This is a genomic window from Billgrantia hypersalina (genome assembly GCF_052584175.1).
The window spans coordinates 651893-765244 of record NZ_JBMIQI010000011.1 but is presented as its reverse complement, the minus strand read 5'-3'; the positions used below and the strand labels follow the sequence as shown (position 1 = coordinate 765244).

The window sequence follows — 113352 nt, the reverse complement described above, 5'->3', positions numbered from 1 at the left end:
TGAGCAGCACGCCGAAGATCACGAAGCAGGCGATCATGGTCCACACCGGCAGGGTCAGGCCGAGGAAGGAGGCACTGCCAAGGTCGAAGAATTCGGGCACGGTGATCATCACCGCATCGCCACCGGAGGTGATGTAGGCCAGGCCGCGCACGAACTCCATGGCGGCGAGCGTGGCAATCAACGAATTGATGCCGAACCTGGCCACCACGAAGCCGTTGAATGCCCCCACCGCGCCCCCGGCAAGCACGCCGCCGAGCACGCCGATCGCCACGCTGCCCGAGGCCGAGGTGACCACGGCGGCGACGACGCCGGCAAAGGCGACGATGGACGCCACCGAGAGATCGACCTCGCCCAGCGCCAACACCATCATCATGGTGGTGGCGATGGTGCCGATCAGGGTGATGGAGAGCAGCAGCCCCACCATGTTGCGCCCGGTGAGGAAGCCGGGGATGAACACGGCCAGTGCCACGAACAGGATGACGAAGATGGCGATCAGGCCGGAAGTGTCGAGCAGGGTGCGCAGAGGCTTGGGCAGCCCCCGGCGTGGGGGCGCCGCAGTCGTGCTGCCGTCTGCCCCAGCGAGTTTATGGGTGGTCATGTCGTATCCCTCGGATGTCACTTTGTCAGGTACTCGTCGATGCGCTGGCGATGGATTCGCCGACAGGCTCAGGCGGGCAGCGCCAGCCCCAGCAGGCGTTCCTGGGTAACCTCACGGCGCGGGACGATGTCGACGAGCTCTCCGTCACGCATCACGCCGATGCGGTCGCAGATGGAGCTCACTTCGGCCAGGTCGCTGGAGATCACGATGACGCTCTTGCCCTGCTCGGCCAGGTCGTAGAGCAAGGTGTAGATGTCGCGACGGGCGCCGACATCGATACCTCGCGTGGGCTCGTCCACCACGAACAAGTCGATCTCCTCGGCCAGCCAACGCGCCAGGATCACCTTCTGCTGGTTACCGCCGGAGAGCGTGCCGATGGGCGTGCGCGGGCCCGGTGTCTTTATGCTCAGCCGCCGGATGTATTCTTCGGCGTTGGCACGTTCACGACGGGGATCGCGAAACACACCCCAGCGCCTGAAGAAGCGCCGGCAGCTGATGTTGAGGTTGTCGGCCACGCTGGCCACGGGAAAGATGCCCTGCGACTTGCGATCCTCGGGGCACATGGCAATGCCCATGCGGATCGCCTCGCCGGGACTGGTGAAGCGCCTTGCCGTACCCTGGAAGCGCACCACCCCCGCGCTGGCGGCCTCTGCCCCGCAAACCAGTCGCATCAGCTCGCTGCGGCCCGCGCCGACCAGGCCAAAAAGACCGAATACTTCGCCGCGCTTGACCTCGAAGCTGACGGGCGCCCTGAGCCCCCGGCCTTCGATGGCATCGATCTCGAGCATGACCTCGCCCTGCTCCCGCTCGCGGTAGCCGTAGACGTCCTCGATATCGCGTCCGACCATTTCGCTGACCAGGGTGTCGTGGTCGAGGGAGGCCAGGCTTTCATGGGTACGCACATGCTTGCCGTCACGAAACACGGTGACCGCATCGCACATCTTGAAGACCTCCTCCATGCGATGGGTCACGTAGAGCACTACGCGCCCCTCGTCGCGCAGCCGGGCGACGATGCGCTCGAGCTCGCGCGTCTCCTGTACCGACAGGCTGCTGGTGGGCTCGTCGAAGGCGATGATACGGGCGTCACGCAGCAGCGCGCGGCCGATCTCGATCATCTGCTGCTGGCCGATGGAGAGGTCGCGCACCTTGGTAGACGGGTGAATGCTTCCCTCACCGAGCTCTTCGAGTATGCGCATCGCCCGCTCGCGCAATTGACGCCGGTCGATAAAGCCACGGCTGACCGGAAGCTGGCCGAGAAGCAGGTTCTCGGCCACCGACATGTTGGGGGCCAGCGTCAGTTCCTGGTAGATGATCGCGACCCCCTGGGCGAGCGCCTCGCGGGCGTTGGCAAACACATGCCGCTCACCGCCGATCCACAGCGCGCCCTCGGTGACGCGGTTGACCCCGCTGAGCACCTTGAGCAGTGTCGACTTGCCGGCCCCGTTCTCGCCCATCAGGGCGTGCACCTGGCCGGCATGGGCGCCGAAGCTGACCCTGTCCAGCGCACGCACCCCGGGGAAGACCACGCTGATGCCGTCGAATCGAAGAAAGGGTTCCGTCATGTCGCTCTCCCGCTCGCCGTGACCCGCCATCCTCACAGCCCCAGTTCGGCGCGCACGTTTTGCCAGTTGTCGCGCGTCATCAGTGTGCCGGTGGTCTCGGTATTGGCCGGTGGCTCCTCGCCTTCGGTGATCCAGCGATAGAGGTTCTCCGCGGTTTGCTGGCCATGCTGGGTAGAGCTCACTGCCACGGTGCCGTGAAAGCCGGTCGGGTTGCTGCGCGAGAACTCGGCGAAGGCGGCGCCGGAACCGTTGATGCCCACGCCGATCACATCCTCGGCGGCCAGGCCGTACTGCTCGGTAGCGCGCACGCCGCCCAGCACACTCTCCTCGTTGAGGGCGTAGATGATCCAATGCTCGAATTCGTCGTGCTGGGAAAGGATCGGCGAAGCGGCCGAGAAGGCGCTGCTGGTATCGGTGTTCTGCTGGGGAGCATCGAAGATGTTCGCCTCGGGGAAGCCGTGCTCGAGCAGCACGTCGGTGGCGCCGTCGGTGCGCTCCCGAGCGGTGGGCAATTCGTTATTGGTAATGCGCAAGGCGGCGACCTCTTGAGGATCCCAGCTGCGTGCTTCCATTTCCGCGGCAAGCGCCTCACCGACCTGCTGGCCGATCTTGTAGCCGGACATGCCCAGATGCGGCACGCCCTCGAGCGGTTCGCCGTTTCCGTCGACGAACTGATCGTCGACCGTGATCACTTTCATGCCGTACTGGTTGGCGCGATTCATCACGGCCGAACCCAGGCGCACATCCGGCGGGCAGATGACGAAGCCCTGGGCGCCCTGGGAGTTGAGGTTGTCGATGGCGCTGAGCACCTCCTGGCCGTCTTCGCCACCTAGCCGCACGACGCGGAAGCCCAGCTCCTCGCCCACCTGAGTCGCCGCTTCCTGCTCGTTGATGAACCAGGCCTGCTCGGGTTTCTTGACGATGAAACCGATACGGACTTCCTCTTCGTCAGCCTGTACTGCACCGACGGTACCGAGTGCCAGGCCGGCACTCAGGGCCAGGCGAGTGAAGGTCGTTGTCATGGACATGTCGTACTCCTGAATTCGCTACGGGTTTTGTTGTTGATGTTGGGACTCATGCGTCACGAGCCCGGGGCTTCCTGAGCGGCGAAGCGGAAGATCGTGCGTGAGCGGTAGGTCTCCCCCGGCTCAAGCACGGTATCGGGAAAGGCCTCCTGATTGGGCGAGTCGGGGAAATGCTGGGTTTCCAGCGCGAATCCCGAGCGGTGCTCGTAGGCTCGCCCCTGCTTGCCCGTCAGATCACCGGCGAGAAAGTTGCCCGAGTAGAACTGGATGCCCGGCTCGGTGGTGGCGATCTCGAGCAGACGCCCGCTCCTGGGCTCCCATACCCTGGCGGCCAAGACAGGGGCCTCGATGGAAGCGCCATTGTCGGCGAGCACGAAGTTGTGGTCGTAGCCCTTACCGAGGGTCAGCTGCTCGTTGTCCTGCTCGATGCGCTCGCCGATCGGCGTCGGCTGGGTGAAGTCGAATGGCGTACCCTCGACCGAGCGGATCTCGCCGGTAGGAATCAGCCCTTCATCCACCGGAGTAAAGGCATCGGCGTTGATCATCAGCCGATGATCGAGAATGCTGCCGCTGCCCTCCCCCGCGAGATTGAAGTAACTGTGCTGGGTCAGGTTGACGGGGGTCGCCTTGTCGGTCGTCGCCCGGTAATCGACGATCAGCTCGTCGGCATCGGTCAAGGTGTAGGTCACTTTCGTGGCCAGCCGGCCCGGATAACCCTCCTCGCCATCTTCGCTTGTATAGCTGAGTACGAGCCCGGCCCCTTCGTCACTCTCGAACGGCTCGGCTTGCCATAACACCCGGTCGAATCCCTGCCGGCCGCCATGCAGGTGGTTGTCTCCGTCATTGGTGGCGAGGGAGTAGGTCTCGCCCTCCAGGGAAAACCGGCCGCTGGCAATGCGATTGCCATAGCGCCCGATCAATGCTCCGAAGTAGGGGTTGGCCTGGCGATAGCTATCGGAGAGATAGTCTTCCAGCGAGTCGAAACCCAGCACGATATCTTCGAATTCGCCTTCGATATCGGGGGTTTTCAGCGAGAGGATGATGCCGCCGTAGTTGGTAACGCGCATCTCGATGCCGTTGGCATTGGTGAAGCGGTAAACGTCGACCTGGCGGCCATCGGGCAACTGGCCGAACGTCGACTTCTCGATACCGCGTGCCGCCGTGCCGTTGGAAGACGCTTCGTCACCGGCATGCGCATGGGCCATCCCCAGCAGCAGCATGGCGGCTCCTACGCTCATCAGCAGGGGCGAGCCGGTACTGCGTAACGTGAGTGGCATGATCTGTCTCCTTGATCCTGGTGTTGTTGTTATCGGAGCGACGCGGGGGCCGCGACTACAGCCGCTACAGTAGACAGGCCTGACATAACCAACCAATATGATTTTCTCCAATTAATGATATTTATTTGGTTATCAATAGACGACGCGGGGAGATGCCATGCGCACGCTGGGTGACGACTGGTTTCTGCAGGCACGACTAAAGTTGCGCCACCTTCAGCTCTTGCTGGCCCTCGACGAGGAGCGCAACCTGCATCGCGCGGCCGCCCAGTTGGGCATCAGCCAGCCGGCCGCCTCGAAACTGTTGGGGGATCTCGAAACCCAACTGGGCATCAGGCTGTTTGATCGCCAGCCACGGGGCCTCACACCGAACTGGTACGGGGAGGTGATGGTCCGGCATGCACAGACCATGCTCTCTGAGCTTCATAACACCGGCGAGGAACTCAACGCCCTGTACGAAGGCAATGCCGGCAAGGTGGCCATCGGCACGGTGATGGCACCGGCGGTGACACTGCTTGCCAGCGCCATCGAGCGGGTACACCGGACCCACCCCAGACTCAAGGTCAGCGTCGAGGTCGATGTCAGCAAGCGGCTCGTGCCGAGGTTGTTGGAGGGAGAGCTCGATTTCGCCATTACCCGGATACCGACCGGGTTCTCGACCGATCCGTTCGTGTTCGAGGAAATCGGCGAAGAGGAGATCTGTTTCGTGTGCCGTGAAGGCCATCCGCTTTCGGGGGAAGACCCGCTGAAGCTGGAAGCCATGGTCGCCTATCCGTGGGCGCTACAGCCCCAGGGAGCCCTAATGCGCCAGCGGGTCGACGCGCTGTTTCTCTATCATGGCATCGAAGCGCCGGCGCAGATCGTCGATACCACCGATATCCTGGTGGCGCTGGCGCTGATCGACCGCTCGGATACGATCACTGCTACCACGCGTCAGGTCGCCGACCTGCTGTGCGCTCCGACACGCTTTCGCATCCTGCCCTTTCATCAACGGCTCAGCGTGCAGCCGTTCGGCCTGGTGAGCCTCAGGCGTCGCCGGCCCTCTCCGGGCGCGGCGACGTTGATGGGCATGTTGCGGGAGCTGGTGGCTCACCAGCGACAGCAGGGGCTTCTTTGATTCATTCGATGAAGGGCTCCGTCGGCTCGCGCCAGGCAGCGAGGCAGGCATCCGCCACATGGCGCAGGGGCGCCAGGTCCACATCGCTGCGATGTTCCCGGATCAGCTCGGCGAACCGGGCATAGAGACCGGGGTACTCGCGCTCCTCGGCGTCAAGCAGGCAGCGGCCGTCGAGTTCCAGCCGGCACCCGCCCTGCAGCAGGCTGAGCCGCCCCGCCTCGGTGTCGACATGAATGCTCCAGATCGGCGGGCTCGGCTGGCGGAAATCGAAGTCGGCCACGATCGGTGTGTTCCGGGAATCGCTGAAGGTCAGCGATGCGGCGATGGGCGCCTGGCAGTTGCTGGGTATCGAAAGCCGCGCATCACGCAGGAAAAAAGCGTGCGGCAGTATCTCGGTGGCGATCGACAACGCGTTGATGCCGGGGTCGAACACGCCCATGCCGGCCGGCTCCCAGATCCACGCCTGACCGGGATGCCATACCCGCACGTCCTCTCGCCAGTCGATCTCGACCCGCGTGATCGCCTTGTCCTTCAGCCACTCGCGTGCCTCCGCCACAGCCGGAGCGAAGCGCGAATGCCAGGCTGCAAACAGGGTGCAACCCTGCCGCTCGGCCAGTTCCACCAGCTCCTCGACCTCGCTCAGGGTCGCACCGGGCGGCTTTTCCAGCAGCACGCTCTTGCCATGCTCGAGGGCGATGCGTGCCTGCGAGTAGCGCAGATGCGTAGGCGTGCAGATGGCGACCGCCTGCAGCTCGGGCTGCGCCTCGAGCATGTCGCCCAGCGCAGCGTAGCTTGGCACCGGTGCGTGACTGGCGTGGGGGTCCGCCGTTGCGACCAGGTGGAAATCGCGGCTCACGGCCAGGGCCGGCAGGTGCTGGTCGCGAACGATCTTGCCCACCCCTACCAGTCCGATTTCGATGCGTTGCATTGCCAATTCCTTTGGATCGGAGGCGAGACGCTACGTCTCGCCAGTGTGAATGACACGACTAAAGTTTATGTTGAACATGGCATGTATATGTTCAACATATAGGCGGAACGTAACAACAAACAACCCCCTGGAGTTCGTATGTCTCGATTCACATCCCGCTTCGCCCTCACCGGCTCGGCCTTGATGCTGTGCCTCTCCACGGCACATGCCGCCGAGTACGAATGGACCTTTCAAGCCTCGGAAACCTCCGGCGAACCGAGCTTCAAGATCAAGCAGGAGTGGGCCGAGCGAATCTCCCGCATGACCGACGGTCGCGTCGAGATCGAGGTCATGCCGATCAATGCCGTGGTCGGCCCCACCGAAACACTGGATGCGGTGAGCTCCGGCATCCTGCAGGGCCACATGACAGACCCCAGCTACTTTTCGGGCCAGGATCCTGCCTTCGGCATGCTGGGCAACCTGGTCGGTGCCTGGCAGAACCCTTACGACTTTCTCGAATACATGAAGCACGGCGGCGGCGAGGAACTCTATAACGAACTGGTCGAGCCCTACGGCGTGCACCTGATCGGAGCCGCCACCTTCCCGCTTGAATCGGTGCCCTCCACCGTGCCGATCGAGACGCTTGAGGACTTCGAAGGCCTCAAGATCCGCGCCCCGCAGGGCATGGTCTATAACGTTTTCGAGCGCATCGGTGCAAGCCCCGTCAACCTGCCAGGCTCCGAAGTCTATACCGCGCTGGAGAAGAAGGTCATCGACGCCGCCGACTCCACGGTACTCTCCAACAACGACGCCATGGGCCTGCACGCCTTCGCCCCTTACCCCCTCTATCCTGGCTTCCATTCGATGCCGATGATCGCCGTGTCGATCAACAAGCAGATCTGGGACGACCTGCCGGAAGAGTTGCAGATGACCCTCGAGACCGCCTTCGACGGCATGGCCTATGACCTGATCGCGCGGCTCAAGGCCCAGGACATCGAGACGCTCGAGCGGCTGCAAGAGGATCCGGATGTGCATCCCTACGACCTGCCCGCCGAGGAGCGCCGCAAGTTCAGCGCTGCCGCCGAGGAAGAGTGGCAGGAATGGGCCGGCGAGAACGAGATGACCCAGAAGATCTACGACTCCGCCACGGTTTTCCTGCGCTCGCGCAATCTGCTCTGAACCCCGCATCGGCAACCAAGCGGGCCGCGAAACCTGGCGGCCCGCAACGCCCATCGAGACTCGCCATGTCGCAGCCACAACACGACCCCAAGCCCCTGCCCGAACAGGAACTCGCCGATATCGTGGAGCAGGTAGAGGATGTTTCGCCCGAGCGAAACGCCTTGGATCGGCTGGTATCGCGAGGCGCCCGCGGTGCCGCCTGGATGATTCTGCTGGCCATGGCCATCAGCGTGGTCGAGGTGTTCCTGCGCTATGGATTCGGCTCCCCCACGTCCTGGGTACATGAGACCGTGGTGTTCCTGGTCGCGATCAGCTTCGCCCTGGGCGGCCCCGCGGCCATGGCGCGCAATAGCCACATCCGGGTCAAGGTACTCTACGATAGCGTCGGCCCCCGCCTCCGGGGCTGGATGGACCGCTTCAACGACCTGGTGACCCTGGGCTTCTGCCTGGCCATGAGCTATGCCGCCTTCACCATGTTCTGGAAAGCCTCGCACAACCCGCTCGGCGAGTGGCGTCTGGAGCGCTCCGGCACCTCGTGGAACCCGCCCTTTCCGGCCATGGTGAAGGGCGTGATTCTCTTCGCCCTGGCCCTGATGACGCTGCAGGCCACGCTTCACCTGATCCAGTCGCTGCGGGCTCGCCCCGGCCGGGAGATGCGCTGATGGATATCTCGACCGCGACGCTATTGATGGTCGGCGCCATTTTCGCGCTGCTGGTAACCGGCCTGCCGCTGGCCTTCATCACCGGCCTGGTGGCCATGGCCTTCACCTTCGGCTGGTTCGGCGAAACCGCCCTGCCGCTGGTCACCAGCCGTGTCTACGGCTTCATCACCGAATACTCGCTGGTGGCGGTGCCGATGTTCGTATTGATGGCCTCGCTGCTCGACCGTTCCGGCATCGCCAGAGACCTGTTCAATGCCATGCGCGTGTTTGCCGGGCGCCTGCCCGGCGGCGTGGCGGTACAGACCATCGTGGTGGCGTTCTTCCTCGCCGCGCTGTCGGGGATCATCGGCGGCGAGATTGTGCTGCTGGGCATCCTGGCGCTGCCGCAGATGCTGCGCCTGGGTTACGACAAGCACCTGTCGATCGGCGTGGTTTGCGCCGGCGGCGCGCTGGGCACCATGATGCCGCCGTCAATCGTGCTGATCATCTACGGCCTGATCGCCAGCGTCTCGATCGCCGAACTGTTCACTGCCGCCATCACGCCGGCAGTGATCCTGATGATTTCCTACATCGCCTACGTGCTGGTGCGCTGTCTCAGGAACCCCGAGATGGGCCCCCCGCTGACGGAAGCGAGCCAGGACAACCCCTTCGCCGGCAGGCTCGATGCGGTCAAGGCGATCCTGCTGCCGGGGCTGATCGCCTTCCTGGTGCTCGGCACCATCTACGGTGGCATCGCCTCGGTCACCGAGGCGGCGGCCATGGGCGTGTTCGGCGTCATGCTGGCCATCATGGTGCGCGGCGAGTTCTCACTCTCCATGCTGCATCACAGCCTGGGCCAGACACTTAACACCTGCGGCATGATCATCTGGATCGGCATCGGCGCGGCGGCGCTGGTCGGGGTCTACAACCTGATGGGTGGCAACCGCTTCGTCTCGGGCCTAATCCTCGGTCTCGAGGTGGCGCCCATCGTGATCGTGCTGGTCATGATGGGCATCATGCTGGTGCTGGGCCTTTTCCTCGACTGGATCGGCATCGCCATGCTGGCCCTGCCGATCTTCCTGCCCATCATTACCGAGCTGGGTTTCGATCCGATCTGGTTCGGCATCCTGTTCGCCGTGAACATGCAGGTCTCGTTCCTGTCGCCACCCTTCGGCCCCGCGGCGTTCTATCTCAAGAGCGTGGCGCCGCCGGAAGTCTCCCTCAAGGATATCTACCTTTCGGTATTACCATTCATGCTTATCCAGCTCTGCGTACTGGCCGCCCTGCTGCTGTGGCCGCAGCTGGCGATCTGGCCGCTCTCACCTTGATGGCGCGATCTCACCGATAGCCCAAACCCAGCCAGGGAGGCATAAACGATGAAAACACAACGACTCACTTACCTGGAAAAGGTCGGGTTCGGCAGCGGCGATATGGCCATCAATATCGTCATCTCCTCCATGTTCCTGATCATTTCGTATTTCTACACCGACATCTTCGGGCTCAAGCCCAGCCACATGGGAATCCTGTTCCTGGTGGCGCGCCTGGTGGACGCGATAACCGACCCCCTGATGGGCCTCGTCACGGACAAGTTCAACAGCCGCCGGGGGCGCTATCGCCCTTACTTTCTGGTCTTCTCGGTGCCTTTCGGGCTGTCGGTGCTGTTGCTCTTCACCACGCCGGACTGGAGCTATAACGCCAAGCTTGTCTGGGCGTATTCGACCTACCTCTTCGTCACGCTCATGTTCACTTCGGTCACCATCCCCTATATCTCACTGATCGGCGTGCTGACACCGGATCCCAAGGACCGGCTGTCGGCCAATGGATACCGTTTGTTCTTCGCCAAGATCGCCGCGTTTCTGGTCACGATCATCGTGCCCAAGCTCGCCGAGTTCGTGGGCGGAGAGAATCTTGCCCTCGGCTACCAGGTTTCCATGGGCTTGATGGGCGGGCTTGCCACGCTACTGTTCCTGTTCTGTTATTACACGACGACCGAGCGTGTGCAGCACACGATCGACGACAAGCCACTGAAGCAGCAGCTGAGCGTGCTCATGAAGAACGACCAGTGGTTGATCCTGTGTGCCGTCTGCTTCACGGGTACCCTCGGCTACGTCATTCGCAGTTCCGTCGCGGCCTATTACGCCAAGTATTATCTCGGCGCCGACGCGACGCTGCTGTCGGCATTTCTGACCACCGGGGTTACTGCCGCGATCCTGGCCATGGTGGCCTCGACCTGGATCACCAAGCGCTATTGCAAGATCCAGCTCTTCCGCTGGAGCCAGCTCGCCGTGGGAGTGCTCAGCGTGGTGATGTTCGTTGCCGTTCGTCCCGGCGACATCGTGCTGGCCTTCATTCTCTACTTCCTCATCTCCTTCGTTGTCGACCTTCACGCCCCCGTCTTCTGGTCGGCCATCGCCGAAGCGGTCGATTACGGTGAAGCCAAGACCGGACGACGCGTCTCCGGCCTGGCCTTCGGCGGCATTTCCTTCTTTCAGAAAGCCGGTATGGGGGCGGCGGGATTTCTGGTAGGCACGCTCCTGACCTACTTCAATTACGAGGCCAATACCGAGCAGAGCGCCTTTACGCTTACAGGCATCGCCCTGATGCTATCCGTCATTCCCGGCCTCTTTCATATGCTGATGGGCAGCCTGATGTTCAAGTATCGGATCACCGACCGCTACTACGAGGACATGAAAGCGGGCAGCCTGCGCGACTCCACGCTGGCAGAGGCCAGCGCCGGACCGTTATGAGCGCTCAAGACACCTTATCGCAACCCAGGAAGGCAGCGAACACGATGGCGACGCTAACACCCTTGATAGAGCAGCGTGCGGACCCCTTCATTCACAAGCATACGGATGGCTTTTATTACTTCACCGCCTCCGTACCCGAGTACGACCGCCTGGAGCTGCGCCGTGCCCGGAGTATCGAGGCGCTCGCCGAAGCGTCTCCGGTCAGTGTATGGCGCAAGCCCGACACCGGCCCTCTCAGCGAGTTGATCTGGGCGCCGGAGCTGCATTTTCACGAGGGGCGCTGGTATCTCTACTTTGCCGCGGCCCCGAGCCGGGAGATCCGCGATGGGTTGTTCCAGCATCGCATGTACGCCATCTGCAGCGAGGCGGCCGATCCTCTGACCGGCCCTTGGAGCGATCCCGTCCGGATCGAGACAGGCACCGACACTTTCTGCCTCGATGCCACTACGTTCCACCACGAGGGATCGCTCTATTATCTCTGGGCGCAGAAATCTCCCGAGATTCCCGGCAACTCCAACCTTTATATCGCTCCCATGCAGACGCCCGAAACCCTGGCGGCTCCTCCCGTTCTGCTGAGCATTCCCGAATTCGAGTGGGAAACCCGCGGCTTCAGTGTCAACGAGGGGCCTGCCGTGCTGTGTCGGCATGGCCGCGTGTTTCTTACCTATTCGGCGAGCGCTACCGATGAGAACTACTGCATGGGCATGCTCTGGGCCGATGCCGATGCCGACCTGCTCGATCCCGCCAGCTGGACGAAGTCATCGGAGCCGGTCTTCAGGAGCGATCCGTCCAATGCCATTTTCGGACCGGGCCACAATAGCTTTACCGTGGACGAAGACGACCAAACCGACCTGCTGGTGTACCACGCGCGCACCTATACCGAGATCGAAGGCGACCCGCTTTGGGATCCCAACCGGCACACCTACGTCAAGCGAATTCATTGGGACGCGGATGGCTTCCCCCTGTTCGGCAAACCGTCGTCCCGCGACTGAATCGCACCACCCCTTACCTTGAGGAAGCAGAGCCATGCGTTTGATCCAATGTGAACAACAGGGCCAGGTCCGCGCTGCCCGGGTCGAAAGCGACCGTGAAGTTCGCCTGCTCGACGCCGACACCTACACCCTGGCCCGCCGCGCCATTGCGGCAGGCCAGCCGCTGGCAGAGATCATCGAGGCGGCCCTCACCGATACCCGTCTCGACTATCAGCGACAGATCGACGAGAAACGCCTGCTGCCGCCGCTGACCCACCCCGACCCGGCCCATTGTCTCGTGACCGGCACGGGCCTGACCCACCTGGGCAGCGCCGACACGCGCTCGGCCATGCACGCCAAGACGCAGGCTGCAGAAAGCGAGCTGACCGACTCCATGCGCATGTTCAAGCTTGGCGTGGAGAGCGGCAAGCCCGATACGGGCAACGTCGGGGCCCAGCCGGAGTGGTTCTACAAGGGCGACGGCAGTTGCGTCGTCGCGCCCGAGGCGGAGATTCCCGTGCCCGATTTCGCCGAAGACGCCGGTGAGGAGCCGGAACTGGCCGGGCTCTATGTGATCGGTGACGACGGGCGACCCTGGCGCCTGGGCTACGCCATCGGCAACGAATTTTCCGATCACGTGACCGAGCGTTTCAACTACCTGTGGCTGGCCCACTCCAAGCTGCGCGCCTGTAGCTTCGGCCCGGAACTTCTGATCGGTGAGTTGCCCAAGCATCTGGAAGGCACCAGCCGCATCCTGCGCGGTGACGAAACCCTGTGGGAGAAGCCGTTTCTCACCGGCGAAGCCAACATGGCCCACAGCCTGGCCAACCTGGAGCACCACCACTTCAAGTATTCGGGCTTTCGCCGCTCCGGCGATGTGCACGTGCACTTCTTCGGTACCGCGACATTGAGCTTCGCCGACGGCGTCCAGACCCAAGACGGCGACCGTTTCGAAATCGAGCTCAGTGAATTCGGCCGCCCCCTGCGCAATCCACTACGCTTCGAGGCGGAAAGCCCCGCCATCGAAGTGAAATCGCTCTGATAGCAAGCAAGGAGTCATTCATGTCCCTGGAAGGCAAGATGCTGATCGGCCGCGAGGCCACCAGCGGCAGTTCCCAGCCCATCCACGCCGTCAATCCCGCCACCGGCGAGACCCTCGAACCTACCTATGTGGGCGGCGGCAAGGCCGAGGTCGAGCGCGCCTGTGAACTGGCCGAGGCGGCTTTCGCCACCTATCGCGAGACGACACTCGAAGCGCGCGCCGCGTTTCTCGAAAGCGTGGCCAGTGAGATCGAGGCCATCGGCGACGCACTCATCGAGCGCGCCATCGCCGAGACCGGCCTGCCCCGGGCGCGCCTGGAGGGCGAGCGCGGCCGCACCTGCGGCCAGCTGCGCCTGTTCGCCGGCGTCGTGCGTGCCGGCGAGTGGCTCGACCTGCGCCTCGACCCGGCCCTGCCGGAGCGCGAGCCGATGCCGCGTGCCGACCTGCGCCAGCGCCACATTCCGCTCGGCCCCGTCGCGGTGTTCGGCGCCTCGAACTTCCCGCTGGCCTTCTCCGTGGCCGGCGGCGATACCGCCTCGGCGCTGGCCGCCGGCTGCCCGGTGATCGTCAAGGGCCACTCCGCCCATCCCGGCACCTCCGAGCTGGTGGGCCGTGCCGTCCAGCGCGCCGTCGAGAAGAGCGGCCTGCCCGAAGGAGTGTTCTCGCTGCTGTTCGGCTCGGGCCGCGAGATTGGCCAGGCGCTGGTCAGTGATCCGCGCATCCAGGCGGTGGGCTTTACCGGCTCCCGCGGCGGCGGCACGGCGCTGATGAAGACGGCGCAAAGCCGCCCGCAGCCGATCCCGGTCTACGCCGAGATGAGCTCGATCAACCCGGTGTTCCTGCTGCCCGAGGCGCTCAAGGCGCGCGGCGCCCAGATCGCCGAGGGCTTCGTCGCCTCGCTCAACATGGGCGCCGGGCAGTTCTGCACCAACCCGGGCCTGGTCATCGCGGTGAAGGGGCCTGAGCTTACCGCCTTCGTCGAGGCCGCGGCCGACGCGGTAAAACAGAGCGCCGCCCAGACCATGCTCACCCCGGGCATCCATGACGCCTACCAGCAGGGCGTGGGCCGGCTTTCGAGCAATGACAAGGTCAAGGAAGTGGCCCGCGGCCAGGCCGGGGAATCGGCCCATCCGTGCCAGGCGGGGCTGTTCGTCACCTCGGCCCAGGATTTCCTCAACGACCCCGAGCTGCAGGAGGAAGTGTTCGGTTCCACCTCGCTGGTGATCGAGTGTGCCGATCTGGAGGAAGTGAAGCGCGTGGCCGGCGAGCTCGAAGGCCAGCTCACCGCCACCCTGCAGATGGACGACGGCGACCTCGACGCGGCGAAGGCGCTGATGCCGATTCTCGAGCGCAAGGCGGGGCGGATATTGGCCAACGGCTGGCCGACGGGCGTGGAGGTGTGTCACGCCATGGTTCATGGCGGCCCCTACCCGGCCACGTCCGACTCGCGCACCACCTCGGTGGGCAGTGCGGCGATCTTCCGCTTCCTGCGCCCGGTGTGCTACCAGGCGCTGCCGGAGGGGCTGCTGCCCGAGGCAGTGCGTGACGGCAATCCGTGGGGCGTGAGCCGGCTGGTGGATGGCAAGCGGGAGGCGTAGCCCGACAGTCTTTGTTTGAACCTTTGGCGGCTTTCGGGCCGCCTTTTTTCGTTTTTTAGAGTCAGCTCGTCAACTGCCGCACCGCCAGCTCCACACCGCGCAGCTCCGCCAGCCCCTTCAGGCGCCCGTAGAGCGGATAGCCGGGGCGGGTATCGCGGCGCTGGTCGTCGAGGATGTGATGGCCGTGGTCCGGCCGCAACGGCAGGCGCGGCCCTCCCTCGCGTTCGCGGCGCCGCTCCTCTGCCACCAACGCGCCGATCACGCCGACCATGTCGACGTCTCCATCCAGGTGATGCGCCTCGTGGAAGGTGCGCGGGTCGGTTGTCTCGCGCCGGGTCGAACGCAGGTGGGCGAAGTAGATGCGCGGGCCGAAGCGCTGTGCCATGTCGGCCAGATCGAGGTCCTCTCGCACCCCATAGGAGCCGGTGCACAGCGTCAGGCCATTGGCCTCGCTGGGCGCCACATCGAGCAGCCACTGGGCGTCCTCCGCGGTGGAAACCACCCGTGGCAGGCCGAACAGCGGGCGCGGCGGATCGTCCGGATGGATGGCGAGCCGCAGGCCGGCCTCCTCGGCCACCGGCACGATGGAAAGCAGGAAATAACCGAGATGCTCGCGCAGGCGCTCAGGCCCGATGCCGGCATAGGCGTCCAGCGCCGCCTGGAAGCGTTCCAGCGTGTAGTGCTCCTCGGCCCCCGGCAGGCCGGCGATGATGGTGTTGGCCAGGGCCTCGCGACCGGCCGCATCGAGGCCGTCGAAATAGCGCCTGGCTTCGGCCTGTTCGGCATCGCTGTACTCGGCCTCGGCGCCGGGGCGCTTCAGCAGGTAAAGATCGAAGGCGGCAAAGGCCGCCTGCTCGAAGCGCAGCGCCAGGCCGCCGTCCGGCAGCCGCCAGGCGAGGTCGGTGCGGGTCCAGTCGAGCACCGGCATGAAGTTGTAGCAGACGGTGTCGATACCGCAGGCCGCCAGGTTACGCAGGCTCTCCTGATAGGCCGCGATGTAGCGCTCGCGCTCGGGCAAGCCCTGCTTGATCGCCTCGTGCACCGGCACGCTCTCCACGACCGACCAGGAGAGACCCGCGGCTTCGATCGTTGCCTTGCGCTCGGCAATGGCCTCGACCGGCCAGGCCGTACCGTTGGGTATCTCGTGAAGCGCCGTGACGATACCGGTGGCCCCGGTCTGGCGAATCTCATCGAGGGTGATCGGATCGCTCGGGCCGAACCAACGCCAAGTGTGTTCCACGAAACCTCCTCAGCTCCGCTTCATGAAGGCAAGTACGCCGCCAAGCCCTTCCGCGACAAGCCGACGGTAGGCAGCGAGCACGGCTTCGACAAAGTCGGCCCGTTCCGTCAGCGCCGGTGGGAACACGGCATCGAGCTCTAGGAAAGCCTGCACCAAGGCTTCGTGATCGTCGCCGTGGGCTTCGTGAAGGAGGGCGAACGTGCCGGCCATCGGATCGTCGACGGCATAGGCATTGCCGTGCAGATCGACTCCCAAGGTATAGCGAATCCACGCCGCCACGCCCAGTGCCGTACACGGCACCTCGGCCCCGGTTTCTTGCCTGGCCAGGGCGCCGTGCAGCCAACGCTGGGGCAGCTTCTGCGAGCCATCCATGGCGATCTGCTGCAGGCGATGGCGGAGACTGTCATTGGCAAAGCGCGCGAGCAGCGAGTCGGCATAGGCGTCAAGGTCGGTGCCGGCCGGCATCGCCAGGGTCGGCGCCGCCTCGTCGAGCATGTAGCGATGCAGCAACGCCACCAGATCGTCGCGACTCACCGCATCGAACACCGTCTCGATGTCGTCCAGCGCGCCCAGGTAGGCAAGCAGCGAATGGCTGCCGTTGAGCATGCGCAACTTCATGGTCTCGAACGGCGCCACGTCGTCGACCATCTCTACGCCCTCGGCTTCCCAGGCCGGACGCCCGAGCGGAAAGTCGTCCTCGACGACCCATTGCGAGAACGCCTCGCCCACCACCGCATTGGGGTCATCAACGCCCAGCTCGGCGAGGCGCGCGAAGTCGGTCTCGGTCATGGCCGGCACGATGCGGTCGACCATGCTGCAGGGGAACGCCACCTCGCGCTCGATCCAGGCGGCCAGTTCGGCATCACGACAGGCGGCGAGCTGCACCACGGCGGCACGGGTGCGCCGGCCGTTGTCCGGCATGTTGTCGCAGCACAGCACGGTGAACGGCGGCACCCCCGCCTGACGCCGCCGAGCTAGAGCTTCGACCAGAATGCCCGGCGCGCTGCGCGGTGCCTGCGGCTGGCCGATGTCGTGGGCGATCAGCGGGTCGTCGCGCAGCAGGCTGCCCTCGCTGGGGCTCAAGAAGTAGCCCTTCTCGGTCACCGTCAGCGTCACGAGGCGCGTCTCGAGCGAGGCCATGCGTGCCAGCAGCGCCTCGAGATCGCGTCCCCATCGATCGGTATGACTGTCCTGCCCCGTAAAGTGCGTCTCCTCGATCACGCCGATCTCGCGCAGCGTGACGTGCTTGCGGTCTGCGTATTCGGCCACGTGATAGAGGTAATCAGCGTCGCGCAGCGCATCGACCAGCGCCACGCCGCCGCGCAGGTTAGCGCTGCTCACGCCCCAGGCGCCGTCGCCGCTGCGCTGCCGATAGCGCTCCAGGTAGACCGCCTGATGAGCGCGGTGGAAAGCGCCGAGCCCCAGGTGGACGATGCCGATGCGGCCTTCACGCGCGGCCGCGGGGAGATGTGTCAGGTTCATGAAGCATCCTTCTCGTTGTGGCTTTCGCGATGCCGGTCCTTTCCTAGTCACCCATCAGCAGATTGGGTAACCACAGCGAGATCGCCGGCACATAGGAGACCAGCAGCAACACGGCGATATTGCAGATCAGGAAGGGCACGATGGCCCGCGCCACGCTCAGCATGGGCAGCTTGCCGATCCCCGCGACCACGAACAGGCACACCCCCACCGGCGGGGTGGTCAAGCCGATCATCAGGTTGAGTACCGCCATGACGGCGAAGTGAACCGGGTCCATGCCGACCCCGGTGGCCACGCCGAGCAGCGCCGGAAACAGGATGATCAGCGCGGCGATAGTCTCCATGAAGGCACCGACGAACAGCAGGATCAGGTTGAGGATCAGGATGACGACGATGGGGTTTTCGCTGATGGTCAGGATCAGCCCGGCAATCATCTGGGGAATCTGCTCGCTGGTCAGGATCCAGCCGAAGAGATTGGCCAGACCCACCATCAGCAGCAGCGCCGCGGAAGTGAAGACGGTATCGGTGAGGATGCCCGGCAGCTTGCGCCAGGTCAGTCCCTTGTAGACATACATGCCGACCACCAGGGCGTAGAGGCTGGCGACGATGGACGCTTCGGTGGGCGTGAAGAAGCCGCCGATGATGCCGTAGAGGATGATCGCCGTCATCAACAGCGCCCAGAAGGCGGTGCGCCCCTCGCGCAGCAGCTCCAGCAAGGTGGCCCGCTCGCCCTTGGGATAGCCGCGCCGCACGGCGAGAATGTACACGGTTACCATCATCGCCAGGCCCAGCAGCAGGCCGGGGATGGCGCCGGCCAGGAACATGCGACCCACCGAGACCCCGGACAGCGAGCCGGCGATGATCATCGGTACGCTGGGCGGAATGATCGGCCCCACGGTGGAGGAGGCGGCGGTGACCGCCGCGGCGAACGGCTTGTCGTAGCCGGACTTCGCCATGCCGGGAATCATCACCGAGCCGATACTCGCCGAGTCGGCCACGGCGGTGCCCGAGATACCGCCGAAGATCATCGAGCCCCCCACGTTGGCCAGGCCGAGTCCGCCGCGGATATGACCCAGCAGCGCATTGGAGAAGCGCACGATATGCTCGGTGATATTGCCGACGTTCATCAGGTTACCGGCCAGCACGAAACCGGGAATGCACAGCAGCACGAAGGTATCGATGCCGGCGTAGAGGCGCTGCGGCACGATGGTCAGGGAGATACCTTCCAGTACGAGATAGATCAGCGAGGCGATGCCCAGGGCAAAGGCGATGGGCATGCCGATCAACAGCAGGACCAGGAAAGCGCTGAACAGGAGGATCACTTCCATCACGGCTTCTCCGGTGCGGTGCGATCAGGGGCACGAAAGATGGCGACGAGGCCCTCCAGGAAACCAATGGCGCCGTAGACCAGTAACAACGCAAACATCACCACCGTGGAGAAGAAGATGTAGAGCATGGGCACCTTGAGCGTGGGCGAGGTCTGCCAGGCCCCGTTCTGGGCGTACTGCCAGGCGTAAGGCAGCACCACACCAGCGAAGCCAGCGATCAGCAGGCAGATCAGTGCCTGATAGGCGGCCTTCGAGCGGGGTCCCAATGCGTGGTGGAAAAGCTCCACGCTGATGTGGCGATGCTGACGTAGCACCACGCCCGCCGACAGGGCCACCATGTAGATGAACAGGTAGCGCGACAGCTCCTCCGTCCAGGAGACGCTGAACGGCAGGAAGAGACGAGCCGAGATCTGCAGCAGTACCGTGCCGGCAATGGCCACCAGTGCCAGGACGGCGAGAACGGTGAACAACGTGTCGACCCAACCGATGAGGCGCCCCACGATACCCTGAAAGGTGGGAACCGAAGAGAGTGGGTCCAACTGGTTGAGCACTTCCTGCTCAACCGCCTTGTAAGGGGAATCCATACGCGTTCCTCATGATACCCGCGGGCCACTGATACGAGAGCGGGCGAGCCCGGCCGGGCTCGCCCGCCAGGAGCCTGGCGGGCTTGACCGGTCAAGTCCGACAGGCTCCTGCGGCATCACAGGTCCTGGATTGCCTCGAACAGTTCGCGCTGCTCCTCGTCGAGGGCGTCGAGAACCGCCGGGCGGGCCTTCTCGGCGAAGGCGTCGATATCCACCTCGACGAATTCCATGCCGCGCTCTTCGAGTTCCTGACGCAGGCGCTCCTCATCCTCGGCGAAGAGCTCGGCCTCATGAGCCTGCATGGTTTCGGCCGCGTCGAAAACCACTTCTTGCAGCTCCTCCGGCATGCTCTCGAGCTTGTCCTTCCCGATCACCACGTAGATCCAGCTACGCACGTGGCCGGTGAGGTTCACGTAGTCCTGGACCTCGTCGAAGCTGGCGCTCTCGATCAGGCTCAGCGGATTCTCCTGGGCCTGGATGGTGTTCTGCTGCAGGGAGGTGAAGACCTCGCTAAAGGCCATCGGCGTGGGTCGGGCACCCAGCGCCTCCCAGGTATCGACGAACAACGGCACGTTGGGCACGCGCAGACGGAGACCATCGAGGTCATCGGGATGCTTGATCGGCTCGTTGGAGGTCAGGTGCCGCGGGCCACGCTCGAACCAGGCCAGCGGCACCAGGTTGGCGCTCTCGGTGATCTGTGCCTCGATTTCCTCGCCGATCTCACCGTCGACCACGGCGCGCAGGTGTTCGGAGTCACGGAAGGCGTATGGTGCTGCCATCAAGGCGGCCTTGGGCGCCCAGTTCTGCAGGCTCTCGCCGGTGATGGTCATGTCGGCACTACCCAGCTGGATGCTGTTGATCACGTCCATCTCAGCGCCAAGCTGCTCGTTGGGATAGAGCTGCACCTCGATGCGGCCCTCGGAGTTGGCTTCCACCTCCTCCTTGAACTTCTCGGCGGCCTGGTGCCAGATATTCTCCTCATTGGCCAGGTGGCCGAATTTCAGCGTGAAGTCGGCGGCCTGCGCGGCCTGGCCGGCAATCAGGACCGTCCCGAAGACGGCACCGGTAATGATGCGCTTGATCATGGCGTTAGCTCCTGTTGTTTCTATATTGCATTGCGTCGTCTCAATGCGGCTGTCGAGTCATGCTGGCTCAGGTACCGATATCTATAAGCACCTTGCGAGCCCTTTCAGGATGGTGATCGAGCATCTCGATGGCCCCCGGCATCTCGTCGAAGGGCAGGCGGTGACTCACCAACGCCAGCGGATCGAGACGCCCTGAAGCCATGCGTTCGAGCACATCCGGAAACTTGCGGTTGTTGAGCCGCGAGCCGACCAGGGTCAGCTCCTTCTTGATCACCTCCAGTTGCACCAGGTCGCTGGGCGTGGGGTTGAAACCGAGCAGGCCGATGCGCCCTGCCGGTGAGGCGATGCGCAGCATCTGCGGCAGCAGCGCCGGCACGCAGGCGGCATCGGCAATCAGCGGGATGCCTTCGCCGCCGGTCAGCTCGCTCGCCGCGGCCTCGATATCCTCCTTGCCGTGCCAGGTGCGCGTGGCGCCGAGCTCCCGGGCCGTGGCCAGGCGCTCATCGATCAGATCGACCACGGTAATGTCCTCGACGCCCTGGGCGCGTGCCATCTGCACAATGGTCAACCCGATCACGCCGGCGCCATAGACCAGCAGGCGGTCGCCGCGCAGCGGCTGCATCCGCTCCAGCACGTTGGCGGCGATGGAATAAGGCTCGACCAGCGCACCGGCTTCCAGCCCCAGGCCTTCGGGCAGGCGATGGACATTGCCGGCGGGCACGTTGACCCGCTCCTCGAAGCCGCCGTCGCGGTGCACGCCGATCACCTGCAGCGCGCTGCACACATTGGGGCGGCCGATACGGCACGGATAGCACTGGCCACAGTTGACCACCGGGTCGATGCATACCCTGTCGCCAAGCTCGATACCCTCGACACCCTCGCCGAGCGCCTCGACCGTACCGGCGAACTCGTGACCGGTGATGCGCGGAAAGCGCACGAAGGCATTGTCGCCGTGGATAATGTGCATGTCGGAACCACAGATTCCGGCGAAGGCCACCTTCACCAGCACTTCGCCGGCTGCGGCACGCGGCGCCTCGACCTCGGCGATGGTATAGTCCAGAGGCGCGTTAACCTGAAAGGCTTTCATCGATACGTTCTCCTCACCAGTGCCACAGCGTGCCGTCTTCCAGCCGGTTGACCGGCAGGCTGGCGCGCTTGTAGGGATACTGCCGGGCCAGGTCCTCGTCGATATCGACGCCGTGTCCCGGCGCTTCGCCGACCAGGAAGTGGCCGTCCTCGAAGCGGTAGTCGTGGGGGAAGACGGCGTCGGTTTCCACCGTGTGGGGCATGTGCTCCTGAATCCCGAAATTGGGCACCCAGGTATCGAAGTGGATCGCCGCCCCCAGGCACACCGGTGAGAGATCGGTGGGGCCATGGAAGCCGGTCCGCACGTGGTAGAGCCCGGCCAGGTCGGCGATGCGGCGCACGTGGGTGATGCCGCCGCCATGGGTGAGCGGGGTGCGGATGTAGTCGATCCACTGATTCTCGAGCAGCTCGCGATAGTCGTGGATCGAGTTGAACACCTCCCCCACCGCCAGCGGCGTGGTGGTGTGCTGGCGAATCAGGCGGAAGCTCTCCTGGTTCTCGGCCGGCACGCAGTCCTCCAGCCAGAACAGGTGGTAGGGCTCGACCGCCTTGCCCAGCCGCGCCGCTTCGATGGGCGTCAGCCGATGGTGCACGTCGTGCAGCACGTGAAGGTCATCCCCGAAGCGCTCGCGTACCGCGGCGAACAGCTTGGGCACGTGGTTGAGGTACTTCTCGGTGCTCCAGACGTGCTCGGCAGGCAGCTCGGCATCCGCCGGTTCGTAGCGCTCGCCCTCACGCTTGGCTACGCCGTAGATGGTGGGTATGCCGGGCACGCCGGCCTGCACGCGCACCGCCCGGTAGCCGAGCTTGACGTGCTTTTCGACCTCGGCGAGACAGCTGTCGATGTCCTTGCCGGTGCAGTGGGCATAGGTCATTACCCGCTCGCGGCTCCTGCCGCCGAGCAGCTGGTAGAGCGGCATGCCGGCCACCTTGGCCTTGATGTCCCACAGCGCCAGGTCCACCGCCGACACCGCCGCCATGGTCACCGGCCCCCGGCGCCAGTAGGCCCCGCGGTAGAGATAGTGCCAGATGTCCTCGATGCGGCTGGCGTCGCGCCCAATCAGGGCGGGAACCACATGCTCCTCGAGATAGGCCACCACCGCCATCTCGCGCCCGTTGAGAGTGGCGTCGCCGATGCCGTAGGTGCCCGACTCGGTGACGATCTTGAGGGTGACGAAGTTGCGCCCCGGCGAGGTGACGATCACATAGGCGTCGCTGATTTTCATGAAGGTTCCGTCGCAGTCAAAGGGAATAGGCTCAGCTCATCGCTCGAAGAGGTAGCGCTGCACATTGTCGTAGCACACCGCCCGGACCAGCTCGCCGACGCGGTCGAGATCGTTCGGTAGTTCGCCACGCTGGATCTGGGCCCCGAGCATCTGGCAGAAGATGCGGCGGAAGTAGTCGTGGCGGGAGAACGACAGCAGGCTGCGCGAGTCGGTCAACATGCCGACGAAGTGGCGCAGCAGGCCGAAGTTCATCTGCGTGACGAGCTGGCGTTCGATGCCGTCGCGCTGGTCGTTGAACCACCAGGCGGCACCGAACTGCACCTTGCCGGGAATGCCGTCGCCCTGGAACGAGCCGACCAGGCTTGCCAGCATCTCGTTGTCGCGGGGGTTGAGGTTGTAGACCACGGTGCGCGGCAGCGCCCGTTCGCGGTCGAGCGCATCGAGGATGGCCGCCAGCGGTTCGGCGTAAGTCACATCGCCGATGGCATCGAAGCCGCTGTTGGGCCCGATCTCGGCCAGGCCGCGCTGGCTCAGGCTGCGCAGCGCCCCGAGGTGCAGCTGCATCACCCAGCCGCGGCGAGCGTATTCGCGCCCCAGCCACAGCAGCACCGCGGTGGTGAAGCCGGCGCTTTCGTCGCCTGCAAGCGTATCGCCCCGGCGGCGGCGGTCGAGCAGCCGGTCGAGTTCGGCCACGCTGGGCGGGGTGACGAAGACCGGCTTCTCCAGGCTGTGATCGGAAAGGCAGCAGCCGTGGACGGCGAAGTGATCGAGGCGCTGGTACAGGGCCGCGAGCAGGTCGTCGAAGCCATGGATCGCCACCCCGCTGGCCGCCTCCAGTTCGCCGAGGTAGTCGACGAAGCCGGGCTCGCCGATCTTGAGCACGGTATCGGCACGAAAGGTCGGCAGCATGGCGGGAGCGCCGCCGCGCTCGACGTGACGACGGTGCAGGTCGAGGTCATCCACGGGATCGTCGGTCGTGCATACGGTCTGAACATTGAAGCGCTCGAGAATCCCCTGGGCACTCAATTGCGGCGTGGCCAGGCGCTCGCGGGCAGTCGTCCATATCTCCTCGGCGGTATCCGGCGAGAGCAGCAGTTTTTCGATACCCAGCGGATGGCGCAGTTCCAGGTGGGTCCAGTGATAGAGCGGGTTGCCGAGGCAGTCCGGCACCGTCTCGGCCCAGGCCTGGAAGCGCTCCCGGTCGTTCACGTCGCCGGTGATGCGCCGCTCATCGATGCCGGCACAGCGCATCGCCCGCCATTTGTAGTGGTCGCCTTTCAGCCACAGCTCGGTGAGGTTGTCGAACTGCACGTTATCGGCGATTTCCCCCGGGCTCAGGTGCGAGTGGTAATCGCAGATCGGCATGGCCGCGGCATGTTCGTGGTAGAGCCGGCGCGCCGGCTCGTTCTCGAGCAGGAAATCCGGTCCCATGAAGGCGATGCGATCTTTGAATGTCATGACAAGACTCCGTCTCTATCGGCTTTTCGCTGCTCAGCCCATCAGCAGGTTGGGCAGGAACAGCACGACGTCGGGGAAGAAGATGATGCCCAGCACCACCACGAACACTGCCAGGGCAAAGGGCACCAGCTCGCGGCTGTAGTCGAAGAAGGAGCAGCGCAGGATGCCGCACACGGTGTACATGGAGATGCCCACCGGTGGCGTCATGCCGCCGAAGGTCACCAGGGTCATCATCAGCAGCCCGAAGTGCACCGGATCGACGCCGGCGGCCTTGATCACGGGAACCAGAATCGGCGTGAGCAGCATCACCACGACGGTAGCCTCGAGCAGCATGCCGAGCAGCACCAGCAGCACGGCCAGCGTCAGCAGCAACGTGGCGTGGCTTGTGAATACGCCCAGCGTCAGCTCGGCGATGGTCTGCGGCACCCGCTCGAAGGAGACCACATAACCGATGATTCCCGAGAACATGATGATCAGCATGATCATGCCGATGTCGCGCACGCTGGCGTGCATCGCCGCGAGGATCTCGCGCAGTCCCATCTCGCGATGGATCACGCAGCCCACCAGCAGCGCGTAGGCCACTGCGAAGGCGCCCGCCTCGGTAGGCGTGAACAGGCCGTAGCGAATGCCCACCAGCAGCCACACCGGAAACAGCAACGCCCAGATGCTGCTGCGCAAGGCTGAAAGCACTTCGCGACCTGCAGGCCGCCCCTCGCGTACCGGCGTGTAGCCGCGCCGCTTGGCGACGAAGAAGGTGGTCACCATCAACGCCACCATCAACAGGAAGCCGGGCACCACGCCGGCAATGAACAGCCGGCCGATCGATACCTCGCCCAGATAGCCGTACAGGATCAGGCCGATGCTCGGCGGAATGGTGGCGGTGATCAGCCCGCCGATGGAGAGCACCGCGCCGGAAAATCCCGGGCTGTAGCCCTCCTTGATCATGCCCTTACCCAGCACCCGCGACTGCATTGCGGCATCGGCCACCGCCGAGCCCGACACGCCGCCCATCAGCGTGCTGAGTACGATGCTGGCCTGGGCCAGCCCGCCACTCATCCAGCCGGCCAGCAGCGTAGAGAGGCGCATCAGCCGCGGCGTGATGCCGCTGGCGTTCATCAGGTGGCCGATGAAGATGAACAGCGGCACCGCCAGCAGCGGAAAGGATTGGGTCGCCGAGACGATGCGCTGCGGCCCGATATTGGTCGGCAGGAAGGTATCGGGCAGGAAGAAATAACTGAAACCGGCGATACCGATGGCAAAGGCCACGGGCATGCCGATGGCCATCAGCACCAGGCCCAGGCCCAGCAGGAGTGCGGCCGTCATAGTGTCTCCTCCACGACATCGTCTTCCGGCATCAGGCTCGCCACGATGCCCTTGGTCACGATGCGACGCACGAGCGAGACGATCATCAGCGCAGCACCCACCGGCAGCGCCAGGGTGATGTAGCCATAGCTCAGCCCGGCCACACCCATCGGGCGCTGCCAGTTGGACAGGGCCAAGGGAAAGCCGTACCACACGAGCAGGGCCAGGAAGCCCAGCATCAGCGCCAGGCACAGCCCGGTGACCAGGCGCTGCAGCGGCAGCGGCAGGCGCACCGCCAGGGCGTCGATGCGCACCTGCCCGCCGTGGCGCAGGGTGATGTCGGCACCCAGCACGGCGGTCCAGATGAACAGCAGCTGGGCCAGCTCGGCGCCTCCGGCGAAGGGCTGGCCGATGGCGCGTGCCGTCGAGCTCACCAGCAGGGTCAGGGAAGTACCGCCCAGCAGTGCCACGGCAAGCCACGCCTCGAGTCGGTCGTACCAGTACCACATAAGGAAATCCTCGAACCAGGATGCAGTCAGCGGCCAAGCCCCTGTCGCGAGCGCGTCAGGGGCCGGCTGGCTCACTCTCCCGAGGTCAACTGCTCGCGGTACTGGTCGTAGCCGAGCTCCTCGTAGACACCGGCGACGCGTTCACGGAACAGCTCGACGTCCACTTCGGTGAAGGTCACGCCTTCCGCCTCCATGCGCTCACGCACGGCATCCTGGGCGTCGGCAGTCGCCTGGCTGGCCGCCTCGCCCGCCCGCTGTAGCTCCTCGTCGAGGATAGTGCGCAGCTCCTCCGGCAATGACCGGTACCACTCTTCGGACGTGGCGAGGCCGGTCATCAGGTGGATATGCCCCGTCAGGGCGATATGGGTGATCACCTCGTGCAGGTTCTGGCCTTCGGCAGCGGTGAGCTGCGCCTCGGCGCCGTCGATCGCGCCCAGCTGCAGCGCGGAGTAGACCTCCGACCAGGGCAACGGCGTGGGCGTGGCGCCCATGGCTTCGATGGTCTTGACCCATACCGGCGAGTTGATGGTGCGCACGCGAATGCCGTTCAGGTCTTCGGGGGTCTCGACCAGTTCCTGGGTGAGCATGTAGCGCGAGCCCTGGAACCAGTTGTAGTTGAGCAGGCGCAGGCCGCTGCTTTCGGCCAGGCTCTCGACCCACTCCTGATAGAGCTCGGACGAGGTGATGCGATCGTAATCGGCGTGATCCTCGACCAGATAGGGCGCACTGAGGATGCCCAGTTCCTCCTGGTACTCCGAGAGCCGGCCGGCATCGATCAGCACCGCCACATTGGCACCGCTGCGGATCTGCTCGACCACATCCTCGTCGGAGCCGAGCTGGCTGTTGGGAAAGACGCGCACGGTGAGCTCGCCATCGGAGCGTTCCGCGATCGTCTGGCTGGCTTCTTCCATGGCCTGCACGATGGGGTCCTGGCCGCTGAGCGCCGAGGAAAGATTCAACTGATAGGCCGCATGGGCCAGATTGGCAGTGGCGGCCAGTGCAATGGCCGAGACAAGTGCTGTGGTCTTCATGTGAGCCTCCTGACGTGTGTTGTGGTTATGCGTCTCTTGCTTGGCGTCTTGCTACGTGAGACTTACGTACTGCCGACGGCAACAGCGCTGGGCGTACCGTCGAACATCTCGGGGAAGCGGCGCATCAGCTCCGGCAATGAATGCAGGATCTCTCGCTGGTGCACGCTCATGGCCTGGCTCGCCGCCTCGGGATCGCGCCGACCGATGGCCTCGACGATCATTGAGTGCTGGTCGGCCAGCTTGGCAATCGGCGTCGAGTCGGGAATGCTCAGGTAGCGCACCCGATCGAGCTGCGCCTTGACCTCTTCGGTGACGCGCCACGCCGCGGTGTGCCCCACGTCCAGCGACAGCGCGCGATGGAAGGCCTCGTCGAGCTGGAAGAAGCGGTCGTAGTCGTCGGACTCGACACAACGCCGCTGGCGCTCGATGAACTCACGCAGCTCGTCCAGGGTACGCTCGGCCACGCCCAGCGTGGCGGCCTCCCGGGCCACCGCCACCTCGATCGCCTCACGTACGAAGCGGGCTTCGAGCACGGCCTGCTGCGAAATCCTTACCACGTAGGTGCCGCGCTGCGGTCGTACCTCGACCAACCCCGCTTCCGACAACCGGATGAAGGCTTCGCGCACCGGCTGGCGACTCACGGAGAAGGCGTCGGCCAGTTCCTTTTCCGATAGTGCCTGCCCCGGCGCCAGTACCATGCGGATGATCGACTGGCGCAACACGCGGTAGAGCCGCTCGCGAACCGAGCCGTCGTCGCGCGCTTCCTGCCACAGGGCCTGCAGGGGGGATGTCATGGGCACCGTCTCCTCATTCTCGTTGCGCCTGCGCGCCACCGTTCTGACCAGACTAGTATGGTAGTATGGCAATTGGCAAGCAGAGATAAAAAAACCCAGGCCGGATAGCCCGGCCTGGGTCATGTTTCATGTCAGCCGTCGTGGCGGCTGACGATGCGCTTAGGCGCTCGTGCGTCGACGCACCGGTGCCTCACCATCTTCGCGGCGACGGCGCGGAGCACGCTCGGGAGCACCGCTGTCCTCGCTGATTTCCAGCGGGCGACCGGCAACGCGGGCGCGGGCCATCTTGGCCAGGATGCTGGCCGGCAGAGAGCTCGGCAGTTCCACCACCGAGAAGGCGTTGCGGATATCGATACGGCCGATCCGCGAGCCTTCGATACCCCCCTCGTTGGCCAGCGCGCCGACCAGTTGGCCCGGCTTGACGCCGTCCTTGTGGCCAACCGCCACGCGATAGCGGGTCATGCCCTCGCTCGGGCCGCGGTCGCGGCGCGGCGGCTTGCCATCGCGCGGGGTGCGTTCGCTGCGGTCCGCACGCTCCTTGCGCGGCGCCTGCAGGCGGCCGATGGGCGCCTCGTCGGCACGCGCCAGGGCAGCGAAGGCACAGGCCAGCTCGACCGGATCATGACCCTCGGCGACCAGACGCTCGACCAGCGCGCGCTGCTCCTCGGCACCTGCGGTCAGCGTGCCGATGATACGCTGATGGAACACCTCGTCGCGGTGGGCGCGGATGGCCGCCTCGTCGGGCACTTCCATCTCGCTGAGCTTCTGGCCGGTGGCCTGCTCGATCCAGCCCACCTTGCGACCCTCACGGAAGCCGACGAAGGTGATCGAAATGCCGGTACGCCCGGCCCGGCCGGTACGGCCGATGCGGTGGGTATAGGCTTCGGCGTCCTGGGGCAGGTCGTAGTTGAAGACGTGGGTGATGCGCGGCACGTCGAGGCCGCGGGCGGCCACGTCGGTGGCGATCAGCACGTCGACCTTGCCGCGCTTGAGGCGCTGGATGGTGCGTTCGCGCAGGCTCTGGTCCAGGTCGCCGGAGAGGCTGGCCACGTTCACGCCGCGGGCGGAGAGCTGCTCCATCAGCGTGGTGCAGGCCGCACGGGTGCGCACGAAGACGATCGCGGCATCGACCGGTTCGACTTCGAGGATCCGCGACAGCGCCTCCAGCTTGGCGCCGCCATCGACGCGCACCAGGCGCTGCTCGATGTTCTCGCCGGTGGTGGTACGCGACTCGATGGCGACCTTGACCGGATCGACCAGGTAACGGTTGACGATGCGCTCGATCTCGGCCGGCAAGGTGGCGGAGAAGAACACCCGCTGGGCTTCCTTGGGCGTATCGGCGACCACGCGCTTGACGTCGTCGATAAAGCCCATGCGCAGCATTTCGTCGGCTTCGTCCAGCACCAGGGCGGAGAGGCCGTCGAGCTTGAGGCTGCCGCGATCCAGGTGATCGATCACCCGGCCCGGCGTGCCCACGACCACCTGGGCACCGCGCTTCAGCGCACCCAGCTGTTCGCGATATTCCTGGCCGCCACACAGGGTGGCCACTTCCAGCCCCGGCAGGTTCTGGCCGTACTTGGTAAAGGAGACGGCCACCTGTTGGGCCAGCTCGCGGGTCGGTGCCAGCACCAGCACCTGGGGTTCACGGCGAGTCAGCTCGAGCCGCGAAAGCAAAGGCAGCGCGAAAGCTGCGGTCTTGCCGGTACCGGTCTGGGCCTGGCCCAGCATGTCGCGCCCTTCCAGCAGCGCCGGAATGGTCTGTGTCTGAATCGGTGAAGGAGTTTCGTAACCCAATGTTTCGACGGCGGCGAGAACGGCAGGCAGCAGAGCAAGATCGCCGAAGCTCGGCGAGGCGACAGAAGTCGAGGTCATCAATCACACCTTGGTAGGCCGGCACTCGCCGGCAAATCACATTGAGGCATCCCCGACACAAACACATGGCAGGTCGGTGGCCCTGTCCTCGGCGGGCAATCTGGCCCGGACAGAGCGGATCACGTTATCGTGGGACGCCGGTCGCACCTGGCATCCGGTTCGCGCCATCGGGCGGGAACCGCTGTGGCGACCTTTTTGCGCCGATGTCGCCCGGTTGGCGGCATCCTGTAGCGCTCCATCTTCACATCTCGGACGTTGCAGCATTCGCTGTCCGTCTCGGTGATTGCCTCTCGTATGCACGGCATACGGAGCGAATCGTCATGATGGCGGGGTCAACACATGCGAGGAGCGCGCATGCTACCATCGATACTGGTTCCATGACCAGTACTTTCAACGCTACGCTCACACACTTCTGAATCTTCTTCGAGGAGCGCTCCTGAATGCCCACGCTCTGGGTCGATGCCGATGCCTGCCCCCGGGTCGCTCGCGACATCATCGTTCGCGCCGCCGAGCGCACCACAACGCCGGCCTGGTTCGTCGCCAACCACACAATCCCCCTGCCGCCCTCGAAGTGGGTCAAGGCGCTGTCGGTGAGCCATGGTTTCGATGCCGCCGACAACGAGATCGTGGCACGCATCGTGCCAGGCGACCTGCTGATCAGCTCCGACCTGCCGCTGGCCCTGGAGGCTATCGACAAGGGTGCGGCGGTGATGACGACCCGTGGGGAGATCCTCGACCGGAACAACATCCGAGCACGCGTACAAATGCGCGACTTCATGGAGACCCTGCGCTCCAGTGGCGAGCATACCGGCGGGCCCAAAGGCTACAGCGACATCGATCGGCGCGAGTTCGCCAATGCGCTGGACAGGTGGCTGGCCAAACAGCGTTAGCCATTCTCGCGGATTCCTTGCCCCGGCAAGCGCTCCCGATCGTGCGGGCGCTCGAAGTCGAGCAAGGGCCCCCTGGGCACGATGCGCGTCGGGTTGATGGTGTCGTGGCTGTAGTAATAGTGGCGCTTGATGTGCTCCAGGCTCACCGTCTCGGCCACGCCCGGCCACTGATACAGCTCGCGCAGGTAGTGCGAGAGGTTCGGGTAGTCCTCGATGCGCCGGAAGTTACACTTGAAGTGGCCGTAGTAGACGGCATCGAAGCGCACCAGGGTGGTGAAAAGACGCACGTCGGCCTCGGTAAACCACGCTCCCGCCAGGTAGCGGTTCTCGGCCAGCCGCGCCTCGACGCGATCGAGCGCCTCGAACAGCGCCACCACGTGTTTGTCGTAGACCTCCTGCTCGGTCGCGAAGCCCGACTTGTAGACGCCGTTGTTGATATGTTCGTAGACGTCTTCGTTGACCGCATCGATGGCTTCGCGCAAGTCCTCGGGATAGAAATCGAGCCGGTTGCCGGTCACTTCGTCGAAGGCATCGTTGAGGATGCGTACCAGCTCGGCCGACTCGTTGTTGACGATTCGCTTCTCCTTCTTGTCCCACAGCACCGGCACCGTGACCCGGCCGGTGTAGTGCGGGTCGGTCAGGGTGTACAGTTCGCGGTGGTACGCGACGCCGTTGACCGGATCGCCGCTCGAGCCTTCGTGCTCGTGGTAGCTCCAGCCCTGGTCGAGCATCAGCGGGCTGACCCACGAAACGCCGACGATTTCCTCGAGCCCTTTCAGCTTGCGCATGATCAGGGTGCGGTGCGCCCAGGGGCAGGCCAGCGATACGTAGAGATGGTAGCGGCCCGCCTCCGCCGGCAACGCCCGCTGCCCCTCGGGCCCCGGGCTGCCGTCGCGGGTCACCCAGTCGCGCAGCTGGGCGGATTCACGTACGAACTCGCCGCCATGCTTGTCGGTGTCGTACCACTGGTCGTGCCACTTGCCGTCGATCAACAGGCCCATCACGTCCTCCCGAAGCTGGTTGGTCGTTAACCAGAGTAAACCGCTCTGACTTTCGCTCAAGCGCAGTTTTTCCGCCCGTCGCTTCGAAATAAGTGAACGATCACTTCCGGCCCGGGCAGGTACTGGCTACCGCTTCATGCAGCGCCCAGGCCATGGCATGGGTCGCAGGGCCCGCCCGGTCACGATCGCGAAAGATCATCTGCATGGGTACCTCGCGAATGCCCCCTGCCGTGAGCGGCAGCGGGCGCAGCAAGCCTTCTTCCAGGTCATCGTGGATGCGCGTCTCGGGCAGCCAGGCGAATCCCAGGCAGCGCCGTATCATGTCGATGGAGGTTTCGAGATGGCTGACCGTCCAGCGCTGCTCCGCCTTGAGCCAGCCGGCATCCATCGACTGACGCAGCGCCGAGTCACGCACGACGAGCTGCCGGTGCCGTTGCAGGTCGCGCAAGTCGAGCTCACGATCGAGCGCGTGCAGCTCATGGTCGCGATGGGCCACCGCAATAAAGCGGATCGCGACCAGCGGCTCGCCCAGAAAGCCCTGTGCCGCCAGGCCGGAGATGGCCAGGTCGGCTCGTCCGTCATAGAGCATCTCGATGCCACCGTTGAGCACCGTCTCGTGGAGCTGCACGCGAACGTAGGGATACTCCGCAGAAAAGCGGCTCAGCGCCACCGCCAAGGCATCGGTGGGGAATATCTGATCGACCGACAGGACCACTTCGGCCTCGAGCCCTTCGGCGAGTCGGCCGGCGACATCCTCCAGCGCCTCCGCGCTCTCGATCAGCTGGCGTGCCCGGCGCAGCAGCATCTCCCCGGCCTCGGTGAGGCGAACCTGACGCCCCACCGGCTCCAGAACCTGCACGCCGAGCTGCTGCTCCAGCTTGTGTACGGCATGGTTGAGGGTGGAAGGGCTCTTGTGGACCGCCTCGGCGGCGCGCGCGAAACCGCCGTGATCGACGACTGCCGCAAGCATTTGCCACTGGGCCAGGGTGACGCGAGACATGTTCGACTTCCTCGAATGAAAGCTGCGAAACGTTGCGCTTAATCTTCGAAAAATACGGACTAGAATGCCAGACATATCCACTTAGGGAGACCTCTAACATGGTCGCCAGCTCCGGCATTCGCCGCATTGCACGCCTGATCCAGAGCCACCCCAGCCAGGATGGCGACGGCGTGCACATCCAGCGCATTCACAGCTTCGATGGCGAACTCGACCCCTTCCTGATGCTCGACGAGCTCGGCTCCGACCAGCCCGACGATTACATCGGCGGCTTTCCTCCGCACCCCCATCGTGGCATCCAGACGCTGACCTACATCGTTCATGGTGGAATCACCCATGAAGATCACTTGGGCCACAGCAGCACCATCGAGGCCGGAGGCGCCCAGTGGATGCACACCGGCCGCGGTATCGTGCATTCCGAGATGCCCCTGACCGACAGCCACGGCCTGCACGGTTTCCAGCTGTGGCTCAACCTGGCGGCGCGCGAAAAGCTGAGCGAAGCACGCTATCGCGACGTTCGCAGCGACGAAATGCCGCGCCTGACAGAACCCCGTGCCGCACTGATTGCCTTGGGCGGCCACTGGTCGACCCCGAATGGCAATCGCGTCACGGGTCCTCTGGATGCCCTGGCGGGCGATGGCGCCGTGGCCCACGCGAGCCTCGAGGCTGGAGGGGAAATGACTTTGGCAGCCAGCAGCGAAATGCTGGCCGTGTATGTCTTCGAAGGCGCCCTGGACATCGCCGATGAACGTGTCACGGCGGGGCAATTGGCGCGCCTGGGCACCGGGAGCACGCTGGGCCTCTCGAGCCAGAAAGGGGCACAATGCCTGTTGCTGGCGGGCACCCCTCACCGAGAACCGATTGCCCACTACGGTCCTTTCGTGATGAATCATAGGCACGAGATCGACCAGGCACTGCGCGACTATCGCAACGGCAGCTTCACCCAGTGACATGACTCGCGCCTATTTACCGAATAGGGGTTGTTTTCTACCCTTTATTCACTTTCAATAAATAAAAAGAACAGTGTTCTTGTTTAGCCAGAAGGCCCGGAGACTCAACCACGGGCCTTCGGGCGCGTTCTGCTGTATGAACGTACAGTCTAGGCAGGCCATATATCATGGGTTAAGGTTCACGTGCCTTTATTTATATTCCTGTCATCTTTATATGGCCGACACACATGTTGCGAATCCTTCATTCGCTGCCCCGCACGCATAAGTTGCTATTGTTACCCGTCGCCACCATGGTGACCGTACTGGGCGCGCAAAAAATTGTTACCCTCGTCGAGAATTCCCAGCGACAGGAACAGGTTCCCGAAACCGTGCTGTTCCCCCTGTCGCCCGAGGCCCAGCCCGGCCTCCCCGCTCTCAACAGCGAACGCTATTCCGTCGCCGAAGCCATCGAAATCGCCACCCAGGCCATCGATGCCACCCGAGACTACATTCCGCTCTCCCAGCTACGGCCCAGCGAGATCATCGATCTCTCCGGCATCGCCGTGGCTCAGGCCGAGCGAACGCCACCTTCCGCCACGGCGCCCGCCGCTGCCGAGCTCGATGCCGCTACCGCCACTACCGGTGACAGCGGCATCGAACTGACAACGGTACTGGATTCCGGGGCGCTGCACATGGCCCTGGTGATCGGCACCCTGGCCAGCGGCATGCTCGACGATGCCCATACCGACGACGAGGCGCTGGCCGCCGACGCGACCTCCTACGAAGACTACACGGACGAAGAGCTGGGCCTGTTCGAAGACGGCCCGATCCACTTCGACCATGAAATCGCCGCCGCCGAACCCTACGTGCCGGAATGGCGCACCTATACCGTGCAGCAGGGCGATACCTTCGCCGTACTGGCCCAGAACGAGCTCGGCCTGGGCTATAGCGAGGCCATGAATCTGCTCGACAGCCTGCCCGACAAGCGCCTGCTGACGCATTGGCGGGTCGGCAACACCTTCGAATACCAGCTCGACGAGCAGGATCGTCTGCAGGCCATGCGGGTCATGCGCAACGCCCGCGAAGGCTTCATGCTCGAGCGCGAAGAAGACGGCTTCGACGTGGCCACCATCGAGCGTGCCGGCGAGGCAACGCAGCGCCTTTTCGCCGGCAGCGTGAGCGGTAGTTTCGCCCGCTCCGCCCAGTCCACCGGCCTCTCCAGTACCGAAGTCTCCCAGATCACGCGCTTGCTGGAGAAGAAGCTCGATTTCCGTCGCGACACTCGCCGCGGCGATGAATTCCAGGTATTGATCGAATCCGACATCATCGACGGGGCCAGCTACGATTCCCGCGTTCTGGCCATCGAGTACCAGGGGGCCCGCATGGACCTCACCCTGGTGCGCAACAGCGATGACAACAATTTCTATACGCCCGACGGCCAGAGCCTCGACCCGGCCTTCAGCCGTTACCCCTTCGACGGCAGCTACCGCATGAGCTCCGGCTACAATCCCCGCCGCACGCATCCGGTGACCGGGCGGGTCAGCCCGCACCGCGGCACCGATTGGGCCATGCCCATCGGTACGCCCATCACCGCGCCGGCCGACGGACGCGTCGAGAAGGTCGGCAACCATCCGGTGGCGGGCCGCTACATCGTGGTGCGCCATGACAACGGCTACCGCACCCGCTACCTGCACCTCTCCCGCGCCATGGTCAATCGCGGCGAACGCGTCTCGATGGGCGAGCGTATTGCGCTGTCGGGCAACACCGGCCGTAGCACCGGCCCTCACCTCCATTACGAGGTTATCGTGAACAACAACCCGGTCGACGCGATGAAGGTCGAGCTGCCGGAAAGCCAGAGCCTCGACGGCGAACGCCTGGTGGCCTTCCAGCAAGAGGCCGAGCCGCTCCTCGCCGCCCTGCGTTCCGGCCAGACCGGCCCGGTGGTGGCTCAGACCTCAGCCGACGCCGAAAGCGAAGACGACTGACCGAGCGCCAGCCAGGACCATACCCGCGACGCCCTGCTTTTCAGCAGGGCGTCGCTTCTTGAAGGGAGCCTCGTCCACTCATCCATGCCACGCGCCTCTCCTGCCCAACCTTCGCCCTACGGTAGCCGCCTGGCCGCCTTCTTCGGCGTATTCCGCTACAGCCACCGCGCGCTGGTGCTGGTGTGGCAGACCTCCCGCGCCCTCACACTGGGGCTTGCGCTATGCACGCTTGTGGCCGGCGTGCTGCCCGCCGTGGCCGCCTGGATCGGCCAACTGATCGTCGACGCCGTGGTCGAGGCCATGACGTATCACCGGGAAAGTGGCAGCACGCCAACCTTCGCCAGCCTCTGGCCGGTGTTGCGCTACGTACTGGCGGAAGCCGGAGTGATCGCTGCCATTGCCCTGGCCCAGCGCGGTCTCTCGGCACAGCAATCGCTGCTGCGTGCGCTGCTCGGGCAGAAGGTCAACGTCATGATACTGGAAAAGGCCGGCACCCTTTCGCTCGGCCAGTTCGAGGATTCCGAGTTCTACGACAAGCTGACTCGGGCCCGGCGCGAAGCGTCGACCCGTCCGCTGGGGCTGGTCAACAAGACGTTCTCGCTGCTCCAGAACGCCATTTCGCTGGCGAGCTTCGGCGTGCTGCTGGTGCAATTCTCCCCCTGGGCGATTCTGATCCTGGTGATCGGTGCCCTACCGGTATTCGTCTCAGAAGCCAAGTTCTCCGGCGATGCCTTCCGCCTGTTCCGCTGGCGCTCGCCCCAGACTCGCATGCAGATCTACTTGGAAACGGTGCTGGCCCGTGAAGACAGCATCAAGGAGGTCAAGCTGTTCGGGCTGGAACCACTGCTGCTCGACCGCTACCGGCGCATCTTCGACACCCTTTTCGGCGAGGACCGACGCCTGACGATTCGCCGCGAAACCTGGGGCTTCCTGCTCGGCCTGCTGGGCACGTTGGCTTTCTATGGTGCCTATGCCTGGGTGATCGTGGAAACCATCGGGGGCACGCTGACCCTGGGCGAGATGACGATGTACCTGATGGTGTTCAAGCAGGGCCAGGCAGCCCTGTCGGCAAGCCTGACCGCCATCAGCGGCATGTACGAGGACAACCTCTACCTGTCGAACCTCTACGAATACCTGGAGCAGCCGGTGGCCGCCGAACGGGGCAGCCTGACGGAAGGCGCCTCGCCCGGGGACGGTATACGCTTCGAGAGCGTGGGCTTCACCTACCCCGGCGCCGACGAGCCGGCCCTGCGCGATATCTCGCTGCACCTGACCCCAGGACATAGCCTCGCCCTGGTGGGCGCCAACGGCTCGGGCAAGACCACCCTGATCAAGCTGCTGACCCGCCTCTACGCGCCCAGCAGCGGGCGCATCCTGCTAGACGGCAGTGATCTGCGGGAATGGGACCTGGCCACCCTGCGACGGCGCATCGGCGTGATCTTCCAGGACTTCGTGCGCTACCAGCTCAAGGTGGGCGAAAACCTGGGGGCCGGCGACGTCGAAGCCTTCGGCGACGAGGCGCGCTGGCAACAGGCCGCCGAGCGCGGCCTGGCCGACGACTTCATCCGCACCATGCCCGGCGGCTACCACACCCAGCTGGGACGCTGGTTCAAGGGCGGCCAGGAACTCTCCGGCGGCCAATGGCAGAAGATCGCCCTGGCGCGGGCCTACATGCGCGAAAGCGCCGACATCGTGGTGCTGGACGAGCCTACCGCTGCCATGGACGCCGCTGCGGAAGCGGCCGTCTATGCTGACTTTCGCGAGCACCGGCGCGACAAGATGACCATCCTCATCTCGCACCGCTTCTCCACGGTGCGCGCCGCCGACCAGATCCTGGTGATCGACGGCGGCGTAGTGATCGAGCGCGGCGACCATGACAGCCTGATGGCCCTGAACGGCCGCTATGCGAGGCTGTTCCGACTGCAGGCCGAAGGGTATCGCTGAAAACCCTCTCCATCGGTTGACGCTTGTTGAGCGGTTGTCTATAAGAAAAGAGTCGCATCGCCGATGCGGCACATTACCCAACCGAGACGCGTTCCTCATGCGCTGGCTATCGCAAGGCAACAAGGCAAATTGGCAACATCGCGGATTCAATAACGCGATGCGCACCCGTTTGCTGCTGCCGTGGGCCGGCCGTCGAAACGACGACACCTGAATGACGCTGGCCGCGGCACTTGTCGCGGCCAAGCCTGGATCTCTATTTTCTCGCCCGTCGCGCACAAGTTCCCGGCCTCCCCTCAAGGAGACCGAGATCATGGCTGTATTACGCACCACCCGTCGCCTGCTTCGCGCCGTAGGCACCCACTATGCCAACCGTCGTCGCGACGCCTCCCTACGCGACTGCGACCCGCGCATGCTCAAGGATGTCGGCCTGCGCTGGGAGCGCGGCACGCTGGTGCCGGTTAACCCGGAGCGCTTCGCCAACATGCCGCATGCGAAAGCGACGGACGATAAGTCCCGCCCCTCATCCGCCGATTCGGCGTTGATCGACGGGCTCTGTCCCCACTGCGGGGGCAGGCTGACGTAGCCCAAGCCCCGGCCACAGGACGTGGCCGGGGCTTGCCCCTCGCTGGATCACAGCGCCAGCGGTCGATCGAGTGCTTCCAGCAGGGCGCCGTCGCGCTCGTAGATATCAGGGCGGAACGAGAGTTCGCCGTCGTCGCCGGGATTCACCGTCCAGTAGTGGATGATGACCGGCATGCGATTGGCCAGGCGCACGTTCTGTGTCTCGTCGCTTTCTATCCGCCGCTCGAGATCCTGGCCGCTGCGGGTGTCGTCGAACAGCAGTTGGCCCAGCTCGCGAATGTTCTCCACGCGAATGCAACCGGAGCTGAAGGCACGTTGTTCGCGAGAAAAGAGACTCTGGGACGGCGTATCGTGGAGATAGACCATGTGATCGTTGGGAAAGCGAATCACCAGACGTCCTAGTGCATTCTGCGGCCCCGGCGCCTGGCGCAGGACGATGTTGCCGGGGTTGTCCCAGTCGACTTCCCACGGATCGAGGGGCGTACCCGACGGACTCAACACCTGGATCCGCTCGCGCCACAGATAGCCCAGATCCTGCCGAATTCGAGGCAGCACATCCTCGCGCTTGATGGTGGGCGGGATCGTCCAGGTGGGATTCACCGTCATGTGGGTGATTTCCGAACGTAGCGAGGGCGTGCGCCGATAAGGCTGGCCCACCACGATGCGCGACCGCCATACGTCGCCATTAGGGCGAAAATAGCTGAGACGATAGCCGGCGATATCAACCAGCACGAAGGCATCCGGCAAGCCGTGCAACAGCCAGCGGGCGCGTTCCAGGTTGAGACGGATCTGATCGATACGCTGCTCCACCGGCACGTTGAGTGCTGCCAGGGTCTGGCGCCCCACGACGCCATCCGGCTCCAGCAGATGTCGACGCTGAAAGCGCTTTACCGCCGCCTCGAGGCTGGCGTCGTAGCGACGCGGGTCTGGCGCCTCGAGTTCCCCCCCAGGGAAGATGTCGTTATCGGCGACCAGGATCTCGAGCTCGCCGATGACCGCCAGACGCTCACGCAACAGCGGGACATCATCGTCGACGTCACCCGGGCGTAGCGCCCCCTCTCGTGCCGGTAGGTCCGGCCACCCGCCCAGCTTCTCGATGTTGCGATAGCGCGCCAATCCCGAGCGCAGCCGCTGGTAGGGGACGAAATCCGGCCGCACCTCGCCGATCAGCGCCTCGAAGCGCTGTTGATCCACGGCAGCGGAGACTGCCGCCAGAGAGAAATCGGGAGGCGCCACCGGCACTTCCCAGCCGGTATCGAGTGATTCGGGGTCGACCTTGCCGCGCTGCAAATGATCGAGCGCCTTCAGCAGTATTCGAGTGGCAAACAGGTCGTACTCGGCCTGCGCCTCGAGATCGGTGCCGTCCTCGTAGGCAGTACGGTGCCGCCCCCTCAACGCATCCGGACGATAATCCCGAAGATGGAGCCCATCGCTTTCGAGGGTACGCAGCGCTGACGTGAACGTCGCCACGGCGTCGGCATCCTGCCATGCCGGACGAAAGTCACGCAGCGCATAGAAGGCCTGTATTCGTGGCGCTTCCGAAGCCACCTGACGGGCCAGCTCTCCCGCCAACCCTGGCTCGTCTTTCCATGCCTTTGCCGCCTCACCCTGCTCCGCCCAAGCCAGTGGCACGAGGCCAAGCCACATCATCAACACTCCCATCCATGTAATAACTCGCATCTATGGCTCCTGCTCCGTTGATGACTGGTCTGGCCTTCCTGGCCATGCCCTTCATAATAGTGCCTGACATACGGCTGAAAGCCAGCCGGGTCCGCTAACCCGTTTACGTTTACCTGTTCCGCGCGCCGCCACTGTCGCATGCGGAGCCATTTATCAGGCTATACCCGATGCGCTTTCTCTCGACCCTGCGACTTCCGCTCGCGACCCTGGCCGCCTCCCTGCTCGCCGCGCTTCCCGCCACGCAGCCTACCGCGCAAGCCAACGACTTCCTGGCTCAGGTGGGGCTCTCGCAGCCGCTCCCCATCGCGCTGAGCCAGACCCTGGTCCGGCTCGCGCCGTCTGCCGACCCTCGCGTGCTGGAGCTTGCCGCCAGCGCCCTGGCCTGCGCCGAGCCCGATGCCGAACGGCTGGCGGTGATCGACTTCTCGCGCCCCTCGAGCGAGCCGCGCCTATGGGTCTTCGATCTGTCCCAGGATAAGCTTCTGTTCGAGGAGCTGGTGTCCCACGGCCGCGGCTCGGGCGACGCCGAGGCCACGGTCTTCTCCAATACGCCCGAGAGCCACCAATCGAGCCTAGGGCTGTTTCGCACCATGAACAGCTACTACGGCAGCAATGGCTACTCGCTGCGCCTGGAGGGGCTGGAAGCCGGCGTCAACGATCTCGCTTACCAGCGCGCCATCGTGATTCACGGCGCCGACTACGTCAGCGAAGCGTTCGTGCAGCAGACCGGCCGGCTGGGGCGCAGCCACGGTTGCCCAGCCGTGCGACAGGAAGTGACCTATCCGCTGATCGACAGCATCAAGGAGGAGCACTACCTGTTCGCCTACTACCCCGATCCTGAGTGGCTGGAAAGCTCCGCTTTCCTGCGCTGCGACCGTACGGCTACCCAACTGGCCATGCACTGACTCCAGTCACTCACGAGGCGCCCTCCTGCGGCACCAGCAGGGGGCAGTTCCCTTCCGCACCGCACCATCCATGATGCACGCCTCGCCACGCAAGTCGCCGGCTTCAGCGCACCTTATCCCATAAGTCGCTGTAAATCCTACGAGTGATGGATTCTGGCAAACCGGTTGCATGACATGAGTCAATGCCGGGTAGGCGTGGACCAGGCTTCTCAGGGGAGCACGAGTGCGTCAGACCTGACCTTCAACGGAGAAGGGCGAACTTACGTATCGGCAATCCGTACGAGGTCATAGCCCATGGACATTCGCAACAAGGCGAACCGTATTCGCCTCCTGAACCTGCGCTCACCGCAGATGCGCGCCTTCCACTTCTCCTGGTTCGCCTTCCACCTCTGCTTCTTCGGCTGGTTCGGCATCGCCCCGCTGATGGCGGTCGTGCGTGACGACCTGGGGCTGACCAAGACCCAGATCGGCAATACCATCATCGCTTCGGTGGCGATCACCATCCTGGTACGCCTGGTCATGGGCCTGCTCTGCGACCGCATCGGGCCGCGCAAGGCCTATACCTGGCTGCTGTGCCTGGGGTCGCTGCCGGTCATGGGCATCGGTCTGGCCTCGAGTTTCGAGACCTTCTTCCTGGCGCGCCTGGCCATCGGCGCCATCGGCGCCTCTTTCGTCATCACCCAGTACCACACCTCGGTGATGTTCGCGCCAAACGTGGTCGGCACCGCCAACGCCACCTCGGCCGGCTGGGGCAACCTGGGCGGGGGCACGACGCAGATCCTGATGCCGCTGATCTTCTCCGGCATCCTCATGCTCGGCGTCAACGAGGCGCTGGGATGGCGCCTGGCGATGATGGTGCCCGGCGTGGTGCTTTTCTTCGCCGGCATCGCCTATTACCGGTTCACCCAGGACGCCCCCGACGGCAACTTCGACGAGTTGCGCGTTCGTGGGGAGTTGCCCGAGGCCAACGGCGAGCACGGCATGGGCGCAAGCTTCAAGGCCGCGGCCAAGGACGTGCGCGTATGGGCGCTGTTCGTGGTCTATGCCGCCTGCTTCGGCGTCGAGTTGACCATCAACAACATCGCCGCGATCTACTTCTTCGACAATTTCGACCTGACCCTGGCCACCGCAGGCATGATTGCCGGCCTGTTCGGGCTGATGAACATTTTCGCGCGCACCCTGGGCGGCGTGTTCTCCGACCTGTTCGCGCGCAACGGCGGGCTCAAGGGACGCGTGCGCTGGCTGTTCATCGCCATGCTCTGCGAAGGCGTTGCGCTGATGTTCTTCTCGCAGATGCACGTGTTGACGCTGGCCATCGGCATCATGCTGGTATTCAGCCTGTTCGTGCAGATGGCCGAGGGGGCCACCTTCGGCGTGGTGCCATTCATCAACAAGAAGGCACTGGGCGCGGTGGCCGGCATCGTCGGCGCCGGCGGCAACGCCGGGGCCGTGGCGGCCGGCTTCCTGTTCCGTTCGGAGTCGCTGAGCTACCAGCAGGGATTGTTCTATCTCGGTATCGCCGTGATCATCGCCTCACTGTGCGCTCTGGTCGTACGCTTCTCACCCGAGGTCGAAGCCGAGGAGGCCAAGGCCTATACCGACGCCGTGGGGGAAGATACCGGCGCCGGTGCGCTGGGCTTGCGCTGAGGTAATGCCCAGGTTCCCACGTTGCTTTCATGGGAGCCTGGGCCACCAGCACGTTCAGCGGCTCATTAAGGTCTTCTTTAGAGTTACGCTCATGCTGAGCAACAGGAAGGAGAGCGTCTTGCCGTGACCATCCAGGTTGAGCGCCCCGTTGACGCCACCCTGGAGCACGTCGTCAATCACAAGATTCATGCCGGTAAGCCCCGGCACGAGATAGCGACGAACGCTGGTGGCCCCTCGGTGGGCGAACAACGCCAGCACCCGTTCCTCAGTGACCTGTTCGATCAGCACCTCATAGTGGAGCGGGTCATAGGCGAACAGCGCCAGGTTGAGGCGGTTTCCCTTGTCGCCGGCGCGAGCATGAGCCAGGCGATGCAGCGGCACCTCCTCGCCAGTGAAAGAAGTGGCGACAGCATTCGTTTCACGATGCGACATGTCCGACTCCCCTCACGCTGAACGTGTTCGTGTCGAGCAGCGTGGCGAAGGCTTCCACGTCGCTGCGTTTCACCAGGTAAGACGCTGTTAACACCCGCCGCTGGAAGTGTCGGCGTACCCCGCCACCGCCAGCCGGACCGGCGCAGTAGAGCGCCAGCAGCTCCTGAGTTGCACGCTCCACCCAGCGCCGCTCGGCATGCTCGACCGCCAGGCGCAGACGGTAGTCGCTTCCAGCCGCCTTCATGTCCGAACGCTGCAAATCACCGGCATCACTGTCGAAGACGCTGGCATGGCCGATGATGTCGAGTCGCGAACGCAGCTCCGGCGGAGCGCGAAATGTCAGCCGCTCGCGCAGCACCTCGGCGGCCAGCTGCGCCCTCGCTAGGGCATTGGGCCCCGCATATGAAATCTCCGCCTCGCCCTGCCAACCACCCTCGTAGCAGACGGTGGTCTTGAGCCGCTGCGGTGCCGGCTTACCACGGATGCCGGTCACCGCCACCCGGTCGGGACCGACCTCGCGGACGCTCACCGAGGAGAGATCCACCACCACGTCGGGCGTCAGGTAGTTGGCCGGGTCGTGTACCTCGTAGAGCAGCTGCTCCTTGACCGTGCGCTCCGTGACCATGCCCCCGGTGCCGGCGGGCTTGGTCACGATCAGGCTGCCGTTCTCCTCCACTTCGATGATCGGATAGCCGACCTGCGCCAGGTCAGGCACGTCCTTGCAGCCGGGGTCGGCAAAGTAGCCACCGCTGACCTGGGCGCCGCATTCGCCCAGGTGGCCGGCCATCATGCCGGCAGCCAGCCGATCCCAGTCGTTCCACGCCCAGCCGAAGTGATGCATCAACGGCGCCAGGAACAGTGCCGGGTCGGCCACCCTGCCGCTGACCACCACGTCGGCGCCGAGCCCAAGTGCCTCGACCAGAGGCGCCGCGCCCAGGTAGACATTGGCCGAGATCAACGCCTCCTCACTGGGCAGTTCGCGGTCCTCCGCTTCCCAACGCTGCAGCTCCAACTCGCCCAGGCGGGCACGAATATCGTCGCCATGTACCCGGCCGATGCTGACCTGGCCTCGTGCCGAACCGGCAGCCAGCTCGGACACGACGCGGCAGGCCCCGTCCGGATTAGCCGCGCCGAAATTGCCGAGAATGGCAATGCCGTGCTGCAGGCAATCGTCGAGTACGGGTGCAAGCAATTCTTCCAGCAGCGGCTCATAGCCTGCCGCGGGATCGTCGCGCATGACACGGTGAGCCGCCGCCAGGGTGCGTTCGCCCAGCGTCTCGAAGATCAGCGCCGCAGGCTCGCCACGCCGGATCAATTCGGCGACAACAGGAATCGCCGCATCGGTACGGTCACCGGAGAAGCCGGCCCCGCTGCCCAGCAAAAAGGTCATGTGCGGTTCTCCTTGGCTTGTGCGACGCCCCGATTGGACGTGGAGACGTTCGACGTTGAGCGTCGTGCATGCAGATTCCAGGCATACATGACAACCAACGCCAGCAGAGCTGCAAGGGTGGTGAACCAGCCCGAAATCAACGCCAGGCCGATCACAGCGAGCAACCCGGCCACATCGAGGGCTCGGCTGGCGGTAATCGCCACCCGCGACATCAACGTGGCGAAAGCCAAAACGAATACCACGCCCTGACAGCTCGCCAGCACAATATCGAAACTGCTGCCGAAACCTGCCAATGCCGGATAGATCAATAGCAGGAAGGGGATCACGTAGATGGCCGCCGCCAGGCGCACGGCCTCGCCCGCCGAAGGCAGCCAGTGGGTCTGGGCAATGCCCGAGGCGACGAATACCGCCACGCACACCGGCGGCGTGATAACCGACAGGGTGGCGAAATAGAAGACGAACAGATGAGCGATTAGCGGCTCGATACCGATCTTGGTCAATGCCGGGGCCAACACCGAGGCGACCAGCACATAGGCGGCCGTGGTAGGAATGCCCATGCCCAGAATCAGGCACACGCCCCCCACGATCAGCGCGACCAGGAACAGCGACTCGCCGCCGAGGCTGACAATCAGCCCCGCCAGGGTGACACCGATGCCGGTGAGGCCGATCATTGCCACCAGGATCTGCGCACCGGCGAGCAGTACGCCGATGATCACCATACCCTTACCGGCATCCATCAACCCCGACAGCAGCTTGCCGGCGATCGTGCGCAGCGGCAGACGCGCCAGCAAGGCAAAAGGCACAAAGGTCAGCACCGTCATCAGGATGCCATAGAAGGCAGCGGTCTGGATCGAACGCCCCAGCGCCACCCCGGTGAACAGCCCGCCCAAGGCACCGAGAATCGGAACCAGGCGTTCGGCGCGCAGGATCGATATCCAGTCGGGCATCTCTTCGTCCGGAACCACCTGTAGGCCACGCCGCTTGGCGATCAAGTGTATGGTCACGAACACGCCCAGGTAGAACAATACCGCCGGCAGTAGCGCCGCCGCGGCAATGCGCACGTAACTTTCGCCGATCAGTTCGGCCATGATGAAGGCCGCCGCCCCGAGGATCGGCGGGGCGATCTGGCCGCCGGTCGAGGCCACCGACTCCACTCCGGCGGCCAGCGGCGCAGGATAGTGCAAGCGCTTCATCATGGGGATGGTGAAATTGCCGGTGGTCGCGACATTGGCCACTGCACTGCCGCTGACCATGCCGAACAGCCCCGAGGCCACCGTGGCGACCTTGGCGGCACCACCGGGCGAGCGCCCACTGATGCGCATCGCCAGATCCATGAAGGTCTGGCCACCACCGGAATGCAGCAGCAAGCTCCCGAACAGCACGAAAGCGGCTATGGTCGTAGCCGCCACGCCGACCAGCATGCCCCAGACGCCGCGGTCACCGAGAAAGATCGTTTCGGTGATGTAGGCCTCGTCGAAGCCGCGATGGCCCAACGCCCCAGGGATAGCGCTACCGAAGTAGGCATATGCCAGCCCCGCCACCACCAGCATCGGGAAGATCACACCGATCGCACGGCGCGAAATCTCGAGGATGGCCACCAGCAGCACGCCAGTCATCAGCATGTCCCGGGGCGTCGCCCAAGGCAGTTCGACCAGGATCCGCTCATAGTTAACGACCACATAGCCGCAGGCCGTTACCACGCCGGCGGCCAAGACCAGGTCGACGGCCAAGCCGAGGGGGCGCCAGCGACGGCCGGCCCCCAACGGGTAGATCACCAGCCCCAGGACCAGCACCAGCGCCAGGAAGATACCGCGCTGGACCAGGCTGTCGAAGGCTCCGGTCGCCGAGGTATAGAGAATGAAGGCGCCCAACGTCAGGGCCAGCGCCTTGGTCAGGTGCTCGCGCATGTTTTCCAGCCTCCCGGCCGAGCTAGTGCTAGCCACCTGTCGGGCTTGACCGATCGCCGCGCGAGAAGCAAGTTCGCAGCCGATCCACATCAAGTCCGCCAGGTCGCTTGGTCAGGGTTGCAGCGCGTCGGGGATATCCACGCCTTGCTCTTCGAAGTAGCGCGCCGCACCGGGATGCAGAGCCACCGTGCCCACCTTCATGGTCATATCGGTGAGATCGGCGTCCTTGATGGCCGAGAAGGCGTTGGCCTGGACTTCCTGGTCCTCCATGGCGGCCTTGACGATCTGGTAGGCGATCTCCTCATCGAGGTCCGGGCTGGCATGCACGGCCACGCCGAAGGCCCAGGTGGTATAAGCGGGAATGCCATCGCCGGCTCCTTCGGGAATGTCGACGACGGCAATATCCTTCATCTCCTCGCGCAGCGTGTCGGCCTGCTCGTCACTCAACGACAGCACACGGATTGGGGTCGAGGTAGAAATATCCATGGTCGAGCCGTCAAGCTTATTGCCCACCCCGGACTTCACGTAACCGGCGACGCGGTCATCCTTGATCGAATCGACCACGTCGCCGGTCGAGCCGCGCACGTAATCGGGAGCGATACCGAGCGCCTCCATCACGGCTTCGGTGGTGCTCTCGGTAGCCGAGCCGGTAATACCCGGATTGAAGCGCACGCCCTCCAAGGCTTCCAGGCTGTCGACCCCCGCGTCCTCGCGCACCACCACGTTCTGCGGTGCCATGGTATAGACCCAAAGCAGCTGGCTTTCTACCGGGCGTCCCTCGAAATCTCCCAACCCTTCGGCGGCCTGATAGCCGGTATTGGTCGTGACCAGGCCGAGGTCGATCTGGCCGCGGCTCATGCGCTTCAGGTTGTCGACGGTAGCGCCGGTCTCGGTGACCGAGGAGCTCACTCCATCGACGTTATCGTTGATGATCTGGTTGAGCGCGACGAAATAGCTGTAATGGCTCGAGGAACTGGAAGTCGAGCCAATCAATAGGCGCTCGTCGGCCTGTAAGCTGGCTACGGAAAGCAGAGTGGCACCGGCCGTCATGGCGGTCAGTAGGGTCTTTGCGATTGGCTTCATCAGTGGCTCCTTGCGCCCAGCGGGCGGGCTTGTTGTTGTCGAGTTGCGTTGGGACTTGGCCCCAAGCAACAGCATGAATCGAGGCATGAATTTTGTATATTGAATACTTTTTAAAATATGTTTTACTTTCTAAATGAAACCCAGCATAAAACAACTACGCGCCTTCGTTGCTGTGGCGCAATCGAGCAGCCTGGCCGAGGCCAGCGAACGCATTCACCTCTCCCAGCCGGCAATTTCCATTGCCCTGCGCAAACTGGAAGAGGCTGTCGGCGGCGCCCTCTTCTCACGCGCAACGCGCCAGCTCAGCTTGACGCCTGAGGGCGAAGCCTTCCTGCCGGTAGCGGTGCGCCTGCTCCACGACTGGTCCGAGGCCTTCGACGATCTCGAGGAACGCTTTTCCAAGCAGCGCGGCAAGGTGACCGTAGCCGCACTACCCACCATGGCGGCGGGGTTGCTGCCCGGCATCATCGCGACCTTTCACGCTCGTTATCCCCGTATCAATCTGAGCCTACACGATGTACTAGCCGATCAAGTCAGCCAACTGGTGCGCGAAGGACGTGCCGATATTGGCCTATCGGTGGCGCCACACGATACCGAGGAGTTGGCCTTCGAGCCGGTGCTGGTTGATCGCTATGTGGTGGTCTGCCCCTACGGGCATCCCATGCTGGAACAGCAAAGCGTGCAGTGGGCTCAGCTGGCCGGGCATGCGTTCATCGGCATCAACCGGCTTTCCAGCTCGCGTCAGGATATCGACCGCATCATGGCCGAAGTGGGCGCCCAGCTGGATATTCTCTGCGACGCCAGCCAGATCGCTACCGTGGGTCGCATGGTCGCCGCCGGCCTCGGCATCAGCGTGTTGCCCCGACTCAGCTTTCGCCAGATCGCCACCGACGGTATCGCGTACCGGCCGCTGTCCGAGCCGGATGTGAGTCGCCCACTGGGGATCATTTTGCGTCATCGCCATCCGCTATCAGCTGCCGCTGCGGCACTACGCACAATGATTCACGAAAACGTACATGAGCCTCATGGTCAGCCTGACGTATCCCCCTCCTCGCAGCATTGACTGAAGCAGCTATGCTGGCAAAGGAGTGGCTTTCCTACAGGAGCAGCGTGTGGCCGAGCGCAACAGCGTTATCGCCTTCTACGACGAGCGCGTTCTGGCTCATCAGCCGGATACCGAGGCGTCTTTCCTGCCGGGACGAATGGATCGCCGCATACGGCAATTACTCTCGTCGCTGAACGACCCATGGAAGTATCCGGAACACGCTGGGCGACTCAACGCCATCCGCCGCCTGCTGGAGCTCGAACCGGTGCCCGGCCTGCGCTTCGAGCGCGGTGCCTCTGCCACGCGGGAACAGTTGGGCCGCGTCCACACCAGCTCCTATCTGGACCACATCTTCGAACTGCGCGGCAAGAACGCCTGGCTCGATGTGGATACGACAGCAGTCTCCGACGGCAGCGTCGATGCCGCCCAGGTGGCCGCCGGCACCGCCATTGCCGCTGTCGAAGCGGTTCTCGAGGGGCGCACGGAGGCCGCCTTCGCCCTGATACGCCCGCCCGGCCATCATGCCGAACCGGTGCGTGCCCGTGGCTTCTGCCTGTTCAACAACGTGGCGGTTGCCGCCGCCCATGCCCAGGCGGCATTAGGCTGTCAGCGTGTGATGATCGTGGATTGGGACGCCCATCACGGCAACGGCACCCAGGACATCTTCCTCGCCGACCCAAGCGTGCTGTTCTTCGACATCCACCGAGCCTCGCCCTTCTATCCGGGGACCGGGCACCTCGAAGAGACCGGCGCGGGCTTGGGGGAAGGCACCACGGTGAACGTTCCCCTGCCGGCGGGTGCCGGCGACCAGGCCTACCTCAAGGCGTTCCAGGAGATCCTCGTGCCCGCCGCCGACTGGTTCCAGCCCGACTTGATCCTGGTGTCGGCGGGTTTCGACCCGCATCCCTTTGACCTCGCTCTCAATGTGTCGTACGAAGGTTTTGCTGCCATGACGGGCATGCTGCAGGACCTGGCTCGACGCCACTGCCAAGGGCGACTGGTCTTCGTGCTGGAAGGCGGCTACCACCTGGTCTCTCTTGCACGCGGGGTCAAGACGGTACTGGACGTGCTGGCCGGCGGGACCATCCCCGAGCCGGGCGTCATCGGCCTGACCGAAGTCGAGGCAGCGGCCCGCTTCCACCGCCAGGCCTTCGTGCCCGATGGTTCCGATTCGTCCACCTGAGCTCCCGCCGGCTGTGATCGTCTTCGAACCGGCGTTTCTCGCCAACGGGGTCTATCCTACGGCTTGATGCGACAACCAACGAGACGGGGAAACCATGATGAAAGACGGTATGAACGCGCGCGGCAGCTGCCTTTGCGGCGCGGTAAAAGTCGCCGTGGCAGTCAACAAGCAGAATGTCGGTGCCTGCCACTGTGACATGTGCCGCACCTGGGGCGGCGGCCCTCTACTGGCCCTGGAGTCGGTCAGTGGGGTCGAGATCGAAGGCGAGGAGAACGTCACGATTTACGCCTCGTCGGACTGGGCCGAGCGCGGCTTCTGCCGACGCTGCGGCACGCATCTCTTCTACCGCCTCAAGGCCGGTGACCACTATGCCATTCCGGTGGGTCTGGTGGACGGCGGCGAAGCGTGGACCTTCGACACCCAGATCTTCATCGACCAGAAGCCGGAGTACTACCGCTTCGCCAACGAAACCCACGACATGACCGGCCAGGAAGTCTTCGACGCCTACCAGGGGAGTTGAGCGGGCCGTCCCCAGACGTAATACTGACCCTCATCGACGATAGACCAGGAGCTGCCAATGCCCATCTCGAAAGGCGACAAGATTCCCGACGTCACCATCAAGACCAACGGCCCCGACGGCCCCGAGGATATCTCCACTGGTGAGCTGTTCGCCGGTAAGCGCGTCGTCCTTTTCGGCGTGCCGGGCGCCTTCACGCCCGGCTGTTCCAATACCCATATGCCAGGTTTCGTGATCAAGGCCGACAAGGTGCTGGAGAAGGCCGACACGCTGGCCTGCGTGGCTGCTAACGATGCCTTCGTGATGCGCGCCTGGCAGAAGGACCAGAACGCTCAGGCCATCATGATGCTGGCCGACGGCAACACCGAATTCATCCGTGCCCTGGGGATGGAGAAGGACGCCAGCGGCGCCGGTATGGGCATACGCAGCCAGCGCTTTGCACTGATCGCCGAGGACGGCGTGGTGACCTATGTCGGCGTCGACACCGAGCGCGGCGTGGTCGACAAAAGCAGCGTCGATACCATCCTGGCCCATCTCGGGGACTGATAGGCCACCCTAAAGCTTCCTCCCGTTACGCCGATAACATGGGTAAGGCCGTTCACGGCAAGGTCTTCACCGGGGAGGAAGCTGCATGGAAAATATGGCGCAGCATGCCGAACACGAACAGCAGCGGCTCGAAGCACTGACCCGCGAGCTTGCCGAGCTCAACGCTTCCCTGGAGCAACGCGTCGAGGCGCGCACGCAGGAACTCAAGCAGACCGCCGACATGCTCGAGGCCGCGTACACCGACTTGCGCCAGAGCTACGTGACCGCAACGCGGAGCTTCTCCTCTCTGATCAGCCAACGCCTGCCACCGCGCTTCCAGACCAACGACAAGGTCGGCGTCGTGGTTCAGGCCTTCAGCGTGGAACTCGGCCTCGACGAGACACTACAGCACGACCTTCAGCTGGCCGCCGCGCTCTACAACCTGGGCAAGCTGACCTGGAACGACCGCCTGCTCCTCACGCCCTCCGAGCGGCTCAGCTGTCAGCAGCGCGAGACGTATCGCCACTATCCCGTCATCAGCGAAAGTCTGCTGATGGCGCTCGATCACATGGGAGGGGCGGCACGCCTGATTCGTCACCATCGCGAGCACTGGAACGGCAACGGATTTCCCGACCGGCTGCAGGGTGAAGCCATCCCCTACGGCGCCAGGATGCTGGGGCTCGCCGTGGATTTCATTGAACTCCAGCGTGGCATGATCCTGCCGCGCCAGGTTCCCCGCCCCCAGGCACTGGAACTGCTGCGCAAGTTCGCCGGACGCATCTACGACCCAGTCCTCGCCCGCGCTTTCGTTACGCTCTGCCTCGACCAGGCACCCGACCTCGAGAGCCACGGCCGCCCGGTTCTGGCGCTGGAGACGCGCCAGCTCGAACCCGGCATGACCCTGGCCCAGGACCTGTACTCCGCCAGTGGCATGCTGCTGCTGCATGAGGGCAAGCAGCTCGACGCCCACCTGATCGACAAGCTGATGCGACTCGAAGAGGCCGAGGAAAAGCGCTACACGCTGCAAGTCTATCGAGACGGAGGCGAGGTTGAGTGAGCGAAGAAGGCGCGGCGCGCCTGAGTGTCATTCCCCCAGCACTTCCACATCGTCGTGCAGCACATCCTCGACATAGAGCATCTGCACGGCCACCACCGCCGCCACCGCCAGCGGTGCCGATAACACCACCCCGGGAACCCCGGCCACGGCGGCACCGGCCAGCTGCACGATGACGGTATAGGCCGGGGGCAGGCGCACCATGCCCTTGGCGGCCAGCGGCATCACCAGGTTCGACTCCAGCGTCTCGACCACGGAATAGAGCACGACGGCATAGAGCGCGAGTTCGGGAGATTCGAGAAAGGCGATCATGACGGTGGGAATGGCGCCGATGATCGGTCCCAGGTAGGGAATGAAGGTGAGCAGCCCGGCAATCAGTCCCAGCGCACCGGCCATGGGAACGCCAAGAAATACCAGGCCGAGTCCGATGAAGACACCGACGAAGACCATCGAAACCACCCGGCTAAGCAACCACAGGCGCAGCGAGCGGCCCTGCATGTGGACCACCTCGTGCAAGCGCTCACGATAAGCGGGTGGGCACAGCATCACCATGTTGCCGACGTAATGGGACGGGCTCAGCACCAGATAGAAGCCGATCAGCAGGATGAGCAGGAAGCTGGCGATGCCGCCGAATGCGGTCGAGAAGAACCCGGCAAAGTAATCGAGGACCGGCTGGCCGATGAGCTGGGCAGGATCTTCCACTTCTTGCAGTGCCGTCTCGACACCCGGCAACTCGCGCATCACGGAGAGAAGCCGCTGGAGTGCCTCGGGCAGCTGCTGGATCAACTGCGGCAACTGCTGTGCCAGGCGCGGCCCCACCAGCGCCCCCAGCCCGAACAGCAGCAGGAGGATCAGCGTCAGGGCGAGGGTCAGCGCCCATTTACGCGACAACGGCAAGTAGCGCTGGCAGAGGCGCACCACCCCATCGATCGACACGGCCACGAGAATGCCGGCAAACACCAGCAGCAGCACATCGAGAAGCTGGCTGGCGAAATAGAGCAGAATCGCCACCAGGCTGGCCATTCCGATGACGACCAGCACACGTCGGGTGAAGCGCGAAATCGAGTCGGCGCCGCTCTCCTTGTCGGCCATGTCTGCTCCTTGCCTGTTGCGGCATCAGCCACCTCGCGCCATTCCAGGCGCCTGCAGACTCAGCCTAGCAGATGGGCGACAACCGCTCACTCCAGGCGACTGCGGACGAGAGGAGATTCAGCGATGGCTGCCGAGCCTAGCGAATAACGGCCCGGCGGGGCTCAATCGAGCAGCAGCACAAGCACCAGCAGTGCCAGCAGTGCGGCCACGCTTTTCCAGAACAGGGCGGGGTCGCGCTCGATCAACGGCGGACGAGCCCGCTTCACGAAGGCCGGGCTGGGCCGGCGCAGTTCATGGACGAATTCGGATAGCGCCTCGAAGCGCCGTTCGGGCTGGGGGTGCAGCGCTTTTCTGAGCACCTCGTCGAGCCAGGCCGGCAGCTCGCGGTTGGCGGCAAGCGCCGAACGGTAGCTCAGCCGGTGCTGCGCCGCCCGGCTGCGCGCCTTGGCCACGTCGGTACCGTAGGGCAGCGATCCGGTAAGCATCTGGTAGGTCATTGCAGCCAGCGAGAACAGGTCCGAGCGCGGCGTGGCCGGCTCGCCGAGAAAACACTCCGGCGCCGTGTAGGAGGCCGTGCCGAGCAGTTCGTTCGCCTGACCCACCCCGCATTCCGCAATACCGGCCACGCGAACCGAGCCGAAATCGATGAGGGTCGCGTGGCCCGTGGCGTCGATCATGACGTTATGTGGCCGCAGGTCCTGGTGCACCATCTCGAGGCGATGGAAGGCGCGCAGGCCCCGGGCGAGCTGCTCGACGAGGTCGCGCACGGTTTCCAGGGGCAGATGCGGTTCGTCGCGCAGCCACTGGGCCAGCGTGCGGCCCTCGATGAACTCCGTCACGCTGTACAAGTAGCGGCGCCTGCGCGCCGACCGGTGCGCCTTCACCACGTGAGAGTTCTCGATGCGCCGGGCGATCCACTCCTCGAGAAGGAAGCGCTCGACGTGTGCCGGATCCTCGCGCAGCTCGGTCGCCAGGGTCTTGATGACTACCTTGTCCGAGGTTTCCTCGTCCACCGCCAGGTAGGCGTGGCTACGAGCGCTGGCGTGAAGCTGACGCACGATGCGATAGCCGTCGAAGCTTATGCGCGGCTCGAGCTGCGGCGGGAATGGCAGCCGCGTTTCCTCCGAGTAGGCTTCGCCGGCACGGCCCAGCGGCACCTCATCCACCCTCACCACCTGCACCGTGAGATTGTCATCGCTTCCCGCATCATAGGCTGACTGCACCAGGGCGCGGGCGGCGGCGTCCAGGTCCGCGGGGTGCTCGGCGAGGATTCGCTGCATGCACGCCTCGTCGAGATGCTCGTAGACGCCATCGGTCATGAGCAGAAAGACCTCGCCCGCCTCCACGGGCAGGGCCAGGTAGTCGATCTCGAGCTGCTCGTTCATGCCCATCGCCCGGCTGAGGTAGCTCCTGTCCGGTGCCAGCCAGGCACGATGCTCGCGGGTCAGCGGCTCGAGGGCGCTACCGGTGAAGCGATAGAGCCGCGCATCGCCCACGTGGAAGACGTGGGCCGTGCGCGACTTCAGCACCAGCGCGGTGAAGGTACAGACGTAGCCGCGGTCCTTGTCCCAGCGAAACTCGCTGCGCCGGGTCTGGGCGTGCAGCCAGGAGTTGGTCGCCATCAGCACCCGCTGCGCCGCGGTTTTCACGGTCCAGCTCTCGGCGGTGCAGTAGTAATCCTCGATGAAGCTCTTGACCGCCGATTCGCTGGCGACCCGGCTCACCGTGCTGGTGCTGATGCCGTCGGCCAGCGCCACCACGATCCCCTTGCTCGACAGCTGCGGCTCACGGGGCACGTAGGCCCCGTGAAAGTCCTGGTTGACCGGCTTGCGCCCCGCCTGCGAACACTGACCCAGGGCAACCCGCAGGCGGCCCGTCACGCTCGCCTCTCCTGCCCTTGTTCCCACGCTTGCGGCAGGCGCTGCGCCTCGCTCAGAGATCACGCAGCGGCGCGGTGCGCACGTGAGTGGCGTAGAGCGTCAGGCCGGTCAGCGATAGCCCACCGATCAGGTTGCCCACCACCACGGGGATCTCGTTCCAGATCAGGTAATCCATGATCGAGAAGCCGCCGCCCATCATCATCGCCGACGGGAACAGGAACATGTTGACGATGGAGTGCTCGAAACCCATGAAGAAGAACACCATGATCGGCATCCACATGGCGATCACCTTGCCGCCCACCGTGGTCGAGATCATCGCCCCGACCACGCCGAGCGAGACCATCCAGTTGCACAGGATGCCGCGAATCAGGATGGTCAGCATGCCCGCCGCGCCGAACTCCTTGTAGCCGAGGGTACGCGCATGGCCGATGCCGGCGATCTTCTGGCCCACCTCATCCGGCGGCGTGGAAAAGCCGTAGGTAAAGACGATGGCCATCAGCACCGCCACGGTCAGGGCGCCGGCCAGGTTGCCGCAGAAGACCTTGCCCCAGTGGACCAGGATTCTCTCGATGGTGACCCCGGGGCGGCGATCCAGCCAGGCCAGCGGCGTGAGCACGAACACCCCGGTCAGCAGGTCGAAGCCCATCAGGTAGAGCATGCAGAAGCCGACCGGGAACAGGGCGGCCCCGAGGATGGCCGAGCCGCTCTGTACCGTGATGGTTACGGCGAATACCGCCGCCAGGGCCAGGATGGCTCCCGCCATGAAGGCGCGAATCAGCACGTCCCGCGTGGCCATGTGGAGCTTGGACTCACCGGCATCCACCATTTTGGTCGCGAATTCCGAAGGAAGCAGATAGGACATAGTGTTCTCGACGCTCCTGGCGTTTCTCCGTGTCGTCACTGGCGCGACAAACGCAAGGGCGCCTGAAGCCGGCGTGCAGCTCCAGGCGCCCTTGCCTGTGTTCGTCGTGTTGTCGTGGGGCCTTGTCGCAAGGCCGGGGATCGTCGTTGATCCTGCCGGCCCGCCTGCGAATGCAGCAGGCCCTGCCCAAGGACAAGCACGGAGCGTGCCAACTCGTCACAACATGGAAAAATAGGCGCACCAGGCGGGAGTCGACGGGGGTTTCACGCCGCGTGCTTCGCTGCCGGGCTTGCTTCAGAAAGCAGTGCGGCCCCTATTCACGACGAATAGAGGCCACACCGGTGCAACCTTAAGGGCCGACGCCCGAACTTGGTGCAACCCGTCTCAGCCGCGCGGGTGCGTTGCGTCCCGGGCAGGCTGCGCCGCGGCCGGGCTGGTCGCGACCATGCTCACCACGCTGCCCACTACGATCAGGCAGGGCGACGGTAGCGGCGTAGCGGCGAGCTTGTCCGGCATGTCGGCCAGCGTGCCGACCAGCGAGGCCTGCTCCGGCAGGCTGGCATTGGCCACCAGCATGATCGGCCAGTCGTCGGGCAGCCCGGCGCGGCGCAGCCCGCTGCAGATGGCTTCGACCTTGGTCAAGCCCATGTAGAAGATCAGCGTCTCGTCGGTGCGCGCCAACTCGGCCCAGTCGGGCTCGCCGCCTTTGCGGCACAGCTGGGCGGTGACGAAGCGCAGCTGCTGGGCATGGGCGCGGTCGGTCAGCGGTATGCCCATGCCGGCGGCGGCCGCCGAGGCGGCGGTGATACCCGGCACGATCTCCGCCTCCACCCCGGCTTCGGCCAGCGCAGCGAGCTCCTCGCCCATGCGCCCGAACACGCCGGGGTCGCCGCCCTTGAGCCGCACCACCGACTTGCCCTGCCCCGCGAGTTTCACCAGCAGCGCCCCGATCTCGGCCTGGGGCACGCTGTGGTGGCCACGCTCCTTGCCCACGTAGTAGCGCTCATGACCGGCGGGAATCAGCGCCAGCACGTCGTCGCCCACCAGGCGGTCGTAGACCACCGCGTCGGCCTGCTGCAGCAGGCGGGCGGCCTTGAGCGTGAGCAGTTCGACGTCGCCGCTGCCCGCCCCCACCAGGTAGACCCGGCCCGGGCGGCACTCGCCGTCCAGCGTCACGGTGGGGGCCGGGGTGCTGCGCGTGCCACCGAACGGCGAGCGAACGATATGGCCCAGGCCGTGCAGCCGCGACAGGGCCGCCTGCATCTGTTCAGGCGACAGCAGTGACTTCAGTTGGCTCAGCGCTCGCATGGGCCTTCTCCTCTTCGATAAGCGATTTCAGCTCGGGAATGCAGCTTCCGCACTGGGTGCCACAGGCCAGCCTGGCGCCCAGCGCCTCGACGCTGTCGTCGCCTTCACGGATGGCCCCTAGGATAGCGCGTTGACCCACCTGGTGGCAGCTACAGACCACCGGCCCCTGGTTGGCCGCGCCGTCGTCGCAGCCGGCCAGCAGGCGACGGCGATGGGAGGCCTCCAGCCTTTCACCTTTGGCGGCTTCGCCGAAGCGCGCGGCAAGCCAGCCCAGGTTGGGAAGTTCTTTGGGCGGCCCCGACAGGAACCACCAGCGCAAGCGCCCGTCGGCATCGACACCGGCCGCACGCAGGCGACCGCCGGCGGGGTCGGTGCACCACAGCGTGGGCGCCACCGGGAGCCGCTCATTCAGCCAGGCCAACCACTCCGGCGCCTCGCCCGGCTCGCCACCGGCCAGCTGCCAGCGCTGGCAGTCGCCCAGCGGAATGCGCGCCCAGTAGCGGCTTTCTTCGCACCAGGTCGACTCATGTACGTCCAGGTCGCCGGCTACCAGCAGGGTGGCTTCCCAGCCGATGGCAAGCGGCTCCAGCGCCACCGCGCCGTGCTTGGATTCCGGCTGGCCGGACACCGGATCGAGGTGCGCCTCGAGCAACTCGCCCATGCGCGCCGAGCCGCTGAAGTGACCGCTCCAGTGCATCGGGATGAATACCTCCCCGCAGCGCTGGCCGCGAGTCAGCCGTACGCGGCCGATAAAGCGGCCACCGGCGCCGTGCAGGCGCGCCAGGTCATGCTCCTCCACGCCCAGCGCGGCGGCATCCTCCGGTGCGATTTCGATGAACGGCTCGGCACGGTGATTCATCAGCCGTGGCGCGCGGCCGGTGCGGGTCATGGTGTGCCACTGGTCGCGAATGCGCCCGGTGTTGAGCCGCAGCGGCCTGGCCTCGTCCAGCGCCTGGGCCGGCGGGCGCGGGCGTACCGGCAGCAGGCGGGCGCGGCCGTCGGGCGTGGCGAAGCGGCCGTCGGTGAAAAGTCGGGCGGTGCCATGCGGAGCATTGACGTTCACCGGCCACTGGATCGGTGCCAGGCCGTCGTACCCGTCTCGATCGAGCCCAGCCAGGCCGGAGATGTCGAACAGACGGCGGCTCTCGCCCGGGCCGTCCCCGTTCTCGAAGCCGGAGAGCCGGGCGTGCTCGTCGAAGATCTCGCCGGGGTGGGTGTAGGCGAAGGCTTCGCCGAAGCCCAGCCGCTTGGCCACCTCGCAGACGATCCACCAGTCGTGGCGCGCCTCCCCCGGCGGCGGCAGGATGCCGCGCTGGCGTGAGATGCGACGCTCGGAGTTGGTCACGGTGCCGTCCTTCTCCGACCAGCTGGAGGCTGGCAGCACGATGTCGGCATAGGCCAGCAGGTCGGCATCGGCCATGCACTCGGAGACGATCACCAGCGGGCACTTCGCCAGCGCCGCGCGCACCCGTTCGGCCCGCGGCAGGCTCACCGCCGGGTTGGTGGCCATGATCCACAGCGCCTGCACCTCGCCGCGCTCGATCGCCTCGAACAGCGCCACCGCCTTGTGCCCGGGCGCGCCGGGCAAACACGGCACCCGCCGCGCGGTAGCCCAGAAGCGGGTGACGCGGTCCCGTGCGCCGGGGGTGTCGTAGTCCATATGGGCGGCGAGCTGGTTGGCCAGCCCCCCGACTTCGCGCCCGCCCATGGCATTGGGCTGGCCGGTGATCGAGAATGGCCCCGCTCCCGGCAGGCCGATCTTGCCGCCCGCCAGGTGGCAGTTGATGATGGCGTTGCCCTTGTCGGTGCCGCTGCTGGACTGGTTCACGCCCTGGGAGAACAGCGTGACCACGTGCAAATGGCTGGCGAACCAGTAGAAGAAGGTTTCCAGGCGTTCCGCATCGAGATCGCAGTCGGCGGCGATGGCTTCCACGCCGTCATCCTGCTCGCGCGCCGCGGCCAGCGCCTCCTCGAAGCCCTGGACATGGGCTTCCAGATAGACCCTATCGAGCTTGTCGCGCTCGGCCATCCACGCCAGCAGCCCCGTGAACAGGCGCGCATCGCTGCCGGGCGCCAGGCCCAGGTAGAGATCGGCGAGCTCGCAGGTATCGGTGACCCGCGGGTCGATCACCACGATACGCAGCAGCGGGTTGCGCTGCTTGGCCACCTTGAGCCGCTGGTAGAGCACCGGATGATTCCAGGCCAGGTTGGAGCCCACCAGCACCACCAGCTCGGCCTCCTCGAGATCCTCGTAGCTGCACGGCACGGCGTCGGCGCCGAAGGCGCGCTTGTGGGCGGCCACCGCCGAGGCCATGCACAGCCGGGAGTTGGTATCCAGGTGCGGCGTGCCGAGAAAGCCCTTGAACAGCTTGTTGGCGACGTAATAGTCCTCGGTCAGCAGCTGCCCCGAGAGATACGCGGCCAGCGCCTGCGAACCGTGGGCGGCCTGCACGGCCGTGAGCCGCTCGGCCACGGTATCCAAGGCGGTTTCCCAGTCCGTTTCGACGCCATCGACCCGGGGCCGGGTCAGGCGACCGTGATGGCCCAGCGTCTCATGCAGTGCCGAGCCCTTCACACACAGTCGGCCAAAGTTGGCGGGGTGCGCCGGGTCGCCCTGCACGTCGACGATCTCGCCGTTATCGACGCTGGCCAGCACGCCACAGCCAACGCCGCAGTAGGGGCAGGTGGTTCGGGCCTCGCGCATGTCGATCTCCTGTCGGTTGGCTCGCGAAACGACGACGCCCGCCAACGGCCATCCCCAGGGAGGCGTTGACGGGCGTCGTTGCCGCTCGGGACGCAGCACGGCACGTCCCGTTGCAAATGCTTTTGTCCTCATCAAGCAGAATGCATGCCAATACCGTGAGTCGCGCGGCGATATCAGCCGGATGGCGCCGTGCCCTGCCGTATCTCTTACCTCCAGCCTCGCGGCAGCGCACCATGCCCGGCGCGAAACCCGCCTCACTGCACCAGGCTGGTGCCGAAATGCCGAACCCGGCGCTGCGTCGCAACACGCAAGCCCATGGCCGGCTGGCCGCAAGCCACGCACGACGCGCCCTCCGCCGCTTCTGGAATGTTTCTTGCTTCTGCTAGATGGAGCCTTGTCCGGAGTCGAGCGACGCCTATGCCATCCCCCTTGAACATCCTGCTGGTCGACGACGAGGTGGTACGTGCCGCCATGGTCGAGGAGGCGCTGATGGTCGAAGGCCACCGGGTCATCTGTCGGCTCTCGAGCCCGGCCAGCCTCAACGAGATGGTCGCGCGCCACCAGCCCGACGTGGTGATCATCGACATGGAGAGCCCCGACCGGGACACCCTGGAGAGCATGGCCCTGCTCAATCGCGAGAACCCTCGCCCGGTGGTGTTCTTCGCCGACCAGCACGACTCCAGCATGCTCCAGGCCGCGCTCAAGGCCGGCGTCAGCGCCTACGTGGTCGACGGCCTGGTGCCCGAGCGGGTCGAGGCCATCGTCGAAGTGGCCATTGCCCGCTTCGACGCCTTCCAGAACATGCGCCAGGAGCTCGACAAGGCGCGCAACCAGTTGGCCGATCGCAAGCGTATCGAGCGCGCCAAGGGGCTGCTGATGAAGCACCAGGACTGCGACGAGGAGCAGGCTTACCGCATGCTGCGCAAGCTGGCCATGGATCGCGGCCAGCGCATCTCCGACGTGGCCGACAGCGTCATCGACATTCTCGACCGCCTGAACCCCATATCGCCCCAGGGGCGATCCGCTGAAAAACGGGGACCCCGCTCATGAGCCACCCGCAACACCATGCCGCCAGCCCGGAACGCGAGCGCCTTACCCTCGGCTTCGTGCCGTTGACCGACGCCGCCCTGCTGATCGTCGCCCGCGAACGGGGCTGCTTCGCCGCCGAGGGGCTGGACGTCAGCCTGTCGCGGGAGAACGCCTGGTCCACCCTGCGCGACAAGGTGGCCGCCGGCCTGCTCGACGGGGCCCAGATGCTCGCCCCCATGCCCCTGGCCATGAGCCTGGGGCTGGGCCGCGCCCCCTGCGAGGCGCTCGCCCCGCTGTTGCTTTCACGCAACGGCAATACCGTTACCCTCTCCGACGCCTTGTGCCAGGCGAGCGGTGCGACGCTTGGCGACAGCCCTGCCACCAGCGCCCTCGCCCTCGGCGACTGGCTGCGCAGGCAGAGTCAGGGCAAGCGCCCCCGGCTGGCCATGGTCTACCCCTACTCCTGCCAGCACTATCAGCTACGCGAATGGCTCACCCTCGGCGACATCGCCCCCGAGCGCGACGTGGAACTGGTGGCCATGCCACCGCCGCGCATGGTGGAAGCACTGCGCGAGGGGCTGATCGACGGCTTCTGCGCCGGCGAACCCTGGGGCACCCTGGCCCGCCACTGCGAGGTGGGGCGGCTGGTGGCGACCGGCGCCCAACTGTGGCCCAACCACCCCGAGAAGGTGCTTGGCGTGACGCGCTCCTGGGCCGAGCGCTACCCGGCCACGCTGGCCGCCCTGCTGCGTGCCCTGGCGGCAGCCGGCCAGTGGTTGGGCGCCTCGCCCGAACACCGCCGCCAGGCACTCGAGTGGCTGGCCCTGCCGCCCTACCTCGACCGCTCGGTCCGCCACCTCGACACCCTCGCTCACGACGAAGCGCCCATTCAGCAACACCTCTACGGGCCGGACGTGCTGCGCCCCACCCCGCAGGCCGCCCTGCACTTCGCCGAGCCCATCGTGCGGCAGCTGGAAGCCGAAGGCGGCCGCTTCGAGCCGGCCCTGCTGGCAGCCTGCTACAGCCCTGTGCATTTCGATGCCGCCACGCACCAGTGATGTGCATGGTCTTCTGGCGTCCAGGCGCCGGAGGGTCAACAGGCCATTCTCCAACCCCCTGACGCGCAAATAGAAACCCCCGACTAGCGACATCCTGGCCGGGTTCTTGAAACGGACCTTGTAGAAACGCGATCAACGGCGATCGCCCGACTGTCCAGCCACAGCCAGACGAATCCGACAACGACGTCTCAGCGCCTCCCGCAAGCACGGGGACCGCGCCGAGGCGTCGTTTGCGTTCATGACCGTCACAGCCGCTAGCGCAGCGAAAGACAGCAGCGAAGCGAAAGGAGGTTCGACCGATGCTCCAGCGACACCGCGACACCGCGCCGACCGACCACCTGGTCATCGTCGGCAACGGCATGGCCGGCCATCGCCTGGTCGAAGCGCTGCTCGCCCGGCCGGAGCGGCCCGCTCGCATCACCGTGATCGGCGCCGAAACGGCCCCGGCCTACAACCGCATCCTGCTCTCGCCGCTACTGGCCGCCGAGATGGAACGCGAGGCCCTGACCCTGCGCGACGCCGACTGGTACGCCGAACAGGGCATCGGGCTGGTGCTGGGCGAACGCGTGGTGACGATCGACCGCACCGCGCGGCGCCTGACCACCGACACCGGCCGCGAACTCGACTACGATCGCCTGGTGCTGGCCACCGGCTCGAACCCGGCCCGCCCGCCGGTGCCGGGACTCGAGCTGCCGGGCGTTCATGTTTTTCGCGACTTGAACGACGCCGAGGCCCTGGCACGCGCTGCCGAGCGGGGCGGCAGCGCCGTGGTGATCGGCGGCGGCCTGCTCGGCCTGGAAGCCGCCGAAGGCTTGCGTAAACGTGGACAGGGCAAACGCGGCATGCAGGTCAGCCTGCTGCAGCGCGACGACCGGCTGATGAACCGCCAGCTCGACCTCACCGCCGCGCGCCTGCTGGAAAGCGAACTGCGCGGCCGCGGGCTCGATATCCATACCGGCGCCCAGCTCGAGCGCCTGGAGACTGGCCGCGACGGTCGCGTTTGCGCCGCGCTGCTGGCCGACGGCACCCGGCTCACCGCCGATTGTGTGGTGGTGGCCATCGGCATCGTACCCAACACGGCGCTTGCCCGTACGGCCGGGCTGGCCGTCAACCGCGGCGTGATCGTCGACGAGTGGCTGACCACTTCCGACCCGGCGATCCATGCACTCGGCGAATGCTGCGAGTTCGAAGGCACCACCTTCGGACTGGTCGAACCGATCTGGCACCAGGTCGAGGTCTTGGCCGAGCGACTCTACGGCACGCCCGGCGCCGGCTACGTGGCGCAACCCACCGCCACCAAGCTCAAGGTCAGCGGCGTAGCACTTTACGCGTTCGGCCCGACCGATCCCGAACCCGACCATGAGGTGCTCAGCTATCGCGACCCCCAGCAGGGCGACTACCGCCGCCTGCTGCTGCGCGATGGCCGCCTGGATGGCGCCGTGCTCTACGGCGATACCGCCGCCGGCCCCTGGTACTTCGAGCAGGCCCTGGCGGGCCGCAACCTCAGCGCCTGCCGCTCGGCCCTGCTGCTCGGCCCCGCCGACGCCCAGGCCCTGCTCGACGACGCCGCCGAACACGCTCACGAATCACCGCAACGCCCCGCGAAGGAGGCCGCATGAACACGCCCGCTAAACCGCAACTGATCGTTATCGGCAACGGCATGGTCGGCCACCACCTGGTCGAGCAGCTGGTCGAACAGGGCACCACCGAGCGCTACGCCGTCACCGTGTTCGGCGAGGAGCGCCACCTGGCCTACGACCGCGTGCACCTCTCCGAGTACTTCAGCGGCCGCGACGCCGCCTCGCTGGCGCTCTCCACCGCCGACTACTACGCCGAGCACGGCATCGAACTGCGCCTGCACGAGGCGGTCACCGAGATCGACCGCGACAAGGGCGAGGTCGTCACGCCGAAGGGCCGCTACGCCTACGACCGCCTGGTGCTGGCCACCGGCTCCTACCCCTTCGTGCCGCCGATTCCCGGTAACGACCGCGAGGGTTGCCTGGTCTACCGCACCCTGGAGGATCTCGACGCCATTCGCGAAGCCGCCGAAACCGCTACCACCGGCGTGGTGGTGGGCGGCGGTCTGCTCGGTCTGGAAGCCGCCAACGCCCTTCGCGGCCTCAACCTCGACACCGCCGTGGTGGAGTTCGCCCCGCGGCTGATGCCGATGCAGGTGGATAGCGAAGGCGGCGAGCTGCTGCGCGAGAAGATCGAGGCGCTGGGCGTACAGGTGCTCACCGGCCGCGCCACCCAGGAGATCGTCGACGGCGAAGCCAGCCGCCACCGCATGGTGTTCCAGGACGACAAAGTGCTGGAGACCGACCTGATCGTCTTCTCCGCCGGCATTCGCCCGCGCGACGAACTGGCCCGCGACTGCGGCCTGGAAATCGGCGAGCGCGGCGGCGTGGTGATCGACGACAGTTGCCTGACCAGCGACCCGGCGATTCTCGCCATCGGCGAAGTGGCGCTGTGGAACAACAGCATCTTCGGCCTGGTCGCCCCCGGCTACCAGATGGCCAAGGCCGCCGCCGCCACCCTGCTACAGGGTAATGAATCCTTCAAGGGCGCCGACATGAGCACCAAGCTCAAGCTGATGGGCGTGGACGTGGGCTCCATCGGCGACGCCCACGGCGACCGCACCCCCGGCGCGCGCCAGTTCCGCTTCCTCGACCCCATCAAGCAGCAGTATCGCAAGCTGGTGGTCTCCAGCGACGGCAAGCGCGTGGTCGGCGCCATGCTGGTGGGTGACAACAGCTACTACGACACCCTGCTGCAGTACTACGCCAACCGCATCGAGCTGCCCGAGGACCCGGCCGCGCTGATCCTGCCGGCCGGTGGCGAAGCCGCCCCCGCGCTGGGGCCGGACGCCCTGCCGGAAACCGCCACCATCTGCTCGTGCCACAACGTCACCAAGGGCGGCGTGTGCGCTTCCATAGATGCCGGCGCGGTGGATCTCGCCACGGTGAAGGGCGAGACCCGTGCCAGCACCGGCTGCGGCGGCTGCGCCGCCCTGCTCAAGAACCTGGTGGACCATGAGCTGGAGAGCCGCGGCGTGGAGGTCGACAAGTCGATCTGCGAGCACTTCGCCCATACCCGTCAGGAGCTCTACGACATCGTGCGGGTGGAAGGCATCAAGACCTTCAGCGAGCTGATGGCGAAGCACGGCAACCCGGAGACCCACAAACTAGGATGCGACATCTGCAAGCCGGCGGTGGCCTCGATACTCGCCTCCTGCTTCAACGAGCCGATTACCGACGCGGCCCACATCCCGCTGCAGGACACCAACGACACCTTCATGGCCAACATGCAGAAGAACGGCACCTACTCCGTCGTTCCCCGCGTGCCGGGCGGCGAGATCACCCCCGACAAGCTGGTGGTGCTGGGCCAGGTGGCGCAGAAGTACCAGCTCTACACCAAGGTGACCGGCGGCCAGCGCATCGACCTGTTCGGCGCCCGCCTGGAGGACCTGCCGGCTATCTGGGGCGAGCTGATCGAAGCCGGCTTCGAGACCGGGCACGCCTACGGCAAGTCGCTGCGTACGGTGAAGTCCTGCGTGGGCAGTACCTGGTGCCGCTACGGCGTGCAGGACAGCGTGGGCATGGCGATCCAGCTGGAGCACCGCTACAAGGGCCTGCGCGCCCCGCACAAGATCAAGTTCGGCGTTTCCGGTTGCACCCGCGAGTGCGCCGAGGCCCAGAGCAAGGACATCGGCGTGATCGCCACCGAGAACGGCTGGAACCTGTACGTGTGCGGCAACGGCGGCATGCGCCCGCGCCACGCGGAACTGTTCGCCACCGACCTCGACGACGAGCAGCTCTACCGCATCATCGACCGCCTGCTGATGTTCTACATCCGCACCGCCGACCGCCTGCAGCGCACCTCGGTATGGCGCGAGAACCTGGAAGGCGGCCTGGACTACCTCAAGCAGGTGATCCTCGAGGACAGCCTCGGCATCGGCGAGGAGCTCGACCGCCAGATGCAGACCGTTATCGACACCTACGAGTGCGAATGGGCCAAAGCCATCAGCGACCCGGAGAAGCTCAAGCGCTTCCGCAGCTTCGTCAACGACGCACGCCCGGACCCGGACATCATTTACACCACCGAGCGCGGCCAATTAAGACCAGCCTGACGGAACGGCGGCGCCCTGCGCGCCGCCACTTCCCCGTGCCCTGATGACGAATAACGATTCTGGAGCCTGACAAAAATGAGCACAGCAACTGCGGCCAAGACCATGACCCAAACCTGGCAAACCGTCTGTACCCGCGCCGACCTGGTGCCCTACTCCGGTGTCGCCGCCTGGGTGGAAACCCCCGAAGGCCCCGCCCAGGTGGCGATCTTCTACTTGCCTGGCCACGCGCAGGAACTCTACGCCATCGACCACCATGACCCTTTCTCGAAAGCCAACGTGATCGCCCGCGGCATCGTCGGCGACCTCAAGGGCCAGCCCGTCATCGCCTCGCCGATCTACAAGCAGCACTTCCGCCTGGAAGACGGCCAGTGCCTGGAGGATGAAAGCGTGCGGCTGCGTACCTGGAAGGTGAACTTCAAGGGCGATGAGGTGTGGATCGAGGCGTGAGGTTTCCGCCTTTTGAAAAGAAAAAGCCGCCGACGCTGGAGAAAAGCGTCGGCGGAATTGGGTAGGCCCTTTCTCATCTCAACCGCGAAAGGCGGCCTCGATCTTGGCGATGTCGATTTTCTGCATCGTCATCATGGCCTCGAAGGCCCGCTTGGCGGCGGCGCGGTCGGGGCTGGTGAAGGCCTTCGTCAGTGCGATCGGCGTGATCTGCCAGGAGATGCCCCACTTGTCCTTGCACCACCCGCATTCGCTCTCCTGCCCACCATTGCCGACGATGGCGTTCCAGTAGCGATCCGTCTCCTCCTGGTCTTCGGTCGCCACCTGAAACGAGAACGCTTCGCTGTGCTGGAAGGCAGGCCCACCGTTCAGCCCGAGGCACGCCACGCCTAGCACGGTGAATTCGACCGTCAGTACGTCCCCCTCCTTCCCCGCTGGATAATCCCCAGGCGCGCGGTGCACCGCGTCGAGCGAGGAATCGGGGAAGGTCTCGGCGTAAAATTGCGCGGCTTCCTCAGCGGCATCGTCATACCAAAGGCAGATCGTGTTCTTAGCCATGTGCTTCATGATCGGCTCCCTTCTCTAGGTGATTGCTGTGGATGGCAATCTAGTGTCGAACGGAGGTGGCTGAATTCGACAGTGGCGGTGACGCCAGACTTTTCAGCAGCGGCGCGTCGGCAGGAGCGTCCCTTGCATGAATTTGTGAAGGCTACTGTGGCAGCTGGTACGAGACATTGCCATTATTCACTTTTATGTACTTGCGCTGCTCCAGGTCTTTCACTATGGAGCTTAGCTGCTGTTCCGATAGCTTCTCAGTAAATAGCGAATTGATGGTATTAGCGAGCGTCTTGACCTTGCGTGGCCGCGCCTGCCCCCGACCAGCCAAATTTTTCACGATGGCGGACATCATGTCGTCGGTAGAGGTAGCCGTGGACATTCTTACTACGGGAATTTCTGCCAAGTCTCGCTCACGCTGGATTTTAATGCCACGCGACTTGAGATGCTTGATTAGCGTGTCAAAACCAGTATCGCGGGAGATGATGTGGAAGTACGCGTTTGAGTCCTTGGCCGCGAACTCACCAATGTAATAGGCAATGTGGAAATCAAGAGCGTTTTTTCCGGTGCCGGTGATCTTTATGTACTGCGCCGCATCGCCAAGTGCTTGCATAGCCGCAGCCAGATCGAATGGTATTTTTACTTGGTTTGCACCAACGAAAACCACCACTTTGAAAGGATGCTGCTTGAGAAGCTCCAGGTTGCTCGGCTGCACATTCTCAAAATCTATCAGGACATAGTTTGTTGCCAAGCAGGCTCTCCTTGATTGGGTCCTAAAGCCCACATAAACGGCGCGACTTCAGGAGCGTCCGGCGGCCGCAGGAAGCTAATTTAATGTGATTGTTAGGGTGTCATATACTTCAATGACTGCCTGACCATTTCATCAACATAGCCAATTGCTGCATTAAGGCTTGGTTGATACATCGTAGGATGTGCACATTGATTTCTTTGAGATAACTGCCCATGAAGAACTCGCAATTGTGCTCTGTTTATGAATTTCACTTCTTTCCCAACATCAAGTATTTGAGATTCTGAAAATTGTTCTTTCAGCTCGGTAAGGTCTTTGAAGTTCCATTTTGAACGCAGTGAGCGGATATCAAACTCGCGTTGTGCGTACAGGTACTCTGCAAATACTGAAAAATGGCCAGCCCAAGAAAATACGATACTGGCTTTAAAGAGACCATGCTCCAAGCAACGGGCTGACTCACGGAAGTACTCCTGGACGTCTATTGGTGCCCCTGAAAGCTTCTTGACTAGATCCTCAAGGAGTACGACGCGAGAAGCAGCAGATTCGTGAAAAGCCAGCACCTGATGACCAGCACGCTGTGCTTTACGTGCTTTAGAGATCCACTCCAAGTATGACATGTTATTCCTTTGGTGAAATCAACTGTTCTCTAAGTGCCTTAAAAAGCTTCTCATAGACTTCGGCATTATCAGTCTCTGGCAAATGAAGCTGAATGTTTATAGCAATTTGTGGAACATTTCTCGGAATAGGTGGAATTATTGACTCAATATTACTTTCTTGACTAGATTGCTGCCCGCTTGCCTGTTGCTGCTCAGGAACCGGCTCTTTTGTTGTTTCGACCACGAGGGCATCTTTCGGAGTTGCCACGGATAGCTTTCCATCCCGTTCTTCAAGGAGCTTCGCAGTCACTAGAACATCGACAACGCACCGAGCCCCCGTTTTATTACCAGCATTATTCTTCTGACCTGAGACATACAACACATGATCGGAGAAATCTTTTTCAGACATACCGCCTTTAATACGAACCGTAGTGACGAGACCAGAAACGGTCTCATTAGTTTTAATTGCCTCAGCCCAATATTGCTCAATGTCTGATGCTTGCTTGTGATCGAGTGCCCTTCCCAAGCGTCTACCTAGCTCAGTGGGCGATTTCTTCATCCCACCAGTGATGAGGCCTACATCATTCAAGAATTTGTTGTTGCGGCTGATACTAGTCTTATGTAGACCTGTCAGTTTTGCCAGCGCATCAAGCGAAGCGTTGTCGGGGGCATGGCTGTATCCCTTTATTATCTTCTGCACTTCTTCAAATGAAGACCCTGGGAGATTGAATTCTGAACTCATACCTTTGTTCCTTTTATGGAATTTATTGTAATGCCCTAACGCTTGGCACAGCAGACGTTTTGGAGCGACGCAGGAGCGGAAAAACGTTCCGACTGCTGCCACTTGTTATGGCAAAAGCGCCCTGATGTACGCATAGATATCCACCCCTTTCTTCAAAAGACTCCATTGATCCCGTTGATTCTTATGCATACTCATTGCTGCAAATAGACCCTCAGGATTCTTGAGGTTCTCTTCTCTAACCTGCGCCAAAGAATCGCATGAAAATCGAAGCTGCTCCCTTAACGAAGTAAATGCACATTCTTGGGTCGAATCATCGAGCTTAAGCTCTATCTTTAGGTATTTATTGTCTACTTGTGTGAAAAGCAAAAGGATTGGCAGTTTGGCGGTATCCTTTAGCTCGAAGGCTTCGATAAGTTTCTTGTTTTCCGCAGGCTCCTTCCAAATTTTAACCATCATTCCCATAGTGCCTTTAGGGAAAGATGGCCATTCATAGTGCCCCCTGCGCGGCCTCACAGAAAATACACAAAATCTATCGCCTGTAAGCTCATGTAGAGATAGCCAATAGTCGTCATCCCGCAATACCTTTTTTATGTTCGGATGCTCATCTGTATATAAGATCACGCCAAAGAAATCGGCTACACCATCCCTTGACCTATATTCTTCTACTAGCGAATTAAAGCTATCCAACTTAACTCTCTCTTGTCATAACGCTTTGGCTTTGCGGCGCACCGGAGCGCTAGCGAAGGTGCGTCCGATAACAACCACTTGCTAGATTTCAATTTTCTAATATCTCGCATTCTTCATGCCCCCACATTTTCCAAATATGAGAGTAGTAACAAGCTTGTTTTTCCTTTGCCCTTTTCCATGGTGCTTTCAGACAATGTTGGTTCACTGTGTAACCATTCTTCTCATTTTTACAATATTCGTAAAGGCGACAAGCCTGTCCTCTTCCTTCTAGCATCTCAGAAATGGACGCAATTGCAGGATACATCAGGTGCGTATGCGAGTTTTCTGAGCCTGATTGAACCCACACTTGATTATGTTTATTAATTGAAGGTGGAAATCCTACTTCACTAATGATAGAAAAGAATCTATTTCTCGCACTACCGTCAGTGCTTTCGAACAATATAGACGATATGGATTGACCATTTTTTCTGATGTCAACCCCCGCTCCAACTGCTCTAGAGCCCCAACGCTCATTACAAAATGGCTCAGCTGTAAAAAGGTCATTAAGCTGATCTTGAGCTTCTCGACCAACATGTTCAAAGTGCTCGATAGACGTCTGTCCCTCATATGAAAATCTCTCCATCACGAACTTATAGTAGTCGTTAGGAGCAATGTACCTCGCTCTTTCCGAATTTAATTTTTTTGCAGCCTCAACGAATATCTCAGCAGGATTGAGGAACATCAGGGAAGCTTCACAAATTTCCAAAACTGCGAGTGCGCCCACTTCGATATCCGGACATAGATGGTCTACGACTAGTTGGGCTGAATCGTAAGGGAAGCTTTTTATCTGCGTCTTCCCATAAATTTCGCATTCAATAATGTGAGCCATGCTTTCCAGTATCGCAATGGAACCAAAATGGAAGGTTTGGCTGCCCCCATACTCAATTTCTGTATAGAAAATTGGGTCTACCACATGCTCAACGTACTCACGGTGCTCCGAGAGCGAGGTAATCACAACGCTATCATTGTGCGTCATGTACTTGTCTGCACCGTCTCCCGCATAGATTGAAAACAGATCAGAATTTGCATTAACCGAATCAGACCGTTGACTCGCCATAACAGGCACAGTCAAAGATCTGGAACTGCGTACTAACTTACTGAAACATTTCAGTTGATCGACGTATCTGCAGATATTTGCCAATCCATAGGTAGTACTTACATCCTGCAAGAAGTGCACTAACTCATGAACAAGTGTCCTTTCATGAGGAGCATTGACCAGTTCATTGATTGGCTGATCAGTATCCACGTACAACCAAAAGGCTGCGGGTATGTAATATCCGTTGCATTGATAAACTTTCATTGAAATCTAACAGTGAGTGGACTGCGCGTCCTGATATTGGAAAAAACTACGTGCGCGTTCAACAATGTTATCCAGCACGTTCTTGCTCCCCTAACCTATTGAACTTGCAGTAACTTAAGCATAGCTCGGCCACCTATGCAGAATTCGCGAGCTTGCGCGTTTTGCCGGAGCCAAAAATACTGTATGCATACCCATATCATGAGGGAGCTGCATATGGATACGCACAACAGACCGCCAAAGCTGATGGACCGGGTGAAGGCTACCATGTGCCTAAAGCGGTACAGTCCACGCACCGAGAAAACCTACGGCTACAGGATACGCTACTTCATTCGCTTCCATGGCGTGCGGCATCCTGCCAGCATGGGAAGCTCCGAGGTACGTGCCTTCCTGGAACACCTTGCGGTGGAACGCCATGTAGCAGCCGCCACGCAGAACCAAGCGCTGAATGCTATCGTATTCCTCTAGCGCCATGTCCTCGAGCAGCCCTTGGGAGACATCGGTGAATTCTCTTGCGCCAAGCGCCCACGTCGACTGCCAGTGGTGCTAGCACACGAGGAAGTGAAGCGCGTGCTGAGCCAACTGTCTGGTTCCATGTATCTGATGGATACATTGATGTACGGCTCAGGGCTGCGGCTCATCGAAACATGCCGCCTACTTGTCAGAGATATCGACTTCGAACGTCAGATTATTACGGTGAGAGCTGGCAAAGGTGACAAAGACAGAACCACCCTGCTCCCTGCGCCCAGCTTTCCCTACTTGCAGCATCAAATCTCCACGGCCAAACAGCAACTTGAATATCGCGTTGATCATGGCAGCGTACCGGTGACGCTAACCCATGCGCTGGATCGCAAGTACCCCAATGCGGGCATCTCCTTGGCTTGGCAGTGGCTCTTTCCTGCCACCCGTCCCTGCTGCGATATGGATGGCAAGGTGGTACTCCACCACATCCACCCATCGGCAGTGCAAAGAGCCGTCAGACATGCCATGCGAGCAGCATCGTTGCCACGCCCCGGCTCCTGCCACACCCTACGACACAGCTTCGCCACTCAGTTGCTGAGCCAGGGAACCGATATCCGCACCGTTCTGGAATTGCTGGGGCACAAGAGTGTGGAAACCACACAAATCTATACGCATGTACTGGGCAAGGGCTTTGCCGGCGTGCGCAGCCCTCTCGAATAAGGGAACATCGAGGCGTTCAGGCACGCTACCGCCAGAGGATGCCGCTGATCAGCCCCCTTCCCTGGCGATCACAGACCGCCGGCATGTCTTCATCGGATGGCGTTGAAATCCGATTTTGAGCCGCTTATTTAATTTGGCTTGCTATACGAGTCATCAGCTTGCGTAGTCGAATCTTGAGCAAAAACCGCGCGATGCAGGTACCCCGCCCTACACCACATCCTGCACCTCCCGGCACTTGGGATAGGTCGCGCAGCCCCAGAATCGGTTGCCGGCGTTCGCGCCGCGTTTGGATGTGCGCAGTACCATGCTGCTTCCGCACTTCGGGCAGGTTCGCTCGGAGCCGGACTCGAAGCGGGCTCTGAGCTGCTTGACGTGCTGGCGGTGCGTTTCCCGATTAGGCGCAAGCCGGCCGGTTTCGATTCTTTCCAGCGCTTCCTGAACCTGAAAGTCGTTCAGCACAGGCTCACGGAATGACTTGATGTAGCGCACGTAGCCGCCACCGATGGTGACGTTATCCGGCATCCGGGTCTTGAACACGGCGCTGCCCGAGAAGACCACCACGGAGTGAATGGCTTCCAGGGGTACGTCGAGCAGGGCTTCCAGCGCTTTCAGGTGCTTATAGTTCTGGCGCAGCGGGTTCTGGAACTTGAAGGTCTTACGGTAGAGCTTCTGGGTCCACTGGGCTTGCTTCTCGCTGCCGAAGATCCAGCCAGCCATGTGCTTGGTTTCGATGACGAAGATGCCGTAGCGGGAGACCAGTATGTGGTCGATCTGGGTGGTGCCATCGGGCGTGACAAGCGTGACGTTGTGGACGCTGCGGTACTCCTCCGCCGGCAGCCGCAGCCTGGCGATCAGCTTGACGTAGGCTTCGCCGATCAGTCCCTTGAACCAGCGAGACTTGAGAAGGCCAAGCAGCATGGCGATGAGAAACACCCACCCTAGCGGCTTTGCGGCGTCAAAGAAGAACGAGTAAACCAAGATCTCATCTCGCTACAGGATTCGGTACGAAGCATTTGCGTCTAACGGCTTAGCCCAACGCTAACCCCTGAAGCCGTGTAAATCTACGTAACGAGCCTGGATTTTGACCTTGGTCGTGTGATTGCCGTTATCGTCTTACAGTTTGTAAGTAATGACTTACGTGATAGCGTTCTTTTACGGCTCCTGCTTCCACTGGTACATGATGAAATCGCTCGGCCCTTCCGTATAGCGGTCATAGAAGGCACGGCCCCGCTCATTGAAGTGCTGGGTGATCCATCGAATGGTCGGCCATCCTCGGGCTTCGGCGAGTTCCCTCAGGGCCGCGAACAGCGCATCGGCCGCGCCGCTGCCTCGCGCCTCGGGGTCGACAAACATGTCATCGAGAAAGCCGACCTCGCACCCGCCCAGCGGCCTGGGGCAGGCGCGCACATGAACGAACCCCACCGCTTTGCCGCCCTCCTCCCTGGCCAGGAGGCCATCGAGCACATGGTCGGGGTCCAGCAGCCAGCTCCAGACGGTATCGGCCGTGGTGTCGTGCATCGGTACGCCATAGAACTCGGCATAGCCGTCGAACAGTTTTCGCCATTCGGCCTTGTCGCTCTCGGTCACGAAGCCCGTCTGGAAGGTCGCCATGGTTTTTCCTTTCTTGTTGTTGGGGGCAATAGCTCGCCGGCGTTCAGTGCTCAGCAAAGCGATACGTTACTTCGCTGAAACTATCAGTGGGGAAGGTAAACAGGAAGCGCAGCGGTGTGTGCCCGGTATTGATCGTCTCGTGTCAGGCCAGCGGCGGAATGAAAATGGACTGCCCCGCGTACAATCGGTGGGAAGCGCTCTCGATCACGATACGCCCTTCACCGCTCAGCACATGGTAAGTCTCGGCAGGGTCGTGCTGATGCAGGGGCAAGGCGCCGTGAGGGGCGATCTCGGCCAGGCCCATGCTCATCACCCCCGTGGGCGTCCTCTCGGCAGAAAAGATGAGCTTCCACCGCACCTTGGTGCAGGCGGCAAACTCAGGGTCGTCCCACGTTTCCCACGCTAGATCGCTGACATCGACACTTGAAGGCTTCACGGCACCACCCGCTCATGAACACGTGGCGTTCTCAGGAAGGTAGATGAGTCGAGACGACTTGTCCGGCATGATGCGCCGGAAAGCACTCGCGCTTGACCGGCTCGGGGAATCCCAACGTGCGCGCTGCAGGCAGTAGCGTTCCGTCCACGAAGCTGTCGAAGTCTTCTGAAGTGCGCCAGACGTCCATGATGCGCCATCCACCGGTAACGGGACCGCATGCGTGGTAGAGAATACCCGCTGGTGTGCCTTTCGATGCCAGTTTCACCCCGAGCGCCTCATAGGATTGCTCGGTAACACCGGTGAACTCGAGTAGTGTGACGACTGACATACCGTGCTCCGTAATGTTTAGCCATGAACGCTCAATGATTGACTCTGTCAGGCACGCTCTAATCGATTAACCTGGGAAGCCCGCCAGATCACCAGCGCGCGACCCAGGAACACGCCGCTGAACAGCCCGTAGAACAGGCTGACCGTGGCCGTGAACATCGACGTATCGGCCATGGGGAGCTGACGGGCGCGAATGACTTCCACGGTGTACTTGGCGAAGAAGATGGCCAGCATGATAACGAGCGGCTGCCAGCTACCAGGCAGGTGGAAAGTCTGTTGCGCGGGAGAGTAGCGCACCCCTCTGGGAACCATCAGCTTGAGATGAAGCAGTACCGAGCAGGCAACGCCGAGCGCCCAGAGGGCCAGACCGGCGGGATCGGTGCCGAAAGCGGAAACGACACCATAGAGAGCCAATAGGATAAAGACTGCCGGAAGGATGGCGATACTGTGTCGGCTGGCGGTGCGGTCTTTACTCTGCCGGTAGCCGGTGACCAACAGAACGATAAAGAGCAGGAATACCCAACGCGGGGTGTTTCTTATTATCTCGATCAGCATGGCCGCTTCCCTGGCGTTAGTTTTCGCTCCAGCTTAGCGTGTCTACACCAAGCCCTCCAGTCAGTGCTTACTTACCTGCCGTGGGTTGCGGTAGCGCCGCTTGGCACAAGCTCGGAGAACGAGGGGGTGATGTGAGAGTGTTGTCCGCAATTTGGAGGCAATAAACGGATAGTCACCCCTCGGCGAGGCCCGTATTTTATTATCGTCAGTCATCCACGTCCGAGGGCGCTATGAAAATCAGCCAAGAAGAAACGCTTTCCACTATGCAAATGCTCGAAAGAATGTTTCAAGTGGAGATGGCTTTTATGGAATCGGAGCCAAAAGACTTTCGCCTATTAGCGGATGCTTTCCATCCCGATGTTGTTGTCCACGAGCCGACATCACTCCCGTACTCAGGCGACTGGAAAGGTTTGCAAGGTATCGCCGAGTTGATCCAGCAAATGAGCAATGTATTTAGCAACTTTTCGGTGGAGGACCTGAGTTGTGCCGGTTCCCCAACCAAGCTGTATGTCTCTTGCACTTTGCATATGAGAGCCCGAGCGAGTGGGATATCAATCACTCAGCCATTTTCAGAAATACTGAGATTTGATAACGGGTTATTGATTGAAGGTACGCCCTTCTATTTCGATACGGCGGAAATCGATACCATTCTGAATAAGCGCCCCTGAGGGTGGAAGCCGGGTGCTCGGAAGAGAAGCGCTCTTGTCTGGGAGAGGCAAGCCCTTCCCGTCAGTGCTTATTTACTTGGCTTACGCTGCTGGATACCAACCACATGACAGGCAAAGACCACGGCGTGGCCCCACGGCCTCTGTGCCCTTCCAAGGCCCCGCAATAAAATGCTCAAGATTGGTAAGGGCAAGCCGATAAACTTTATACCAGGCCAAATGCAACTTAATGCTACCAAATACACGCTTAGCTTATCTGAGCGGCGGCAATACCAGCAATGCCTAATGGATGCAGAGGCGCTTTGGCACCATGAAGCCTGCCGAGCCAACGTGATTAAAGCCGAGCGCAAGCGCGCTGTGGAGAATCATAGCGTTGATGCGCCAGTGGAGGTGACACCATGAACTGGACCAAACTCCCTGACAACTGGTGGTGCAACGAGTTCGGCGACCAGATCCACCGCTACGAGATCCTGGACGACGAGGATCGATGCCTGACCGAGTACCACCTCCACCGTGCAGGGGAGCGTCTGCCTTGGAGTGGCAAAACCCACACGCTGGCCGAAGCTCAGCGTCAACTGGAGCACAGCCGGGCGCTGAAGACTTGAGGATCAGCGTTTACCCTGGTTCACGGCACCCGGTAGCACAGCTCCGCGAAGCCCGTGCCCACCTGCCGAACGGAGACCAGCTCCAGCGGCGGGTTGGTGATGCGGCGTGGAAGCAGTGGCTTTCCGCTGCCCAGAGTGACCGAGCCCACTTGCACAAGAATTTCATCCAGCAAGCCGGCATCATGGAATTGGCCGGCCAGATCGCCACCACCAACGATCCAGATATTCTTTCCGCCTGCCGCTTTCTCCATCTCAACATGAATGGGCGCGACGCTGCCCTGCACGAAGCGGATGTCCTCGCCTTCGATGCCCGGCAGCTTACGGGTCGAAAATACCCAGGCGGGCTGTGTGTACGGCCATGCCGAGCCGGTTTCCTCGGCGACTTTTTCGGAATGGCGCAGCATCCATTCATAGGTGTTGGTGCCCATGGCCAGCGCCCCAACCTCTGCAAAGAAGGCGGAGTAGCTCGTATCGTTGATGTCTCCCAGTGAAAAGAGCCAGTCCAGGGAGTCATCCTCGGTAGCGATAAAGCCGTCGAGGCTCGTGGCCGTGTAGTATTGCGTCTTCATTTCGCCTGTTCCTCCAGTCGGCACTTACTCACCCGGCACCCCAGCCATTACCGGTCATGCATGCCTTTACCAGCCAGTATTTTCGGTATGCACTTCTCGATTCTTGATGCTCGGGTGCTGGACTGCTTGGCGCCGGAAAAGTAAAGTACGTACCCGCGTTGCCGCCCGGGTGTAAGCGCTTCGAAAGCGGCTTTCAAGGAATGGTTTCCCTCCAGCATAACCTGTAGTTCTTCCGGGTATTCCAGCTCATGCTTTTCCGCGAACTCCACCTTTGAGCCGGCTTTCTCCAGCTCTATGGCTTCTTGAATATAAGCATTTATCGTGCTTTCACCCTCATCGATTTCTCGCGCCTGGGTAAAGCGAATCTGGCGCATCGCTTGTGAGTGTTCTCCCGGTGCGACGAGGATTCGCTGGGTATCCTTCAGCAGGCTTCCTTTGAAAAATCCAATGGCACAATAGGCTTTCATTCCGAAGATCAGAGCGACGTTGTTATTCTGAAACGAATAGCAAAGCTTTCCCCACTTGACGTCTTCGCTCAAATCGCAATCAAGCAGTATGGCTCGCAGTTTCTGTCTTTCTGCCTGCCACTCAGCCTTGTTCAAGAGCACTTCGACTTTTGGATTTGTTGTTTTCATTGCCTTTCTTCTCTTGGTCCTAAATGAGCGCCCCACCCAGTCAGTGCTTACTTACCCAGCAGACCTTACCTGGCGTAGTTATTGAAAACTACATCACTTATTGGCTGGGTGATTCACACCATCCCTTAGGGGTATGTTGGATAATTTCAATGGATTGATTCCCTCCAGACACGCCACGTTGAAGCCATACTGGGCCGGATTGGATCTGCGCTGATGGTGGGTATAGATGCCACAGTTTCCACAGAAATAGTGCTTGGCCGTCTTCGTATTGAATTGATAAAGCCTGAGATGATCTTGCCCGCGAACGACCGTGATGCCTTCCAGAGGTACTGAAGCGACTATCGCGCCTCGCCGCCTACACAGGGAACAGTCGCAACGCCGTAAATCGACGAGCCCCTCGGGCAGGTCGAGATCGAGTACGACCGAACCACAGTGACAGGTGGCCCTGTGTTTCTTCTCGATCGGAACGCCATCGACGGCTCTAACGTTAAGCGACATGACCTCCTCCCAAGGCTCCTATCTACACCACTCCAACCCTTCATAGGGTCTTTCTCTCAATTCCGCCAGTCGGCTTTCGAGGTCGCCGGAATGAAGCTCGAGCTTGTGGCCGTCCGGATCGAGAAAGTACAGGGATTTACCTTCAACGAGATGCTTCATTTTCGATTGGGCGTATCACCTGGCAGGGATTGCCGGCGGCGAATACATCCTCGGGTATGTCCTTGGTGACGACGCTGCCGGCGCCGATGACCGAGCGGGCACCGATGCGCACACCGGGGCAGAGAATCGCCCCGCCACCAATCCAGACGTCGTCGCCGATGGTGATGGGCTTGGCGGCTTCCAGGCCGCTGCGGCGCTGCTCGGCGTCGAGCGGGTGGGTGGCGGTATACACCTGCACGCCGGGGCCGAACAGCACGTGGTTGCCGATAGTGACCTGGGCCACGTCGAGTATCACGCAGTTGAAGTTCATGAAGACCCGCTCGCCCAACATGATGTTGCCGCCGTAGTCGCAATGGAAAGGTGGCTCGATGAAGGTGCCCTTGCCCATGGCACCGAACAGCTCGCCAAGCAACCGTTTGCGCTCCTGGCCCTGGTCGTCGCTCGAGTCGTTGAAGGCTTTCGTCAGGAGACGGGCACGTCGCCGTTCGCTTAGCAACTGGGAGTCGCGCGGGTCGTAGAGCTCGCCGGCCAGCATCTTTTCCTTTTCTGTCACGTTCCCTCCTGAAATGCGTTCAGCCAACGAACAACCGCCACGCCAGCGGCAGGAAAAGCGCCGTGAACACGCCCGTCAGGCTCATGCCGAGCGAGGCGAAGGCGCCGGCCGTGGGGCCGAGTTCAAAGGCGCGCACGATGCCGATGGCGTGGCCGTTCACGCCCAGGGCGAAGCCGAGGATGCGCCTGTCGCTGACCTTGAGCAGGCGGGCCAGCAGCGAGACGAAGATGGTCGTCAGCACACCGGTAATGAGCAGCCCGCCCAGCATCAGCGAGAGCGAGCCGCCAATCTGCTCCAGGATGCCCATGGCCAGGGGTGCAGTAACCGACTTCGGCGCCAGCGAGGCCAGTACCATGGGGGGCGCGCCCAGCAGCCAGGCGATGAGCACGGCATAGAATGCCGCCAGCGCGGCGGCAAGCGGCAGGCAACACAGGATGGGCTTCCACAGGGCAAAGATGTGTTGCCGCTGTTGATAGAGCGGCACCGCCAATGCCACCGTGGCGGGGCCCAGCAATAGCGTCAGCCAGGCCACGTTACGCTGGTAGTCGGGGTAGTCGAAGCGCAGCAGCCACAGGCTTGCTGCTGTCAGCACGGCACCGATCAGCACCGCCGGACACCAGCTTGGCCGGCCCATGCGCTCGAAGAGATAAATGCCGCCAAGATAGGCCGACAAGGTCAGCGCGATGGCAAGTATCGGTGTCTCGATCAGCGAAGCGTGCAGCTCGCTCATGGCCGGTTCTCCCGCTCGTCGGCGTTGGCGGCGTCTTCGGGCATGAAGCGTCGCATCAGCCACAGCGTGGTCAGCACGCTGAGGAAGGTGCCCACGCCAAGCGCGACCATGATCGCGATCCAATGGCCCTCGAACTCGTCCACCACGAAGAACACGCCCACTACCCCGGGCATGATCAGCATGGCGAGCAGCGGGATCAACGCCTGGCTCGCCGTGGCCACGTTTTCGTTCAGGCGCCGCTTCACCAACAGCCAGGCCAGCAGCAACAACAGCCCCGCCATGGCATGGGATACCGGCAGCGATAGCAGCTCGACGACGATCTGGCCGAGCAGTTGGAACCCCAGCAGCCAAAGAAAACCACGCAGCAGCTTCATGCCATCTCCGCCAAGCAACGATCAGTGAAAATCCTGCTGCCACGTGCCGAAAGGCAGCGAAGCCATTAACGGCATCGCCAATAAGGTTAACACGCTATCGTTCCAGCGTGAGCGGGCCGTCAGCGGACGGTTTGCGCCTTCACCAAACGTATCGTTCGAGAGCCGACCCCGTAAGCGCTCACCTACCTGCCGGCCCCCACGGCATGGGCAAGCAGCATGAAAAAACTCATGCGTCGGCATGAGGCTTGCTCTGCGGTACCGCGCTGGTGGCGAACAGCCAGACCGGTAACTGGGCCTGCTTCAACCACGGCAGCCTCGCCAGCAGGGCAATGAGCGCCAGCGCAAAGCCGAGCCGCGCCCACAGCAGGCCGGAGAGATCCGCCCCGATCAGCAGGATCAGCAGCGTGTCTTCAATCAGGCTATGGCAGAGCCCGAGAAAGCAGAGCGTCAGCACGATGTCCCGTGGCGTCAGACTTCCCGAGCGGGCCTCGCGCAGCAGCAGGCCGGCACCGAAGGTAAGCCCCAGGGTGATACCGATCACGGTGATGTTGGCACCTGCCGGGCCGATGCCCAGCAGCCGCAACAGCGGGTAAAGCAGTTTGTGAATCAGCCGTTCGATGCCCAGCCAGCGCAGCAATCTCAGGAAGGCCATCAGCGCCAGGATGACCACGAAGATGGTCGCGAGCGTGGTGGCTTGGTCCTGAAGCCAGGTCGCCAGCGTCGCATCCCGCGGCGTCGGCCGCCATACCACATGGTTGGCGTGTTGCAGCCAGTCGCCCAGCGAATAGCTAAGGTGCAGCAGCCAGCCCAGCAGCCAGGCACCGCCCACGCGAAGCAGCAGCGTCAGCCACCAGGGCACGCCGGCCATGCGCGCCACCGCCCCTTCTATCGGCAGTGAGTGACCCACGGCCATCAAGGCGCCCAGTACCGTGACCTGGGCCACGGTCAATGGCGTGTCCCGCGTGACTTCGAAAAAGATGACCAGGCCGGTATAAATGTTGGTCAACAGCGTGGCGGCCCACACCACACTCAGCGGCTCGGGCAGGCCCAGCGGCGACATCAGCGGCGAGAGCCAATGGCCGAGTTGCTCGGTCATGCCCAGCATCTCCAGCGCCTTCACGACCAGCAGCGCCGGCACCATCACCTTGAGTAGAGTCAGGTAGACCGCCCAGGACTCGAGGAGCAGTTGCCGCGCCGTCTCGAGAAGGCGGGCTGGAAATCGATATGTCATGTATGCCGTGTTCCGTCGTTATGCAGCCAATCGCCTACTTTACTCGTGTCCGGCTCATGGCGCTGGCGTCCATGCGCGAGAATCCGATTCGAGTTTCATCCGGCCATCGTTCGGCCCGAGTGAGGCAAACCAACTAAGCTCTGGTTACCACCACCTGCAAGGATGCCCCTGTCGCCAATGACTCGACGTCATTTGACCTTCGCCAAGGACTGGCTCGACCGCTTGAACCATTCGCGTCATGCCCTGACATTGCTGTTCGCGCTGTCGATGCTGGAAACCCTGCTGATCCCGATTCCCATCGAGGTCATCCTGATCCCGTGGATGCTCTGCCATCCCGAGCGCAAGTGGACGATCGCCGCCGTGGCGCTGGCCGGCAACCTGACCGCCGCCACCCTGGGCTACCTTCTCGGCGCTTTCGTCATGGAGCAGTGGGGAGAACCCTTGATCAGCTTCTTCGGTGATCAGGACAGCTACGAGGCGTTTCGCTCGCGACTGCAGGAAGAGGGGTTCATGGCGGTGCTGACTATCGGCTTGGTGCCCCTGCCATTCCAGATTGCCATGCTGGGCGCCGGGGCGAGCGGCTACCCTTACCCCCTATTCATGCTCGCGGCGCTGCTCGGCCGGGGTGTCCGCTACTTCGGCCTGGCGATACTGGTGGCTGTTACCGGCAATATCGCGCTGAGCCTGTGGCAGCGCCATTCCCGTGCCCTGGGTGTGCTGGGCCTGGCGCTGTTCGGGCTATGGGTGTGGTACGAAGTCGCGGGCTGAAAGCGCTTAATCGTCGCTCGGCCCGACCCAGGCGAAGGGGTTATGAGCCACTTCCCAGAGATAGCCATCCGGGTCGGCGAAGTAACCTGAATAGCCTCCCCAGAAGACCTTCTGCCCGGGCTTGACCAACTTGGCCCCGGCCGCGACCGCCTGCTCCAGGAGCTCGTCGACTTCAGCCTCGGAAGCCAGGTTGTGCGCCAGGGCGACGCCGGTGAAGCCGCTGCCCTCGGGGGAAACGCCCGCGTCCTCTGCCAATGCCTCACGGCCGTAGAGCCCCAGCCAGGTACCGTTGAGGGTAAAGAAGGCCACTTCCGGAGGCGACTCCATCCTGGGCAGGCCCAGCCCCTCTTCGTAGAAGCGAATCGACGCCGCAAGGTCGCGGACGCCGAGCGTGATCATGCTGATCCTTGGTTTCATGAGACTTCTCCAGGTAGCGCGGCTGGCAGCGTCGGCGTTTGATACGGGCCAGTCAGTCTACGCTGGCCATGGCGCCTTGCTGCCACTGCGCACGGCTCATGCGATACAGGCGCACCGGTCGCTTCTGAAACTCCAGTGACTCGAAGCGAACGAATCCCACCTTTTCCGCCACCCGTAGTGACGCCTCATGCTCCGGCTCGACAATCACGACGACCGAATCGAAGCGTCTTTCCATGAAGGCATGGGCCAATACGGCGGTGGCAGCCTCGGTCGCCAGCCCTTGCCCCCAGTGATGCCGGGCGAGCCGGTAGCCCAGGTTCAGCTCCGTGACCCCATTGACCCTCTCGGGGGACACACCGCAGAAACCCATGAATTCGCCGCTGTCCCTGTCCACCAGCGCCAACGGCCCCGTGCGATGCTTGATGTAGCAGTCATAACACCAGTCGAGAAAAATGCGGGTCGCCATTTCATCGCAGACCCCACGCAACGAATGGCGCATCACTTCCGGATCGGCGAGTAGCTCGGTCAGCGCCGGTAGATCGCCGGTCGCCATCGGGCGCAAGCGTAGGCGCGGCGTTTCCAGTTCAAACATCTTCGCTCCCTGACGTCATTTATCCGTGGGGTCGGCGCTGACCGACACCTCACTCAGCGGCACGGCGAAATCGAAGTGCAATACGTCCTCTCGAGCGCCGAGCTTGGAGTAGAGCTCGATCGCCGGCGCATCACCCAGATCCGCCTGTACGTAAATCACATAGGCACCGCGCTGAGCTGCCATAGTCTTCAATCGCTCGATCAGCGCCGTGGCAATCCCTCTGCGGCGATACGCTTGTGCCACAGCAAGATCGTAGATATAGATCTCGCTTCGCTCCTGCTCAAATTTCTGCAGCTCGTAGGCGGCAAGACCTCCCACTACATCATCGCCACGGCAAGCTGCCAGTGCGATGAAAGTATCGCTTCCCAGCAGGCGTTCCAGATAGGCGCACCCGGGTCGAGCCGCACCGTAAGTTTCCGGTTCGTTGAATGCCTCGCCGAACAGGGTCGACATGGCCTGCAGCAGGCCCGCATCACCGGTCGTCAGCGGCTTGATCTCGAATGTCGCTCTCTTCATCACTGATTCCGAAATGTCAGCAATTGTAAATGTAGCCCGTTGCCCCGAGCTGTGGCCAGAAAACATCGCCGCCGAGGGCCATAAAAAAGCCGATGCACGTAAAGTGCCCGGCTTTATATGCGTGATGTCTCGTGCCACTAGACCTCGGCCCGCTCCGGCTCGGTTGCTGACCGGCTAGTTACCGTACTTCCGGAGGGGACAACGACCGTTTCCAATACGGCGCAATATGAAGTTCAAACCCTGCGAGTTGCAGTCTCTTTCATCAACGAATGCTGTCTGAGAAGCTCGAACTCCTCTTCACTGACGGCATTGCGCTCGGCATCGAGAATGTGTCCGCCGATGGCAGCGATCGCCTGGGTGATCTGGATAAGCGTCTCGGGGTTGCGCGCCACGCTGCGCTTGCTGACGAAGTGGATCAGGATGGAGACGCCCTGCACGATGGGCTGGTCATCGCCCTCATGCAGGGGCGGCAGTGTGCCGGGCGGTGACGAGTTGGCGATGGTGAGCTTGTAACCGGCGAGAGGATCGCGAATGGTATAGACACCAAGCTTGGCATCGTATTGAGCGTTGTGTTCCTTCAGCAGGCGGGCGAGGCGACGGTTGGTGTCGAGCCCCGGCCAGTCGAGGATGACGAACAGGCACTGCTTGATATCCTTGCCCGAGGCGACCTGGAAGCGATGCATCGGCTCAGGCCGGGCACCGGCATCCGGCACGGGAACCGCCTCCGGCACCTCCACCTGCGCTGCCTCTACCTGGGTAATCTCTGCCACGCGGCGCGTTGCCAGGGGGGCTTCCTCCAGCTCGCTGCGAGCGCTACGGCCCTTGACGAAGGCTACCAGGCACACCAGCGCCAACAGCAGCGCGATACCCGCTACGATCAGTACCCCTACGACCGGATCCATCCTGCGCACCTCACCTGCATGGTCCACGAGGCTCGCCCGCGCCGACATCACGCGTTTCATTCTGGCAAAAGCCGTGCAGCCATTGTTATTTTCGAGAAGAGTACGCCGTTACGCTGCGGTTTGCTTAACGGCCTCTCAACGTTGGCCGCGTTACGCCAGCGTGCAGCCGATGAGGGTGTCAGCCCGATCGCAAGCGTTGCGTTGAAGCATTCGAATGGCAGCGCGCGCGGGGAGACACCATGCTAGGAGTAACAACCGCCACAGAGGAGCCCCGCCATCCTAAGTGACACTGGCCGCCAGTAAGCCGGACTGTCATGCATGGAATGATATGAAGGCCAGTGTTGTTGGTGCCGTCAACTCAGGAGCGCTGCCCCGATGGTACGACTCGACAAGAAAGCCAAGCGGCTTTATGTACTGGATACCAACGTCCTGCTGCATGACCCCGCTGCCCTGTATCAGTTCGAGGAGCATGAAGTGGTCATCCCCATGACCGTGCTCGAGGAACTCGACAAGCTCAAGAACGGCCTGCGCGAGATCGCTCGCACCGCCCGCCAGGTCAGCCGTACCCTCTCCGACCTGACCAACCAGGTCACCTTCGATGAAATTCAGCGAGGCATACCGATCCCCCGCGCCGGCGGCACAACGCTCGGCAAACTCCGGTTCCTCTGCTACCCGGAACTCAAGCCGCTAGAACACCTCGAGGAGAGCCCTGACAACATTCTGCTGGCGGAAACCTGCCGGCTACGCGACGAACGCCCGGATGCCTCGGTCGTGCTCGTCAGCAAGGACATCAACCTCCGGGTCAAGGCCGCCGCCTTGCACGTGCCGGTGGAGGATTACCTGACCGACCGTGCCTTCAGCGACAGCGACGTCATGCTCGAGGGGGTACGCATCTATCCTGATGCGGAGAGCGGCAGCGGCCCCTGGGGCCGGATGGAGGTCAACGTCGATGTGGAGCGGGTCGACGGCCACACTTTCTACCGGCTGGAGGGCCAAATCCCCAACGACTGGCACCTGGGGATGCTGGTATCCGACAGCGAGAACGGTGCCAGCTTCGAGGCCATCGTTCGCGAGCTGAGCCCCAGCCACGCGCGCCTGCAGTTATTGACCAATTACCGCCACAAGGAGGGCGTCTGGGGCGTTCACGCCCACGACAGTCGCCAGAACTTCGCCCTCAACCTGCTGATGGACGACGACATCGACCTGGTCACCATCGCCGGCAGCGCCGGGACCGGCAAGACCTACATGACGCTGGCGGCAGCTTTTCAGCAGACCCTGGACACCAAGCGCTTCGAGCGCATCGTATTCACTCGGGCACCGATCTCGATGAGCGAGGATATCGGCTTTCTGCCCGGCACCGAAGAGGAAAAGATGTCGCCGTGGATGGGGGCATTCCACGACAACATGGACAACCTGCTGCGCGACGAACACGACGGCAGCACCAGCTGGAGCCAGGATGCCACGCGCACCCTGATCGGCTCCCGCGTGCAGATCCGCGCCCCCGGCTTCATGCGCGGGCGTACGCTCAACGACACCTTCCTGATCATCGACGAGGCGCAGAACTTCACGCCCAAGCAGCTCAAGACCCTGCTCACCCGGGCCGGGCGCAACACCAAGATCGTCTGCCTGGGCAACGTCGGCCAGATCGACACGCCCTACCTCACCGCCAACACCTGCGGCATGGCGGCGGTGGTGCAGCGTTTCAGCAATTGGCCCCACGCCGGCCACGTGACGCTGCGCAGCGTAGAACGTTCGCGCCTGGCGCTGGCGGGAGAGGAACTGATGTAATCTGAGGGAGAAGGGCCCGGCCGCCGCCGGGCCCACGCTTCGACCGGCCGGCGCAAGCCAGGCTTCGTTCGGAAAGCCTAGCCCAGCCAGAACCCCAGCAGCAGCAGCAGTGCCACGCCTACCATCAGCGGCACGGCCAGATGGGTGAAGACGCGCTCGTAGAGGGTCAGGTCGTCGAGCCAGGCGGTCGTGCGGCGTTCGCGTCGAACCAGGCCCGTCCGCAGCCTCTGCCCGTTGGCGGCCAGCAAGGCGCCCGCACTCGACAGCCCCGTCGCCAGCCCTCGTGCCACCGCCGCGTACACCCACCAGAGGTCCCCAGGGGGCACACGCGAGGCCAGCGGCGCCTCCCTCCTGCCGGCCTTGGTCATCAGCAGCACCAGGCCGGCCAGGATCAGACCCAGCCCTGCGGGCCAGAGCAGCCCAGGCAGCTCCTTCATCGGCGGCCACGGCACACGGGGCTCGCCGATGGGCAGCCATAGCGGCACCGCCGCCGCAGAAATAACGCAAAACAGCCAGGCCAGAAACATCGGTGAGCGCAGGGAGGTGGTGGATTCGCCACGCCCGCGCCACTGGCGCCACAGTGCGCGGGCCACCAGCAGGGTACTGCCGACTGCCGCCAGGCTGAGCCAGGTCACCAGCGTGGAGTGGCTACCTTCGTATAGCACCTCTTTCATGAACCCCTTGGCGACCAGCCCCGAGGCCAGCGCCCCGCCCAGCGAGAGCGCCGGTAGCACCAGCAGCGTCGCGATCAGCCATGCCGGCAGCCGCGGCGGATGCTCGCTGATCCCCACGCCGAGGAACAGGGCCCCCTTGGTCATGCCATGGTGGCCGGCAAACAGCGTGATCGGCGCCAGCAATGCCGGCCACAGCGCCGGCGACACCAGCCCCACGCCCACCAGGCTGGCCAGCATACCCAGCTGGCTGACGCTGGAATAGGCCAGCACCGCCTTGGGGTGACGCTGGGCCACCCCCAGCAGGGCCGCCAGGAAGGCCCCCGCCAGCCCTGTCACGATGATGGCCTCGCCGAGCCGGGCCAGGCCCGCCTCGGCACTCCCCAGCGGCAGGGTGTAGAGCCAGCCCAGCACGCCGGCCTTGACCATGGCTCCGCTCAGCACGGCGCTGGCAGGCGTGGGCGCCACCGGATGCGCCAACGGCAGCCAGACATGGAGGCCGATCACGCCCGCCTTGATGCCGAAACCCAGCCAGAGCAGGGTCGCCATCCATAGTCCCTGCTCCGCCTCGGCGATGGCGGCTCGCAGTTCGGTCAGGGTCGTTGCATCCCCGCTGCCCGCCGACCAGAGCAGGCCGGCGAGAATCAACGCCTCGCCGCAGAGCGCCATGACGATGTAGGCCAGGCCACCGAGTCTGGCATCGCGGTCGCCGCTGTGTACCACCAGGCCATAGGCGGCCAGGGTCATGGTGATGAAGCCCAGGTAGAAGCTGGGGATGTCTTCCGCCACGATCAGCAGCAGGTTACCGAACAGGGTCAACGACCACAGCTGCGTGAAACGCAGCAGGCGGCGGAAGGCATTTTCGTCCCCTGCTTCGGCGCTGCGCTGTTCGCCGGCCAGGTAGCCGCGGGCATAGCAGCCGGACAGGAACCACAGCAAGGCAATGAACAACAGCCAGGGCCGGCGCATCGCATCGAGCTGCCATAGGCCGCCCAGCATCCAGCTCTTCAGCACAAGCGTGAGTTCGCCGGGCCATAGCGCCAGGGCCAGCGCCGGCAACGGCGCCGAGAGCCACCAGGCGTCGAGCAGTGCCAAGCGCGGCCCCTGCCGGCGCAGGCCGCCCTGCTGCATGGCCAGCTTGAGCCCACCGAACAGCAGGGTCAGCAGCGGCCAGAGCAACGCCAGGAGAAGCAGCAGGCTCATGGCAGATACTCCCCGTTTGCCATGAAGGTCGCCAGGTCCAGCGGGCTGAAGGGAACGCCTGCCAGCAGGCCCACGAGAATGCTGAACAACGCCGTGGCAGCGGTAGGCAGCAGCAGCCAGGCACTGGTTTCGAAGCGCCCCAGGTTGCGTTCCTCGGGCCACTGGCCGCGGCCATGCGCGGGACCCTGGCGGAACCACAGGCGATGCAGGATGGGCAGGAAATAGGCGGCATTGAGCAGGCTGCTGGTGACCAGCACGGCGATGGCCCACGGCATGCCGGCCTGCACGGCTCCCATCCCCAGGTACCACTTGCTGATGAAGCCGGCTACCGGAGGCAAGCCGATCATGCCCAGCGCACCTACGGTAAAGGCCATGCTGGTCATCGGCATGCGCCGCCCCGCCCCGTCGAGATCCTCGATGCGGTGGATGCCGAGTTCCTCGGCATAGTTGCCGGCACAGTAGAACAGCGTGACCTTCATCAGCCCCTGGTGCATCAGGTGGGAAAGTCCCGCGATGGTGCCGAAGGGCCCGAACAGGCTGATGCCGAGAACGATGTAGGACACCTGGCTGACCGTCGAGTAGGCCAGCCGCGGCTTGAGCTCCTGCTGCGACAGGGCGCGCACCGACCCGTACAGGATGGTGACGCTGGCGATGACACTGAGCAGGGTCAACATGCCCAGCTCGTGGACGAGCGATATGCCGTAGACGTCATACACCAGCCGTACGATGCCGAACGCCCCCGCCTTGACCACCGCTACCGCATGCAGCAACGCACTGACCGGCGCGGGAGCCACCATTGCCCGCGGCAGCCAGCCGTGCAGCGGCACCAGGGCGGCCTTGACTCCCAGGCCCAGGAGCAGCACCAGGAACAGCACGGTCAGCATGGGGTGGGCCTCGGGCCCCAGGTCGGCCAACCTCTCGCGCTGGCCGAAGGCAATGTCGCCCGCCAGCGAGTGCAGCGCCACCACGCCGAGCAGCAGCACGAGGCCACCGGTCAGGGTATAGCGCAGATAGATCTTGCCCGCCTCGAGCGCCTTGTCGTGTCCGCGGTGCACCACCAGCGGATAGGTGGAAAGCGTCAGCAGCTCGTAGAACAGCAGAAAGGTGAACAGGTTGCCGGCCAGGGCGATACCCACGGTGCTGGCCACGCACAGGCTGAAGAAGCCAAAGAAGCGCTTGCGGTTGGGTGAATCCTCGAGGTAACCGATGGCATAGACCGTGGTGGCCAGCCACAGCAGCGACGAGAGCCCGGCGAACATCAGTCCCATGGCATCGACCTGGAGCAGGAAGACGACCCCCTCCACCACGGTAAAGCCGAAGGAAAAATCGCGCCCCTGGTAGATCCCGACTACCAGCAGCGCCACCAGCAGCAGCTTGAGCACCGCGGCCGACAGGTTGACCACGGCACGCGCGCGCCAGGCGCGCTCCGGCAGCAGGAAGATCAGCGGGGCCACCAGTAGCGAGGCGGCCAGGGTGAAGACCGGGAGCCAGGCCTGACTCATGGCTCCTCCCCGGCAATGCGCAACAGGGCCAAGGGCCACTCCGCTGCCAACCCCAGCAACAGCGCCGCCAGCGCCAGCGTCAAGGCGACGGCATCCATGCTCCAAGGTACGGCGCGGAATTCATACTCGGGTGCATCTTCGATGAAGGAGTAGCGGAAGATGCGAAAGACATAGGCAGCGCTCAGCAGCGTACCGATGCCGAGTACCGCGATCCACGGCCAGTGGCCGCCGGTGAGCGCGGCATTGAGCAATAGCCACTTGGCGGTGAAGCCCATGCTCGGCGGCAGCCCCACCAGGCTGATCCCCGCCATGCCGAAGCTGAGCAGGGAAAGCGGGAAGCGGCGGCTGGCGCCGGCCAGCCCTTCCACCCGGGATTCGCCGGTGGCCAGGATCAGGTTGCCGGCGGCCAGGAACATGGCCGCCTTGGCCAGGGCATGGGCGGCCAACTGCAGCCAGGTGCCCTCCCAGGCCAGCCCGGCCACGGCGGGGTCCGTGCCCACCAGCAGCGGAAAGGCCAGCAGCAGGTAGCCCAGCTGCGAGACGGTGGACCAGGCCACCACCTCCTTGAGCTTGACCGCACGCCAGGCCATCACCCCACCCCAGATCACGGCGGCGCCGGCCATGCCGCCCACTGCCCAGGCCGCGATCGTCGCCCCGGGCAACAGCAACAGCCACAGCTGCAGGGCGATGAAGAACGACGCCTTGATCACCAGGCCGGCGTGCAGCGCACTGACCGGAATCCAGGCCGAGGCATGCACCGGGGCGAGCCAGGCATGCAGGGGAAAGGCGGCGGCCTTGAGCAGCAACCCGGCACTCAGCAGGGCCATGGCGACCCACAGCAGCGCACCGGGCTCGGCGACCCGAGCCAGTCCTGCCAGGTCCAGCCTTCCCCAGCCTCCCAGCAAAAGCGCAACGCCCAGCAGGAAGGCCAGGGAGCCCACCAGCGCCAGCAGCAAATAGCGCAGGCCGGCTACCAGCGCATCGTCCTTGCCCGGTAGCAGCATCAGCCCGACGGCGGTCAACCCCATCAGTTCGAGGCCGATGTAGAGCAATAGCAGGTCGGCCGCCAGCCAGATGAGCGACAGGCTGGACGTCAGCAGGCCCAGCAGCAGCCAGAACCAGGCCTGGCCGCGCGACGTGGCACCGGCATCCTCGCGCAGGTAGCGGGGCGCGTAGAGGGCACTGGCGAAGACGACCAGGTGCGTCATAAGGAGGAGGACGAGAACCAGCCCGTTGATGCGCCAGTGCAGGCGCAGGGCCCCCAGCTCGATTTCACCGCTTGAGCCTGCCGCACCGCCATACTCGCGAAACAGCCATGCCAAGGCCAGCAGAGGAAGAAGCCCACCCGCCGCCACGCTCATGCCACGTGCCGGACGCCCCAACCCAGCGAGCGCTCCCAGCAACAGCGGCAGACCGAGCACGCCCCATGCCGCCATCATGCCCTCGGCCGGAACCGCCAGCGATGGCAGCCCGAAATGCTCGATCATGTCGGGCGTCCGTCTTCGCCGAACGCAGCACCATGACTCGCTTGCAGCGCCTCGAGCCGCCGTATGAGCAGCGCCCCGAGTGCAGTGCCGATCAGAGCCACGACCAGTCCGGTGATGACCAGGCCATGGGCCGCAGGCTGCGCCCGAGACGCTGCCAGGGACATGAGCAAGAGAAAGATGCCCGTACCGATGACGTTGAAGGCCAGCAAGCGCCGCAACAGATGGCGATGCAGGGCAAAGGCCCATAGCCCAAGCACGAGAAGCCCCAGACCAGCCGGACGTAGCGAATCGGCGTTAGCTTCATCGAGTGCCGCCAGGGCGATGCCCAGCATGGCGAGGACCGCCAGCGAAGGGAGCAAACGCTCCAGAGCAAGCTGCCAGGTCAAGGGAACCGGATCGTGCCAATGCGCAAAAAAGCCGCGTGGTTTCCTGACGCTGGGCGTTACCCCCAGAGCATGAAACAGGAAGGCGCCGGTGAGCATGGCCCCCAGCACCAGCTCGATCAGTGCCAGCCAGAGGAAGTCCATCCACCACCAGGCGAACGCCACCGACAGCGCAAAAAGCACGAACCACGTGCAGGCGCGTAACAGGTGACGGCTGAAAAGAGCCAGCGCGCCCAGCAGCAGGAGCACAGCGGCCAGCAATGTCTCCTCGAGAGGCGGCATCGCAACCGCGCCTTAATGGTGGTTGCGGTTGACGACCTCTTCGATCATGGCCTCGAGTTCATCGCCCGGGCCTTGTTCCAGCATGTGCTGCGCTTCGTGATAGAGGCACAGGAATCGCTTGCACGAGGCGCAGAACACCTTGTCATCGGGGTTGTGTACCTTCGAAACGCGATAGAGATGGCTGCCGCAGCTGGGACAGGCCACCGGCAGACGCAGCTCCTCGGACATATCGGGCATCATCACGCTCTCCTTGTGCTGATTGACCAGGTTTCATTGAACACCTTGGGGCTCCTGCCGCCTGACTCAACCCTGACAGGCCAATGCAGGTCACCCTGTCTTAAGCCTGTCAGAGTCCGAGCATCTCTGCCACGTCGCAGGTCCCTAGGTCGCCACCTTGGGCAAAAGAAAGCCAACAAGACGGCAAGTTAGTTCTTAGAAATGAAAAAATATGGCGGGACTTGGAAAAAACACGCCTTAGGCAGCGAGAAGAAGCCCGATATTTAGCAGAATCAAGCTTGCCAACAGCGTCGCGACGTTGCCCCCCATCAGCGGCAGCAGCGGTGCCAGCTCGCCCTGCTCCACAACCGGCGACAACCGCCACAGGCCGCGCAGCAGCCAGGCCAGGGCCGGCAGCGCCAGCCACATCAGCCAAGCCGTGGCCGGTAGCGCTCCGGCCAGCCAGCCCAGGGGCACCACGCCGAAGGCCATGGCCAGCAGAATCGCCACCAGCCGCGCGGTACGCCGCGGGCCCAGGCGAATCGCCAAGTGATCGCGTCCTACCCGCCGGTCGGCTTCGATGTCGGGCAGTTGATTGATCAGCAGTAGCGCACTGACCAGGAGCGTAGGCACCAGCGCCGTCGCAAGGGCCGTCCCCGTCAACGTGCCGGCGAGTGCCCGATAGGCGCCCAGCACCATCAGCAGGCCGAAGCCCACGCCGGGTGCCAGCAGACAGAGCCAGGGGCGCCGGGTCAGCCAGCCGGTATAGGCGACCACCAGCCCGAGGCCCAGCAGGCCATAGACCAGCATGACCGGCCCCGTTCGCCACAGGAACCAGGCGCCGATCAGCACTACCCCCAGCAAGCAGGAAAGCGCCGCGGCGCGCACCGCGTCCGCGGCCTCGGGCCGCTCGGGCAAGGTACCGCTGCCACCCGAGAATGGCGTGCGTTCGGTCAGTTCGTCCAGGCCGGAACGAAAGTCGTGATGCTCGTTGAAAAGATTGACGGCCGCGTGGGCCAGCAGGGCCCCCAGCAACACCAGCAGCGCATCGAACAGCGCGACCGGGTAGCCATCGGCAAGCGCTGCGGTGATGGCAAGCCCCGCGCACAACGGCGCCAATACCAGGAAATTCGGCCGGCTGCTGCGCAGGCAGGCATGCAGCAGCGATGGTTCAGCAGTGGCATCACTCATGAGCCGTCATCCCAACCGGGCATTCAGCCAGGTGGCGATGTCACCCATCTGCTGAGGACACACGGCGTGCGCCATGGGATAGCTCTGGTAGCGAACCGGATAGCCCAGTTCCTGCAGGCGCTGGTAGGCCGCCTTGCCCAGCGATTCCGGCACGACCGGATCGAACGAACCGTGATGAATCTCGATCGGCAGGTCGCGGTTGGCTTCGGCGAGTGCAATGGTGTCGGCGGTGGCGAAATAAGTCGACATGGCCAGCAGCCCCCCCAATGGGGCATCGAAGGAGAGCGCAGCCTGGTAGGCCACCGCCCCGCCCTGGGAGAAACCGGCGAGGATGATGCGCCGGCTGTCGATGCCGTGCCCGATCTGTTCCTGCACCAGTTCCTGGATGCGCTCCGCGGAGGCCACCAACTGCCGGGTGTCGACACGACGGTCGAGACTCATCTCGTGGATGTCGTACCACGCCGGCATTACCATGCCGCCGTTGATGGTCACCGGCAGGCGGGGGGCATGGGGCAGTACGAAACGCACGTTCAGCCCCTGCTTGAGCGGCAGGGCCGGCACCAGGGGTTCGAAATCACGGCCATCGGCGCCCAGGCCGTGCAGGATGAAGACGCAGGCGTCGGCCGGACGGCCGCTCTTCGGCTCGATGATCAGTTCGCCGGGGTGGCTCATGGTACTGTTCCCTGAGGATCGAAAACCGTCACACTACCGCAAAGGCGTGTTCCCGGCGAGTCTGTCGGGAAGCACCTCAATGGGACGCGAGGGAATGGCCTTCGAGGAGGCGCTGTAAACCCATCCTTGGGCGCTACATTTGCCTTCCCTGGCAAATGACCTCCTCTCCAGCCATCCCCCGCGCCCAGGAAAGATGAGCTCAGAAAGGCCACACCAATGGAATCAATATCAGCGCCACCACGGCCGTCAGCACGTTGAGCAGCCCGCCGACGCGCAGGAAGTCGGCGAAGCGATAGCCACCAGGGCCATGCACCATGAGATTGGTCTGGTAACCGATGGGGGTGAGGAAGCTCGCCGAGGCGGCAAACATTACCACCACCACGAAGGGCATCGGGTTGACCCCGAGGCTCTCGGCGCTGGCCATGACCACCGGAAAGGTGATCACCGCCGCGGCGTTGTTGGTGACCAGCTCGGTGAGCAGCGCCACCAGCAGGTAGGTACCAATCAGAAGCAGCATGGGATTGCCGTCGGCCAGGCCCAGCGCCATTCCCGCCAGGGTAGCCGCCGCCCCTGAACTCTCCAACGCGGCGCCGAGACCGAATGACGCGGCGATGGTGAGCAAGACTTGGGTATCCAGCCCACGCTTGGCCCCGTTCACCGAGCAGCAGCCGGTAACGAGCGCCAGCACCGCTCCCAGCATGGCGGCATTCATCATGCTCATCACGCCGAACGTGGCCAGCACCACGACGCTGGCAAGAATGCTCCAGGCCAGCCACGCCTTTTCGTGGTTGGGTCGCGCCGCACCGTTGACCTGGCTGATCAGCAGGAAGTCGCGAGACTGACGGTGGCGCTCGATGAAAGGCGGCCGCGCTTCGAGCAGCAGCACATCGGCAGGCTGCAGGCGCACCTGCCCCAGGTTGCCGGCCACCCGCTCGCCACCGCGACATACCGCCAGCACGGCGGCGCCATAAAGCGTGCGGAAGTGGCCGTCGCGAATGCGCTTGCCGACGAACTGGCACTGATCCGACACCACGGCCTCCACCAGGCGGCGCTCCTTGAACTCCTTTTCCAGGCTCGACTCGCCCTGGCGCGACGGCACCAGGCCACGCACCTGCTGCAGCTCGACCGCCCCGTCGGAGGTACCGGCGAATACCAGGCGGTCACCCCCCTTGAGACGCTCGCCCGGCCCCACCACGCTGACCACGTTGCCGTCGCGCTCGATCTCGACCAGGAACAGCTCACGCAGATGGCGCAGCCCCGCTTCCTCTACGGTGCGATCGACCAGCGGGCCGGACGGATCCACCTCCATCTCGATGGTGTATTCGCGGGGGTTCTCGAAGGCCGAGGCCGCGCCACGGCGTGACGGCAGCAGGCGCGGCGCCAGCAGGATGAGATAGATCGCCCCGATCACTGCCACGGGCAGCCCCACCCAGGCGATGTCGAACAGCCCCATGGCCAGCTCGGGGTAGCGCTCCATCACCAGGCCATGCACGACCAGGTTGGTGCTGGTACCGATCAGGGTGATGGTGCCGCCCAGTATCGAGGCGAAGCTGAGCGGCATCAGCAGGCGATGTGCCGGCAGCTGCAGGCGCCGGCTCCAGCTCAGCACCGCCGGGATATAGGTGGCGACGACCGGTGTGTTGTTGAGGAAGCCGCTGAGGGCGGCTACCGGTATCACCAAGCGCGTCAGGGCGCCGCCCTCCCCGCGCGGCCGCCCCAGGACGTAGCGAATGATCAGGTCGATGCCGCCCGTCTCGCGAATGCTCGCCACCAGCACGTACATGAAGGCCACGGTGAACAGGCCGGTGCTGGAAAAGCCGCCCAGGGCCTCGGCCGGATCGATCACACCCAGGGTCAGCAGCAGGATGACGGCGCCCAGCAGCACGATGTCGGGGCCGAGACGGGAAAACGCCATCAAGGGAAAGACGGCAAGAACGACAATGAAAGCGAGCCAGGCATCCAGCGGCATGGGAGAAGGTCCGTACGCAAGGAGACGTCCGGCTATTGTGCACCGCAGGCACTTATTCTAAAAAGTTATTTTTAGAAATTCTAAAAGAACTGAAACGAATAAAAAGAACCGAGCGAAACCCTACGCATACGAAAAAGGCCCGCATTGAGCGAGCCTTTTCTAACTGCTTGCGCAGTCACATCAGAGTCGGATGGCGATTAGCCGATGACCTTGATGTTGGAAGCCTGGAGGCCTTTCTTGCCCTGAGTGACGTCGAAGGAAACCTTCTGACCGTCCTGCAGAGTCTTGAAGCCGTCAGCCTGAATCTCGGAGAAGTGAGCGAACAGGTCGTCACCGTTGTCGTCCGGAGAAATGAAGCCGAAGCCCTTGGTGTCGTTGAACCACTTGACAGTACCGGTAGCCATTATCGAATTCCTCTAATAGCATTTTGATTTTCCGGGAAATACCCGAGTTGCAGTGGGTAAAACAAGAAACTTTTCACCGGGAAATCAAACCGCCATGAGCGTTTCGATGACCACCTGCGATGTTCGACTTGCTAACCAACTGCACGCATCATGCGCTTTTTCGATCCGCACGTCAAATACTATTTGGCGTGGATGACGTTAATGTTACCGCCCACTAGGGAAACCCTCCACAAATGCCTACGCGAGCGAATCGCTGCGTTGCGCGGTGCTCGTAATGCTCACCTATACCCCATAGGCTCCGCTTCCGGCGCTCCGTGCGCCTTGCGCTTCATCTCGCTCGTCTATTTGTTCAGCGCTTCCCCAGAATCCAGCCCGCTGCCTTCTCGGCGATCATCAGCGTCGGCGAATTGGTGTTGCCGCTGGTGATGGTCGGCATGATGCTGGCGTCCACCACGCGCAGCCCCTCGACGCCGCGTACCCGCAGGTGCGAGTCCACTACTGCCATGGGGTCGTCGTCGCGCCCCATCTTCGCCGTCCCCACCGGATGGAAGATGGTAGTGCCGATATCGCCGGCCAGCCTGGCCAGGTCCTCGTCGCTCTGGTACTGAACGCCAGGCTTGACCTCCTCGGGATGGTACCTGGCGAAGGCCGGCTGCTCGGCGATGCGCCGCGTGACCCGCAGGGAGTCCGCCGCCACGCGGCGATCCTCCTCGGTACTCAGGTAGTTGGGGGCGATGGCCGGGGCCTGGCGCGGGTCGCGGCTCTTGATGCGCACGCTGCCGCGACTGGTGGGGTTGAGGTTGCACACGCTGGCGGTGATCGCCGGGAAATCGTGCAACGGCTGGCCGAAGGCCTCCAGGCTCAGCGGCTGGACGTGGTACTCGATGTTGGGATGCGTGTACGTCTCGCTGCTGCGGGTGAAGATGCACAGCTGCGACGGCGCCATGCTCATGGGCCCGGTACGCCGCAGCAGGTATTCCATGCCGATCTTGGCCTTGCCCAGCCACGAGGCGGCAAGCGTGTTGAGGGTCTTGGCGCCGGTCACCCGGTAGACCGAGCGAATCTGCAGGTGATCCTGCAGGTTCTCGCCGACGCCGGGCAACTCGTGCACCAGCGGGATGTCGTGCTCCGCCAGCAGCCCCGCCGGGCCGATGCCGGAAAGCTGTAGCAGCTGTGGCGAGCCGATGGCGCCGGCGGCCAGGATCACCTCGCGCTTCGCCCGCACCTGGGTGATGGCACCATCGCGCTCGAGCTCCACGCCGCAGGCGCGCGGCCGCCCGTCTTCTGCGGTCACGAACAGCAGCCGGTGAACCTGCGATGAGTGCCATAGCGTGAAGTTGCTGCGCTTTTCGCAGACCGGACGCAGGAAGGCCTTGGCTGCGTTCCAGCGCCAGCCGTCGCGCTGGTTGACCTCGAAGTAGTCGACCCCCTCGTTATCGCCACGGTTGAAGTCGCGGGTGCGGGGAACGCCGGCCTGTACGGCCGCCTCGGCAAAGTCGTCGAGCACTTCCCACTTGAGGCGCTGCTTCTCCACCCGCCACTCGCCGCCGTGACCGTGATAGTCGCGATGAGCGGCATCGGCTTCGCCCCCCTCGTCCAGGCGGTAGTGGTCCTCATGCTTGGTGAAGTCGGGCAGACAGTTTTCCCAGCGCCAGGCGTCGTCGCCCACCATCTCGGCCCAGCCGTCGTAGTCGCGGGCCTGGCCGCGCAGGTAGAGCATGCCGTTGATGCTGGAGCAGCCGCCCAGGGTCTTGCCGCGCGGGTAGATCAACGAACGCCCGTTGAGCCCTTCGTCCGGCTCTGTCTTGAAACACCAGTCGGTGCGGGGATTGTTGATGCAATAGAGGTAGCCCACCGGGATGTGTACCCAGTGGTAGTTGTCGCGCCCACCCGCCTCGAGCAGCAGAACCCGGTTGGCCGGGTCGGCGCTCAGGCGGTTGGCCAGCAGGCAGCCGGCGGTGCCGGCGCCCACGATGATGTAGTCGAATTCTTGTTCTGCCATGGCGTTTTCCCTCGACATGCCCCGTTCGAGCCTGATCCGAGGGGAAGCCCTACGAGGAGATGCTGTGAACCCATCCCTGGGCACGGCATTTGCCATCCCTGGCAAATGACCTCCTCTCCGGTCTCCCTCGGCGCCTCTCACTGACGTCTTACGTATTCGGCAAACTATGGGGTAAGACTACTTATGGGTCGGCATGGCGAACTCGGCGCCTGCATTGATCGAGTCGGACCAGCGCTGCATGATCGACTTCTGCTTGGTGTAGAAGCGCACCCCCTCTTCGCCGTAGGCGTGGGTGTCGCCGAACAGCGAGCGCTTCCAGCCGCCGAAGCCGTGCCAGGCCATGGGGACCGGGATGGGTACGTTGATGCCGACCATGCCGACCTGGATACGGCGGCCGAACTCGCGGGCCACGCTGCCGCTTTCGGTGAAGCAGCTCACGCCGTTGCCGAACTCGTGGTCGTTGATCAGCTGGATGGCGGTGCCCACGTCGGGCACGCGCACGCAGGCCAGCACCGGGCCGAAGATCTCTTCCTTGTAGATGGTCATCTCCGGCGTGACGCGATCGAACAGCGAACCGCCCATCCAGAAGCCTTCACCACAGCCATCGCCCGTGGTGGTGACATCGAATTCGCGGCCGTCGACCACCAGCTCGGCGCCCTCGGCCACGCCTTTCTCGACGTAGCCGGTGATGCGCTGGTGTGCCGCCGCAGTGACGATGGGGCCCATCTCGGCGTCGAGTTCCAGGCCGTTCTTGATCTTGAGCGAGCGGACGCGCTCGGCCAGCCGCGGCACGATCTTGTCGGCCACGTCACCCACCAGCACTGCCACGCTGATCGCCATGCAGCGCTCGCCGGCACTGCCGTAGGCGGCGCCGATCAAGGCGTCGACGGCCTTGTCGAGGTCGGCGTCGGGCATGACGACCATGTGGTTCTTGGCCCCGCCCAGGGCCTGTACGCGCTTCCCGTGACGCGCGCCGTTCTCGTAGATCAGGTTGGCGATGGGCGTGGAGCCGACGAACGACAGCGCCTGCACGTCGGGGTGCTCGATCAGCGCCTCGACGGATTCCTTGTCGCCCTGCACCACGTTGAACACGCCGTCGGGCAGCCCGGCCTGCTTGAGCAGGTCGGCGATCAGCAGCGAGGCACTGGGGTCGGTGGGGCTGGGCTTGAGAATGAAGGTATTGCCCGCAGCGATGGCCACGGGGAACATCCACATCGGCACCATGGCCGGGAAGTTGAACGGCGTGATGCCGGCCACCACGCCCAGCGGCTGGCGCATGGTCCAGTTGTCGATGCCGGTGCTGACCTGCTCGGTATAGTCGCCCTTGAGCAGCTGCGGAATGCCGCAGGCGAACTCGACGATATCGATGCCACGGGCCACTTCGCCCTGGGCATCGGTGAAGACCTTGCCGTGCTCGAGGGTAATGGCGCGCGCCAGCTCGTCCTTGTGGGCGTTGATCAGCTCGAGAAACTTGAACAGCACCCGCGCGCGGCGGATCGGCGGCGTGTCGGCCCAGGCCGGGAAGGCGGCCTTGGCCGCGGCCACGGCAGTACCCACGTCGGCACGCGAAGCCAGGGCGACCTGTCCGGAAACCTGTCCGGTGGCCGGATTGAAGACGGCCTGGGAGCGGCCCGATTCGCCCGCCGTCATTTGCCCACCGATATAATGCGCGATCGTATTCTGCGTCATGGTTGTCTCGTCTTGTCGTGGTTGAATGCGTCGATTGGTGCGTCGCTATTGGCGTCTAACGAGCACGCAGGATACGTTCAAGCCTACCGTGTCGAACGCCACGATCAATTGAGAAATTCAAAACCAGGTTATAAGGTAGCCTTATAACACTGAGCGATTCACACCATGCACGACCTTCCCACCCTTCGCGCCTTCGTTACCGTGGCCCGCGAAGGCAGCGTCTCACGCGCCGCCGAACGGCTGCACCTGACCCAGCCCGCCGTGAGCCTCAAGCTCAAGCACCTCCAGGAGGCGCTGGGGCTGACACTGTTCCGCCGCCGCCCCCAGGGGCTTACGCTGACCGAGGACGGGCACGCCCTGCTGCCCGCGGCGGAGCGGACACTGGCCGCCATGGCGGCCTTCGAGCAGAGCGCCCGCGCCCTGCACAGCACGCTCCACGGCCGGCTGCGCATCGGCACCATCGTCGATCCCGAGTTCATTCGCCTGGGAGCCTTCCTGCATCGCCTGGTGGAGCGCGCCCCGCAGCTTGAGACCGAGCTGCAGCACGGCATGAGCGGCAGCGTGCTGGAGTGGATACGTCGCGAGGAGCTCGACGTGGGCTTTTTTCTCGCGCCTCCCGGTGAAGGTCCCGGGCCGGAGGCGCCGGAAGTCGACTACCGCGAACTGACGCACTTTCATTATCACGTGGTGGCCCCGCCGGGCTGGAGCAGCCGCGTGGCCAACCCCGACTGGACGAACCTTGCCGCTTTGCCGTGGATCGTCACGCCTGCGTTGTCGGCTCACCATCGCCTGCTGCACGGCGCGCTCGACCCGCTGGGCGTGACACCGCACGGCGTCGCCCAGGTAGACCAGGAAGCGTGCATGCTCGACCTGGTGCGCGCCGGCGTGGGGCTCAGCCTGGCCCGCGACGCCCTGGCCATGGCCGAGCGGCAAGAGCGCGGCCTGACGGTCGTCGAAGGCGTGCGCCTGCCCTGCGCCTTGTGCTTCGTGTGGCGCCGCGAGCGCAGCGAGGAACCTGCCATCGCCGCCGCGCTGGAAGTCCTGGGCAACGTTTGGGAACCGCGCTGAGGCCTAAACCCCCTTCACGCTGCGCGCCGCCTCCCTGCGCCGCTTGAGTTCGTAGATGACGGCGATCAGCACGGTGACCAGGATCAGGATCAGCCCCAGCGCATTGACCGCCGGGGTCAGCCCGGTACGCACCTTGGAGGCGATATAGACCGTCAGCGTGGTGTCGTAGCCGACCACGAACAGCGTGGTGTTGTAGTTCTCGAAGGACTGCAGGAAGGCGATCACCGCCGCCGAGTAGAGCGCCGGCTTGAGGTACGGCAGCAGGATGCGTCGGAACGCCTGCCAGGGGGTGGCGCCGAGATCCAGCGCGGCGCGTTCCAAGGTGCGGTCGAAGCGCTGCAGCCGCGCGGTGACCATCAGCATGACGTAGGCGGCAATGAAGGTGGCCTGACCCAGCACGGTGAGGAAGATCCCGCCGCTGACGCCGAACTGGCGCCAGAAGATCAGCGTCGAGATGCCGATGATCACGCCGGGCGTCAGCAGCGGCGAGAGGATCAGGGCATACAGGAACGGCTTGGCACGGCTGGAGACGGTATTGAGGAACAGCGCCGTGGCAATGCCGATGGGTACCGCAACGACCAGCACCCCCGCCGCCACGATCAGGCTGTTGGTCAGCGCTTGCCACATGCCGCCGTCCCTCGCCAGTTCGCCGAACCAGCGCAGCGTGGTCCCGTCCCACGGCGTCACGGTGGGAAAGCGGCTGTCGTTGAAGGTGGCCGCCGCCATGATGAGCAGCGGCAGGAACAGGTAGGCGAAGAAGATCACCACGTAGAAGCGCAGGCCGAAGGCCAGGAAGCGTTGCGAGCTCATCTTCCTATATCTCCCAAGCCCACCTTGAAGAACTTCATGACTAGTGACATGAAGCCGATACACAGCACCAGCAGCAGGAAGGCATAGGCCGCGCCCTGGTTCCAGTTGCCGCCCTCGAAGAACCAGTTGTAGATGATCTGGGTGAACCAGCGGCTGCCCGGCGAGCCGAGCAGCGCCGGCACCGCGTAACTGCCCGCGGCCAGCATGAAGGTCATGATGCAACCGGTGGCGATGCCCGGCTTGGCATGGGGAATGACGATACGCCGGTGGGTACGTACGGTGCCGGCACCGAGGTCGCGGGCGGCACGCACCTGGTTGTCGTCGAGGCTCTCGATGGCGTTGTAGACCGGGAACACCATGAACAGGAGATAGGCGTAGACCATGCCCACCATCACCCCGCCGTTGCCGCTGAGGAAACGGATCGGCCGGTCGATGAGGCCCAGCATCATCAGCACCTCGTTGAGCGGGCCGCGAAACGCCAGGAGGATGAACCAGGAGTAGGTACGCAGGATCTCGTTGATCCAGAACGGCACGATCAGCAGCAGGAGGCACAACGCCGCCTGGCGCGGTGTGGCGACCTTGGCCAGGTACCAGGCCAACGGGTAGCTCACCGTCAGCGTCAGCAGGGTGACCAGCACGCTCGACCAGATCGTCTTGAAGAAGATGGCCCGGTGGATCTCGTTGCCGAACAGGGTGGCGTAGTTGGCCAGGGTGAGACGGTCGTCCGGCCCGCCCACCTGGGCCGGCAGCAGGTTGGGCTTGAGCGAGTATTCGATCATCTGCAGTTGCGGCAGGGTCACCATCACGATCAGCCAGATGCCCAGCAAGGTCACGATGGCCATTGCCAGCGGCCCGCCGAAGCGTGCCTGAAGCTGCCTAAACATGGGCGCCTCCGGCCTTCGCCTGGCTGCCCTCCACTACTTCGCCCGTTTCGTCATCCACCACCGGACTGCCATCGTCGGGCAGCACCAGGGCATCGGCCGGGTCATAGCCGAAGGTCATGCGCCGGCCCACGGCGAGCGCATCGGCCTGGCGGCGCGACACCTCGTGACCGAGCTGCACACGCAGCTTCTCCCCGGACGCGACCAGGCGCGTCTCGAGCATCACCCAGGCGCCCTCGAAGTGCACCGCCTCGACCTCGGTATCGAAGCTGGGCCCCGCTGCACCTGCCGCTACCGGGCGCAGGTACTCGGGGCGCACGTAAAGCGCTACCGCCTCACCGTTGGCCAGGCGCGCACCGGGCCCGGCCCGGCCCGCCAGTTCACCCAGCGCGCCACCATCGAGGCGTACCCGTTCGCCGTCGCGATCGATCACGCGGGCCTGGAGGCGATTGTTCTCGCCGACGAACGCCGCAACGAAGCCGGTGGCCGGCTCGCGATAGAGCGTCATGGGGTCGGCGACCTGCTGGATGCGTCCCGCCGACATGACCGCGACCCGGTCGGACATGGTCAGTGCCTCGCCCTGGTCGTGGGTGATATAGATGAAGGTAATGCCCGTCTTGCGCTGAATCGCCTTGAGCTCGGCACGCATGTGCTGGCGCAGCTTGAGGTCGAGCGCCGAGAGCGGCTCGTCGAGCAACAGCACGCGGGGCTCCACCGCCAGCGCCCGGGCAATGGCCACGCGCTGCTTCTGCCCCCCGGAGAGCTCGGTCACCTTCTTCGGCCCGCTGCCCTCCAGTGCGACCAGCGCCAGCAGGCGCTCGGAAACCTCCCGGCGCTTGCGCTTGTCGACGCCACGCACCTCGAGGCCGAACTCGATATTCTCGAATACGGTCATCAACGGAAACAGCGCCAGGTTCTGGAAGATCATCGCCGTGGGGCGACGGTTGACCGGCACGCCGGCCATGGGCTCGCCGCCGATGACTACCTGCCCCTCGCTGGGCGTCAGAAAGCCGCTGACGATGTTGAGCAAGGTGGTCTTGCCGCAGCCCGAGGGGCCAAGAAAACTGAAGAACTCGCCCGAGCCGATCGAAAGCGAGGTCCTCTCGATGGCGGTGAAGTCGCCGAAGCGCATCACCACCTCATCCAGTCTGACGCTACCGTCCATTCGTACCTCAACCATCCAAGAAAGGGCCGGGCACGGCGACTGCCGCCCCGGCTACGTGACGCGATCAGGCACTGAGATAGCGATCCTGGTACTCATTACGCAGCGCCACGTACCACGGCTCCTGGATCGGCCACCACCACAGGTTGGCCAGGTCCTGCTCGGTGTAGGAGTCGGTGAAGAACTGGCGCGTCTCGTCGGGCAGGAGCTCGGTGGCGCCCTTGGAGGTGGAGTTGTAGCCGGTCGCCTTGACGAACATGGCACCCGCCTCCGGCGTGTAGTACCAGTTGATCAGCTCGTAGACGGCATCCGGATTCTGGGCGTTCTTGGGAATCACGAAGCCCTCCATCCACGCCAGCGCCCCCTCCTTCGGTGCGCCATAGGCGATGTCCTCCCCCTCCTGCTGCAGGCGGAAGGCGGTGGAATCCCAGGTCTGGCCGATGATGGCGCCGTTGGTGCGGAAAGCCGCCTGGGCGTCGTTCTCGGTGTCCCAGAACTGCACCAGCATCTGCTTGTGCTTGACCGCCTCCTCGAGGATGACGTCGAAGTTGGCGCGCATGGCCTCTTCGCTCTTGTAGGAATCGAGCAGCGGATGAGGCAGCCGGCCCTCGCGCTCCAGCCACAGGCCGATACCCACCAGCGCCGAGTGACCACGTACCGTCACGCCCTGGCCATGCTCGGGATTCCACAGATCGGCGTAGCTGAGATTGGCGCGGTCGATGTTGGCGTCGCGGCGATGCCAGGTGATCGCCTCGGTACCCCAGTCGCTGGGGGCGAAATAGCGCTTGCCGTCGACCACGCCGCCCACCTCGGAGCCTTCGATGGCACTATCGAGCGCCCCCGACCAGTTGATGCGCGACTCGTCCAGCGGCTGCACCAGGTCGTAGTCCAGGTAGCCGGGCACCCGGTCCACGGTCGGCATGATCACGTCGAAGCCGGTACCGTCGGTGGCGCGCAGCGAGTTCATCAGCTCATCGTTGGTGCCGTAGGGCGTGAAGGTCGCGCGGATGCCGGTCTTTTCGGTGAAGTCGGCCAGCATCTCGTCGGTGAAGTAGCCCGCCCAGGCATAGATGCGCAGGGTCTGCTCCTGAGCCAACACCTTGTTGATATAGAAGGACGGTACGGTGGCAGCGGCACCGGCCGCCAGGGTGCCTTTGAGGAAACGGCGACGTGTAAACGACATTGACGGATTCTCCATGAGGGCCTTGCACAAGGTGACAGGGGTCAGCGGGACCTGGCCCCCGACCCTTATCGCGCGACTCCATGACGATGGGATGAACATTGAATGACCGTTCAACGCCCACGTAACAAAGAGTAGCAGCCGCTCGGAAAATGTCCGTGGGACTTTTCAACGCTGCCCGCCGGACGGCAGGCCAAGGGGCTGGACAAAATCTTGATGGCCTCAACGAAGCTTGCGCTAGCTGAACCTCACGCTTGCTGATAGCCTGCCGGAATCGAAGAAAAAGAAGATGCGCGCTGACGCGCCGCTATCCGACGAGCCCCCATGACGGCTATTGCGCAGGCGACACCGAACCTGCTGAGGCGTTTCAGCTTACGCTTCAGTAACCCGCAACTGGAACATGCCTATCGGCGTGATACCTTTCCTCGCACCTTGATTCAGGGGCGCACGGCGATCCTGGTCGGCATTCTCGTCTATCTGCTGTGCGGGCTTCTGGATGTCTGGTATGTCCCGCCAGAGGCCAGGTGGGGCGTATGGCAGTCTCGCCTCACCGCCCTGCTGGTACCTAGCCTGTTACTGGCCGTCAGTTTCACTGCGGCCTTCCAGCGCATGGCGCAGTGGTGGCTGACGGCCGTTTGCCTGGCGGCCGGGTTCGGCCTGATCGCCATTCAGGCTCAGGTACCACTCGAGTACGCACCCTACTACTATCCGGCCATGGTCATGGTCACATTCTATACCTACAACTTTATCGGGGTGCGCTTTCCCTATGCCCTGGGCATCGATGCATTGCTGCTGGTGAGCTACAATCTGGTCTTCGGCCTACTGCTGGAGTATCCCGCCCATATCCTCTTCAGCCATAACGTCTTCATCGTCTCGGCCAACCTGATCGGCGGTACCACCGGGTACCTGGCAGAGCGCCAGGGACGCGAGCTCTACCTCCGCGAACAGGAGCTGGAAAAGGAGCGTCGCTTCCATCGCCAGCGGTCGCTGCACGATCCATTGACGGGGCTGCCCAACCGCGAGCTGCTCTACGACCGTATCCAGCAGGCGCTGGCCGCCAGCCAGCGTCATCGAAAGTGGCAGGGCGGGCTGTTCATCGACCTGGATGGGTTCAAGCAGATCAACGACCGCCTCGGGCACAAGATGGGAGACAACCTGCTCAAGCAAGTCGCCCAGCGTCTCATGAGCAGCATGCGCAGCATGGATACCGTGGCGCGAATCGGCGGAGACGAGTTCTTCGTGCTGGCCCGCGACCTCGCCTCGGAGCAGGACATTCATCGCCTCGCGGCCAAGCTGCTCGACAACCTCCGGCTACCGCTCTCCGACATGGCGGAACCCATTTCCCTCAGGGCCAGCATCGGCGTATGCCTGTTCCCCTACCCCGGCATGAGCGTCGACGACATCATTCACCGCGCGGACATGGCGATGTATCGGGTGAAGATGGCGGAGAAGGACGGCTACTGCCTGGCCGCCGAACCGGAAACATGACGAACGGGGCCGCCTCGCCGTCCGCCTCGTTACCGTGTGACGTCTCGTTCCGAGCGGCTCATCCCGCCTGTATCGCCACCTTGAGTACCCCGTCGCGCTGATGCGAGAAAAGATCGTATGCCGCGACGATATCCTCCAGCGCGTAGCGGTGCGTGACCATGGGGCCAAGATCGAGGCGCTCGGTTTCGATGACTTGCATCAGGCGGCGCATTCGCTCCTTGCCGCCGGGGCACAGCGAAGTCACGATCTTGTGATCGCCCAGGCCGGCGCAGAACGCACCGAGCGGCAAGGATAGATCGCTCGAGTAGACACCCAGGCTGGACAGGGTACCGCCCGGCTTGATGACACGCAGGGCCGACTCGAAAGTGGACTGCAGGCCTAGAGCTTCGATGGAAGCGTCAACCCCCCGCCCCCCGGTCAAGCGAAGGATTTCCTCCACGACATCGACCTTGCGGAAATCCAGGGTGACATCGGCGCCCATCTGCCGGGACATGGCCAGGCGCTCGTCAACGCCGTCCACGGCGATGATCAAGCCAGCGCCACGCAACCTGGCGCCAGCGGTGGCACAGAGGCCGATCGGTCCCTGGGCGAATATGGCCACGCTGTCGCCAATCTTGATGCCCGCCGATTCGGCCCCGGCGAAACCGGTCGACATGATGTCGGGGCACATCAGGACCTGCTCATCGGAAAGCCCGTCGGGGACCGGCGCCAGATTGGCCTGGGCATCGGGTACCAACAGGTACTCGGCCTGGGCGCCGTCGATGGTATTGCCAAAGCGCCAGCCGCCCATCGGCTTGTAGCCATGCGCATGGTGGCCGCCATCCTGGGCACTGCAGCCGTCCTGGCAAGCGTAAGAGGTAAAACTTGGACAGATGGCTCCGGCTATTACCCGCTGCCCTTCACGGTAACCCTGTACGTTGGCGCCCAGCTTCTCGACCACCCCAACCGGCTCATGCCCGATCGTCAATCCCTTCTCGACCGGGTATTCCCCCTTGAGGATGTGTACGTCGGTGCCACAGATAGTGGTGGTCGTGACGCGAATCAGGGCATCGTTGGGGCCCACATCCGGAATCGGCTTGTCGTCGATCTCGATGCGCCCAGGCGCGACGAAAATCGCCGCTTTCATCATGGCGGGCATGGCGTGCTCCTCATGGACTTCTCGCCGGCAAGCGGCTGGTACCATCAGGTTCGGCCATGCCCGTTTAATCCGCCTTGACCCAGGTCAACGCCTATTTCACACAAGTCGCGGCCGTCCGCAGCGATAGGACTACATCACCGGCACGCCGGTCACCCAGACATGCAGGTGGAAGGCGAACAGGTAGTAGGCGATCAGCCCGCCCACCAGGGTGATGGCCGTGCCGGCAGGACGCGGCGTCACCGGTACTGCGGGCTGGCGACGCCGGGCGGCGCGGAAATCGAGCACGGCCCAGAGCAGAAAGGCGCCGAAGAAGACGATGTCGCCGAGTCGACCGTTGGCCAACAGATGGGAAAAAGCCCACAGCTTGACCGCCAGCACCATGGGATGGCCCAGCTTGGCCTTGATATGGTTATGCGGTACGTAGGTGGCCACCAGCAGGATGAAGGCGGGAATCATCAGCAGTGCCACCGCATGACGCAGCCCCACCGGTGGGTGCCACACCCAGATCGGGTCGAGACGCATGCGCCCGTAGCCCCAGATTGCCAGCGCAAGCCCCACGATGGCGACCACCGAGTACAGCGCTTTCCAGCGCTTCTCCCCCAGGCGTTGGATCTGTTCGCTGCGCCAGTCGTCGGCGAATATGCGGACCGAATGGGTGCCTAGAAAAAGCATGAGGCCAACGATCATTACGAGCACGGCAGCGCCTCCATCAGATAAATTGAACGAAACGATGCAAGCCTACTCACTTGCTGTGCTCTTCGCCAGCAACGGCGCGAGCTCGCTGCCTCACAGGAGATTTCGATGAGCCACGCTGTTCCGCCCCTCCCCGACGTTCTGGCCGGTCCACTGCTGCGCCGCCTGACGCCCGGTCGTCTCATCCTGTGGTTGGTCGCTTCGCGCTGTCTCGAGCTCACGCTCATGCTGCAACCAGCAGGCCAGCCACCACGCCGCCTGTCGCTGGGTGAAGAGAGAGTGCAACGCATTCCCGTGGGGGAGCATGCCTGGCTGCACCTGATCGATGTGGCCCTGGCCACGCCGCTTCCCGCCGGCACGCTCATCGATTACGACCTGAAGGTACGCGACGAAGCGGGAGAGCGCGGTATCGCCGAGTGGGCGCCTCACCTGCTGCACGGGAAAGCGAGCTACCCCAACTTCGTGATCGCCGAGCGTCACCATCGGCTGCTCCATGGCTCCTGCCGCAAGCCACATCACGACGGCCCGGATGGCCTGGCGCATGCCGATGCCTGGCTCGCCGAGCGACGCCAGGAGCCGCAGGAGCGGCCGGCCTGGCTACTGCTGACGGGCGATCAGGTCTATGCCGACGATGTCGCCGGGCCCATGCTGGTCGCCATTCACGCCTTGATCGCACGGCTGGGGCTGTTCGACGAAACACTCGAAGGGGCGACGGTTGCCGACAGCCCGGCGCTCTATCGCGACGAGGCCACCTACTACCGGCGCGAGGCGCTGCTGCCCGATACCCCGAGCGGCGCCGCCCTGCGGGAACGCTTGTTCGGCGGCGTACGCAAGCCCATATTCACCACGGCCAACGCGCACAATCACCTGGTGACCTTTGCCGAGGTGGTGGCCATGTACCTGCTGGTGTGGTCGCCGGTGCCGTGGCGCCTGATCGAAATCTCCCCTCCCGCGCTGAACAACGATTCCCAGGAAACGTTCGCCACGGAGCGGGCCATCATCGAGCGCTTCGTGGCGGAACTGCCTGCCTGCGCCCGCCTGCTGGCCCACCTGCCCACGCTGATGATCTTCGATGATCATGACGTGACCGACGACTGGAACCTGACCGCCGACTGGGAACGCATCGCCTACGAACACCCCTTTTCTCGGCGCATTCTCGGCAATGCCCTGCTGGCCTACCTGCTCTGCCAAGGCTGGGGGAACGACCCCGACCGGGTCGCCGAACTCACCGCACGCAGCGCGGCGCTGATGGAACAGGCGCGGCGGCAGGGAGGGTGGCTACCGGCACGGGAGCAGGACGCCCTGCTGCAGCAGTTGCTGCGCTTCCAGGGTTGGGAATACCGGGTTCCCGGGCCGTCTCCCCTGGTGGTGCTGGATACCCGCACGCGGCGCTGGCGCAGCGAACGTCGCCCCAGCCGGCCCTCGGGCCTGCTGGACTGGGAAGCGCTGATCGAATTGCAGGAGGCCATGCTCGACGCCCCTGCGGTCATTATCGTCTCGCCCACGCCCATGTTCGGCGTCAAGCTGATCGAGGCCATTCAGCGCGTCTTCACCCTGGCCGGCAAGCCGTTGGTCGTGGATGCCGAGAACTGGATGGCGCATCCCGGCGCCGCCAACGTCATGCTCAACATCTTTCGCCACTCGCGCACGCCGGGCAATTACGTGATTCTTTCCGGCGACGTGCACTACTCCTTCGCCTACGACATCGAATTACGCTATCGCGAGCAAGGCCCGCGGCTGTGGCAGATCACCTCCAGCGGGATCAAGAACGCCTTTCCGCCTACCCTGCTCGACTGGTTCGACCGGCTCAATCGGTGGCTCTATGCCCCTCGCTCGCCGCTCAACTGGCTGACCAAGCGCCGCCGGTTGGTCATCCACCCTCGTGACCCCGACCGCGCCAAGGCTGGCGAGCGGCTCTGGAACGGCTGTGGTATCGGCCTGGTCGACTTCGACGAAGCAGGGCGCCCTTGCGATATCCGGCATCTCGACACGCGCGGCTTCGAAGTCGGCTTCCCGCCCGCGAGGGAACGCTAGCACGAGCGGGCGGATTGTCTTCGCCTCCGAGCGGGCCTAGGCTGGAAACAGGATCACCAGAGCACGGATGCCATGACCTCATCGCACCCCACCCCGGGCCCGGCCAATGCTCGCGACGCGCGTCGCTCGTTAGGGTTTGCCGCAATCGCGGGCGCGGGCATCATGGCCGCCCTCGACGAAATCGTCTTTCACCAATTGCTGCAGTGGCATCACTTCTTCGACCATGCCACGCCGGCCATCGGCATCGTCTCGGATGGCCTGCTGCATGCGGCCGAGCTGCTCGCCATCGTCATCGGCGCCGCCCTGTTGATCGACCTGGGCCACCGTCGGCGGTTGGCGGTACCCTGGGCATGGGCCGGCGTCTTCCTCGGCATGGGCGGTTTCCAGCTCTTCGACGGGATCGTCAGTCACAAGATCCTGCGCATCCACCAGATTCGCTACGGTGTGGACCTGCTCGCCTACGACCTGACCTGGAATCTTTCCGCCCTGGCACTGCTGCTGGTGGGCATAGGCCTCTATCGCCGAGCCAAGCGGCGGGAGCAGAGCTGAGCCATGCATTCGACCGCCGAACCTAACGCCACCGCCTCGCTGGCGGCGTGGCTCCCCCTCATCCTGCTGGGACTGGTGACGCTCGGTTATCTGCTGGCTGCCCTACGCCAACGGCGGCATGGCAACGGTTGGAGCGGGTGGCGCTGCAGCTTCTTCGTGTTGGGCAGCCTGCTGATCGCTACAGCACTCGCCCCACCTGTCATGGCATGGGCGCATCACGACCTGCGCGGCCACATGGCCCTGCACCTGGTGATGGGCATGCTAGCACCGCTGGCATGGGTACTGGCCGCCCCGGTGACGCTGACCCTCAGGCGCCTGCCGAATGCCGCGGCACGCCGGCTCGTCACTGTTCTGCAAAGCCTGCCGATACGTTTCGTAGCACACCCCATCAGCGCCCTGCTGCTCAACATCGGCGGCATGTATGTGCTCTATCTCACGCCGCTCTATGCCGCCTCGTTGCACAGCACCGTCCTGCATTACTGGGTACACCTGCACTTCCTGGTAGCGGGATACCTGTTCTGTTGGGCCGTCCTCGCCGGTCCTGACGCCTCGCCACACCGGCTGAGCCTGCGCTTGCGCCTGGGTGTGCTGTTCGTCGCGATGGCCAGCCACGCCGTGCTGGGCAAGCTCATGTACGGCTACCTGTGGCCGCGAGGTACCGGGCATGTCGTCCAGGAGATCCAGGCCGCCGCGCAATGGATGTACTACGGCGGCGACCTGGCCGAGCTGCTGCTGGCCGCGGCGTTGATGGCCGCGTGGTTGCGCGCGTCTCGCGCTCGACGAAACACGCTGCTACCGGGTATATCCACCCGCCAGAGAGTCTCGTGAAAGGCTACTGGCGCCCCTCGGGCTGCGCCAGGGGATGATAGGCCGGGCCTTCGATCACTTCGCCTTCTGTAGTGAAGCGGCTGCCATGACAGGGGCAGTCCCAGGTCGACTCGCTGGCATTCCAGTGCACGATGCACTTCATGTGCGGACACACCGCCGAGAGCACCTTGAGGTCACCCGCCTCGGTGCGGTGAACGGCAAGTTTCTCGCCGTCGACGGTGGCCACCCGCGCCTGCCCCGGGCCGATGCTGTCGAAGCTCTCGAGTTTCTCCGTGCCCAGGTAGTCCTTGACCATGTGCTTGGTGACGGTGGCGTTCTCCTTGGCATACTGCAGTGCCGACTTGCCCGGCGTGATGCGCCGCGCCCCGAAGTGAGCCTGCCACGGATTGTCGCGCCCGAGAATCTGGTCGGCGATGATCGTGCCGGCCAGGGTGCCCCATACCAGACCGTCGGCGGCGAAGCCGGTCGCCATGTACAAGTTGTCGTGACCGTGCATGCGGCCGATGTAGGGCAGACCGTCGGGGGAACTGTACTGCTGGGCCGACCAGCTGTGGGTGAAGGCCTCCACGTCGAAATGGGCCTGGAGATATTCGCGAAGCTTCTGGTAGTGGTCGCCGTGGTGCTCACCGGTCTTGTGCTTTTCGCCGATCACCATCAGGTAGCGTTCGTCGCCGTATTGGTAGCTGCGCAGCGAGTGGAAGGGGTCGAGCAGCCAGATGATGCCCTCGGGATACTCACCGCTTCTGAGCCTGGCACTGACAGCATACTCACGGGATACCAGCATGCCTGCCTGAACCAGGTTGATCCCCTTCGGCGTATGGGTGGCCTGTACGATATGCTTCGCGGTGATGCGGGCCGAGTCGGTTCTGAGCGTGCCCTTGCCTGAATCGATTTCGCGCACGGGGCTGTGCTGTACGATCACCACGCCTTCGCTCTGCAGGCGATAGGCCAGGCCCTCGACATAATGCAGAGGATTGAATTGAGCCTGGTGGGCCATGCGTATGCCCCGGCATTCGAAGGGCAGCCCGGGGCCCTCTGCCAACTCGGCATCGATACCGGCGCTGACCAAGGCATCGAGCTCGTCGTTCAGCTCGTGTCGGGCATCTTGGCTCTCTTCGGTTGCAAGTCGATAGGCCGGCAGGCGCTTGAACTGGCAGTCGATGGCAAGGCGCTCTAGCGTCGCCTCGATATGGTCGACGGCTTCAGTGCGTGCTCGAACCACCTCGGCCGCCACCAGATCGCCCCACTTCTTGCGCAGCGGCGCCTGTCCGGAAGCCAGCGTGGCATAGAGATTCCCGGTGGAGCCTCCCGTCACCCCGGCGCCCACTGTGGCCGCCTCCAGCACGATGACGCGCTGGCCGGCGTCGGCCAATGCCAGCGCAGCGGTGAGGCCGGTGATGCCAGCCCCGACGATGGCTACATCTACCTCGATATCATCGGTCAGGGAAGGATGTTCGGCGACCCCTCGGCTGCCCATCTTCCATATCGCATCCATAAACGACTCCCTTCGTCGGTAAAGCAGACTCTTGCTCCAGTTATAGATGGCCTGTCATGACTGCGCTAACGCCACTCACCAGAAGACATGTTCTGTAACCGAATCGTGACGAAACGGCACGTGTCTCCCGCCTATGCTTATCGTCATGCTGCAAATGGAATGAGGCGGCCAGAAGCCTGCCGCTTCACCCGCCGCGCAGAAAACGACAAACCTACCGGAGCGCGCATGACACAAGGATGCGACCCCCATGCCCGCTTGGCAGGGCTACTGCTTGCCCTCTCGCTTGCAGGGTGCAGCAGCGGAGGCGGTAGCGTGCCGAGGATCGACAGCCCAGAACCGCCGCCTTCCCCTCCCCCACATGACCTGGACCCGAGCCCGATCTCCCAGGATCCGGACATCGAGCCACCGGATGGCGGCTATTCGGTGCTGGTCGGTGTCGCCGATTCCGGCTTTCGCCTGACGCATGAAAGCCTCAGCCCGCGGCTGGCGTCGGTGGGCAATGTCGCCGAGCCCGACGACCCCGACGTCAGCTCGGCAAGCCGGCACGGCACGGCCGTGGCCTCGGTGGTGAGCCTGGCACGCGATACCCGGGACCTGGCCCCCGGCGACCATGGCCTGAACCTGGCCAAGGTCAATCGAGGCGACGCGTTGCACAGCTATTCCAACGTGATGGACTACAGCGTTGGCTATCTCGCCGACCTGGGCTCGCGAGTGGTCAACCA

106 protein-coding genes and 2 pseudogenes (2 of these 108 only partly in view) are annotated in these 113352 nt (G+C 63.7%); 37 read left to right on the top strand and 71 right to left on the bottom strand.

All coding sequences use genetic code 11. The features are described from left to right. From araH to ACOJCM_RS10745, 4 genes are all read right to left on the bottom strand, one after another. Positions 1 to 598, bottom strand: the 5' portion of a protein-coding gene (araH, locus tag ACOJCM_RS10760) for an L-arabinose ABC transporter permease AraH (RefSeq protein WP_445212052.1). The gene continues 413 nt to the left of window position 1, outside the view; only the first 598 of its 1011 coding nucleotides appear in the window; it begins with the start codon at positions 596 to 598; its stop codon lies off the left edge, out of view. 68 nt (positions 599 to 666) lie between these two features. Next, positions 667 to 2160 (bottom strand): L-arabinose ABC transporter ATP-binding protein AraG, encoded by a 1494-nt coding sequence (gene araG, locus ACOJCM_RS10755; RefSeq protein ID WP_445212051.1) that lies wholly within the window; start codon positions 2158 to 2160, stop codon positions 667 to 669. Positions 2161 to 2192: 32 nt separating this feature from the next. Then, positions 2193 to 3188, bottom strand: coding sequence for an arabinose ABC transporter substrate-binding protein (locus tag ACOJCM_RS10750; protein WP_445212050.1), 996 nt, complete (start codon positions 3186 to 3188; stop codon positions 2193 to 2195). A gap of 53 nt (positions 3189 to 3241) precedes the next feature. Continuing rightward, on the bottom strand, positions 3242 to 4462 hold the full coding sequence (locus tag ACOJCM_RS10745; protein WP_445212049.1) for an aldose epimerase family protein: 1221 nt from the start codon (positions 4460 to 4462) through the stop codon (positions 3242 to 3244). Between the two features lie 157 nt (positions 4463 to 4619). Here ACOJCM_RS10745 and ACOJCM_RS10740 point away from each other — a divergent pair, with 157 nt between their 5' ends. Then, positions 4620 to 5576, top strand: a complete 957-nt coding sequence (locus ACOJCM_RS10740) for a LysR substrate-binding domain-containing protein (RefSeq protein WP_445212048.1) — start codon at positions 4620 to 4622, stop codon at positions 5574 to 5576. A 1-nt stretch (position 5577) separates the two neighbouring features. Here the strand turns inward: ACOJCM_RS10740 and ACOJCM_RS10735 are convergent, their stop codons facing one another. Next, positions 5578 to 6504, bottom strand: a complete 927-nt coding sequence (locus ACOJCM_RS10735) for a Gfo/Idh/MocA family protein (RefSeq protein ID WP_445212047.1) — start codon at positions 6502 to 6504, stop codon at positions 5578 to 5580. 138 nt (positions 6505 to 6642) lie between these two features. Here ACOJCM_RS10735 and ACOJCM_RS10730 point away from each other — a divergent pair, with 138 nt between their 5' ends. From ACOJCM_RS10730 to ACOJCM_RS10700, 7 genes are all read left to right on the top strand, one after another. After that, positions 6643 to 7662 carry a TRAP transporter substrate-binding protein gene (locus tag ACOJCM_RS10730; protein ID WP_445212046.1) on the top strand — a complete coding sequence of 340 codons (1020 nt, stop codon included), beginning with the start codon at positions 6643 to 6645 and terminating at the stop codon, positions 7660 to 7662. Positions 7663 to 7727: 65 nt separating this feature from the next. Further along, positions 7728 to 8324 carry a TRAP transporter small permease subunit gene (locus tag ACOJCM_RS10725; RefSeq protein ID WP_445212045.1) on the top strand — a complete coding sequence of 199 codons (597 nt, stop codon included), beginning with the start codon at positions 7728 to 7730 and terminating at the stop codon, positions 8322 to 8324. After that, positions 8324 to 9631 (top strand): TRAP transporter large permease, encoded by a 1308-nt coding sequence (locus ACOJCM_RS10720; protein WP_445212044.1) that lies wholly within the window; start codon positions 8324 to 8326, stop codon positions 9629 to 9631. Before ACOJCM_RS10725 ends, ACOJCM_RS10720 begins: the two co-directional genes overlap by 1 nt. A gap of 48 nt (positions 9632 to 9679) precedes the next feature. Beyond that, positions 9680 to 11050: an MFS transporter gene (locus ACOJCM_RS10715; RefSeq protein WP_445212043.1), complete on the top strand. Its 1371-nt coding sequence runs from the start codon at positions 9680 to 9682 to the stop codon at positions 11048 to 11050. A 44-nt stretch (positions 11051 to 11094) separates the two neighbouring features. Next, positions 11095 to 12042: a glycoside hydrolase family 43 protein gene (locus ACOJCM_RS10710; protein WP_445212042.1), complete on the top strand. Its 948-nt coding sequence runs from the start codon at positions 11095 to 11097 to the stop codon at positions 12040 to 12042. A 34-nt stretch (positions 12043 to 12076) separates the two neighbouring features. Then, positions 12077 to 13063: an AraD1 family protein gene (gene araD1, locus ACOJCM_RS10705; RefSeq protein ID WP_445212041.1), complete on the top strand. Its 987-nt coding sequence runs from the start codon at positions 12077 to 12079 to the stop codon at positions 13061 to 13063. Positions 13064 to 13083: 20 nt separating this feature from the next. Then, entirely contained in the window at positions 13084 to 14661 is a 1578-nt protein-coding gene (locus ACOJCM_RS10700; RefSeq protein ID WP_445212040.1) for an aldehyde dehydrogenase (NADP(+)), read from the top strand. Between the two features lie 61 nt (positions 14662 to 14722). On the opposite strand, the gene uxuA is transcribed toward ACOJCM_RS10700, so the two are convergent. From uxuA to ACOJCM_RS10635, 13 genes are all read right to left on the bottom strand, one after another. Continuing rightward, a complete protein-coding gene (gene uxuA / locus ACOJCM_RS10695) occupies positions 14723 to 15901 on the bottom strand; it encodes a mannonate dehydratase (RefSeq protein ID WP_445212039.1) in 1179 nt (392 codons plus the stop codon). 9 nt (positions 15902 to 15910) lie between these two features. Further along, positions 15911 to 17383, bottom strand: a complete 1473-nt coding sequence (locus ACOJCM_RS10690; protein ID WP_445212038.1) for a mannitol dehydrogenase family protein — start codon at positions 17381 to 17383, stop codon at positions 15911 to 15913. Positions 17384 to 17426: 43 nt separating this feature from the next. Then, entirely contained in the window at positions 17427 to 18707 is a 1281-nt protein-coding gene (locus ACOJCM_RS10685; RefSeq protein WP_445212037.1) for a TRAP transporter large permease, read from the bottom strand. Continuing rightward, complete coding sequence (locus ACOJCM_RS10680) at positions 18707 to 19291, bottom strand: TRAP transporter small permease (RefSeq protein WP_445212036.1); 585 nt, start codon at positions 19289 to 19291, stop codon at positions 18707 to 18709. Before ACOJCM_RS10680 ends, ACOJCM_RS10685 begins: the two co-directional genes overlap by 1 nt. A 116-nt stretch (positions 19292 to 19407) precedes the next feature. After that, positions 19408 to 20376: a TRAP transporter substrate-binding protein gene (locus tag ACOJCM_RS10675; RefSeq protein ID WP_445212035.1), complete on the bottom strand. Its 969-nt coding sequence runs from the start codon at positions 20374 to 20376 to the stop codon at positions 19408 to 19410. Positions 20377 to 20443: 67 nt separating this feature from the next. Beyond that, positions 20444 to 21463 (bottom strand): Zn-dependent oxidoreductase, encoded by a 1020-nt coding sequence (locus ACOJCM_RS10670; protein ID WP_445212034.1) that lies wholly within the window; start codon positions 21461 to 21463, stop codon positions 20444 to 20446. A gap of 13 nt (positions 21464 to 21476) precedes the next feature. Beyond that, positions 21477 to 22688: a D-mannonate dehydratase ManD gene (gene manD / locus ACOJCM_RS10665; protein WP_445212033.1), complete on the bottom strand. Its 1212-nt coding sequence runs from the start codon at positions 22686 to 22688 to the stop codon at positions 21477 to 21479. Between the two features lie 36 nt (positions 22689 to 22724). After that, complete coding sequence (gene uxaC, locus ACOJCM_RS10660) at positions 22725 to 24146, bottom strand: glucuronate isomerase (protein WP_445212032.1); 1422 nt, start codon at positions 24144 to 24146, stop codon at positions 22725 to 22727. Positions 24147 to 24179: 33 nt separating this feature from the next. Further along, positions 24180 to 25469, bottom strand: coding sequence for a TRAP transporter large permease (locus tag ACOJCM_RS10655; RefSeq protein ID WP_445212031.1), 1290 nt, complete (start codon positions 25467 to 25469; stop codon positions 24180 to 24182). Further along, positions 25466 to 25957, bottom strand: coding sequence for a TRAP transporter small permease (locus tag ACOJCM_RS10650; RefSeq protein WP_445212030.1), 492 nt, complete (start codon positions 25955 to 25957; stop codon positions 25466 to 25468). Before ACOJCM_RS10650 ends, ACOJCM_RS10655 begins: the two co-directional genes overlap by 4 nt. 71 nt (positions 25958 to 26028) lie before the next feature. Beyond that, positions 26029 to 26988, bottom strand: a complete 960-nt coding sequence (locus tag ACOJCM_RS10645; RefSeq protein ID WP_445212029.1) for a C4-dicarboxylate TRAP transporter substrate-binding protein — start codon at positions 26986 to 26988, stop codon at positions 26029 to 26031. Positions 26989 to 27050: 62 nt separating this feature from the next. Then, entirely contained in the window at positions 27051 to 27782 is a 732-nt protein-coding gene (locus ACOJCM_RS10640; protein WP_445212028.1) for a GntR family transcriptional regulator, read from the bottom strand. 159 nt (positions 27783 to 27941) lie between these two features. Further along, a complete protein-coding gene (locus ACOJCM_RS10635; RefSeq protein ID WP_445212027.1) occupies positions 27942 to 29654 on the bottom strand; it encodes a DEAD/DEAH box helicase in 1713 nt (570 codons plus the stop codon). Between the two features lie 440 nt (positions 29655 to 30094). Here ACOJCM_RS10635 and ACOJCM_RS10630 point away from each other — a divergent pair, with 440 nt between their 5' ends. After that, a complete protein-coding gene (locus ACOJCM_RS10630) occupies positions 30095 to 30544 on the top strand; it encodes a YaiI/YqxD family protein (RefSeq protein WP_445212026.1) in 450 nt (149 codons plus the stop codon). On the opposite strand, the gene ACOJCM_RS10625 is transcribed toward ACOJCM_RS10630, so the two are convergent. Both ACOJCM_RS10625 and ACOJCM_RS10620 read right to left on the bottom strand, forming a co-directional pair. Next, positions 30541 to 31545, bottom strand: coding sequence for a glutathione S-transferase family protein (locus tag ACOJCM_RS10625; RefSeq protein ID WP_445212025.1), 1005 nt, complete (start codon positions 31543 to 31545; stop codon positions 30541 to 30543). The genes ACOJCM_RS10630 and ACOJCM_RS10625 overlap by 4 nt on opposite strands. Before the next feature lie 100 nt (positions 31546 to 31645). Further along, complete coding sequence (locus tag ACOJCM_RS10620; protein ID WP_445212024.1) at positions 31646 to 32545, bottom strand: LysR family transcriptional regulator; 900 nt, start codon at positions 32543 to 32545, stop codon at positions 31646 to 31648. Positions 32546 to 32643: 98 nt separating this feature from the next. On the opposite strand from ACOJCM_RS10620, the gene ACOJCM_RS10615 reads away from it, so the two are divergent. The 4 genes from ACOJCM_RS10615 (at position 32644) to ACOJCM_RS10600 (ending at position 37983) form a co-directional block, all read left to right on the top strand. After that, entirely contained in the window at positions 32644 to 33492 is an 849-nt protein-coding gene (locus tag ACOJCM_RS10615; RefSeq protein WP_445212023.1) for a pirin family protein, read from the top strand. Positions 33493 to 33719: 227 nt separating this feature from the next. Continuing rightward, positions 33720 to 35456 carry a peptidoglycan DD-metalloendopeptidase family protein gene (locus ACOJCM_RS10610; RefSeq protein ID WP_445212022.1) on the top strand — a complete coding sequence of 579 codons (1737 nt, stop codon included), beginning with the start codon at positions 33720 to 33722 and terminating at the stop codon, positions 35454 to 35456. An 84-nt stretch (positions 35457 to 35540) separates the two neighbouring features. Continuing rightward, positions 35541 to 37400: an ABC transporter ATP-binding protein gene (locus tag ACOJCM_RS10605; protein ID WP_445212021.1), complete on the top strand. Its 1860-nt coding sequence runs from the start codon at positions 35541 to 35543 to the stop codon at positions 37398 to 37400. Between the two features lie 310 nt (positions 37401 to 37710). Next, positions 37711 to 37983, top strand: a complete 273-nt coding sequence (locus ACOJCM_RS10600; RefSeq protein WP_445212020.1) for a hypothetical protein — start codon at positions 37711 to 37713, stop codon at positions 37981 to 37983. A gap of 47 nt (positions 37984 to 38030) precedes the next feature. On the opposite strand, the gene ACOJCM_RS10595 is transcribed toward ACOJCM_RS10600, so the two are convergent. Next, a complete protein-coding gene (locus ACOJCM_RS10595; RefSeq protein WP_445212019.1) occupies positions 38031 to 39662 on the bottom strand; it encodes a L,D-transpeptidase family protein in 1632 nt (543 codons plus the stop codon). Between the two features lie 167 nt (positions 39663 to 39829). On the opposite strand from ACOJCM_RS10595, the gene ACOJCM_RS10590 reads away from it, so the two are divergent. Both ACOJCM_RS10590 and ACOJCM_RS10585 read left to right on the top strand, forming a co-directional pair. Beyond that, complete coding sequence (locus ACOJCM_RS10590) at positions 39830 to 40567, top strand: murein L,D-transpeptidase catalytic domain family protein (protein WP_445212018.1); 738 nt, start codon at positions 39830 to 39832, stop codon at positions 40565 to 40567. A gap of 294 nt (positions 40568 to 40861) precedes the next feature. Further along, on the top strand, positions 40862 to 42214 hold the full coding sequence (locus tag ACOJCM_RS10585; protein ID WP_445212017.1) for an MFS transporter: 1353 nt from the start codon (positions 40862 to 40864) through the stop codon (positions 42212 to 42214). A gap of 54 nt (positions 42215 to 42268) precedes the next feature. On the opposite strand, the gene ACOJCM_RS10580 is transcribed toward ACOJCM_RS10585, so the two are convergent. The 4 genes from ACOJCM_RS10580 to ACOJCM_RS10565 form a co-directional block, all read right to left on the bottom strand. Next, entirely contained in the window at positions 42269 to 42646 is a 378-nt protein-coding gene (locus ACOJCM_RS10580) for an AtuA-related protein (RefSeq protein ID WP_445212016.1), read from the bottom strand. Next, the gene (locus ACOJCM_RS10575) at positions 42633 to 44036 is read right to left on the bottom strand and encodes an acyclic terpene utilization AtuA family protein (protein ID WP_445212015.1); all 1404 of its coding nucleotides are present in this window, start codon (positions 44034 to 44036) and stop codon (positions 42633 to 42635) included. The genes ACOJCM_RS10580 and ACOJCM_RS10575 overlap by 14 nt, the downstream gene beginning before the upstream one ends. Further along, positions 44033 to 45943 (bottom strand): TRAP transporter permease, encoded by a 1911-nt coding sequence (locus ACOJCM_RS10570; RefSeq protein WP_445212014.1) that lies wholly within the window; start codon positions 45941 to 45943, stop codon positions 44033 to 44035. The genes ACOJCM_RS10575 and ACOJCM_RS10570 overlap by 4 nt, the downstream gene beginning before the upstream one ends. 111 nt (positions 45944 to 46054) lie before the next feature. Then, on the bottom strand, positions 46055 to 47026 hold the full coding sequence (locus ACOJCM_RS10565; protein WP_445212013.1) for a TAXI family TRAP transporter solute-binding subunit: 972 nt from the start codon (positions 47024 to 47026) through the stop codon (positions 46055 to 46057). 133 nt (positions 47027 to 47159) lie between these two features. On the opposite strand from ACOJCM_RS10565, the gene ACOJCM_RS10560 reads away from it, so the two are divergent. The 5 genes from ACOJCM_RS10560 (at position 47160) to ACOJCM_RS10540 (ending at position 51353) form a co-directional block, all read left to right on the top strand. Further along, positions 47160 to 48089 (top strand): LysR substrate-binding domain-containing protein, encoded by a 930-nt coding sequence (locus ACOJCM_RS10560; RefSeq protein ID WP_445212012.1) that lies wholly within the window; start codon positions 47160 to 47162, stop codon positions 48087 to 48089. A gap of 49 nt (positions 48090 to 48138) precedes the next feature. Beyond that, positions 48139 to 49254: a histone deacetylase family protein gene (locus ACOJCM_RS10555; protein ID WP_445212011.1), complete on the top strand. Its 1116-nt coding sequence runs from the start codon at positions 48139 to 48141 to the stop codon at positions 49252 to 49254. 94 nt (positions 49255 to 49348) lie between these two features. Further along, complete coding sequence (locus ACOJCM_RS10550; RefSeq protein ID WP_445212010.1) at positions 49349 to 49774, top strand: GFA family protein; 426 nt, start codon at positions 49349 to 49351, stop codon at positions 49772 to 49774. A 57-nt stretch (positions 49775 to 49831) separates the two neighbouring features. Continuing rightward, on the top strand, positions 49832 to 50317 hold the full coding sequence (locus tag ACOJCM_RS10545; RefSeq protein ID WP_445212009.1) for a peroxiredoxin: 486 nt from the start codon (positions 49832 to 49834) through the stop codon (positions 50315 to 50317). A gap of 85 nt (positions 50318 to 50402) precedes the next feature. After that, a complete protein-coding gene (locus ACOJCM_RS10540; RefSeq protein WP_445212008.1) occupies positions 50403 to 51353 on the top strand; it encodes an HD-GYP domain-containing protein in 951 nt (316 codons plus the stop codon). Between the two features lie 27 nt (positions 51354 to 51380). Here ACOJCM_RS10540 and ACOJCM_RS10535 read toward each other — a convergent pair whose 3' ends face one another. From ACOJCM_RS10535 to ACOJCM_RS10515, 5 genes are all read right to left on the bottom strand, one after another. Continuing rightward, entirely contained in the window at positions 51381 to 52442 is a 1062-nt protein-coding gene (locus ACOJCM_RS10535) for an AI-2E family transporter (protein WP_445212007.1), read from the bottom strand. Positions 52443 to 52603: 161 nt separating this feature from the next. Next, positions 52604 to 54322: a protein kinase domain-containing protein gene (locus ACOJCM_RS10530; protein WP_445212006.1), complete on the bottom strand. Its 1719-nt coding sequence runs from the start codon at positions 54320 to 54322 to the stop codon at positions 52604 to 52606. Between the two features lie 52 nt (positions 54323 to 54374). Beyond that, on the bottom strand, positions 54375 to 55184 hold the full coding sequence (locus ACOJCM_RS10525) for a formate/nitrite transporter family protein (RefSeq protein ID WP_445212005.1): 810 nt from the start codon (positions 55182 to 55184) through the stop codon (positions 54375 to 54377). 384 nt (positions 55185 to 55568) lie between these two features. Further along, positions 55569 to 56492, bottom strand: coding sequence for a uroporphyrinogen-III C-methyltransferase (gene cobA / locus ACOJCM_RS10520; protein ID WP_445212004.1), 924 nt, complete (start codon positions 56490 to 56492; stop codon positions 55569 to 55571). Beyond that, positions 56452 to 59196 carry a nitrate reductase gene (locus tag ACOJCM_RS10515; RefSeq protein WP_445212003.1) on the bottom strand — a complete coding sequence of 915 codons (2745 nt, stop codon included), beginning with the start codon at positions 59194 to 59196 and terminating at the stop codon, positions 56452 to 56454. Before ACOJCM_RS10515 ends, cobA begins: the two co-directional genes overlap by 41 nt. Before the next feature lie 417 nt (positions 59197 to 59613). Between ACOJCM_RS10515 and ACOJCM_RS10510 the strand changes: the two genes are divergently transcribed. The 5 genes from ACOJCM_RS10510 (at position 59614) to nirD (ending at position 65859) form a co-directional block, all read left to right on the top strand. Then, complete coding sequence (locus tag ACOJCM_RS10510) at positions 59614 to 60246, top strand: ANTAR domain-containing response regulator (RefSeq protein ID WP_445212002.1); 633 nt, start codon at positions 59614 to 59616, stop codon at positions 60244 to 60246. Further along, on the top strand, positions 60243 to 61283 hold the full coding sequence (locus tag ACOJCM_RS10505) for a CmpA/NrtA family ABC transporter substrate-binding protein (protein WP_445212001.1): 1041 nt from the start codon (positions 60243 to 60245) through the stop codon (positions 61281 to 61283). The genes ACOJCM_RS10510 and ACOJCM_RS10505 overlap by 4 nt, the downstream gene beginning before the upstream one ends. A 299-nt stretch (positions 61284 to 61582) precedes the next feature. Then, positions 61583 to 62902: an NAD(P)/FAD-dependent oxidoreductase gene (locus ACOJCM_RS10500; protein WP_445212000.1), complete on the top strand. Its 1320-nt coding sequence runs from the start codon at positions 61583 to 61585 to the stop codon at positions 62900 to 62902. Further along, positions 62899 to 65412, top strand: a complete 2514-nt coding sequence (nirB, locus tag ACOJCM_RS10495) for a nitrite reductase large subunit NirB (RefSeq protein WP_445211999.1) — start codon at positions 62899 to 62901, stop codon at positions 65410 to 65412. Before ACOJCM_RS10500 ends, nirB begins: the two co-directional genes overlap by 4 nt. Positions 65413 to 65487: 75 nt before the next feature. Continuing rightward, positions 65488 to 65859, top strand: coding sequence for a nitrite reductase small subunit NirD (gene nirD, locus ACOJCM_RS10490; RefSeq protein WP_445211998.1), 372 nt, complete (start codon positions 65488 to 65490; stop codon positions 65857 to 65859). 78 nt (positions 65860 to 65937) lie between these two features. Here nirD and ACOJCM_RS10485 read toward each other — a convergent pair whose 3' ends face one another. From ACOJCM_RS10485 to ACOJCM_RS10460, 6 genes are all read right to left on the bottom strand, one after another. Further along, positions 65938 to 66423: a VOC family protein gene (locus ACOJCM_RS10485; RefSeq protein WP_445211997.1), complete on the bottom strand. Its 486-nt coding sequence runs from the start codon at positions 66421 to 66423 to the stop codon at positions 65938 to 65940. 142 nt (positions 66424 to 66565) lie between these two features. Beyond that, positions 66566 to 67162, bottom strand: a complete 597-nt coding sequence (locus tag ACOJCM_RS10480; RefSeq protein ID WP_445211996.1) for a PIN domain-containing protein — start codon at positions 67160 to 67162, stop codon at positions 66566 to 66568. A gap of 92 nt (positions 67163 to 67254) precedes the next feature. Further along, positions 67255 to 67776, bottom strand: coding sequence for a hypothetical protein (locus tag ACOJCM_RS10475; RefSeq protein WP_445211995.1), 522 nt, complete (start codon positions 67774 to 67776; stop codon positions 67255 to 67257). A gap of 1 nt (position 67777) precedes the next feature. Continuing rightward, positions 67778 to 68497, bottom strand: a complete 720-nt coding sequence (locus tag ACOJCM_RS10470) for a hypothetical protein (RefSeq protein WP_445211994.1) — start codon at positions 68495 to 68497, stop codon at positions 67778 to 67780. Positions 68498 to 68602: 105 nt separating this feature from the next. Further along, positions 68603 to 69184 carry a hypothetical protein gene (locus ACOJCM_RS10465; protein ID WP_445211993.1) on the bottom strand — a complete coding sequence of 194 codons (582 nt, stop codon included), beginning with the start codon at positions 69182 to 69184 and terminating at the stop codon, positions 68603 to 68605. An 88-nt stretch (positions 69185 to 69272) separates the two neighbouring features. Beyond that, positions 69273 to 70199 (bottom strand): hypothetical protein, encoded by a 927-nt coding sequence (locus ACOJCM_RS10460; RefSeq protein WP_445211992.1) that lies wholly within the window; start codon positions 70197 to 70199, stop codon positions 69273 to 69275. A 537-nt stretch (positions 70200 to 70736) separates the two neighbouring features. Between ACOJCM_RS10460 and ACOJCM_RS10455 the strand changes: the two genes are divergently transcribed. Together ACOJCM_RS10455 and ACOJCM_RS10450 are read left to right on the top strand one after the other, a co-directional pair. Next, positions 70737 to 70988 (top strand): site-specific integrase, encoded by a 252-nt coding sequence (locus ACOJCM_RS10455; protein WP_445211991.1) that lies wholly within the window; start codon positions 70737 to 70739, stop codon positions 70986 to 70988. A gap of 15 nt (positions 70989 to 71003) precedes the next feature. Then, positions 71004 to 71702 (top strand): annotated as a pseudogene (locus tag ACOJCM_RS10450) (integron integrase); the annotation flags it as partial. A gap of 207 nt (positions 71703 to 71909) precedes the next feature. Here ACOJCM_RS10450 and ACOJCM_RS10445 read toward each other — a convergent pair. From ACOJCM_RS10445 to ACOJCM_RS10425, 5 genes are all read right to left on the bottom strand, one after another. Next, on the bottom strand, positions 71910 to 72620 hold the full coding sequence (locus tag ACOJCM_RS10445) for an NERD domain-containing protein (RefSeq protein ID WP_445211990.1): 711 nt from the start codon (positions 72618 to 72620) through the stop codon (positions 71910 to 71912). A 234-nt stretch (positions 72621 to 72854) separates the two neighbouring features. Next, entirely contained in the window at positions 72855 to 73313 is a 459-nt protein-coding gene (locus tag ACOJCM_RS10440) for a GNAT family N-acetyltransferase (RefSeq protein WP_445211989.1), read from the bottom strand. Between the two features lie 142 nt (positions 73314 to 73455). Beyond that, entirely contained in the window at positions 73456 to 73749 is a 294-nt protein-coding gene (locus ACOJCM_RS10435; protein ID WP_445211988.1) for a cupin domain-containing protein, read from the bottom strand. Between the two features lie 31 nt (positions 73750 to 73780). After that, positions 73781 to 74077, bottom strand: a complete 297-nt coding sequence (locus ACOJCM_RS10430; RefSeq protein WP_445211987.1) for a hypothetical protein — start codon at positions 74075 to 74077, stop codon at positions 73781 to 73783. A 47-nt stretch (positions 74078 to 74124) separates the two neighbouring features. Further along, the gene (locus tag ACOJCM_RS10425) at positions 74125 to 74631 is read right to left on the bottom strand and encodes a DUF6622 family protein (protein WP_445211986.1); all 507 of its coding nucleotides are present in this window, start codon (positions 74629 to 74631) and stop codon (positions 74125 to 74127) included. Between the two features lie 230 nt (positions 74632 to 74861). Between ACOJCM_RS10425 and ACOJCM_RS10420 the strand changes: the two genes are divergently transcribed. Then, the gene (locus tag ACOJCM_RS10420; protein WP_445211985.1) at positions 74862 to 75299 is read left to right on the top strand and encodes a nuclear transport factor 2 family protein; all 438 of its coding nucleotides are present in this window, start codon (positions 74862 to 74864) and stop codon (positions 75297 to 75299) included. Between the two features lie 395 nt (positions 75300 to 75694). Continuing rightward, positions 75695 to 75901: a hypothetical protein gene (locus ACOJCM_RS10415; protein WP_445211984.1), complete on the top strand. Its 207-nt coding sequence runs from the start codon at positions 75695 to 75697 to the stop codon at positions 75899 to 75901. Positions 75902 to 75921: 20 nt separating this feature from the next. On the opposite strand, the gene ACOJCM_RS10410 is transcribed toward ACOJCM_RS10415, so the two are convergent. From ACOJCM_RS10410 to ACOJCM_RS10375, 8 genes and pseudogenes are all read right to left on the bottom strand, one after another. After that, a complete protein-coding gene (locus ACOJCM_RS10410; protein ID WP_445211983.1) occupies positions 75922 to 76470 on the bottom strand; it encodes a dihydrofolate reductase family protein in 549 nt (182 codons plus the stop codon). 47 nt (positions 76471 to 76517) lie between these two features. Continuing rightward, positions 76518 to 77105 (bottom strand): YdeI/OmpD-associated family protein, encoded by a 588-nt coding sequence (locus tag ACOJCM_RS10405; protein WP_445211982.1) that lies wholly within the window; start codon positions 77103 to 77105, stop codon positions 76518 to 76520. 93 nt (positions 77106 to 77198) lie between these two features. Then, the gene (locus ACOJCM_RS10400) at positions 77199 to 77603 is read right to left on the bottom strand and encodes a GFA family protein (RefSeq protein ID WP_445211981.1); all 405 of its coding nucleotides are present in this window, start codon (positions 77601 to 77603) and stop codon (positions 77199 to 77201) included. An 18-nt stretch (positions 77604 to 77621) separates the two neighbouring features. After that, a pseudogene (locus ACOJCM_RS10395) lies at positions 77622 to 77747 on the bottom strand (glutathione transferase); the annotation flags it as partial. Next, positions 77746 to 78315 carry a sugar O-acetyltransferase gene (locus tag ACOJCM_RS10390; protein WP_445211980.1) on the bottom strand — a complete coding sequence of 190 codons (570 nt, stop codon included), beginning with the start codon at positions 78313 to 78315 and terminating at the stop codon, positions 77746 to 77748. The pseudogene ACOJCM_RS10395 and the gene ACOJCM_RS10390, both read right to left, overlap by 2 nt. 19 nt (positions 78316 to 78334) lie before the next feature. Next, complete coding sequence (locus ACOJCM_RS10385) at positions 78335 to 79045, bottom strand: LrgB family protein (RefSeq protein ID WP_445211979.1); 711 nt, start codon at positions 79043 to 79045, stop codon at positions 78335 to 78337. Beyond that, positions 79042 to 79419 carry a CidA/LrgA family protein gene (locus ACOJCM_RS10380; protein ID WP_445211978.1) on the bottom strand — a complete coding sequence of 126 codons (378 nt, stop codon included), beginning with the start codon at positions 79417 to 79419 and terminating at the stop codon, positions 79042 to 79044. The genes ACOJCM_RS10385 and ACOJCM_RS10380 overlap by 4 nt, the downstream gene beginning before the upstream one ends. Positions 79420 to 79645: 226 nt before the next feature. Then, positions 79646 to 80650: a nucleoside recognition domain-containing protein gene (locus ACOJCM_RS10375; RefSeq protein WP_445211977.1), complete on the bottom strand. Its 1005-nt coding sequence runs from the start codon at positions 80648 to 80650 to the stop codon at positions 79646 to 79648. A gap of 177 nt (positions 80651 to 80827) precedes the next feature. On the opposite strand from ACOJCM_RS10375, the gene ACOJCM_RS10370 reads away from it, so the two are divergent. Then, entirely contained in the window at positions 80828 to 81418 is a 591-nt protein-coding gene (locus ACOJCM_RS10370) for a YqaA family protein (RefSeq protein WP_445211976.1), read from the top strand. Between the two features lie 6 nt (positions 81419 to 81424). Here the strand turns inward: ACOJCM_RS10370 and ACOJCM_RS10365 are convergent, their stop codons facing one another. From ACOJCM_RS10365 to ACOJCM_RS10350, 4 genes are all read right to left on the bottom strand, one after another. Further along, positions 81425 to 81835, bottom strand: coding sequence for a VOC family protein (locus tag ACOJCM_RS10365; protein ID WP_445211975.1), 411 nt, complete (start codon positions 81833 to 81835; stop codon positions 81425 to 81427). A gap of 52 nt (positions 81836 to 81887) precedes the next feature. Continuing rightward, positions 81888 to 82427, bottom strand: a complete 540-nt coding sequence (locus ACOJCM_RS10360) for a GNAT family N-acetyltransferase (protein ID WP_445211974.1) — start codon at positions 82425 to 82427, stop codon at positions 81888 to 81890. 15 nt (positions 82428 to 82442) lie between these two features. Next, positions 82443 to 82943, bottom strand: coding sequence for an AAC(3)-I family aminoglycoside N-acetyltransferase (locus ACOJCM_RS10355; RefSeq protein WP_445212075.1), 501 nt, complete (start codon positions 82941 to 82943; stop codon positions 82443 to 82445). Between the two features lie 233 nt (positions 82944 to 83176). Beyond that, complete coding sequence (locus tag ACOJCM_RS10350; protein ID WP_445211973.1) at positions 83177 to 83845, bottom strand: hypothetical protein; 669 nt, start codon at positions 83843 to 83845, stop codon at positions 83177 to 83179. 375 nt (positions 83846 to 84220) lie between these two features. On the opposite strand from ACOJCM_RS10350, the gene ACOJCM_RS10345 reads away from it, so the two are divergent. Next, positions 84221 to 85633 (top strand): PhoH family protein, encoded by a 1413-nt coding sequence (locus ACOJCM_RS10345; RefSeq protein ID WP_445211972.1) that lies wholly within the window; start codon positions 84221 to 84223, stop codon positions 85631 to 85633. 77 nt (positions 85634 to 85710) lie between these two features. On the opposite strand, the gene ACOJCM_RS10340 is transcribed toward ACOJCM_RS10345, so the two are convergent. From ACOJCM_RS10340 to ACOJCM_RS10290, 11 genes are all read right to left on the bottom strand, one after another. Continuing rightward, complete coding sequence (locus ACOJCM_RS10340) at positions 85711 to 87507, bottom strand: complex I subunit 5 family protein (protein WP_445211971.1); 1797 nt, start codon at positions 87505 to 87507, stop codon at positions 85711 to 85713. Further along, positions 87504 to 89009 carry a proton-conducting transporter transmembrane domain-containing protein gene (locus tag ACOJCM_RS10335; RefSeq protein WP_445211970.1) on the bottom strand — a complete coding sequence of 502 codons (1506 nt, stop codon included), beginning with the start codon at positions 89007 to 89009 and terminating at the stop codon, positions 87504 to 87506. The genes ACOJCM_RS10340 and ACOJCM_RS10335 overlap by 4 nt, the downstream gene beginning before the upstream one ends. Next, positions 89006 to 90496 (bottom strand): complex I subunit 5 family protein, encoded by a 1491-nt coding sequence (locus ACOJCM_RS10330; protein WP_445211969.1) that lies wholly within the window; start codon positions 90494 to 90496, stop codon positions 89006 to 89008. Before ACOJCM_RS10330 ends, ACOJCM_RS10335 begins: the two co-directional genes overlap by 4 nt. Next, positions 90493 to 91161, bottom strand: a complete 669-nt coding sequence (locus ACOJCM_RS10325; RefSeq protein ID WP_445211968.1) for an NADH-quinone oxidoreductase subunit K — start codon at positions 91159 to 91161, stop codon at positions 90493 to 90495. The genes ACOJCM_RS10330 and ACOJCM_RS10325 overlap by 4 nt, the downstream gene beginning before the upstream one ends. Before the next feature lie 12 nt (positions 91162 to 91173). After that, positions 91174 to 91401 (bottom strand): hypothetical protein, encoded by a 228-nt coding sequence (locus tag ACOJCM_RS10320; protein ID WP_445211967.1) that lies wholly within the window; start codon positions 91399 to 91401, stop codon positions 91174 to 91176. A 234-nt stretch (positions 91402 to 91635) separates the two neighbouring features. Further along, on the bottom strand, positions 91636 to 92568 hold the full coding sequence (locus tag ACOJCM_RS10315) for a prenyltransferase (RefSeq protein WP_445211966.1): 933 nt from the start codon (positions 92566 to 92568) through the stop codon (positions 91636 to 91638). A gap of 6 nt (positions 92569 to 92574) precedes the next feature. Beyond that, positions 92575 to 93240 (bottom strand): alpha/beta hydrolase, encoded by a 666-nt coding sequence (locus ACOJCM_RS10310; protein WP_445211965.1) that lies wholly within the window; start codon positions 93238 to 93240, stop codon positions 92575 to 92577. A 199-nt stretch (positions 93241 to 93439) separates the two neighbouring features. Continuing rightward, entirely contained in the window at positions 93440 to 95209 is a 1770-nt protein-coding gene (locus tag ACOJCM_RS10305) for an SLC13 family permease (RefSeq protein WP_445211964.1), read from the bottom strand. Between the two features lie 197 nt (positions 95210 to 95406). Beyond that, entirely contained in the window at positions 95407 to 95613 is a 207-nt protein-coding gene (locus ACOJCM_RS10300) for a cold-shock protein (protein WP_010629501.1), read from the bottom strand. Positions 95614 to 95962: 349 nt separating this feature from the next. Further along, the gene (locus ACOJCM_RS10295; RefSeq protein ID WP_445211963.1) at positions 95963 to 97615 is read right to left on the bottom strand and encodes a GMC family oxidoreductase; all 1653 of its coding nucleotides are present in this window, start codon (positions 97613 to 97615) and stop codon (positions 95963 to 95965) included. 177 nt (positions 97616 to 97792) lie between these two features. Then, the gene (locus ACOJCM_RS10290) at positions 97793 to 99304 is read right to left on the bottom strand and encodes a CoA-acylating methylmalonate-semialdehyde dehydrogenase (protein WP_445211962.1); all 1512 of its coding nucleotides are present in this window, start codon (positions 99302 to 99304) and stop codon (positions 97793 to 97795) included. A gap of 165 nt (positions 99305 to 99469) precedes the next feature. Between ACOJCM_RS10290 and ACOJCM_RS10285 the strand changes: the two genes are divergently transcribed. Beyond that, positions 99470 to 100372 carry a LysR family transcriptional regulator gene (locus ACOJCM_RS10285; protein WP_445211961.1) on the top strand — a complete coding sequence of 301 codons (903 nt, stop codon included), beginning with the start codon at positions 99470 to 99472 and terminating at the stop codon, positions 100370 to 100372. Positions 100373 to 100375: 3 nt separating this feature from the next. Here the strand turns inward: ACOJCM_RS10285 and ACOJCM_RS10280 are convergent, their stop codons facing one another. The 4 genes from ACOJCM_RS10280 to ACOJCM_RS10265 form a co-directional block, all read right to left on the bottom strand. Continuing rightward, the gene (locus ACOJCM_RS10280) at positions 100376 to 101182 is read right to left on the bottom strand and encodes an ABC transporter permease (RefSeq protein ID WP_445211960.1); all 807 of its coding nucleotides are present in this window, start codon (positions 101180 to 101182) and stop codon (positions 100376 to 100378) included. Then, the gene (locus tag ACOJCM_RS10275; protein ID WP_445211959.1) at positions 101179 to 102066 is read right to left on the bottom strand and encodes an ABC transporter permease; all 888 of its coding nucleotides are present in this window, start codon (positions 102064 to 102066) and stop codon (positions 101179 to 101181) included. Before ACOJCM_RS10275 ends, ACOJCM_RS10280 begins: the two co-directional genes overlap by 4 nt. After that, positions 102059 to 103228: an ABC transporter ATP-binding protein gene (locus tag ACOJCM_RS10270; protein WP_445211958.1), complete on the bottom strand. Its 1170-nt coding sequence runs from the start codon at positions 103226 to 103228 to the stop codon at positions 102059 to 102061. The genes ACOJCM_RS10275 and ACOJCM_RS10270 overlap by 8 nt, the downstream gene beginning before the upstream one ends. Positions 103229 to 103292: 64 nt before the next feature. Continuing rightward, on the bottom strand, positions 103293 to 104408 hold the full coding sequence (locus tag ACOJCM_RS10265; RefSeq protein ID WP_445211957.1) for an extracellular solute-binding protein: 1116 nt from the start codon (positions 104406 to 104408) through the stop codon (positions 103293 to 103295). Positions 104409 to 104729: 321 nt separating this feature from the next. On the opposite strand from ACOJCM_RS10265, the gene ACOJCM_RS10260 reads away from it, so the two are divergent. Beyond that, positions 104730 to 105893, top strand: a complete 1164-nt coding sequence (locus ACOJCM_RS10260) for a diguanylate cyclase domain-containing protein (RefSeq protein ID WP_445211956.1) — start codon at positions 104730 to 104732, stop codon at positions 105891 to 105893. A gap of 58 nt (positions 105894 to 105951) precedes the next feature. Here ACOJCM_RS10260 and ACOJCM_RS10255 read toward each other — a convergent pair whose 3' ends face one another. Continuing rightward, positions 105952 to 107031 (bottom strand): NAD(P)-dependent alcohol dehydrogenase, encoded by a 1080-nt coding sequence (locus tag ACOJCM_RS10255; RefSeq protein ID WP_445211955.1) that lies wholly within the window; start codon positions 107029 to 107031, stop codon positions 105952 to 105954. Between the two features lie 129 nt (positions 107032 to 107160). Then, positions 107161 to 107718, bottom strand: coding sequence for an NnrU family protein (locus ACOJCM_RS10250; RefSeq protein ID WP_445212074.1), 558 nt, complete (start codon positions 107716 to 107718; stop codon positions 107161 to 107163). A 114-nt stretch (positions 107719 to 107832) separates the two neighbouring features. Between ACOJCM_RS10250 and ACOJCM_RS10245 the strand changes: the two genes are divergently transcribed. The 3 genes from ACOJCM_RS10245 (at position 107833) to ACOJCM_RS10235 (ending at position 111135) form a co-directional block, all read left to right on the top strand. Beyond that, positions 107833 to 109758 (top strand): alkaline phosphatase family protein, encoded by a 1926-nt coding sequence (locus ACOJCM_RS10245; RefSeq protein WP_445211954.1) that lies wholly within the window; start codon positions 107833 to 107835, stop codon positions 109756 to 109758. A 72-nt stretch (positions 109759 to 109830) separates the two neighbouring features. Beyond that, positions 109831 to 110307 (top strand): DUF2243 domain-containing protein, encoded by a 477-nt coding sequence (locus ACOJCM_RS10240; RefSeq protein WP_445211953.1) that lies wholly within the window; start codon positions 109831 to 109833, stop codon positions 110305 to 110307. A 3-nt stretch (positions 110308 to 110310) separates the two neighbouring features. Continuing rightward, positions 110311 to 111135, top strand: coding sequence for a cytochrome c oxidase assembly protein (locus tag ACOJCM_RS10235; RefSeq protein ID WP_445211952.1), 825 nt, complete (start codon positions 110311 to 110313; stop codon positions 111133 to 111135). Positions 111136 to 111139: 4 nt separating this feature from the next. Here ACOJCM_RS10235 and ACOJCM_RS10230 read toward each other — a convergent pair whose 3' ends face one another. Continuing rightward, positions 111140 to 112630 (bottom strand): FAD-dependent oxidoreductase, encoded by a 1491-nt coding sequence (locus tag ACOJCM_RS10230; protein ID WP_445211951.1) that lies wholly within the window; start codon positions 112628 to 112630, stop codon positions 111140 to 111142. Positions 112631 to 112855: 225 nt separating this feature from the next. Between ACOJCM_RS10230 and ACOJCM_RS10225 the strand changes: the two genes are divergently transcribed. Continuing rightward, positions 112856 to 113352, top strand: partial view of a S8 family serine peptidase gene (locus tag ACOJCM_RS10225; RefSeq protein ID WP_445211950.1) — the start only. It continues 1771 nt past the right edge of the window; the window shows 497 of its 2268 coding nt (coding positions 1-497); its start codon is at positions 112856 to 112858; its stop codon lies off the right edge, out of view.

Bases quoted from the DNA above. Each gene is read 5' to 3' on its own strand.
- araG (WP_445212051.1), bottom strand. From the start codon at position 2,160: ATGACGGAACCCTTTCTTCGATTCGACGGCATCAGCGTGGTCTTCCCC.
- ACOJCM_RS10750 (WP_445212050.1), bottom strand. From the start codon at position 3,188: ATGTCCATGACAACGACCTTCACTCGCCTGGCCCTGAGTGCCGGCCTG.
- ACOJCM_RS10745 (WP_445212049.1), bottom strand. From the start codon at position 4,462: ATGCCACTCACGTTACGCAGTACCGGCTCGCCCCTGCTGATGAGCGTA.
- ACOJCM_RS10740 (WP_445212048.1), top strand. From the start codon at position 4,620: ATGCGCACGCTGGGTGACGACTGGTTTCTGCAGGCACGACTAAAGTTG.
- ACOJCM_RS10735 (WP_445212047.1), bottom strand. From the start codon at position 6,504: ATGCAACGCATCGAAATCGGACTGGTAGGGGTGGGCAAGATCGTTCGC.
- ACOJCM_RS10730 (WP_445212046.1), top strand. From the start codon at position 6,643: ATGTCTCGATTCACATCCCGCTTCGCCCTCACCGGCTCGGCCTTGATG.
- ACOJCM_RS10725 (WP_445212045.1), top strand. From the start codon at position 7,728: ATGTCGCAGCCACAACACGACCCCAAGCCCCTGCCCGAACAGGAACTC.
- ACOJCM_RS10720 (WP_445212044.1), top strand. From the start codon at position 8,324: ATGGATATCTCGACCGCGACGCTATTGATGGTCGGCGCCATTTTCGCG.
- ACOJCM_RS10715 (WP_445212043.1), top strand. From the start codon at position 9,680: ATGAAAACACAACGACTCACTTACCTGGAAAAGGTCGGGTTCGGCAGC.
- ACOJCM_RS10710 (WP_445212042.1), top strand. From the start codon at position 11,095: ATGGCGACGCTAACACCCTTGATAGAGCAGCGTGCGGACCCCTTCATT.
- araD1 (WP_445212041.1), top strand. From the start codon at position 12,077: ATGCGTTTGATCCAATGTGAACAACAGGGCCAGGTCCGCGCTGCCCGG.
- ACOJCM_RS10700 (WP_445212040.1), top strand. From the start codon at position 13,084: ATGTCCCTGGAAGGCAAGATGCTGATCGGCCGCGAGGCCACCAGCGGC.
- ACOJCM_RS10690 (WP_445212038.1), bottom strand. From the start codon at position 17,383: ATGAACCTGACACATCTCCCCGCGGCCGCGCGTGAAGGCCGCATCGGC.
- ACOJCM_RS10685 (WP_445212037.1), bottom strand. From the start codon at position 18,707: ATGGAAGTGATCCTCCTGTTCAGCGCTTTCCTGGTCCTGCTGTTGATC.
- ACOJCM_RS10680 (WP_445212036.1), bottom strand. From the start codon at position 19,291: ATGGATTCCCCTTACAAGGCGGTTGAGCAGGAAGTGCTCAACCAGTTG.
- ACOJCM_RS10675 (WP_445212035.1), bottom strand. From the start codon at position 20,376: ATGATCAAGCGCATCATTACCGGTGCCGTCTTCGGGACGGTCCTGATT.
- ACOJCM_RS10670 (WP_445212034.1), bottom strand. From the start codon at position 21,463: ATGAAAGCCTTTCAGGTTAACGCGCCTCTGGACTATACCATCGCCGAG.
- manD (WP_445212033.1), bottom strand. From the start codon at position 22,688: ATGAAAATCAGCGACGCCTATGTGATCGTCACCTCGCCGGGGCGCAAC.
- uxaC (WP_445212032.1), bottom strand. From the start codon at position 24,146: ATGACATTCAAAGATCGCATCGCCTTCATGGGACCGGATTTCCTGCTC.
- ACOJCM_RS10655 (WP_445212031.1), bottom strand. From the start codon at position 25,469: ATGACGGCCGCACTCCTGCTGGGCCTGGGCCTGGTGCTGATGGCCATC.
- ACOJCM_RS10650 (WP_445212030.1), bottom strand. From the start codon at position 25,957: ATGTGGTACTGGTACGACCGACTCGAGGCGTGGCTTGCCGTGGCACTG.
- ACOJCM_RS10645 (WP_445212029.1), bottom strand. From the start codon at position 26,988: ATGAAGACCACAGCACTTGTCTCGGCCATTGCACTGGCCGCCACTGCC.
- ACOJCM_RS10640 (WP_445212028.1), bottom strand. From the start codon at position 27,782: ATGACATCCCCCCTGCAGGCCCTGTGGCAGGAAGCGCGCGACGACGGC.
- ACOJCM_RS10635 (WP_445212027.1), bottom strand. From the start codon at position 29,654: ATGACCTCGACTTCTGTCGCCTCGCCGAGCTTCGGCGATCTTGCTCTG.
- ACOJCM_RS10630 (WP_445212026.1), top strand. From the start codon at position 30,095: ATGCCCACGCTCTGGGTCGATGCCGATGCCTGCCCCCGGGTCGCTCGC.
- ACOJCM_RS10625 (WP_445212025.1), bottom strand. From the start codon at position 31,545: ATGGGCCTGTTGATCGACGGCAAGTGGCACGACCAGTGGTACGACACC.
- ACOJCM_RS10620 (WP_445212024.1), bottom strand. From the start codon at position 32,545: ATGTCTCGCGTCACCCTGGCCCAGTGGCAAATGCTTGCGGCAGTCGTC.
- ACOJCM_RS10615 (WP_445212023.1), top strand. From the start codon at position 32,644: ATGGTCGCCAGCTCCGGCATTCGCCGCATTGCACGCCTGATCCAGAGC.
- ACOJCM_RS10610 (WP_445212022.1), top strand. From the start codon at position 33,720: ATGTTGCGAATCCTTCATTCGCTGCCCCGCACGCATAAGTTGCTATTG.
- ACOJCM_RS10605 (WP_445212021.1), top strand. From the start codon at position 35,541: ATGCCACGCGCCTCTCCTGCCCAACCTTCGCCCTACGGTAGCCGCCTG.
- ACOJCM_RS10600 (WP_445212020.1), top strand. From the start codon at position 37,711: ATGGCTGTATTACGCACCACCCGTCGCCTGCTTCGCGCCGTAGGCACC.
- ACOJCM_RS10595 (WP_445212019.1), bottom strand. From the start codon at position 39,662: ATGCGAGTTATTACATGGATGGGAGTGTTGATGATGTGGCTTGGCCTC.
- ACOJCM_RS10590 (WP_445212018.1), top strand. From the start codon at position 39,830: ATGCGCTTTCTCTCGACCCTGCGACTTCCGCTCGCGACCCTGGCCGCC.
- ACOJCM_RS10585 (WP_445212017.1), top strand. From the start codon at position 40,862: ATGGACATTCGCAACAAGGCGAACCGTATTCGCCTCCTGAACCTGCGC.
- ACOJCM_RS10580 (WP_445212016.1), bottom strand. From the start codon at position 42,646: ATGTCGCATCGTGAAACGAATGCTGTCGCCACTTCTTTCACTGGCGAG.
- ACOJCM_RS10575 (WP_445212015.1), bottom strand. From the start codon at position 44,036: ATGACCTTTTTGCTGGGCAGCGGGGCCGGCTTCTCCGGTGACCGTACC.
- ACOJCM_RS10570 (WP_445212014.1), bottom strand. From the start codon at position 45,943: ATGCGCGAGCACCTGACCAAGGCGCTGGCCCTGACGTTGGGCGCCTTC.
- ACOJCM_RS10565 (WP_445212013.1), bottom strand. From the start codon at position 47,026: ATGAAGCCAATCGCAAAGACCCTACTGACCGCCATGACGGCCGGTGCC.
- ACOJCM_RS10560 (WP_445212012.1), top strand. From the start codon at position 47,160: ATGAAACCCAGCATAAAACAACTACGCGCCTTCGTTGCTGTGGCGCAA.
- ACOJCM_RS10550 (WP_445212010.1), top strand. From the start codon at position 49,349: ATGATGAAAGACGGTATGAACGCGCGCGGCAGCTGCCTTTGCGGCGCG.
- ACOJCM_RS10545 (WP_445212009.1), top strand. From the start codon at position 49,832: ATGCCCATCTCGAAAGGCGACAAGATTCCCGACGTCACCATCAAGACC.
- ACOJCM_RS10540 (WP_445212008.1), top strand. From the start codon at position 50,403: ATGGAAAATATGGCGCAGCATGCCGAACACGAACAGCAGCGGCTCGAA.
- ACOJCM_RS10535 (WP_445212007.1), bottom strand. From the start codon at position 52,442: ATGGCCGACAAGGAGAGCGGCGCCGACTCGATTTCGCGCTTCACCCGA.
- ACOJCM_RS10525 (WP_445212005.1), bottom strand. From the start codon at position 55,184: ATGTCCTATCTGCTTCCTTCGGAATTCGCGACCAAAATGGTGGATGCC.
- cobA (WP_445212004.1), bottom strand. From the start codon at position 56,492: ATGCGAGCGCTGAGCCAACTGAAGTCACTGCTGTCGCCTGAACAGATG.
- ACOJCM_RS10515 (WP_445212003.1), bottom strand. From the start codon at position 59,196: ATGCGCGAGGCCCGAACCACCTGCCCCTACTGCGGCGTTGGCTGTGGC.
- ACOJCM_RS10510 (WP_445212002.1), top strand. From the start codon at position 59,614: ATGCCATCCCCCTTGAACATCCTGCTGGTCGACGACGAGGTGGTACGT.
- ACOJCM_RS10505 (WP_445212001.1), top strand. From the start codon at position 60,243: ATGAGCCACCCGCAACACCATGCCGCCAGCCCGGAACGCGAGCGCCTT.
- ACOJCM_RS10500 (WP_445212000.1), top strand. From the start codon at position 61,583: ATGCTCCAGCGACACCGCGACACCGCGCCGACCGACCACCTGGTCATC.
- nirB (WP_445211999.1), top strand. From the start codon at position 62,899: ATGAACACGCCCGCTAAACCGCAACTGATCGTTATCGGCAACGGCATG.
- nirD (WP_445211998.1), top strand. From the start codon at position 65,488: ATGAGCACAGCAACTGCGGCCAAGACCATGACCCAAACCTGGCAAACC.
- ACOJCM_RS10485 (WP_445211997.1), bottom strand. From the start codon at position 66,423: ATGAAGCACATGGCTAAGAACACGATCTGCCTTTGGTATGACGATGCC.
- ACOJCM_RS10475 (WP_445211995.1), bottom strand. From the start codon at position 67,776: ATGTCATACTTGGAGTGGATCTCTAAAGCACGTAAAGCACAGCGTGCT.
- ACOJCM_RS10470 (WP_445211994.1), bottom strand. From the start codon at position 68,497: ATGAGTTCAGAATTCAATCTCCCAGGGTCTTCATTTGAAGAAGTGCAG.
- ACOJCM_RS10460 (WP_445211992.1), bottom strand. From the start codon at position 70,199: ATGACGCACAATGATAGCGTTGTGATTACCTCGCTCTCGGAGCACCGT.
- ACOJCM_RS10455 (WP_445211991.1), top strand. From the start codon at position 70,737: ATGGATACGCACAACAGACCGCCAAAGCTGATGGACCGGGTGAAGGCT.
- ACOJCM_RS10445 (WP_445211990.1), bottom strand. From the start codon at position 72,620: ATGCTGCTTGGCCTTCTCAAGTCTCGCTGGTTCAAGGGACTGATCGGC.
- ACOJCM_RS10440 (WP_445211989.1), bottom strand. From the start codon at position 73,313: ATGGCGACCTTCCAGACGGGCTTCGTGACCGAGAGCGACAAGGCCGAA.
- ACOJCM_RS10430 (WP_445211987.1), bottom strand. From the start codon at position 74,077: ATGTCAGTCGTCACACTACTCGAGTTCACCGGTGTTACCGAGCAATCC.
- ACOJCM_RS10425 (WP_445211986.1), bottom strand. From the start codon at position 74,631: ATGCTGATCGAGATAATAAGAAACACCCCGCGTTGGGTATTCCTGCTC.
- ACOJCM_RS10420 (WP_445211985.1), top strand. From the start codon at position 74,862: ATGAAAATCAGCCAAGAAGAAACGCTTTCCACTATGCAAATGCTCGAA.
- ACOJCM_RS10415 (WP_445211984.1), top strand. From the start codon at position 75,695: ATGAACTGGACCAAACTCCCTGACAACTGGTGGTGCAACGAGTTCGGC.
- ACOJCM_RS10410 (WP_445211983.1), bottom strand. From the start codon at position 76,470: ATGAAGACGCAATACTACACGGCCACGAGCCTCGACGGCTTTATCGCT.
- ACOJCM_RS10405 (WP_445211982.1), bottom strand. From the start codon at position 77,105: ATGAAAACAACAAATCCAAAAGTCGAAGTGCTCTTGAACAAGGCTGAG.
- ACOJCM_RS10400 (WP_445211981.1), bottom strand. From the start codon at position 77,603: ATGTCGCTTAACGTTAGAGCCGTCGATGGCGTTCCGATCGAGAAGAAA.
- ACOJCM_RS10385 (WP_445211979.1), bottom strand. From the start codon at position 79,045: ATGAGCGAGCTGCACGCTTCGCTGATCGAGACACCGATACTTGCCATC.
- ACOJCM_RS10380 (WP_445211978.1), bottom strand. From the start codon at position 79,419: ATGAAGCTGCTGCGTGGTTTTCTTTGGCTGCTGGGGTTCCAACTGCTC.
- ACOJCM_RS10375 (WP_445211977.1), bottom strand. From the start codon at position 80,650: ATGACATATCGATTTCCAGCCCGCCTTCTCGAGACGGCGCGGCAACTG.
- ACOJCM_RS10370 (WP_445211976.1), top strand. From the start codon at position 80,828: ATGACTCGACGTCATTTGACCTTCGCCAAGGACTGGCTCGACCGCTTG.
- ACOJCM_RS10365 (WP_445211975.1), bottom strand. From the start codon at position 81,835: ATGAAACCAAGGATCAGCATGATCACGCTCGGCGTCCGCGACCTTGCG.
- ACOJCM_RS10360 (WP_445211974.1), bottom strand. From the start codon at position 82,427: ATGTTTGAACTGGAAACGCCGCGCCTACGCTTGCGCCCGATGGCGACC.
- ACOJCM_RS10355 (WP_445212075.1), bottom strand. From the start codon at position 82,943: ATGAAGAGAGCGACATTCGAGATCAAGCCGCTGACGACCGGTGATGCG.
- ACOJCM_RS10350 (WP_445211973.1), bottom strand. From the start codon at position 83,845: ATGGATCCGGTCGTAGGGGTACTGATCGTAGCGGGTATCGCGCTGCTG.
- ACOJCM_RS10345 (WP_445211972.1), top strand. From the start codon at position 84,221: ATGGTACGACTCGACAAGAAAGCCAAGCGGCTTTATGTACTGGATACC.
- ACOJCM_RS10340 (WP_445211971.1), bottom strand. From the start codon at position 87,507: ATGAGCCTGCTGCTTCTCCTGGCGTTGCTCTGGCCGCTGCTGACCCTG.
- ACOJCM_RS10335 (WP_445211970.1), bottom strand. From the start codon at position 89,009: ATGAGTCAGGCCTGGCTCCCGGTCTTCACCCTGGCCGCCTCGCTACTG.
- ACOJCM_RS10330 (WP_445211969.1), bottom strand. From the start codon at position 90,496: ATGATCGAGCATTTCGGGCTGCCATCGCTGGCGGTTCCGGCCGAGGGC.
- ACOJCM_RS10325 (WP_445211968.1), bottom strand. From the start codon at position 91,161: ATGCCGCCTCTCGAGGAGACATTGCTGGCCGCTGTGCTCCTGCTGCTG.
- ACOJCM_RS10320 (WP_445211967.1), bottom strand. From the start codon at position 91,401: ATGATGCCCGATATGTCCGAGGAGCTGCGTCTGCCGGTGGCCTGTCCC.
- ACOJCM_RS10315 (WP_445211966.1), bottom strand. From the start codon at position 92,568: ATGAGTGATGCCACTGCTGAACCATCGCTGCTGCATGCCTGCCTGCGC.
- ACOJCM_RS10310 (WP_445211965.1), bottom strand. From the start codon at position 93,240: ATGAGCCACCCCGGCGAACTGATCATCGAGCCGAAGAGCGGCCGTCCG.
- ACOJCM_RS10305 (WP_445211964.1), bottom strand. From the start codon at position 95,209: ATGCCGCTGGATGCCTGGCTCGCTTTCATTGTCGTTCTTGCCGTCTTT.
- ACOJCM_RS10300 (WP_010629501.1), bottom strand. From the start codon at position 95,613: ATGGCTACCGGTACTGTCAAGTGGTTCAACGACACCAAGGGCTTCGGC.
- ACOJCM_RS10295 (WP_445211963.1), bottom strand. From the start codon at position 97,615: ATGGCAGAACAAGAATTCGACTACATCATCGTGGGCGCCGGCACCGCC.
- ACOJCM_RS10290 (WP_445211962.1), bottom strand. From the start codon at position 99,304: ATGACGCAGAATACGATCGCGCATTATATCGGTGGGCAAATGACGGCG.
- ACOJCM_RS10285 (WP_445211961.1), top strand. From the start codon at position 99,470: ATGCACGACCTTCCCACCCTTCGCGCCTTCGTTACCGTGGCCCGCGAA.
- ACOJCM_RS10280 (WP_445211960.1), bottom strand. From the start codon at position 101,182: ATGAGCTCGCAACGCTTCCTGGCCTTCGGCCTGCGCTTCTACGTGGTG.
- ACOJCM_RS10275 (WP_445211959.1), bottom strand. From the start codon at position 102,066: ATGTTTAGGCAGCTTCAGGCACGCTTCGGCGGGCCGCTGGCAATGGCC.
- ACOJCM_RS10270 (WP_445211958.1), bottom strand. From the start codon at position 103,228: ATGGACGGTAGCGTCAGACTGGATGAGGTGGTGATGCGCTTCGGCGAC.
- ACOJCM_RS10265 (WP_445211957.1), bottom strand. From the start codon at position 104,408: ATGTCGTTTACACGTCGCCGTTTCCTCAAAGGCACCCTGGCGGCCGGT.
- ACOJCM_RS10260 (WP_445211956.1), top strand. From the start codon at position 104,730: ATGACGGCTATTGCGCAGGCGACACCGAACCTGCTGAGGCGTTTCAGC.
- ACOJCM_RS10255 (WP_445211955.1), bottom strand. From the start codon at position 107,031: ATGCCCGCCATGATGAAAGCGGCGATTTTCGTCGCGCCTGGGCGCATC.
- ACOJCM_RS10250 (WP_445212074.1), bottom strand. From the start codon at position 107,718: ATGATCGTTGGCCTCATGCTTTTTCTAGGCACCCATTCGGTCCGCATA.
- ACOJCM_RS10245 (WP_445211954.1), top strand. From the start codon at position 107,833: ATGAGCCACGCTGTTCCGCCCCTCCCCGACGTTCTGGCCGGTCCACTG.
- ACOJCM_RS10240 (WP_445211953.1), top strand. From the start codon at position 109,831: ATGACCTCATCGCACCCCACCCCGGGCCCGGCCAATGCTCGCGACGCG.
- ACOJCM_RS10235 (WP_445211952.1), top strand. From the start codon at position 110,311: ATGCATTCGACCGCCGAACCTAACGCCACCGCCTCGCTGGCGGCGTGG.
- ACOJCM_RS10230 (WP_445211951.1), bottom strand. From the start codon at position 112,630: ATGGATGCGATATGGAAGATGGGCAGCCGAGGGGTCGCCGAACATCCT.